Source organism: Streptomyces sp. NPDC006458, assembly GCF_040612135.1.
Classification (GTDB): domain Bacteria; phylum Actinomycetota; class Actinomycetes; order Streptomycetales; family Streptomycetaceae; genus Streptomyces.
Window position 1 is genome coordinate 1 of sequence record NZ_JBEXPR010000009.1, and the last position, 113,864, is coordinate 113,864.

Annotated in this window: 103 protein-coding genes, 3 tRNA genes, 5 pseudogenes and 1 riboswitch (1 of these 112 running past the window's edge); of the genes and pseudogenes, 52 read left to right on the top strand and 59 right to left on the bottom strand. The window is 69.9% G+C overall.

Annotated features, from left to right (window positions below):
* Positions 1-94: 94 nt before the first annotated feature.
* A pseudogene (locus ABZZ79_RS13955) lies at positions 95-193 on the top strand (excisionase); the annotation flags it as partial.
* A 61-nt stretch (positions 194-254) separates the two neighbouring features.
* Positions 255-1,631, top strand: a complete 1,377-nt coding sequence (locus ABZZ79_RS13960) for a site-specific integrase (protein WP_356689167.1) — start codon at positions 255-257, stop codon at positions 1,629-1,631.
* A gap of 131 nt (positions 1,632-1,762) precedes the next feature.
* Here the strand turns inward: ABZZ79_RS13960 and ABZZ79_RS13965 are convergent.
* From ABZZ79_RS13965 to ABZZ79_RS14025, 13 genes are all read right to left on the bottom strand, one after another.
* Positions 1,763-1,856, bottom strand: a tRNA-OTHER gene (locus tag ABZZ79_RS13965).
* Positions 1,857-1,942: 86 nt separating this feature from the next.
* Positions 1,943-2,332 carry a hypothetical protein gene (locus ABZZ79_RS13970; RefSeq protein WP_356689168.1) on the bottom strand — a complete coding sequence of 130 codons (390 nt, stop codon included), beginning with the start codon at positions 2,330-2,332 and terminating at the stop codon, positions 1,943-1,945.
* Between the two features lie 177 nt (positions 2,333-2,509).
* A complete protein-coding gene (locus tag ABZZ79_RS13975) occupies positions 2,510-3,652 on the bottom strand; it encodes a tyrosine-type recombinase/integrase (RefSeq protein WP_356689169.1) in 1,143 nt (380 codons plus the stop codon).
* Positions 3,652-3,855 carry a helix-turn-helix domain-containing protein gene (locus ABZZ79_RS13980; protein WP_356689170.1) on the bottom strand — a complete coding sequence of 68 codons (204 nt, stop codon included), beginning with the start codon at positions 3,853-3,855 and terminating at the stop codon, positions 3,652-3,654. The genes ABZZ79_RS13975 and ABZZ79_RS13980 overlap by 1 nt, the downstream gene beginning before the upstream one ends.
* Positions 3,849-5,246: a replication initiator protein RepSA gene (gene repSA, locus ABZZ79_RS13985; protein WP_356689171.1), complete on the bottom strand. Its 1,398-nt coding sequence runs from the start codon at positions 5,244-5,246 to the stop codon at positions 3,849-3,851. The genes ABZZ79_RS13980 and repSA overlap by 7 nt, the downstream gene beginning before the upstream one ends.
* 89 nt (positions 5,247-5,335) lie before the next feature.
* Positions 5,336-5,668: a SpdD-like protein gene (locus ABZZ79_RS13990; RefSeq protein ID WP_356689172.1), complete on the bottom strand. Its 333-nt coding sequence runs from the start codon at positions 5,666-5,668 to the stop codon at positions 5,336-5,338.
* A gap of 20 nt (positions 5,669-5,688) precedes the next feature.
* Entirely contained in the window at positions 5,689-5,844 is a 156-nt protein-coding gene (locus tag ABZZ79_RS13995; RefSeq protein ID WP_011030192.1) for a hypothetical protein, read from the bottom strand.
* A gap of 11 nt (positions 5,845-5,855) precedes the next feature.
* A complete protein-coding gene (locus tag ABZZ79_RS14000) occupies positions 5,856-6,047 on the bottom strand; it encodes a mobile element transfer protein (RefSeq protein ID WP_356689173.1) in 192 nt (63 codons plus the stop codon).
* A gap of 1 nt (position 6,048) precedes the next feature.
* Positions 6,049-6,243 (bottom strand): hypothetical protein, encoded by a 195-nt coding sequence (locus ABZZ79_RS14005; protein WP_356689174.1) that lies wholly within the window; start codon positions 6,241-6,243, stop codon positions 6,049-6,051.
* A gap of 19 nt (positions 6,244-6,262) precedes the next feature.
* Positions 6,263-6,976: a DUF2637 domain-containing protein gene (locus tag ABZZ79_RS14010; protein WP_356689175.1), complete on the bottom strand. Its 714-nt coding sequence runs from the start codon at positions 6,974-6,976 to the stop codon at positions 6,263-6,265.
* An 85-nt stretch (positions 6,977-7,061) separates the two neighbouring features.
* Entirely contained in the window at positions 7,062-8,417 is a 1,356-nt protein-coding gene (locus tag ABZZ79_RS14015) for an FtsK/SpoIIIE domain-containing protein (RefSeq protein ID WP_356689176.1), read from the bottom strand.
* 3 nt (positions 8,418-8,420) lie between these two features.
* A complete protein-coding gene (locus tag ABZZ79_RS14020; RefSeq protein WP_356689177.1) occupies positions 8,421-8,777 on the bottom strand; it encodes a hypothetical protein in 357 nt (118 codons plus the stop codon).
* Between the two features lie 140 nt (positions 8,778-8,917).
* The gene (locus ABZZ79_RS14025) at positions 8,918-9,697 is read right to left on the bottom strand and encodes a GntR family transcriptional regulator (protein WP_356689178.1); all 780 of its coding nucleotides are present in this window, start codon (positions 9,695-9,697) and stop codon (positions 8,918-8,920) included.
* A gap of 18 nt (positions 9,698-9,715) precedes the next feature.
* Between ABZZ79_RS14025 and ABZZ79_RS14030 the strand changes: the two genes are divergently transcribed.
* Positions 9,716-10,180: an NUDIX domain-containing protein gene (locus ABZZ79_RS14030; protein ID WP_356689179.1), complete on the top strand. Its 465-nt coding sequence runs from the start codon at positions 9,716-9,718 to the stop codon at positions 10,178-10,180.
* A 185-nt stretch (positions 10,181-10,365) separates the two neighbouring features.
* Here ABZZ79_RS14030 and ABZZ79_RS14035 read toward each other — a convergent pair whose 3' ends face one another.
* The 5 genes from ABZZ79_RS14035 to ABZZ79_RS14055 form a co-directional block, all read right to left on the bottom strand.
* Positions 10,366-12,651, bottom strand: coding sequence for a restriction endonuclease (locus ABZZ79_RS14035; protein WP_356689180.1), 2,286 nt, complete (start codon positions 12,649-12,651; stop codon positions 10,366-10,368).
* Positions 12,652-13,390: 739 nt separating this feature from the next.
* On the bottom strand, positions 13,391-13,693 hold the full coding sequence (locus tag ABZZ79_RS14040; protein ID WP_356689181.1) for a hypothetical protein: 303 nt from the start codon (positions 13,691-13,693) through the stop codon (positions 13,391-13,393).
* A complete protein-coding gene (locus tag ABZZ79_RS14045; protein WP_356689182.1) occupies positions 13,690-14,427 on the bottom strand; it encodes a GntR family transcriptional regulator in 738 nt (245 codons plus the stop codon). The genes ABZZ79_RS14040 and ABZZ79_RS14045 overlap by 4 nt, the downstream gene beginning before the upstream one ends.
* A gap of 2 nt (positions 14,428-14,429) precedes the next feature.
* Positions 14,430-14,654, bottom strand: coding sequence for a hypothetical protein (locus ABZZ79_RS14050; protein ID WP_356689183.1), 225 nt, complete (start codon positions 14,652-14,654; stop codon positions 14,430-14,432).
* 547 nt (positions 14,655-15,201) lie between these two features.
* Positions 15,202-15,480 (bottom strand): hypothetical protein, encoded by a 279-nt coding sequence (locus ABZZ79_RS14055; protein WP_356689184.1) that lies wholly within the window; start codon positions 15,478-15,480, stop codon positions 15,202-15,204.
* Between the two features lie 78 nt (positions 15,481-15,558).
* On the opposite strand from ABZZ79_RS14055, the gene ABZZ79_RS14060 reads away from it, so the two are divergent.
* A complete protein-coding gene (locus ABZZ79_RS14060) occupies positions 15,559-16,314 on the top strand; it encodes a GntR family transcriptional regulator (RefSeq protein ID WP_356689185.1) in 756 nt (251 codons plus the stop codon).
* A gap of 173 nt (positions 16,315-16,487) precedes the next feature.
* Here ABZZ79_RS14060 and ABZZ79_RS14065 read toward each other — a convergent pair.
* Both ABZZ79_RS14065 and ABZZ79_RS14070 read right to left on the bottom strand, forming a co-directional pair.
* Positions 16,488-16,574, bottom strand: a tRNA-Ser gene (locus tag ABZZ79_RS14065).
* Positions 16,575-16,642: 68 nt separating this feature from the next.
* Positions 16,643-18,313, bottom strand: coding sequence for a trypsin-like peptidase domain-containing protein (locus ABZZ79_RS14070; RefSeq protein ID WP_356689186.1), 1,671 nt, complete (start codon positions 18,311-18,313; stop codon positions 16,643-16,645).
* A 218-nt stretch (positions 18,314-18,531) separates the two neighbouring features.
* On the opposite strand from ABZZ79_RS14070, the gene ABZZ79_RS14075 reads away from it, so the two are divergent.
* The 3 genes from ABZZ79_RS14075 to ABZZ79_RS14085 all read left to right on the top strand — a co-directional run bounded on the left by ABZZ79_RS14075 (position 18,532) and on the right by ABZZ79_RS14085 (position 21,292).
* Positions 18,532-19,344, top strand: a complete 813-nt coding sequence (locus ABZZ79_RS14075) for a glycerophosphodiester phosphodiesterase (protein WP_356689187.1) — start codon at positions 18,532-18,534, stop codon at positions 19,342-19,344.
* Positions 19,345-19,515: 171 nt separating this feature from the next.
* A complete protein-coding gene (locus tag ABZZ79_RS14080) occupies positions 19,516-20,154 on the top strand; it encodes an ATP-binding protein (RefSeq protein ID WP_356689188.1) in 639 nt (212 codons plus the stop codon).
* A gap of 172 nt (positions 20,155-20,326) precedes the next feature.
* The gene (locus ABZZ79_RS14085) at positions 20,327-21,292 is read left to right on the top strand and encodes a DUF5926 family protein (protein ID WP_356689189.1); all 966 of its coding nucleotides are present in this window, start codon (positions 20,327-20,329) and stop codon (positions 21,290-21,292) included.
* 399 nt (positions 21,293-21,691) lie between these two features.
* Here ABZZ79_RS14085 and ABZZ79_RS14090 read toward each other — a convergent pair whose 3' ends face one another.
* Both ABZZ79_RS14090 and ABZZ79_RS14095 read right to left on the bottom strand, forming a co-directional pair.
* A complete protein-coding gene (locus ABZZ79_RS14090; RefSeq protein ID WP_356689190.1) occupies positions 21,692-22,234 on the bottom strand; it encodes a hypothetical protein in 543 nt (180 codons plus the stop codon).
* A gap of 56 nt (positions 22,235-22,290) precedes the next feature.
* Complete coding sequence (locus ABZZ79_RS14095) at positions 22,291-22,956, bottom strand: bifunctional DNA primase/polymerase (protein ID WP_356689191.1); 666 nt, start codon at positions 22,954-22,956, stop codon at positions 22,291-22,293.
* A gap of 552 nt (positions 22,957-23,508) precedes the next feature.
* Between ABZZ79_RS14095 and ABZZ79_RS14100 the strand changes: the two genes are divergently transcribed.
* Positions 23,509-25,026, top strand: a complete 1,518-nt coding sequence (locus ABZZ79_RS14100) for a PP2C family protein-serine/threonine phosphatase (protein ID WP_356689390.1) — start codon at positions 23,509-23,511, stop codon at positions 25,024-25,026.
* Positions 25,027-25,131: 105 nt separating this feature from the next.
* Positions 25,132-26,631, top strand: a complete 1,500-nt coding sequence (locus tag ABZZ79_RS14105) for an aminopeptidase P family protein (RefSeq protein ID WP_356689192.1) — start codon at positions 25,132-25,134, stop codon at positions 26,629-26,631.
* Between the two features lie 58 nt (positions 26,632-26,689).
* Here the strand turns inward: ABZZ79_RS14105 and ABZZ79_RS14110 are convergent.
* A pseudogene (locus ABZZ79_RS14110) lies at positions 26,690-27,080 on the bottom strand (triphosphoribosyl-dephospho-CoA synthase); the annotation flags it as partial.
* A gap of 277 nt (positions 27,081-27,357) precedes the next feature.
* Positions 27,358-27,807, bottom strand: coding sequence for an ATP-binding protein (locus ABZZ79_RS14115; protein ID WP_356689193.1), 450 nt, complete (start codon positions 27,805-27,807; stop codon positions 27,358-27,360).
* Positions 27,808-28,010: 203 nt separating this feature from the next.
* On the opposite strand from ABZZ79_RS14115, the gene ABZZ79_RS14120 reads away from it, so the two are divergent.
* The 9 genes from ABZZ79_RS14120 to ABZZ79_RS14160 all read left to right on the top strand — a co-directional run bounded on the left by ABZZ79_RS14120 (position 28,011) and on the right by ABZZ79_RS14160 (position 38,292).
* A complete protein-coding gene (locus ABZZ79_RS14120; protein ID WP_356689194.1) occupies positions 28,011-28,841 on the top strand; it encodes a hypothetical protein in 831 nt (276 codons plus the stop codon).
* A 326-nt stretch (positions 28,842-29,167) separates the two neighbouring features.
* Positions 29,168-29,920, top strand: a complete 753-nt coding sequence (locus ABZZ79_RS14125) for a YcnI family protein (protein ID WP_356689195.1) — start codon at positions 29,168-29,170, stop codon at positions 29,918-29,920.
* 126 nt (positions 29,921-30,046) lie between these two features.
* Positions 30,047-30,709: an SCO family protein gene (locus ABZZ79_RS14130; protein ID WP_356689196.1), complete on the top strand. Its 663-nt coding sequence runs from the start codon at positions 30,047-30,049 to the stop codon at positions 30,707-30,709.
* Positions 30,706-31,164, top strand: a complete 459-nt coding sequence (locus tag ABZZ79_RS14135; RefSeq protein ID WP_356689197.1) for a copper chaperone PCu(A)C — start codon at positions 30,706-30,708, stop codon at positions 31,162-31,164. Before ABZZ79_RS14130 ends, ABZZ79_RS14135 begins: the two co-directional genes overlap by 4 nt.
* A 13-nt stretch (positions 31,165-31,177) precedes the next feature.
* On the top strand, positions 31,178-33,163 hold the full coding sequence (locus ABZZ79_RS14140; protein ID WP_356689198.1) for a copper resistance protein CopC: 1,986 nt from the start codon (positions 31,178-31,180) through the stop codon (positions 33,161-33,163).
* A 6-nt stretch (positions 33,164-33,169) separates the two neighbouring features.
* Positions 33,170-34,459: an iron uptake transporter deferrochelatase/peroxidase subunit gene (gene efeB / locus ABZZ79_RS14145; protein ID WP_356689199.1), complete on the top strand. Its 1,290-nt coding sequence runs from the start codon at positions 33,170-33,172 to the stop codon at positions 34,457-34,459.
* Positions 34,460-34,579: 120 nt separating this feature from the next.
* Positions 34,580-35,512, top strand: coding sequence for a prephenate dehydratase (pheA, locus tag ABZZ79_RS14150; RefSeq protein WP_356689200.1), 933 nt, complete (start codon positions 34,580-34,582; stop codon positions 35,510-35,512).
* A gap of 702 nt (positions 35,513-36,214) precedes the next feature.
* Positions 36,215-37,492 (top strand): serine--tRNA ligase, encoded by a 1,278-nt coding sequence (gene serS, locus ABZZ79_RS14155; RefSeq protein WP_356689201.1) that lies wholly within the window; start codon positions 36,215-36,217, stop codon positions 37,490-37,492.
* Positions 37,489-38,292 (top strand): HAD family hydrolase, encoded by an 804-nt coding sequence (locus ABZZ79_RS14160; protein WP_356689202.1) that lies wholly within the window; start codon positions 37,489-37,491, stop codon positions 38,290-38,292. Before serS ends, ABZZ79_RS14160 begins: the two co-directional genes overlap by 4 nt.
* Before the next feature lie 139 nt (positions 38,293-38,431).
* Here ABZZ79_RS14160 and ABZZ79_RS14165 read toward each other — a convergent pair.
* The 5 genes from ABZZ79_RS14165 to ABZZ79_RS14185 form a co-directional block, all read right to left on the bottom strand.
* Positions 38,432-38,516, bottom strand: a tRNA-Ser gene (locus ABZZ79_RS14165).
* Between the two features lie 265 nt (positions 38,517-38,781).
* Complete coding sequence (locus ABZZ79_RS14170; RefSeq protein ID WP_356689203.1) at positions 38,782-39,501, bottom strand: ABC transporter permease; 720 nt, start codon at positions 39,499-39,501, stop codon at positions 38,782-38,784.
* An 11-nt stretch (positions 39,502-39,512) separates the two neighbouring features.
* Entirely contained in the window at positions 39,513-40,424 is a 912-nt protein-coding gene (locus tag ABZZ79_RS14175; protein WP_356689204.1) for an ABC transporter ATP-binding protein, read from the bottom strand.
* Positions 40,421-41,329, bottom strand: a complete 909-nt coding sequence (locus ABZZ79_RS14180; protein WP_356689205.1) for an ABC transporter permease — start codon at positions 41,327-41,329, stop codon at positions 40,421-40,423. The genes ABZZ79_RS14175 and ABZZ79_RS14180 overlap by 4 nt, the downstream gene beginning before the upstream one ends.
* Positions 41,319-42,293: an ABC transporter ATP-binding protein gene (locus ABZZ79_RS14185; protein ID WP_356689391.1), complete on the bottom strand. Its 975-nt coding sequence runs from the start codon at positions 42,291-42,293 to the stop codon at positions 41,319-41,321. The genes ABZZ79_RS14180 and ABZZ79_RS14185 overlap by 11 nt, the downstream gene beginning before the upstream one ends.
* Positions 42,294-42,565: 272 nt before the next feature.
* On the opposite strand from ABZZ79_RS14185, the gene ABZZ79_RS14190 reads away from it, so the two are divergent.
* The 4 genes from ABZZ79_RS14190 to ABZZ79_RS14205 all read left to right on the top strand — a co-directional run bounded on the left by ABZZ79_RS14190 (position 42,566) and on the right by ABZZ79_RS14205 (position 47,207).
* Positions 42,566-43,408: a M24 family metallopeptidase gene (locus tag ABZZ79_RS14190; RefSeq protein WP_356689206.1), complete on the top strand. Its 843-nt coding sequence runs from the start codon at positions 42,566-42,568 to the stop codon at positions 43,406-43,408.
* Positions 43,409-43,410: 2 nt separating this feature from the next.
* A complete protein-coding gene (locus ABZZ79_RS14195; RefSeq protein ID WP_356689207.1) occupies positions 43,411-45,162 on the top strand; it encodes an SDR family oxidoreductase in 1,752 nt (583 codons plus the stop codon).
* Positions 45,163-45,386: 224 nt separating this feature from the next.
* Complete coding sequence (locus ABZZ79_RS14200; RefSeq protein WP_356689208.1) at positions 45,387-45,935, top strand: RNA 2'-phosphotransferase; 549 nt, start codon at positions 45,387-45,389, stop codon at positions 45,933-45,935.
* Positions 45,936-46,268: 333 nt separating this feature from the next.
* A complete protein-coding gene (locus ABZZ79_RS14205) occupies positions 46,269-47,207 on the top strand; it encodes an HAD hydrolase family protein (protein ID WP_356689209.1) in 939 nt (312 codons plus the stop codon).
* A gap of 16 nt (positions 47,208-47,223) precedes the next feature.
* Here the strand turns inward: ABZZ79_RS14205 and ABZZ79_RS14210 are convergent, their stop codons facing one another.
* From ABZZ79_RS14210 to ABZZ79_RS14225, 4 genes are all read right to left on the bottom strand, one after another.
* A complete protein-coding gene (locus ABZZ79_RS14210) occupies positions 47,224-48,267 on the bottom strand; it encodes a M23 family metallopeptidase (RefSeq protein WP_356689210.1) in 1,044 nt (347 codons plus the stop codon).
* Between the two features lie 233 nt (positions 48,268-48,500).
* Positions 48,501-52,031, bottom strand: a complete 3,531-nt coding sequence (gene cydD, locus ABZZ79_RS14215; RefSeq protein WP_356689211.1) for a thiol reductant ABC exporter subunit CydD — start codon at positions 52,029-52,031, stop codon at positions 48,501-48,503.
* Positions 52,032-52,092: 61 nt separating this feature from the next.
* Positions 52,093-53,100, bottom strand: a complete 1,008-nt coding sequence (gene cydB / locus ABZZ79_RS14220; protein ID WP_356689212.1) for a cytochrome d ubiquinol oxidase subunit II — start codon at positions 53,098-53,100, stop codon at positions 52,093-52,095.
* A 20-nt stretch (positions 53,101-53,120) separates the two neighbouring features.
* A complete protein-coding gene (locus ABZZ79_RS14225; RefSeq protein WP_356689213.1) occupies positions 53,121-54,629 on the bottom strand; it encodes a cytochrome ubiquinol oxidase subunit I in 1,509 nt (502 codons plus the stop codon).
* A 209-nt stretch (positions 54,630-54,838) separates the two neighbouring features.
* Here ABZZ79_RS14225 and ABZZ79_RS14230 point away from each other — a divergent pair.
* Positions 54,839-55,249 (top strand): annotated as a pseudogene (locus tag ABZZ79_RS14230) (cyclophilin-like fold protein).
* A 48-nt stretch (positions 55,250-55,297) separates the two neighbouring features.
* Here ABZZ79_RS14230 and hisC read toward each other — a convergent pair.
* Positions 55,298-56,377, bottom strand: coding sequence for a histidinol-phosphate transaminase (hisC, locus tag ABZZ79_RS14235; protein WP_356689214.1), 1,080 nt, complete (start codon positions 56,375-56,377; stop codon positions 55,298-55,300).
* Positions 56,378-56,861: 484 nt separating this feature from the next.
* Between hisC and ABZZ79_RS14240 the strand changes: the two genes are divergently transcribed.
* The 3 genes from ABZZ79_RS14240 to ABZZ79_RS14250 all read left to right on the top strand — a co-directional run bounded on the left by ABZZ79_RS14240 (position 56,862) and on the right by ABZZ79_RS14250 (position 60,509).
* Complete coding sequence (locus ABZZ79_RS14240; protein ID WP_356689215.1) at positions 56,862-57,974, top strand: LacI family DNA-binding transcriptional regulator; 1,113 nt, start codon at positions 56,862-56,864, stop codon at positions 57,972-57,974.
* A 383-nt stretch (positions 57,975-58,357) separates the two neighbouring features.
* Positions 58,358-59,452: a metallophosphoesterase gene (locus ABZZ79_RS14245; protein WP_356689216.1), complete on the top strand. Its 1,095-nt coding sequence runs from the start codon at positions 58,358-58,360 to the stop codon at positions 59,450-59,452.
* 193 nt (positions 59,453-59,645) lie between these two features.
* Positions 59,646-60,509, top strand: coding sequence for a hypothetical protein (locus ABZZ79_RS14250; RefSeq protein ID WP_356689217.1), 864 nt, complete (start codon positions 59,646-59,648; stop codon positions 60,507-60,509).
* An 88-nt stretch (positions 60,510-60,597) separates the two neighbouring features.
* On the opposite strand, the gene thiC is transcribed toward ABZZ79_RS14250, so the two are convergent.
* Positions 60,598-62,400 carry a phosphomethylpyrimidine synthase ThiC gene (gene thiC / locus ABZZ79_RS14255; RefSeq protein WP_356689218.1) on the bottom strand — a complete coding sequence of 601 codons (1,803 nt, stop codon included), beginning with the start codon at positions 62,398-62,400 and terminating at the stop codon, positions 60,598-60,600.
* Positions 62,393-62,570, bottom strand: a riboswitch (TPP riboswitch). Its footprint overlaps the gene before it by 8 nt.
* A 71-nt stretch (positions 62,571-62,641) precedes the next feature.
* On the opposite strand from thiC, the gene ABZZ79_RS14260 reads away from it, so the two are divergent.
* On the top strand, positions 62,642-64,174 hold the full coding sequence (locus ABZZ79_RS14260) for a YibE/F family protein (protein WP_356689219.1): 1,533 nt from the start codon (positions 62,642-62,644) through the stop codon (positions 64,172-64,174).
* 98 nt (positions 64,175-64,272) lie between these two features.
* Here ABZZ79_RS14260 and ABZZ79_RS14265 read toward each other — a convergent pair whose 3' ends face one another.
* From ABZZ79_RS14265 to ABZZ79_RS14280, 4 genes are all read right to left on the bottom strand, one after another.
* The gene (locus ABZZ79_RS14265; RefSeq protein ID WP_356689220.1) at positions 64,273-64,710 is read right to left on the bottom strand and encodes an SsgA family sporulation/cell division regulator; all 438 of its coding nucleotides are present in this window, start codon (positions 64,708-64,710) and stop codon (positions 64,273-64,275) included.
* Positions 64,711-64,808: 98 nt separating this feature from the next.
* Positions 64,809-65,588: a helix-turn-helix domain-containing protein gene (locus ABZZ79_RS14270; protein WP_356689392.1), complete on the bottom strand. Its 780-nt coding sequence runs from the start codon at positions 65,586-65,588 to the stop codon at positions 64,809-64,811.
* 328 nt (positions 65,589-65,916) lie between these two features.
* A complete protein-coding gene (locus ABZZ79_RS14275) occupies positions 65,917-66,129 on the bottom strand; it encodes a DUF5326 family protein (RefSeq protein ID WP_356689221.1) in 213 nt (70 codons plus the stop codon).
* A gap of 165 nt (positions 66,130-66,294) precedes the next feature.
* Entirely contained in the window at positions 66,295-66,612 is a 318-nt protein-coding gene (locus ABZZ79_RS14280; RefSeq protein WP_356689393.1) for a cupin domain-containing protein, read from the bottom strand.
* Between the two features lie 58 nt (positions 66,613-66,670).
* On the opposite strand from ABZZ79_RS14280, the gene ABZZ79_RS14285 reads away from it, so the two are divergent.
* The 5 genes from ABZZ79_RS14285 (at position 66,671) to ABZZ79_RS14305 (ending at position 70,387) form a co-directional block, all read left to right on the top strand.
* A complete protein-coding gene (locus tag ABZZ79_RS14285) occupies positions 66,671-67,048 on the top strand; it encodes a phage holin family protein (protein ID WP_356689222.1) in 378 nt (125 codons plus the stop codon).
* Positions 67,049-67,053: 5 nt separating this feature from the next.
* Complete coding sequence (locus ABZZ79_RS14290; protein ID WP_356689223.1) at positions 67,054-67,545, top strand: low molecular weight protein-tyrosine-phosphatase; 492 nt, start codon at positions 67,054-67,056, stop codon at positions 67,543-67,545.
* A complete protein-coding gene (locus tag ABZZ79_RS14295) occupies positions 67,542-68,684 on the top strand; it encodes a cystathionine gamma-lyase (protein WP_356689224.1) in 1,143 nt (380 codons plus the stop codon). The genes ABZZ79_RS14290 and ABZZ79_RS14295 overlap by 4 nt, the downstream gene beginning before the upstream one ends.
* A 226-nt stretch (positions 68,685-68,910) precedes the next feature.
* Positions 68,911-69,816 carry a LysR family transcriptional regulator gene (locus ABZZ79_RS14300; RefSeq protein ID WP_356689225.1) on the top strand — a complete coding sequence of 302 codons (906 nt, stop codon included), beginning with the start codon at positions 68,911-68,913 and terminating at the stop codon, positions 69,814-69,816.
* Between the two features lie 88 nt (positions 69,817-69,904).
* The gene (locus ABZZ79_RS14305; protein WP_356689226.1) at positions 69,905-70,387 is read left to right on the top strand and encodes an NUDIX hydrolase; all 483 of its coding nucleotides are present in this window, start codon (positions 69,905-69,907) and stop codon (positions 70,385-70,387) included.
* 35 nt (positions 70,388-70,422) lie between these two features.
* On the opposite strand, the gene ABZZ79_RS14310 is transcribed toward ABZZ79_RS14305, so the two are convergent.
* Positions 70,423-71,046 carry a haloacid dehalogenase-like hydrolase gene (locus ABZZ79_RS14310; RefSeq protein WP_356689227.1) on the bottom strand — a complete coding sequence of 208 codons (624 nt, stop codon included), beginning with the start codon at positions 71,044-71,046 and terminating at the stop codon, positions 70,423-70,425.
* Between the two features lie 212 nt (positions 71,047-71,258).
* Between ABZZ79_RS14310 and ABZZ79_RS14315 the strand changes: the two genes are divergently transcribed.
* On the top strand, positions 71,259-72,125 hold the full coding sequence (locus ABZZ79_RS14315; protein ID WP_356689228.1) for a GNAT family N-acetyltransferase: 867 nt from the start codon (positions 71,259-71,261) through the stop codon (positions 72,123-72,125).
* Positions 72,126-72,253: 128 nt separating this feature from the next.
* On the opposite strand, the gene ABZZ79_RS14320 is transcribed toward ABZZ79_RS14315, so the two are convergent.
* Positions 72,254-73,462 (bottom strand): MFS transporter, encoded by a 1,209-nt coding sequence (locus ABZZ79_RS14320; protein WP_356689229.1) that lies wholly within the window; start codon positions 73,460-73,462, stop codon positions 72,254-72,256.
* A 137-nt stretch (positions 73,463-73,599) separates the two neighbouring features.
* Between ABZZ79_RS14320 and ABZZ79_RS14325 the strand changes: the two genes are divergently transcribed.
* Both ABZZ79_RS14325 and ABZZ79_RS14330 read left to right on the top strand, forming a co-directional pair.
* Positions 73,600-74,058, top strand: coding sequence for a MarR family transcriptional regulator (locus ABZZ79_RS14325; protein ID WP_356689230.1), 459 nt, complete (start codon positions 73,600-73,602; stop codon positions 74,056-74,058).
* 9 nt (positions 74,059-74,067) lie between these two features.
* Positions 74,068-74,520, top strand: a pseudogene (locus ABZZ79_RS14330) (GNAT family N-acetyltransferase).
* 100 nt (positions 74,521-74,620) lie between these two features.
* On the opposite strand, the pseudogene ABZZ79_RS14335 reads toward ABZZ79_RS14330, so the two are convergent.
* Positions 74,621-75,999, bottom strand: a pseudogene (locus tag ABZZ79_RS14335) (serine hydrolase domain-containing protein).
* 343 nt (positions 76,000-76,342) lie between these two features.
* On the opposite strand from ABZZ79_RS14335, the gene ABZZ79_RS14340 reads away from it, so the two are divergent.
* Positions 76,343-76,906 carry a dihydrofolate reductase family protein gene (locus ABZZ79_RS14340; RefSeq protein WP_356689231.1) on the top strand — a complete coding sequence of 188 codons (564 nt, stop codon included), beginning with the start codon at positions 76,343-76,345 and terminating at the stop codon, positions 76,904-76,906.
* Positions 76,907-76,989: 83 nt separating this feature from the next.
* Here ABZZ79_RS14340 and dnaB read toward each other — a convergent pair whose 3' ends face one another.
* Positions 76,990-78,459: a replicative DNA helicase gene (dnaB, locus tag ABZZ79_RS14345; protein WP_356689232.1), complete on the bottom strand. Its 1,470-nt coding sequence runs from the start codon at positions 78,457-78,459 to the stop codon at positions 76,990-76,992.
* Between the two features lie 459 nt (positions 78,460-78,918).
* On the opposite strand from dnaB, the gene ABZZ79_RS14350 reads away from it, so the two are divergent.
* A complete protein-coding gene (locus ABZZ79_RS14350; RefSeq protein WP_356689233.1) occupies positions 78,919-80,256 on the top strand; it encodes an MATE family efflux transporter in 1,338 nt (445 codons plus the stop codon).
* Between the two features lie 192 nt (positions 80,257-80,448).
* On the opposite strand, the gene rplI is transcribed toward ABZZ79_RS14350, so the two are convergent.
* The 4 genes from rplI to rpsF form a co-directional block, all read right to left on the bottom strand.
* Entirely contained in the window at positions 80,449-80,895 is a 447-nt protein-coding gene (gene rplI, locus ABZZ79_RS14355; RefSeq protein WP_356689234.1) for a 50S ribosomal protein L9, read from the bottom strand.
* A gap of 18 nt (positions 80,896-80,913) precedes the next feature.
* Positions 80,914-81,150 (bottom strand): 30S ribosomal protein S18, encoded by a 237-nt coding sequence (gene rpsR, locus ABZZ79_RS14360; protein WP_003949403.1) that lies wholly within the window; start codon positions 81,148-81,150, stop codon positions 80,914-80,916.
* Between the two features lie 57 nt (positions 81,151-81,207).
* Positions 81,208-81,807 carry a single-stranded DNA-binding protein gene (locus ABZZ79_RS14365; protein ID WP_356689235.1) on the bottom strand — a complete coding sequence of 200 codons (600 nt, stop codon included), beginning with the start codon at positions 81,805-81,807 and terminating at the stop codon, positions 81,208-81,210.
* Positions 81,808-81,884: 77 nt separating this feature from the next.
* On the bottom strand, positions 81,885-82,175 hold the full coding sequence (rpsF, locus tag ABZZ79_RS14370; RefSeq protein ID WP_019324683.1) for a 30S ribosomal protein S6: 291 nt from the start codon (positions 82,173-82,175) through the stop codon (positions 81,885-81,887).
* A gap of 277 nt (positions 82,176-82,452) precedes the next feature.
* Here rpsF and ABZZ79_RS14375 point away from each other — a divergent pair, with 277 nt between their 5' ends.
* From ABZZ79_RS14375 to ABZZ79_RS14385, 3 genes are all read left to right on the top strand, one after another.
* Complete coding sequence (locus tag ABZZ79_RS14375) at positions 82,453-82,764, top strand: hypothetical protein (RefSeq protein WP_356689236.1); 312 nt, start codon at positions 82,453-82,455, stop codon at positions 82,762-82,764.
* A 324-nt stretch (positions 82,765-83,088) separates the two neighbouring features.
* Positions 83,089-84,210 (top strand): peptidoglycan bridge formation glycyltransferase FemX, encoded by a 1,122-nt coding sequence (femX, locus tag ABZZ79_RS14380; RefSeq protein WP_356689237.1) that lies wholly within the window; start codon positions 83,089-83,091, stop codon positions 84,208-84,210.
* 110 nt (positions 84,211-84,320) lie between these two features.
* The gene (locus ABZZ79_RS14385) at positions 84,321-85,352 is read left to right on the top strand and encodes an alanine racemase (RefSeq protein WP_356689238.1); all 1,032 of its coding nucleotides are present in this window, start codon (positions 84,321-84,323) and stop codon (positions 85,350-85,352) included.
* Between the two features lie 158 nt (positions 85,353-85,510).
* Here ABZZ79_RS14385 and ABZZ79_RS14390 read toward each other — a convergent pair whose 3' ends face one another.
* Positions 85,511-87,046 (bottom strand): glycosyltransferase 87 family protein, encoded by a 1,536-nt coding sequence (locus ABZZ79_RS14390; RefSeq protein WP_356689239.1) that lies wholly within the window; start codon positions 87,044-87,046, stop codon positions 85,511-85,513.
* Between the two features lie 129 nt (positions 87,047-87,175).
* The gene (locus ABZZ79_RS14395; RefSeq protein WP_356689240.1) at positions 87,176-89,875 is read right to left on the bottom strand and encodes a transglycosylase domain-containing protein; all 2,700 of its coding nucleotides are present in this window, start codon (positions 89,873-89,875) and stop codon (positions 87,176-87,178) included.
* Positions 89,876-90,260: 385 nt separating this feature from the next.
* On the opposite strand from ABZZ79_RS14395, the gene ABZZ79_RS14400 reads away from it, so the two are divergent.
* The 4 genes from ABZZ79_RS14400 to ABZZ79_RS14415 all read left to right on the top strand — a co-directional run bounded on the left by ABZZ79_RS14400 (position 90,261) and on the right by ABZZ79_RS14415 (position 94,018).
* Positions 90,261-90,944: a PadR family transcriptional regulator gene (locus ABZZ79_RS14400; RefSeq protein WP_356689241.1), complete on the top strand. Its 684-nt coding sequence runs from the start codon at positions 90,261-90,263 to the stop codon at positions 90,942-90,944.
* A 45-nt stretch (positions 90,945-90,989) separates the two neighbouring features.
* Positions 90,990-92,072: an inositol-3-phosphate synthase gene (locus ABZZ79_RS14405; protein WP_356689242.1), complete on the top strand. Its 1,083-nt coding sequence runs from the start codon at positions 90,990-90,992 to the stop codon at positions 92,070-92,072.
* Between the two features lie 81 nt (positions 92,073-92,153).
* Entirely contained in the window at positions 92,154-93,416 is a 1,263-nt protein-coding gene (locus ABZZ79_RS14410; RefSeq protein WP_356689243.1) for an MFS transporter, read from the top strand.
* A gap of 119 nt (positions 93,417-93,535) precedes the next feature.
* Positions 93,536-94,018, top strand: coding sequence for a hypothetical protein (locus tag ABZZ79_RS14415; RefSeq protein WP_356689244.1), 483 nt, complete (start codon positions 93,536-93,538; stop codon positions 94,016-94,018).
* A 142-nt stretch (positions 94,019-94,160) separates the two neighbouring features.
* Here the strand turns inward: ABZZ79_RS14415 and ABZZ79_RS14420 are convergent, their stop codons facing one another.
* Positions 94,161-95,603, bottom strand: coding sequence for a CCA tRNA nucleotidyltransferase (locus ABZZ79_RS14420; protein WP_356689245.1), 1,443 nt, complete (start codon positions 95,601-95,603; stop codon positions 94,161-94,163).
* Positions 95,604-95,910: 307 nt separating this feature from the next.
* Between ABZZ79_RS14420 and ABZZ79_RS14425 the strand changes: the two genes are divergently transcribed.
* The 7 genes from ABZZ79_RS14425 (at position 95,911) to trxA (ending at position 105,823) form a co-directional block, all read left to right on the top strand.
* Positions 95,911-98,313: a DUF6049 family protein gene (locus ABZZ79_RS14425; protein ID WP_356689246.1), complete on the top strand. Its 2,403-nt coding sequence runs from the start codon at positions 95,911-95,913 to the stop codon at positions 98,311-98,313.
* Positions 98,314-98,357: 44 nt separating this feature from the next.
* Positions 98,358-100,637, top strand: a complete 2,280-nt coding sequence (murJ, locus tag ABZZ79_RS14430; protein ID WP_356689247.1) for a murein biosynthesis integral membrane protein MurJ — start codon at positions 98,358-98,360, stop codon at positions 100,635-100,637.
* A gap of 118 nt (positions 100,638-100,755) precedes the next feature.
* Entirely contained in the window at positions 100,756-102,450 is a 1,695-nt protein-coding gene (locus ABZZ79_RS14435; RefSeq protein WP_356689248.1) for a protein kinase family protein, read from the top strand.
* 18 nt (positions 102,451-102,468) lie between these two features.
* Positions 102,469-103,197 (top strand): RNA polymerase sigma factor SigM, encoded by a 729-nt coding sequence (sigM, locus tag ABZZ79_RS14440; protein WP_356689249.1) that lies wholly within the window; start codon positions 102,469-102,471, stop codon positions 103,195-103,197.
* On the top strand, positions 103,194-104,243 hold the full coding sequence (locus tag ABZZ79_RS14445; RefSeq protein ID WP_356689250.1) for a hypothetical protein: 1,050 nt from the start codon (positions 103,194-103,196) through the stop codon (positions 104,241-104,243). Before sigM ends, ABZZ79_RS14445 begins: the two co-directional genes overlap by 4 nt.
* Positions 104,244-104,489: 246 nt before the next feature.
* Entirely contained in the window at positions 104,490-105,452 is a 963-nt protein-coding gene (trxB, locus tag ABZZ79_RS14450; protein ID WP_356689251.1) for a thioredoxin-disulfide reductase, read from the top strand.
* A 38-nt stretch (positions 105,453-105,490) separates the two neighbouring features.
* On the top strand, positions 105,491-105,823 hold the full coding sequence (gene trxA, locus ABZZ79_RS14455; RefSeq protein WP_356689252.1) for a thioredoxin: 333 nt from the start codon (positions 105,491-105,493) through the stop codon (positions 105,821-105,823).
* Positions 105,824-105,931: 108 nt separating this feature from the next.
* On the opposite strand, the gene ABZZ79_RS14460 is transcribed toward trxA, so the two are convergent.
* From ABZZ79_RS14460 to rpmH, 9 genes are all read right to left on the bottom strand, one after another.
* A complete protein-coding gene (locus ABZZ79_RS14460) occupies positions 105,932-106,549 on the bottom strand; it encodes a GNAT family N-acetyltransferase (protein ID WP_356689253.1) in 618 nt (205 codons plus the stop codon).
* Between the two features lie 310 nt (positions 106,550-106,859).
* Positions 106,860-107,960: a ParB/RepB/Spo0J family partition protein gene (locus ABZZ79_RS14465; RefSeq protein ID WP_356689254.1), complete on the bottom strand. Its 1,101-nt coding sequence runs from the start codon at positions 107,958-107,960 to the stop codon at positions 106,860-106,862.
* Positions 107,957-109,030, bottom strand: coding sequence for an AAA family ATPase (locus tag ABZZ79_RS14470; RefSeq protein WP_356689394.1), 1,074 nt, complete (start codon positions 109,028-109,030; stop codon positions 107,957-107,959). The genes ABZZ79_RS14465 and ABZZ79_RS14470 overlap by 4 nt, the downstream gene beginning before the upstream one ends.
* Positions 109,031-109,317: 287 nt before the next feature.
* A complete protein-coding gene (gene rsmG / locus ABZZ79_RS14475) occupies positions 109,318-110,034 on the bottom strand; it encodes a 16S rRNA (guanine(527)-N(7))-methyltransferase RsmG (RefSeq protein WP_356689255.1) in 717 nt (238 codons plus the stop codon).
* Between the two features lie 126 nt (positions 110,035-110,160).
* A complete protein-coding gene (locus tag ABZZ79_RS14480) occupies positions 110,161-110,673 on the bottom strand; it encodes a R3H domain-containing nucleic acid-binding protein (protein WP_356689256.1) in 513 nt (170 codons plus the stop codon).
* Between the two features lie 15 nt (positions 110,674-110,688).
* Positions 110,689-111,963: a membrane protein insertase YidC gene (gene yidC, locus ABZZ79_RS14485; RefSeq protein ID WP_356689257.1), complete on the bottom strand. Its 1,275-nt coding sequence runs from the start codon at positions 111,961-111,963 to the stop codon at positions 110,689-110,691.
* 3 nt (positions 111,964-111,966) lie between these two features.
* A complete protein-coding gene (gene yidD, locus ABZZ79_RS14490; protein ID WP_356689258.1) occupies positions 111,967-112,329 on the bottom strand; it encodes a membrane protein insertion efficiency factor YidD in 363 nt (120 codons plus the stop codon).
* The gene (rnpA, locus tag ABZZ79_RS14495; RefSeq protein ID WP_356689259.1) at positions 112,326-112,697 is read right to left on the bottom strand and encodes a ribonuclease P protein component; all 372 of its coding nucleotides are present in this window, start codon (positions 112,695-112,697) and stop codon (positions 112,326-112,328) included. The genes yidD and rnpA overlap by 4 nt, the downstream gene beginning before the upstream one ends.
* 21 nt (positions 112,698-112,718) lie before the next feature.
* Positions 112,719-112,856, bottom strand: coding sequence for a 50S ribosomal protein L34 (gene rpmH, locus ABZZ79_RS14500; protein ID WP_016644655.1), 138 nt, complete (start codon positions 112,854-112,856; stop codon positions 112,719-112,721).
* A gap of 399 nt (positions 112,857-113,255) precedes the next feature.
* Here rpmH and dnaA point away from each other — a divergent pair, with 399 nt between their 5' ends.
* Positions 113,256-113,864 carry the start of a chromosomal replication initiator protein DnaA gene (dnaA, locus tag ABZZ79_RS14505; RefSeq protein WP_356689260.1) on the top strand. It continues 1,401 nt past the right edge of the window, so only the first 609 of its 2,010 coding nucleotides appear in the window; it begins with the start codon at positions 113,256-113,258; the stop codon falls past the right edge of the window.

The following is a 113,864-nucleotide window of genomic DNA, read 5'->3' on the forward strand; positions in this document are numbered from 1 at the left end:
CTTCCGCAACGCCGAGAACCAGCGGCTCCGAACACGCTGCGTCACCACCCGCCGAGCCCGCGGACACCTCCGCACCGCTCAACTTTGAAGACCCGGCAAGGCGCCGAAGCTCATCAAGCTGCCAAACGGCCAGATCCGTTGCCGTCGCAGCGACTTGGACGCGTGGTGGACCAAGCACGAGATCTCAGCCTGACCACTGACCGACCCGATGGGGCCCTGCCATGCGGCAGGGCCCCATCCCCGTGAGGAGAGCAATGCACAGCTACGACGTGCGCATTTGGAGCGTCCGGAAGCGTCCGAGCAAGGCCGCCCCGTTCCAACTCCGCTGGCAAGTCGACGGGACGGAGCATCAGGAGAGGTTCACCACCAAGACGCTTGCCGACGCCCGCCGCGCGGAACTCCTGACCGCGACGCGCAAGGGCGAGCCGTTCGACACCGAGACGGGTCTACCAGTCTCGGAGGTACGCGAGCGGAACCGCACGAACTGGTACGCGCATGCCCGCTCGCACGCCGCGCGAAAGTGGCCGACCGCTGCGGCGAAGCACCGCGCGAGCATCGCGGAGAGCCTGACCATCGCCACGATGGCACTGTGCCCCGACGGGAAGGGACGTCCCGCGGACGACCTCTTGCGCCGGGCGCTCTACCGGTGGGGATTCAACGCCGGACGCCATGACCAGGAGCCGCCGGAAGCGGAGTCCAAGGCGTTGGCGTGGGTGGCACACAACGCGCCGGCCGTGGTCGACCTGGACAGCGCGAAGCGAGTGCGTACGGTGCTGGAGGCCCTAGCCAAGCGCAAGGACGCCAAGGCCGCCGCAGCCAACACGTTCCGGCGTCGCCGCGCGGTGCTGAGCAACTGCCTTCGACTCGCCGTGGAGCAGGAGCTGTTGCCCGGCAACCCGCTCCACCGAGTGCACTGGGAGACCCCCAAGGCAGTGGAGGAGCTGGACGTACGCAGCGTCGCCACACCGGCACAGGCGCGTGCGCTACTGGACGCGGTCCGCGCGCAAGGACCGCGCGGCGCCCACCTGGTCGGCTTCTACGCATGCATCTACTACGCCGCGATGCGACCGGAGGAGGTGTCCATGCTGAGCGCTGAGCACTGCGAACTCCCCGCCGAGGGTTGGGGACGGCTCATGCTCGCGGGCGCACGGCCGCAGGTGGGGTCCGCCTGGACCGACGACGGCAAGCCGTACGAGGAGAGGCAGCTCAAGCACCGGGCCCGTCGCGCGGTCCGTCCGGTGCCCATTCCGCCGGTCCTGGTCGCCATCCTGCGGGCTCACCTCGAAGCGTTCGGCACCCCGGCCGAGGGGCAACTGTTCAGCGCTGTGCGGGGCGGGCCAGTCCGATCACAGGAGTACGGCGCCGTGTGGAAGGAAGCGCGAAAGAAGGCACTCACCGCCGCGCAGGTGGCCTCTCCCCTGGCCGCCATCCCGTACGACCTGCGGCACGCCTGTGTGTCGTTCTGGCTCCGTTCCGGGGTCAGTCTGGCCGAGACCGCCCGGCGGGCCGGGCAGAGCGTCGCAGTCCTTCAGCGCTACTACGCCAAGGTGCTGGACGGAGAAGAAGCCAGGATGAACGCGCTGATCGAGCAGGGGTTGGCGGAGCAGGAAGGCGGGCCTGACGTGCCCTAGATCCTGGCCGCAGGTTGGCCGCACGCGCTGGTCAGAGGCGGGATACCGGCGAGCCAGGGTGAGACAGGGCATAACCAGAGAGGGCGCCCCGTGTTCGGGACGCCCTCTCTGACCTGCACATCTATGACCTGTGCGGAGGCGGTGGGATTTGAACCCACGGTGACATCGCTGCCACGACGGTTTTCAAGACCTTTCGGGGGTCGGGCGGGCCGACTGCTCCTCCGCAGGTCAGACGGCTACCGGTACCCCGGCGGAGCCGCCAGCGTCACCGCCGTGCCCGCTACGTGCCCCAGGGGCGGGGTCGTGCCCGCTCAGCCACCCGTCACAACGGGAACGATCACTGCGGCGATAGCCGACAGCAGGCCTCCCACAGCGAGAGCGCCGTTGAACTTCTCTTTGGCCGTGGGAAACACAGATCGGCTCACATTCCCGACCTTGCTGCGCAGAACAATCATCTTGACCTTCTGCCACCTGTGCTGACGCTTCGAGCACCCCATCAACACGCCGTAGGCGTTGTTGCGGCAGTAGGTCTGCCCATCCCGGTTGACCGCCCCACACCAGACCGGCACCTGGAAGCCCGCGTAGGCCGAGACGCCGACCGACAGAGCCACGATCACCGACAACGACCATTGCTGGCTCCAGGCAACGACCAAGGCAGCGGCCACCATGTAGCCCCAATACAGACGCACCACTTTCCCCATGAGTACGCAGAGTAGTGGGGCATATGCGCAGAGCATAGATGCGAATTGGACATGCACACAGGCGCGCCAGCTTCGGAGGTCACGGAGTAGTGGGGCATCACGAGGTGCTCAAGTGCCGCACGGCGCGACGCCCCTGACCGCGCTGCTGGCCAGGGGCGTCACAAAGAGGGAGACGTGTCAGAGCGGCTTATGCCCTTCAGGAGAGGGGGTCCCCTCTTGCCCTCCGAGCCATGCATCGGCCGCTGCGGCCACCTGGTCGTCGCGGCCGGCGACCGGCCGGGCGTAGTGCCGGGTCGTGACGCTCGCGTTCGAGTGGCCGAGGCGGTGAGCGGCGGTCATCACGCCGTACCGGTCGGCGACCCAAGTGCCGTGCGAGGCACGGAGATCGTGCGGGGTGACGTCGGTCAGCCCGGCCGCCGACACGGCAGGGTCGAAGTAGGCCTTGCGCCACTGGTTGTAGCGGAGGGGCTTCCCCGCCGGAGTGGTGAACAGGAGCGCGTCATCCCCGCCCGGCAAGGTCTCCAGGTGCCGGCCGAGCCGCTTCGCGAGCGACGGGCCGATCCGAAGGAGCCGCTTCTGATGCGTCTTCGGGGTGTCGAAGACCAAGGTGCCGTTGGCTTCGGCCAGGTTCTCGTCGACCAGGACGAAGCCGCCGGAGACGTCGATGTCCACACGGCGCAGGGCGAACGCCTCGCCAACTCGCAGGCCCGCGTACGCGAGAAGCGCGATCAGCAGGTCATGCGGCTTGGCCGCGCTCCGGACGATCCGTGAGGCTTCGAGGGGGGTGAGGATGTGTGGCTCCGTCTGCGGCATCCGAGGCAGCTTCACGCCCCGGCACGGTGTCTGCGGGATCATGTCGTTGTCGACGGCAGCCCGCATGATCTGCGACAGGACCCGGTACGCCTGCCTGATCCGGGACGCGCTGAGCCCCCTGGACTTCATGCCGCCGACCCACTCGGCGACGGTGATCGGTCGGAGGCTCGACAGCTCACGATCGCCGAGCGTCGGATTGATCAGCGAGTTGATCAGGGACCGGTACGAGGCCTGTGTCTTGTGCTTGAGCTGAGGCGAGACGGCGGCGAGCCACCGGGCCGACCAGTCGCGCACGGTCGTCTGCCCCTCGGCCGGGTCGAGCCACCGCCCGTCCTCGATCTCGATGCGCTTCTTCATCAGCCAGCGGTCCGCGTCCGTCGACGTGGCGAAGGTCCGGTCAGCGGCGCGCAGCACGCCGTCAGGCCCCGGGTACCGGGCCTGGAACCGGCCGGACGGCAGCTTGCGGACACGGCCGAAACTCCGGCGGGACTTGCGCTTGCCGGGCATCAGGCAGCCCTCCGCAGCACGACCGGCGCCACGGTGTTGGCCTCCACGTACGCCTGTACCGCGCTCTCGGGGATGCGGACATGCCGGCCGACCTTCACGAAGGTGATGCGACGTTCCTCGATGAGACGGCGGGGGAAGCGAACGCCCGTGCCGAGACGTTCGGCCACCTGGTCCAGGGTGAGGAGTCGCTCCACGGTCACCACTCCCTCTCGTCGACGGGCAACGCGGCCAGGGCCTCACGGGCGGTCTCTCGGTTGAGCCGGATGCCACGGGCGATGGTGGCGGCGAGGGCCGACCCACCGGGGGTGTGGCCGTGTCCGGCGTACTGCCAGTCCGCCAGGACGAGGACGCTGTCCGGCGCCCGGTCGGACAGGTCGAGGACGGCGGTTTCCCGGGCCGCGCGGTAGTCGGCACGGGCCTGTCGGAGGGCTCCGAGGGTGGTGGAGTAGCTACGGGACTTCGAGGAGAAGTGACCGCGGAAGCCGAGCATGTGGGCCCAGGCCCAGAGGCGACGGTCCGGATACACCTGGTCCAGGTCGCGGCACGCGGTGATGAGCCGCCGGGTGTGGTCGGGAACCCGGTGGCGGTCGAGTTCGGCGAGTTCAGCGATGCGACGGTCCAACGTGCCGGTGTTCTCGGCCGCCTTGGTCGAGTACTTCGCGACGTAGGAGGCGACGGCCTGTTCGGTGATGTCGGACCCGTCCCCGAACGCCTTCACCGGCCGGACGTCGAGTTGCGTCCCCCAGCGGAAGGACCGCGCCGGTTCATCACCAGCGGCCGGGACCGAGACCGATGTGTAGGTATGCGCCGCAGCCGCGCGGATGGCATCGGTGAGCAAGCCGACCGTGGCCCAGGCGGGCGGCGGCGACCCGGCACCGTCCGGCCCGTCGAGCCGGATCACGGCATGGAAGTGCAGGGCCCCGCGCTTCTGGAACTCCGCGACCTTGCCGTACGAGACGCGCAGGCGGTCGGCGAGTTCACGGCGGGAGAGGCCGCCGCGGGCGGCGATCTCGCGGCGCAGCCGGGTGGTGAAGCGCTGCCAGAGCTGCCCGGCGTGGTTGTTGAACAGCACGGCGCCGGCGTAGTCGTACGTCGCCGGGTCCCGGGCCGTGCCCAGGTCGGGCGCGTCGGGGGTGTGACGGGTGCCGCAGCGGCAGACGCCGCGGTCGGGTCGGTTGTGGACCGGGCCGAAGGACGGGGCGGTAAGGGTGGCGAAGACGCGCGGGTGATCCCGGACGCTGACAGGGACGTCCCGGCGGTCGTCACCGGCCAGGCCCGCGCGGATGAGGTGGTATGTGTCGCCCGCGTAGGTGAAGGCGCAGGACGGGCAGCGCGAGGCCCGGCGGTTGCCGCAGGCGAGGCGGAGGCGTCCCCCAGGCTCGTCGGCGGTGGAGTAGTGGTGCAGGGTCTCGCCGGTGGTCCGGTCCTTATGGAGGGTCCAGCCCGTCAGATGTACGGGGTCGGAGCAGCCGCCGGTACGCCGGACCTGGTCCTCCCAACGGACGTAGTCCGGGGCCGAGGCCACCCGCAGCAAGTCGCCGAGGGTGATGGGGTCGAGCGGGGTTTCCGTAGAGGGAGTGGCGCGATGCGCCATGCTGGGTACTTCCTTCCGGTTGCGACATCGGAGAGGGACGGCTCCCGGGCGGCGGATGCTTGGCGGTATCGAGGCCGCCCGGGAGCCGGTCAGCGGCGTTTGGCGTCGGCGTTGACGAGCGAGCGGATCACCACGGCGCAGACGGCGACCGAGGCGCCCGTGATCGCGACCGCGAGCAGCAGGGAGACCAGGACGGCTCCGACGACCAGGACGACCGCCGTGCCACCGCCGACGAGGGCGAGGGCCGTACCGGGCGTGAGCTGGATCGTGGGATGGTTCGAGGCCGGGACGGGCGTGACGGCCGACGACGGGACCGAGGCCGAGACTGCGTCCCCGGGCGCGATCGTGGTCGGCTCGATGGCGGCGGGTCGCGCGACCGAGCCGGAAGGCTGAGGCATGGTCGGGAGCTTGGGCCGGAACATGAACGGTTCTCCTCCGCTGGCTACTTGACGGCGGTGTCGATGACGGGGGCCAGGAGGCTGTCGGCGAGGAGGTAGCCGCCGAGGAGAAGCACGGCGATCAGCCACCAGGGCGGGCGGATGAGCTTGACGCCGAGAACTCCGACGCAGAGCAGGGCGAACCAGAGCGGGACGTCCATGGCGTGGCCTCCTAGCGGACCTTGCAGCGGTGGGTGCGGGCGGCGAGCTGGGCGGCGGACCGGCTGGAGTAGTCGGCGGACCAGCCGCAGCCGTCCGAGCCGCACACGGCCGCGTGCTTGGTACGGCCGTCGCGGTCGCGGTGGGTGCCGATCTGCACCGGGCCGATGCGCATCACGGAGTGGAAGAAGTCGCGGGCGGGCATGTCAGTCGGTCTCCTCTCGGGTCGTGGCAGGGTCGGTGAAGGAGGCGCGGATACCGGCGGCGGTCGCCGGGTCGACGGTGAGGCGGGCGGCTTCCTCGGCAAGGAGGTGGGCGAGGTACGGCCGGCCCACGGCGGTCATCTCGCGGGCGCTGTCGAGGTAGTCGGCGGCGGTCAGGTCGGCGGGGTCGATGGGCACGACGATGGATTCCTTCCGGTCAGGCCGGTCCGGTCAGTCGGGCGGCGATGGCATCGGCCAGTTGTGGCGGGAGCCCGAGGCGCAAGCGGAGGGTCTCGGCGTCGATCCGGGCGCCGGTACGGGCGAGGTGTTCGTCGGCGACCTTCCGGGCGTGGTCGACCAGCGCAGTCGGGACCGCTACGGCGGGGGGTGTCTCATCTGTGGACACGGCAGCAGCCGGTACGGGCATCGGGGCCGCGGTGGGTCCGGGAGCCGGGTCCGGTTCGGAACTGGAATCCGGTACGGGCTCCACCTGAAGCGCGGGCCCCGGAGCGGCTGGGGCGGACGACGCCGGGACCGCCGAGGGCGCCGAGGGCGCCGAGGGCTGGTCAACGGGTGAATGGGCAAGGAGCGTGCCACCCATGAAGGCCAGCGCGGGCCAGGCGGCGACGAGGATGCGCAACCAGTCAGGCACGTCGTCCAGGTCGAGGAGCCCGGCGGTGGCGACGTTGGCACCGAGGGACGCGACCAGGGCGATGACGAACCAGCACCAGGCCAGCCGGGACGGCCCACCGGTACGCAGTCGTCGCCAGGCGGCGACCAGGAGAAGGTCGACACTGACCGGGTAGGCCCAGGCTTTCCAGCCGTCCTGTCCGGCAGCGGCGGCGAGGTCGTGCAGGTGGGCGAAGGACAGCGCCCCGGCGATGACGGCCTGAACAAGCACGGCGTCGACTCGGAGAGCGGGGCGGGCCATCACGGACTCCTTCCTGTGATCAGGCATGGCGGGGGTAGGGACCCGGCGCGGAGGGCGGTCGCGCCGACCGTGGGAGGGGGTTCGATCAGGTGGCGGCGGGCGCTGTCTTGGACAGCGGCAGCCGTGCCGAGGGCACTGAGGCCACCGAGGGCCGGAAGGCGGCCAGGACCGGCAGGTCGGGGGTGCGATCCGCGTACCGGTTGCAGATGTTCACGGCGTGGCGCAGCGAGGTGTGCGGGGCCCGGATGCGATGCCAACCGCCAGTGGAATCCCCGGCGATAGCCACCCCACGAGTCTCGGCAGGGATCTGGATCGCGGCCAGGACGGCATCCGGGGCGATGTCGCCGAAGGCCATGTTGGCGCTGGTCTCGTCGTTGACGCGGTGGGCGGTTCGGCCGGTGAGCTGGGCGCGAAGCATGGTGATGCCCTTGCCGAGTTCGGACCCGAAGCGCTGCCCGCAGATCTCCAGGTAGATGCCGGCGGCCCGGCCGAGCTGGGCGAGACGGACGAGGGCGGTGATGATCCGGTCCCGCCGCTTCTCCTCCTCCTTGTTCGCGAACAAGGCGAGTTCGGCGACTTCATCCACCAGGACGACGACCGGCACCGGCCGCAGAGACTCGGGAAGGTCCCAGATGTCAGCGGCGATCTCGCCGTCCGGCACCCCCACGCTGATCCGCTGCTCGGCCCGGATGAGCTGGTAAACCTCCCCCATGTGGGAAACCAGCGCTTCCAGCACCTCAAGTGCGGTGTCCTGGTTGTCCGCGAGCGCGGAGAATCGACGAGCCAGCGGGAACAGTTCCACACCTTGCTTGCAGTCGATACCGACCAGGGCGACGCGCTGAGCCGCGAGCCCCGCGACGAGGTTGCGCTGATAGACGGACTTGCCGGACTCCGTGGCACCGAGGGTGAGCGCGTGCGGGACGGCCCGGTAGTCGCGGTAGTGGACGGACCCGTCCTCGCGCAGAGCGACCGGGACGCGCATCGGCCGGCTGTCGGTGCGGGCGGGCATCTGCACCCGCTTGAGCACGTCGTAGCCGGTCATGCGGATCTCGACCACGCCCGAGCGCAGCTCACGCGACGTCACGCCGTACATCCCGAAGGAGTGGCGCAGCCGGTCCGTGGCGGCGGCGACGTCGAAGGCGTCCTGTCCGGGACGGAGCTTGAGTCGGAGAACCAGCCCCGTACGACTCGGCCTCAGCCGCTGAATGCGGGGCGGGCGGGACTCTGGCACCGGACGGTTGGCCATCCGAGCCAGGGCGAGCCTCCAACGCGAGGGCGGGACCGTCAGGCCGCAGGCGTCCATGACGGAGGCGTAGCGGACCAGGACCCGCAGGACGGCGAAGGTGACCCCGAAGGTCATCCAGTACCAGGCGGGACGCCGCCACCGCAGGAGACCCGCGGCGACGACGACCATCAGCAGTAAGACCGTCGGCCAGGTCATGGCTCAGGCCGCCTGAGCCGCAGGGCCCGCAACGGCCAGCGAGGTGACGGCGACCGCGCGGAAGGCGATGCCGTGCCGCCTCTGACCGTTGAACTCGTTCTCCCACGGCCGGGCGATCAGTCCCGTGAGGGCCACAGGGGTGCCCATGGCCAGCTCACCGGAGATACCGGTCTCCGGGACGGTGACGGACAGGATCTCGACCTCTTCGTTCGCCGCGAACATCACGTCCACGGTCATGAGCTTGGCTCCGGTCTCGGCGTCGACGGCGATCTCACCGGTACGGCGGTCCCGCACCTTGAGCTGCGGGGTCTTGGCGACCATCACGATCGCGGCGGAGGTGTCGACAGGGATCTGACGCATGAAGGGATTACTCCTCTACAGGGGTTGCAGTCCGTCACTCATGTACATGAGTGACATGAAGAAGAGTGCACCACTCCTATACATGAGTCAACCCGCCGCGGCTCAGAAGTCGCGACGGGCTGTGAGGAGTTGAGTGAGCGTCAGTCGTCGGCAGGAATCCGATACTCGAAAACGAACTGGTCAGCAGCCATGAGTGTGTCGCACACCTCCACCACGAGCCCAGCCGTCGTACGAGCCTCCCGGACGAGATGAACCACCGGCGCACCAGGACTGAGCGCCAGCTCCGACGCTTCTCCCTTGGAGGCCGGCCGCGCTTGCAGCGTCTCGACGAACTCGGCGAACTCATGCCCGTGGTCTTCGAGTCGGGCATAGATGCCACCGCCGCCGGGGTTCTCGGCGAACAGTTCCGGGATCTCCTTCACGACGTCCCACGGGAGGTACGACGTCGCTGTCTCGACCGGAGTGCCGTTGCGGAAGTAGAGGCGCCGACGCGCCAGCACCTGCGTACCGACAGGGACGCCAAGCCGCCCGGCGGCATCCTCCGGGGCCTCCACGGGCCCGATGTAGAGGACGCTCACCTTGGCCGTGGCACCGGACTGGGCCGACTCCGCGAGGTAGGCGGCCTTGCCGCCCTGCCGCAGGGAGCGCCGGAAGCGATCGGAGGAGCGATGCCGCACCGGAGGCCGGTCCTTCACGATCGAGCCTTTGCCGTGCCGGGTCTCGACGAGCCCGCTCGCCCGCACCTCGGCCATGGCCTTTCGAATGGTGCCGCCGGACACACCGTAACGCTCCACCAGCTCCGACTCACTCGGCACCATGTCACCGGGCTTGAGCACACCAGCCCTGATCTGCTGGACGATCTCGTCGGCGATCTGCACGTAACGAGGCCCGGACCGGTCCCCTCCCACCGCAGTTCCCATAGTCCTTCTCTGCCTCCTATGCTCCTGTACATGAGTCAATCACAGGAAGCGACACCGACGCCGCTGCACTCCGTATCCGTTGCCGGGGTCGTGGTGCGCGAGGACGGCCGCCTCCTGGCGATCCGCCGAGCCGACAACGGCACGTGGGAGCTCCCCGGCGGCGTACTCGAACTCCAGGAGACCCCGGAAGCCGGCGTAGCCCGCGAGGTCTTGGAGGAGACCGGCATCCACGTCGAGGTGGACCAACTCACCGGCGTCTACAAGAACACCACCCGAGGCATCGTCGCCCTGGTCTTCCGCTGCAAGCCGTCCGGCGGCACGGAACGCACATCGAGCGAGTCGACCGCGGTCTCCTGGCTCACGCCCGATGAGGTCAGCGAGCGCATGTCCGAGGTCTTCGCGGTCCGCCTCCTGGACGCGCTGGACGACAACGGCCCCCACGTACGCAGCCACGACGGCAAGCGGCTCGTCCCAGCGGGATAAGACTTTCCCTACTTCATCAAGGCGGCTCGCTCCGCTCCCCGCGCGCAGGCCCGGCCCCCGGCCGGGCCTGCGCTCCTGTCTCCGCCCCGCTCCAGCCCGGCCGACGCCCGTGCCGCGCTCTCAGCAATCAGCCGCTTGAAGCCAGAGAGGGATACGTCGTGGCTGGGGCGATCGGCTCCGCGGCTTTACGCGTCATTTGCAATTCGCAGAGAGCTCATGACTAAATAGGCCTCTCCGTCAATATATTCCGGATCAACGTCGAACGCCTCCTCGCTATCCTCGAATTCACCGTCTGCCGATTCCAGGTCAGGGAAGGTCATTAAATCAGAAGCCATGGGCCAGCGCTCTTGCCAGTCGCCGTACTGCCTAACATAATCCAGGCCACATCCGAGCAAGTAGGAATCAAGGCCATCGGAATGGAAGAGATGCCGATCCAGTACTACCTTGAATTTCTCATCGGCCGCCTCAAGAATCTCCTCTTTAACGAAGGCGTCCACAAATTCTGAAAGTTGTAGCGCATACATCGCCGCCGTAAAGAGGCCGCTTTCTTGTCGATCTCGATTGAATAGGGCAGTCAAGCCTTCCAGTTTGACGGATTCATGGAGCGCTCGAACCCTTGCATGCCGGGATTCATGCGTGAGTCGAATTAAGTGCTGAATATCGTCAAGATTGCGAGCATCGTATACACAACCTTGTATCGACAACCTGTCCGCAACCTGCTGCGCCAAATCCGAGAGAGCTAGGTCTTGCGCGATCCGGAGGCAGACGACCAGCCGCCCGGCTCTGTCGTAGCTAGCCGTTTCACGGCGATCCAGCGTGGCTAGAGCGGCTCTCTCCAAGTCGGCAGCGTGGGGCATCAAATTGACCTTGACGGGAGCCTCTACATCGCAAGGTCCGGTGTGAGCATCCCAAAGATGAACGACTTGATCAAAAGAGTAAGGATTACTCAAAACCCATTGAACCAAATCAGGTTCATTTGCCAGTTTGGCGAGCATAAAATCATTTACAGAAGGATTAGCAAACTCTACTTGTCTCCTATAGGGCATCGCAACGACCTTCACGAAAGTTCCCTCAAGCACCTTTAGGCCGCTTCGGAAATTGGCCACACTGCCAGCCCTGCACTCCAAGAAGGCTTGCTCAAGCGAGGCCGCAGAAGATTCCGAGCCCATGGAGAAGAGTAGGACAAGAATTTTTCTTTCACTGTCCCCCAACTGATGATCGAAAATATGCCGCCACAGCACCATAGGATCATCGAGAATATTCATGAGCTGCGACTTTGGAGTGCCTCGGTCAGGATTGTAGGGAACGGAAAATACATTAGAGAGAGCCCTGGGGTTGAAATTTCTATGCCTAATAATTGGACGATAGGTTTCCGGTTGCGCGAAATCCTCCTTGACGAAGGACGGCCAATCCGACCAGTGCACGTGATTATAGAGAATCTGTGCTTTTTCTTCGAGAGTGAAGGCGCCTAGGTCAACTAGAAACGTCAAAGGATCTAGGTTTTCGCGATCGAGCCGCTCGTAACGTTGGCGCGCTTGCTCCAAGATATAGCCGCGAGTTGTACAGACCAGCCGCTTGTTCGGCTCTCGCCGCACCCGTCGCATCACCGAGAGGAGGCGACCATCCTCATTCTTATATAGTTTATTTCCTAGCGAGCTCTGCCCGAGGAAGTCATCATAAATGAAGAGCTGAGGACTCTTGTCATCCCAGACTCTGTAGATATCTTCTACGTTCTCGGATACTTCAACAAGCTCGAAACCCTTGCTCGCATAGCGTGCACAGATCACCTGAGCCAGCGTTGTTTTCCCCACCCCAGGCGGACCGGAGAGGAGGACGACGTGATTTTTCTCGACGAATTGCATCGCTTGTCGAAGGTTTTTGCTGGGCACGTACGTCCGTAAAGTATCCTTCACGTCGTCAGCTAGATGCAGTGACCGTCGAATGATGTTTCTCGAAATGGCAGCCTCGAGGATTGTCGCATCGTTCAGCCACAGCCTGATGTGCTTGCGGATGATATCTGGGTGATCCCGCAAAGTAGAAGTGATCTCATCGATACCGAAAATGTCACCCTCGTTCATGATGTGTGGCTGAAATTCCGCGGTCAGCTTTGCCTTTGCGGCTGGCGTCATTTCAACTGAAGTGGCAAGGATGTAACGTGTCGGACTAAGACGGCGAACCTTTACTAGCTCTTTCTCGATTAGATGCTTGAAGAGCTTACTTCTACCGCTCTTCATCCAATGCTTGCACTGGATGATTACTTTCTCCCCGCCTGGACCTATATATCTAAGGTCAATACCCCCGTCGGGTCCGCTGGTGAAGATTTCCAGTCGTACGCCAAGAATCCGCTCAAAGAGATCCTTACAGAGACTTTCGAAATCAAAATCAGACAATTTCTGAAGATCGAGTAGATCCACAGAACCTCCCCGTCCCGACGAGACGCCAAGCGCCAACAGGAGATCGTAGCGCTTCATGTCCCAACGAAAGCCCTGTTCGCCTGTGCGGTCACTGTGATGAAGGCTTTGGTGAGGTGGTCGACTTCGAAGCTTCCCAAGCTGCCTTGAGGAGCCCGGCCCCGGAGTGGCCCCACGGCCCAGCTGGAGCCACTTGCTCTGGTCCACGGCATAGCAGCGTGGCTGAGGCCGGTGAGGGTGCAGCGAGGCACACGCGTGCGTGATCGGTCGGAAGTCCCGCCGTCCTGGCTGACTGTCGTCGACTCAGGCGCAGTCACTCCGAGGCGCCAGCGCCGCCAAGGGACGTTCGAGGCGAAGAGACCGTGCCATTCGCGTGCCAGATCCTGCGGGGAATCACGGGGAACAGCGGAGGTGGCCACGACTACGGGAAAGGCTCCCGGACCCCTCTGCGCAGGTCATCCCAGCATCCGCCGCCAAGAAACCCAAGCTTCCCAAGCTGAGGGCTCAGGCAATGTTGTTCCGGGCTGACCGTCCTTGCGTAGTCGATGTCGTCGGCATCGTGGCTGAGGCTGGTGGGGGTGCAGCGAGGCACACGCGTGCGCAGTCCGTCGGCGCATCCGGCGTCGTGGCTGACTGTCGTCGGCTGAACTTCAAACGGGTGAAGGTGGGGTCTCGCGTCGTCGGTGGGGGCATGTCCGTGCGAGTCAGGGCAGCGCGGAGGGAGGAGAGTCCAGGTGGCATCGGACTCCCCTCCCTCCGTTCAAGAGACGGCCGATCGGCGGGGGCGCGTTTGACGCCGTCAGACGCCGTCAGGTTCGTTCGCGGCCAGGAGGTGGCCGCGGCTGGTCGCGACGCGGAGGACTTCTCTCAGAGCTCCGGTCAGATCCTTCGCCAGCAGTCGTACGTTCTCCGGGCCCGCGTCCCGGTTGTCGAGGGTCGTGGAGGCCTCTTCCAGCAGCTCGGCCGCTGTGCCGAGCTGAATGGATTCGATGTTGTCCGCCAGGCGGGACATATAGCCGTCCCGGTTGTCGGTGCTGAGGTAGCAGGGTTTGCCGTCCGGCCCGGACCAGGGGAGGAGGCGCAGGCCGCTGTCGGGGGTCATCTTTGGGTCGGCCTCTCGTCGGTCACGTGATGGGTGGTGAAGACCGCGTCGACACGGTCCCCGGGGAACACCAGGAGGGCTGCCTCAACGACGCGTGTGGCGTTGTCCGTTGCGATGCGTGTCACGGCGAGGACGGCCGTTCCCGGATGGATCTGCAGGGCTGATGCTTCGTCCGGTGTCGGGAGACGGGCACTCACCGTCTCCCTGATCTCGGACGGCGTTGGCGCCAGCACGGCGAATCTCGTGAGGGTACGGCCGGCGAGATCGCTGTCCTGGCGTAGGCCGGGCAGTGCCAGGTCACTGGGGACGTAGATGCGGGCCAGGCTGTGCGGTGCGTCCCGCTCGTGGCTGACGCACGTGAACTCGGTGAGCGGGGTGTCCGGTGGCACGGACAGCATGGATGTCAGGTGACCGCGTGCGGCGACCGCAGCAGTGCGCACGGTGACGCGGAGCGCCGTTTCGGCCGCTGTCCACGGGTCCAGGGTGCCCCAGCCACCGACGTACATGATCTTGCGAAGGGGGTGACGGACGAAGTTGCCTCTGCCGTGGATCTTCTCTACGAGGCCTTCGCGTTGGAGCAGCGCGAGTGCGTTCCGGAGCGTTGACGTGCTCACCCTGTAGTGAGACGCCAAGTCGGTTTCCGAGGGCAGGCGTTCGCCAGGGCCGAAGCAGCCGGTCGTGATCCGCTTCCGCAGGTCGTCTGCGATGCCGCGGTGGCGGGAGGTGGCGGACATGGTCACCGCCTTCTCAGGAACCGTACGGCCATCAAGCGGGTCCGGCTGTTGATCGTGAGCAGTTCTCCCGACTCGAAGAGGAGTTGCTTGCTGCCATGGGGCAGTTGGAAGAGGTTGGCCACGCGGCAGGCCCGGCCGCCTACCTGGATGACGTCGCCACGCTGCACGGTCACCGAGGTGATCTCAATGTTGTGCGCCAGCACACCGAAGGGCGCCTGTCCTCTCACCGGTCCGCCTCCTTGGGCTCAGACCCGTCGAGGATCGTGTGACAGTCGCAATCGCAGGCCTCGTAGACGACGGGAACGTCCACGGGCCCGGAGGCCGGGGAGGACTCCGCGCAGGCTTCGTGCGTTCCGATCCGGCATGCCGTCGATCGGTAGGAGGGTTCGGTGGGCGGGATGTGGGGCTGATGGTCAGGGAGGGGCATCAGCGGGCCCCCGCCAGGGTCGCCCAGGTCTCGGGCTCGGTTGTCAGGTGTGGCGCGATGATCGCCGAGTGTCGACGGGTGCGCCGCTCCCAGGCCAGTACGTACGGGCGGACAAGTGCGACGTCCTCCCCGCGCAGCAGCGCCGTGTGCTCGGAGCGGTGGCTGCGCTCCGGGCGTCGGGCAGGCTCAACGGTCGGCCGGCCAAGGAGCGGGTGCGGGTACGGTGCGACATCGACCGTCGGTCGGTGGGGCGTTAAGGGGCGGCGGTGCCTGCCCCTGCTGGCGTGCCGCAGCCCTCTGGCTCGTGAGAGGGCGCGGCGGATACGGTCGAGCATGCTGCTCAGCTCCTATCGCTGATGGCTCGGTCCCCCGGCATCGCCCGCCGTGGGGACCGTTTTGCGTACGACCGCCCAGAGCGTGCGGTCGTTCAGGCTGGTGGCGAGGAGGCCAAACCGGTCGGCGTCGGCCACCACGTCCAGGACCTCCCGCCAGGACTCGGCGGTGAGTGATTCCGGTACGTCCGCTTCGACCGTCGCGTGGCGGGCGTGCTCCTCCACGCGTGGCGTAAGCCCGAGGGCGGACAGCCGGGCGGCGATGGCCGCCGCACTGACTTCCGAATCGGGCACAGGGCAGCCTCCGTCACCGGCGAACACTTTGAGTGAAGCTAGTTAACTAGATTAGAGCTAGTGGACTAGATTTTCCATATGCCTGAGCAGCCGCCCTATCTCCGCATCGCCGACGAACTCCGGCGGCGGATCTCGGAGCACGTGTGGGAGCCGGGCGACCGGCTGCCCTCCCGCGCTCAGATCGGCCAGGAGTGCGGCGTCGGCGACAACGTCGTCCGTCGCGCTCAGGAACTCCTGATCTCCCAGGGCGTATTGGAGGGGCGTGCCGGTTCGGGCACGTATGTGGCAGAGCCCCGGCAGCGGGTGCGGATGGTTCGCTCAGCGGCGCGTGAGCAGCCCGACGGATCGCCGTTCCGCGCGGACATGAAGGCCCTCGGCAGGCAAGGCGGTTGGGAGAGCCGGACCGATGCCAAGGTTCCGGCACCGGCAGAGATCGCGGTCCGGCTCGGTCTGGCCGAAGGCGATCTGTGCGTCCGGACCACGTACGAGTTCCTGGCCGACGGCAAGCCTGTGCAGCTGTCGACCAGTTGGGAGCCCTACGACCTCACCGCCGGCACTCTCGTAGTCCTCCCCGAGGGAGGGCCCCACGCCGGGGCAGGCGTCGTGAACCGTATGGCCGCCATCGGCGTCACGGTCAGCCACGCCGTGGAGCAGCCGGAGCCCCGCCAGGCCACTGCCGAGGAAGCGTCGTTGCTCGGCATCCAGAAGGCCGCCCTTGTCACGCACATCCGGCGGACGTACTACAGCGACCAGGGGCGGCCCGTGGAAACCGCGGACATCATCGTCCCCGCCGCGCTCTGCGAGATCGTCTACGAGGTTCCCGTCTCTCGTTAGACGGACGCCCCCAGCCATCGCCCAAGCCTCAGTCGCGCGTGCCCCTTCCGTGCCCCTTCCGTGCCCGATCGGACGGGGAACCCCAGGGAACACCGGGCAACCACGGCCCCGGACACGACAACGGCCCCCGACCCAGTTCCCCAGGTCAGGGGCCGTTCTCGCTGCTAGCTGTGCGGAGGCGGTGGGATTTGAACCCACGGTGACATCGCTGCCACGACGGTTTTCAAGACCGTTCCCTTCGGCCGCTCGGGCACGCCTCCCCGCGTCGCCCCCGGTGGGGCGGGCGGCGCGGGGACAAGAGTAACGGGTTGGCCGGGCAGGGCGGGGGTCAGTTGTCGCCGGTGCGGGAGCCGAGGGTGAGTTCGGTGGTGTTCGTCCGGCCGTTGCGCTCGTAGGTAATGGTGACCTTGTCGTCGGGCTGGTGGGTCCAGATCTCGCCGATCAGGGTCGGACCGGAGTCGATGACGTGGTCGTCGAGCTTGGTGATCACGTCGCCGGGCTTGAGGCCGGCCTGTGCGGCGGGGCCGCCCGACTCGACCGCGGCGGAGCCGCCCGCGCCGGTGTCGGTGATCTTCGCGCCGCCGGTGGACTCCTCCAGCGAGACGGAGGCACCGATCTTGGCGTAGACGGGCTTGCCGGTCTTGATCAGCTGCTGGGCGACGTACTTGGCCTGGTTGATCGGGATCGCGAAGCCCAGGCCGATCGAGCCGGACTGGCCGGAGCCGCCGAAGCCGCCGTTGCTCGTCGACTGGATCGCGGAGTTGATGCCGATCACATTGCCCTTGGCGTCCAGCAGCGGGCCGCCGGAGTTGCCCGGGTTGATGGAGGCGTCGGTCTGCAGGGCGCTCATGTAGGAGGCCTGGCTGCCCGAGCCGTCGCTGGAGGCCACCGGACGGTTCTTGGCGCTGATGATGCCGGTCGTGACCGTGTTGGACAGACCGAAGGGCGCGCCGATGGCGATCGTGGAGTCGCCGACCGCCACGTCGTCGGAGTTGCCGAGGGTGAGCGGCTTCAGGTCCGAGGGCGCGTTCTTGAGCTTGATCACCGCCACGTCGTAGCCCTGGGCGTGGCCGACCACCTCGGCGTCGTACTTCTTGCCGTCGGGGAAGACCGCCGAGAGCTTGCCGCCGTCGACCGCGTCCGCCACGACGTGGTTGTTGGTGACGATGTGGCCCTCGGTGTCGAACACGAAGCCCGTGCCGGTGCCGCCCTCACCCTCGCTGGACTCCGCCTGGATCGTGACCGTGCTCGGCAGCGCCCTCGCCGCGACGCCCGCGACCGTGCCCGGGTCGCGCTTGAGGTCGCCGCCGCTGTCCGCCGCGCTGACGGTGGTGGAGCTGGTGTCGTCGTTGTTCTTCGCCAGGGCGTAGCCGAGGCCGCCGCCCAGGCCGCCCGCGACCAGCGCGGCGACCAGCACCGCGGCGAGCAGACCGCCGCGGCCGCGCCGCTCCGGCCGGGGCGCGCCGGGCTGGTACGAGGCGCCCCAGAGCGTGCCGGAGTCACCGGAGCCGCCGCCGGGGAGCGGGGTGGTGGGTGCGGCGTCGTGCGCCCCCGGGGCCGGCGGGGGTGGCCAGCCGCCCTGCGCGCCCTGGGCGCCGTACGGAGCGGGCTGCGGGGCGGTGTGGTGCGCGGCCGTGTCCGCCGGGGCCGGGGCGCCGTACGCCGGAGCGCCGTACGCCGGGGCCTCGGGGGCCGGAGCGCCGTACGCCGGGGCCTCGGGAGCCGGAGCGCCGTACGCCGGGGGCTCGCCGTACGCCGGGGGCTGCTGGGCGGTCGGGGCCGTACCGCCGTGGACCGGGGGCAGCTGCGCCGTCGGGGCGGAGTCGCCGTAGACCTGAGGCTGCGGAGCCGTCGGGGCCGGGTCGCCGGGCGGCGGTGTCCCGGGCGTCGTCGGGGAGGCGCTCTCCGGCGCCTGCGGGGAGGACGCGGGAGTGTCCACCGGCACAGGAGGTGCGGACGGGGCCGGGGGAACCGCGGTGCCCTCGTTCTCGGTGCTCACAGCTTCTCTCCTCGTTCCACTGCTGTCGTCGCTGCGCAGACGCAATTTTTGTATGCGGTCAGCTTTTCCCACGGGCCGTCAGAGCACCATAAGCCGAGCCTGTGCGTCCGGGGTCATCCTTTATATAGGACCTTTTTCACTTAACGGCCACCCTGCCGAGGCCGTCAGGGTGCCACTCGGACGTCACACCTACCCCCGGACGGTGGCACCATGACGCGGTGACCCACGCACCACAGCACCATCCCCAGATCGTCGCCCACCGCGGCGCCTCCGAGGACGCCCCGGAACACACCCTGGCCGCCTACAAGAAGGCGATCGAGGACGGCGCCGACGCCCTGGAGTGCGATGTGCGGCTGACCGCGGACGGACACCTCGTTTGTGTGCACGACCGTCGTGTCAACCGTACGTCCAACGGCCGCGGCGCCGTGTCCGCCCTGGAGCTGTCCGAGCTCGCCGCCCTCGACTTCGGCTCCTGGAAGCGGGGCGGCCCGGATGAGCCCGACTGGGAGTTCCGCCCGGAGGACCCGGCCGACACCTCCGTGCTCACCCTGGAGCGGCTGCTGGAACTGGTCTCCGACGCCGGACGCCGGGTGGAGCTGGCCATCGAGACCAAACACCCCACGCGCTGGGCGGGCCAGGTCGAGGACCGGCTGCTGCTCCTGCTGAAGCGGTTCGGGCTGGACGCCCCGGCCTCGCCCGAGGAGTCCCGGGTGCGTGTGATGAGCTTCTCGGCGCGCTCGCTGCACCGGGTGCGGGCCGCGGCGCCGACCCTGCCGACGGTCTATCTCGTGCAGTTCCTCTCCCCCCGGCTGCGCGAGGGCAGGCTGCCCGCCGGGGTGCACATCGCGGGCCCCTCGATCCGGATCGTGCGCAACCACCCCGCGTACGTGGAGCGCCTCAAGCAGGCCGGTCACCAGGTCCACGTCTGGACCGTGAACGACCCCGAGGACGTCCGCCTCTGCCTCGACCTCGGCGTCGACGCCATCATCACCAACCGCCCGCGCGCGGTGGCGGAGATTCTCGGCCGCTGAGCGGAGCCGGAGAATCCCTCGGCCGCGAGCGCGCCCACGGCCGGAAAGCGGCCCGTCGCCCGCGCGAGAGCCTCCACCCGCGACCGTTTCCGACCCCCTCCGACCGGACATATGCCTCCGATGATCACGGGGTGTGCACCGGCGCGTTCGTTCCGTGATCGATCGTGGCGAGTGCGTCACCGGAACGTGATTGGCCGGTTTCCGGTACAGGCCAATGGGGCATTCACACCGTGGCGTGGGGCGAAGGAGGTCTCGGGGGTGGCGTTGGTGGTAGCACAGGAGGTGCCCACGTCGTCGAGCATGGCCGTACCCCATGGCCCTGCGGGCGTGGGGGAAGCGAGGCACCGCATGCGCTATCAGTTGCGCACGGGCGGTGTGGCGGAATCGGTCATCGACGATGCCGTACTGATCCTTTCCGAGCTGTTGAGCAACGCGTGCAAACACGGTCGGCCACTGGGCGACGCCCTGGCCGGGGACGGCGACGTCCGGGCCGCATGGCGCGTGGACCCGGGCGGCCGGCTCGTGGTGGAGGTCACGGACGGGGGCGGTCCCACTCGCCCTGCTCCAGCCACCCCGTCGGTCACCGCCCACGGTGGCCGCGGGCTCAACATCATCACCGCCCTCGCCGACGACTGGGGTGTTCGGGACGACGCCCGCGGCGAGGTCACCGTGTGGGTCGTGGTCCACGACGACGTTCATGATCCGGATGCCGGGCGGCGCCGCGACGACTTCGCCACGCGTGTCATCGCCCCGTCGGTACCGGCCATCGTCGGCCTGGACTTCGCGGGCGCCTTCGACGACCTGGACTGACCCGGCCGGCACCGGCCCGAAGACGCCCGTGCCCGCACGCGCACAACGGCCCGCTCGTCCACAGTTCTCCCGTTGTCCACAACTCTCCCGTTGTCCACAGGGTCCCGTCGGTGGTGGCCCGAACGGCTAGGCTCCGCCCGTACGAGAAGAGCCGTAACCGGGAGACCCCACGATGGCCAAGAAGCGACCTCAGACGAAGGCCAACCAGCCCCAGATCACCGACGGAGAGATCCCGGTCGTCGGCGCCCGTGAGCCCTGCCCGTGCGGCAGTGGCCGCCGTTACAAGGCCTGTCACGGCCGGGCAGCCTCGCACGCCGCGACCGAGTTGGTGCAGCGCCCGTTCGAGGGCCTGCCGGGCGAGTGCGACTGGGTCGCGCTGCGCGAACTGGTGCCGGCCGCCACGGTCGAGCTGACCCTGAAGGACGGCCTGCCCGAGGGCGTGCCCTCGGTCACGCTCGCCACGGTGCTGCCGATGGCCTGGCCCGCCCTGCGCCGTGAGGACGGCTCGGTGCTGATCGGCCTGCAGAACGACACGGCGTCCGGCGACATCAGCCGCGACCTCGCCGACACCCTGCAGCGCGCGCTGGAGGCGGAGCCGGGCACCCCGGTGCAGGGCCGCCGCGCGCCCGCCGAGAGCCCGCGCCTTCAGGATCTGCTCGACCCGGAGGGCGCTTTCGAGCCGGTCGTGCACAGCGGCTTCGAGTTCTGGGTTCCGGACTCGGAGAACGCCACCGCGGACGTCACCGCGTCCCTGGAGCGGGCCAACGCGGCCGCCATCCCGACGGTGAAGCTGACCGGCGTGGACGCGGCGTACTGGTGCGAGACGCCGGAGAAGAACCACCTGCGGTGGGTCATGCCGCACCCGGAGGAGCGGCTTCTGGACGCCCTCGCGCGACTGCACGCCGCGGGCCGCTCCAGCCTCGGTGAGGGCACCCGGCTGGTGGGCTCCTTCCGTGCTCACGGGCTCACGGTCCCGGTGTGGGACCTGCCGAGCGGGGTCGGCGCGGAGGACGTGGAGAAGCCGGCCGCCGAGTTCGCCGAGCGCCTCGCCGCCGCCCTCGCGACGGACGCCCCGCTCACCCCGGAGGAGCGCCGGGCCCGCGGCGGACTCACCAACCGACAGGTCACGCTGAGCTGACGCACGACGGGCCGTCCGGGGTCGGCTGACCGACCGGTCAGCCGACCCCGGACGGCCCGAAATCGATGGGAGCGGTCACAACTCCCCCTCGGACAAGGCTCGATCGGTGTCCGAATAGCCGAGGGAAAACGGAGATCGAATTTGCGAACAGCCGATCTCTTGTTACGGTTCCAGTAGCCCGGTTGCTGGTGCATCCCCCGTCGCCAGCAACCGGGTCTCTCCATGTCCGGGCCCGCCCACGAAACGCGGTCGCAGGCCAGCCAGCCGTGGGGGAACGGCAGTTGACCGACAGACCGCCGAGATCCCTCGCGGCCCGCACGGGCGCCGCGGCCACGGGACCGTACCGCCGGTGCCCCAACAGGCGGCGTTCGCCCCGCGCAAACGTTGCAGGCCGGGGCGCTAGGAGTTGCTGCCGGACCGCAGCAGCAGCGGACCGTCGGCCCCCGTCCCCGCGAACTCGGCGACCGCGGTGTACGCCGCCGCCTGGGCCAGGGTGCGCTCGCGGGGCGTGTCGCAGGACGCCGGTTCGTCCCCCGCGCTCACCGCACAGTGCATCTGCACGGTCCGCTCCCCGGGCCCCATCAGGCTCAGCGCCGCCTGGAGCGGCTCCCCGGTGGCGTTGCGGTAGTACGTACGCGCCCAGGTGTCCTCGCCCTGGGCCAGCACACAGGTCTGCGCCTCCACACCCTCGGGCGAGGTGAGTTCGGGTCCGCAGCGGGCCGCGGTGGCCGTGCCGAGGCCGAGCAGCAGGGGGGTGCGCGAGGGCGCTCGCACGGGGCCCTTCGCGTCGACGTCGGGCTCCCGCGAGGCCTTCGGGTCGCGGGCGGGCAGCCGTACGGTCGTGCGCTCCTCGTCGTCCGCCGGGCCCGCGGACGCCACGGCCAGCGGCAGCGCGATCGCGCACACCGCGACGCCCGCGAGGGCGAGCAGACGAAGGTTCATGAAGGGGACGATAACCAGCATGAACGGGCGCCCGGTTCGCCGCGCGCCCGACACCCCTACAACTCGGGCGCGCTCACACCCGTACGAGTGAGGGCGTCGACGACCGCGTCGACCACGGCCTCCACGTCGGGCACCCAGGGCGAGGCCGAACCCGGCAGCGGAGCGCGCTCCCAGCGGATGGCGCCCTGGCCGGTCGAGGACGGGGGCAGGGCGAGATAGCCGCCCTCGCTGTGGAAGCGCAGCGAGCCGGGGACGAAGTCCTTGGCGTAGAGCAGTTCGCCCAACTGCTCCATGCCGTACGGCCGCACCAGGATGGCCCAGCGGGTGGGCGCGGCGACGACCGGGCCGAGGCGCGTGCCGGAGCGGTCCAGGGCGTCGAGGGCACGGGCCGCGGCCGCGGCGGGCAGGCTCACCGCGCAGGGCGCCCGGCCGCCGGTGGCCAGCACGATCGGGGCCGTCGGCCGGTTGGTCCACCACCAGCGGACCATCCGCTCGTCCGTGGTCGCGGCGAGCAGAGCGGGGTCGAAGGGGTGCGCACCGGGGGTCGTGCACTCGGGGTCGGGGCAGCCGCAGCGGGACCGGTCCTGCGTGTCCGCCGCCACTCCGGGGAGCACCGGCCACTGCCATTGCGTGGCGAAGGTCAGGGCCGCGCCGATCAGCTCAGGCCTCCCGTCAGCACGCCGGGACAGGAGCCTGCGTCGCCTTCCGAGGATCTCGCGCATGAGCGCTCGTTCCTTTCCGTTGCACGCCTGGCAACACCGTGGGCCACATCTACACCATGTGTCGATCACTGAACTGTGCGTATCTGCTGGCGCATCACACCCCTGCGAGAAGCGCGGGGATCCCCTGCGGGTCGGGCGTCGGCCGTTTCGGTGGCCGGCGCGACCGGCCGACCGCTGCGGCCGGGCCGACCGTGCTCTCCGTACTCGTCTGCGTCCGTACTCGTCTATCAAAAGCACGGGCGTGGCGTGGGGTGGCGAAGTCTGGCGTTTTGCCGTCCCGCGTATTTCTCCGCCTCCGCCACGGGAGGATGGGACACGGTCGTCGGTGGCTAAGACGCCCGGGTCCGTCGCCAGGTTCCGGGTGGCCCCCAACCGCCCCTGGCCTTCTCCGAGTACGTACCCATCACGACCGCTGTGACGCTCCTGCGAGCAAGCCCAGTCGACCTCAATAGGGCGTTGCCCGAGTCAGTTTTAAGCCAACTTTGCCTTTCTGCAAGAGGAACGACCATCCATCCCGGAAACCACATGGACACCAGGAATCCCAGCAGGACAATGCTGGACATCCCCTCACGAGTGCGTGTACATGTGGAGACACTGCCAGCGGCGCAGAATGACCTGGGGGTTTTCGATGCTTTTGAGCAAAACGCACCGGTCGGAAAGCCGGACACCATGAACGCCCCGCACCCTCCGAAAGTGGCCGGAATCGATTCAACGGTTCCCGCGCCCGCACACACTGTCGCGCCCGCGCCGGCCGCCGCACCGGACGTCCCCCCGGTCCCCACCGGCCCGGGTGCCCTCCTCCAGGACCGCCTCGCCGGCTGGGTCTCGGACCTCACCACGCTCCACGAACTCACCGAACGCCTGGTCCGCACGGACGCGCTCACCGACGCCCTGCAGGAACTGCTGCGGGCGGGAGCCGCCCTGGTCGGCGCCCGGCGCGGACTCGTCGTCCTGGAACCCGGCGACGGCCTCGGCCCCCGCACCACCGTCGGCCTCGGTCTCGCTCAGGCCGATCTCGGCCACATCGAGACCGTGCCGCGCGGCTCGCTGTCGTACGGCGAACTCCTCGACACCCCCGCCGGACTCCCCGGCGGTGTGGCCGAGATCGTGCGCTCCGACCTGCTGGCCGAAGACGGTCTGGATCCCCGGCACCGGGAGGTGGCCCGCCGCCTGGGCTTCGCCGCCAGCTACGCGCTCCCGCTGTCCACGGAGGCGGCCGGCCGCCTCGGGGCCGCCGTGTGGCTGTACGACGAGCCGGCCGAGCCGGTGGAGCGACAGCGCCATCTCGTCGGCCTCTACGCCCGCTACGCCACCGAGCACATCGCCCGGCTGCTGGAGGTCGAGCGCACCCGCGCGTCCATGGCGACCATGTCGGAGGAACTGCTGCCGTCCCGGCTCCCCCGCGTCGCCGGCGTCCAGCTCGCCGCCCGGCACCGCACCGGCCCGCGCGGCGGCGGCGACTGGTACGACGCCCTGCCGCTGCCGGACGCGGCCCTCGGGCTGGCCGTCGGCTCGGTCACCGGGTCCGGGCCGAGCGCGGTCGCCGCGATGGGCCGGCTGCGTGCCTCCCTGCGGGCCTACGCCGTGATGGAGGGCGAGGACCCGGTCGCCGTCCTGTCCGACCTGGAGCTGCTGCTGCGGCTGACCGAGCCCGCGCGCTCCGCGACCGCCCTGTTCGCCTACTGCGAACCCGCCGCGCGCAAGCTCACCCTCGCCGGGGCCGGGCACTGCCCGCCGCTTCTGATCGGGGAGCGCCGCACCGAGTTCGCGGAGACCTCCGTCTCGGCCCCGCTGGGCATGCTGGCCTGCTGGGAGGCGCCGAGCGTGGAGATCCACGCCGATGCGGGAGAGACGGTTCTGCTGTACACCGACGGGCTGCTGCACCGCACCGGCGACCCAGTCGACCGCGCCTTCGCCCGGCTGCACGCGGCCGCCTCGGGCGTGCCCCGCGCCCTGCGCCGCGACCCCGAGGCGCTCGCCGACCACGTGCTGCGCACGGTGCTGCCGGACGGGGCGGACACGGCCGACAGCGAGGAGGACGTGGTCCTGCTGGCGGCACGCTTCGAGTAGGAATCCGCGTGACCCTCGATGGGCAGTGTGTAACAGGCCCAGCGGCTCTGGGCCCCCTTCCGCACGACCGTACGATGGGGGAGGTCCAGAGCCGTATCAAGGAGGATGACCGTGGCCGAAGAGCTCCCGGCTGTGCCCGAAGAAGCTGTTACCGCAGCGGGCCCGGAAAACTCTGAGGAAGAGCCGATCGAGCAGCGCAAGAACGGCCTGTACCCGGGCGTGTCCGATGAGCTCGCCGAGAACATGAAGTCCGGCTGGGCGGACACCGAGCTGCACGACCTTCAGCCGGTCGCCCAGGCCGAGCAGACCGCGGCGCGCCGGTCGGCGCTGTCCGCGCGCTTCCCGGGCGAGCGTCTGGTGATCCCGGCGGGCAACCTGAAGACCCGCTCGAACGACACCGAGTACGCCTTCCGCGCGTCCGTCGAGTACGCGTACCTCACCGGCAACCAGACCGAGGACGGCGTCCTGGTCCTGGAGCCGACCGCGGACGGTCACAAGGCGACGATCTATCTGCTGCCCCGCTCCGACCGGGAGAACGGCGAGTTCTGGCTGTCCGGCCAGGGCGAGCTGTGGGTCGGCCGCCGGCACTCGCTGACCGAGGCGGAGAAGCTGTACGGCATCCCCGCGTCGGACGTGCGTGAGCTGGCCGACCAGCTGCGCGAGGCGACCGGCCCGGTGCGGGTCGTACGCGGCTACGACGCCGGCGTCGAGGCGGCCCTGACCGACAAGGTCACCGCCGAGCGCGACGAGCAGCTGCGGGTCTTCCTGTCCGAGGCCCGGCTGGTCAAGGACGAGTTCGAGATCGGTGAGCTGCAGAAGGCCGTCGACTCGACCGTGCGCGGCTTCGAGGACGTGGTGAAGGTCCTCGACAAGGCCGAGGCCACCTCCGAGCGGTACATCGAGGGCACGTTCTTCCTGCGCGCCCGCGTGGAGGGCAACGACGTCGGCTACGGCTCCATCTGCGCCGCCGGTCCGCACGCCTGCACCCTGCACTGGGTGCGCAACGACGGACCCGTGCGCTCCGGTGACCTGCTGCTGCTCGACGCGGGTGTCGAGACGCACACGTACTACACCGCCGACGTCACCCGGACCCTGCCGGTCAACGGGCGCTACTCGGAGATCCAGAAGAAGGTCTACGACGCCGTCTACGAGGCCCAGGAGGCGGGCATCGCGGCGGTGAAGCCGGGCGCGAAGTACCGCGACTTCCACGACGCGGCCCAGCGGGTGCTGACCGAGAAGCTCGTGGAGTGGGGCCTGGTCGAGGGACCGGTCGAGCGGGTGCTGGAGCTGGGGCTCCAGCGGCGCTGGACGCTGCACGGGACCGGTCACATGCTGGGCATGGACGTGCACGACTGCGCCGCCGCGCGGGTCGAGACGTACGTCGACGGCACGCTGGAGCCGGGCATGTGCCTGACCGTGGAGCCCGGCCTGTACTTCCAGGCCGACGACCTGACCGTGCCCGAGGAGTACCGGGGCATCGGTGTGCGGATCGAGGACGACATCCTGGTGACCGAGGACGGGAACCGGAACCTGTCCGACGGACTGCCGCGCTGTTCCGACGAGGTCGAGGCGTGGATGGCGGGCCTGAAGGGGTCGCAGGGCTGACGTGCCCCGCGTGGGTGGCGGGGACCGATGGCGCACGCCGGCACGTTCCCGCCCCCTGGAGCCCGTCCAGGAACAGGGCACCCGCCGGCAGGCCCGCGCTGCCCCTCGGGCTCCACGCCCGGGTGCGCAGGTCCGTGTCCAGGGCGGCCAGGGCCGCCCGGCCCTCCCGTGTCGCCCGCGTCCAGTACGGCGCGGGCGGTCGCCTGTACATGGCGCAGGCCGGGGGTGGGCTCGCCCGTGCGGCGGGCCGCGGCCATCGCCGTGAATCCGGGGGCGAGCGCCTTGGCCGTCCAGCGCAGGGTGCCGTGGTCCTGGCACAGGGTGCGGGCGCCGAGGTCGCGCGGGTCCGGCAGGCCGGGCTTGGGCTCCAGGGCCAACTGGCCGGTGAGTGCGGCCACGGCGGTCTGGGCGAGTGCCTCGTCCGGGCTGCGGTGCGCGTCTGCCGTCATGGACGTGAACGTAGGCGCCGCACCCGTCAGGGAAGCCGGACGCCGCTGTGCGCGAGCTGTGAATCCGGCGGGGCGGCTGGGCGCCGTGCCCAACAGAGCGGGGCGGCTGGGCGCCGTGCCCAACAGAGTGAGTGTCAGGACGCCGTACCCAGCGGGGCGGTGGCTGGATCGCCGCACGCATGGCGCGGAGGGCAGGGTGTCGTACCCAGCGGGGCGGTGGCTGGACCGCCGTACGCGCGGCGCGGAGGGCAGGGTGTCGCGCCCCAAGGCGGGTGGGTCAGGATGCTGTGACCAGCGGGGCGTTCTCGCGCCACTTGAGCATCTTGTCGAAGCTCACCACCGCCCCGCCGCGGTCCGGCTTGTTGTCGATCCGGACGTGGTCGGCGAGTTCCTCGATGAGACACAGACCCCGGCCGTGCTCGGCGTCGTGGCGGGCGGGGCGGGCGGCGGGGGAGCCGGTGAAGCCCGGACCCGAGTCGGCGACCTCGATACGGCACTTCTCCCCGTCGAGGTAGGCGGTGACTCTGTAGGCCTCCGAGGAGCCTCCCCCCGGGCGGGTCCCGCCGTGCTCGACCGCGTTGGCGCACGCCTCGGTGAGGGCGACCGACAGGTCGTAGGAGATGTCCGGGTCCACGCCCGCTGTCTCCATCGTGCCGAGCAGTAAGCGCCGCGCGAGCGGGACGCTCGCAGCCTCGCACCGCAGATGGAGTGACCACCAGATGCTCATGCTCCAGCCTCCTGGCCGCGGCTCGACATACCGATACCTATTGCCACGAGTGCCCCGACGTAAGCGTTCAATCAGCGTGATGCCGCCCATATGGGGGATGTGCCTCAGGCGCCATTCGGTGTATGTGGGGCCGGATACGACCTATGGCATCTTGCGGACCTGCCGTATGCCGGGCGTGGGGCCAGTGCGATGATGAGCCCGCCATGTCTGCCCCCCACACACGCACGACGCCTTCCGGAGCAAGGCTCCGGGTTCTGCGGGCCGCGGTGTTCGCCGCGGTCTGTGTCGTGCTGTCCGGGGCCGGGCACGCCCTGGCGTCCTGTGCCGCGGTGCCGTTGTGGGCGCTCGGTGCGGGGTTCCTGGCCGTGCTCGCGGTGGCGGTACCGCTCACCGGGCGCACGCGCTCGCTGCCGGGGATCGTCGCGCTGCTGACGGTCGGGCAGACGGTGCTGCACACCCTGTTCGGGCTGGGGCAGCACGGCACGGCGTCCATGACCCAGGCCGCGGGCGACGCGGCCGTGGTCGAGCGGGCCGCGCGACTGCTCTGCGGAACGACCGCGGCGGCACTCAGCCCGGCCCAGGCGCACCGGATCCTCACCGACGCGCGGCTGCTGCCGTCCGGCGGCGCGGGACCCGGCGGCACGACCGGTATGCACCCCGCGCACGACCCGGCGGACGCGCTGTCCGCCACGGCCGGTTCCTCCGTGTCCCTGCTGCCGTCGCTGCCGATGCTCCTAGGGCACGCCCTCGCGGCACTGGCCGTCGGCTGGCTGATGCGCCACGGCGACCTGGCTCTGCTGCGGCTCGTCCGCCTGTCGGCGCACGGGGTCGCCGAGGGAGCGCTCGTTCGTTCCCTGCGCTGGGCGCTCGCACTGGTGCGCGCCCTGTGCGCCGGGCTTCCGTACGCCTCCGGCGCGCTGCCGCGCCCGCCGCGCACAGCTCTGCTCGCGCCGCCCGAACCGCAGACGACCGCACTCCAGCACTCGGTGATCCGGCGCGGCCCGCCCGCCGCCGCGCTGATTCTCGCCGCCTGACGCGATCGCACCTTCCGGGGCCACCCGTGGCCCCGCGGGGATGATCCGATCCCTGGCGATCCCTGGTGATCTCTCGTGAGCCTGGTGATCCCTCGTGATCCGGTCCCCCGGTGAACCGGTGACGGCCGCCGTCGAGCGGCACGCACACGCGTGCGCCCCGTTCCCTCCGCCCGCCGTGACGTTCTCTCCCCCGCGGACTCCCTCCGCGCGGAACCCTCGCGGTGTGTGGCACGGCTCTCCCGTGCCCTGGAGTCACCCGCGCGCGCCCGTGTCCCTCTTCCTCACCGGACCACCGGTCTCTCATCCGAAGTGGAGTGCTTCCTGTCATGCAGGTTTCCCGTATCGCCGCCGCCGCTGCCGTCGCCGGCACCACCGTCCTCGCCCTGGCCTCGCCCGCGCTGGCGCATGTGAGCGTCCAGCCCGAGGGCAAGGCCGCCAAGGGCGGCTTCGCGGTCGTCGACTTCAAGGTGCCCAACGAGCGCGACAACGCCTCGACCACCAAGCTCGAGGTCAGCTTCCCGGCCGACCACCCGCTCGCCTCGGTGATGCCGGAGCCGGTCCCCGGCTGGGACGCGAAGGTCACCAAGTCGAAGCTGGACAAGCCGCTGAACCTGCACGGGCGTCAGATCACCGAGGTCGTCAGCAAGGTCACCTGGACCGCCAAGAACGGCGGCATCAAGCCCGGCTTCTTCCAGAAGTTCCCGGTCTCCGTCGGCACCCTGCCCGAGGACGCGGACGAACTGGTCTTCAAGGCGATCCAGACGTACTCGGGCGGCGAGGTCGTGCGCTGGATCGAGGTGCAGGAGGGCGACGAGGAGCCGGAGAACCCGGCGCCGGTCCTCGCCCTGTCCGCCGCCGAGGAGGACGGCCACCACGGCTCGGGCTCCGAGGACGACAAGGCCTCCGCCGAGCCCTCCGCCGACGCGAGCCAGGCCGCCGCCCACACCTCCGCCTCCGCCGAGGAGGCCTCGGGGGACAGCACCGACACCACCGCCCGGGTCCTCGGCATCGTGGGCATCGTCGTCGGCGCGGCCGGCGTCGCCTACGGTGTCCTGGCCGGACGCCGCCGCTCCGCCTGACGCACCCGCCGGTCGGCGGGGCGGGCGCGTCGCCCGCACCGCCGACCGGGCACCGACCTCGGTGCGCGCCGGGACGGCCACCGTCTCGGCGCGCACCGGAGCACCTCACCTCCGGGACATCTCTCCATGCTCTCCAAGCGCAAGAAGCAGCTCGCCGCGGCCGCGTTCCTCGCCGCCGCCTCCCTGACCCTGTCCGCGTGCGGCGGCGGGGACGACGACAGCGCCTCGCCCGTCTCCGTGGTCTCCGAGGAGACCGGCTCGGACAAGGCCGCCACCGTTCTCGACAAGCCGTTCGAGAAGCCGGACATGATCCTTACGGACACCACGGGGAAGCAGTACGACCTCCGCAAGGAGACCCAGGGCCGGCCGACGCTGATCTACTTCGGCTACACCAACTGCCCCGACGTCTGCCCGCTGACGATGAGCAACATCGCCGTCGCCAAGAAGTCGCTGTCCCAGGCCCAGCAGGACGCGCTGCGGATCGTCTTCGTCACCACCGACCCCGAGCGCGACACCCCCGAGGCGCTCGGCGAGTGGCTCAAGGGCATCGACCCCCAGGTCGTCGGCCTGAGCGGCGACTTCGCCACCATCCAGGCCGGGGCCCGCACCCTCGGCATCACCATCGAGGCGCCGAAGAAGGAGAAGGGCAAGGTCGTCTCCATGCACGGCACCCAGGTCATCGCCTTCTCCCCCCGGACCGACGCCGGATACGTCCTCTACGGCGAGGACGCCACCGTCGACGACTACACCGCGGACCTCCCGAAGCTGATCGAGGGAGCCAAGCCGTGAGGCGTGCCGTCCCGGTGACCGCGCTCGCCCTGGCCGGCGCGCTGGCCCTGGCCGGCTGCGGCGGCGGCGAGGGCTCGGGCTCCTCGGGCGCCGAACTGTCCGTCAGCGGCGCCTACATGCCCCAGCCGGTCTCCGACATGGCGGCGGGGTTCCTGACCATCGCCAACGAGGGCGGCCGGTCCGTGAAGCTGACCTCCGTCACCAGCGATCTCGGCGAGGTCACCGTCCACGAGACCAGCGGACAGGCCATGCGGGAGGTCGCCTCCCTCGATGTGCCCGCCCACGGCTCGCTCGTCCTCGAGAGCGGCGGCAGCCATCTGATGTTCGAGGGTCTCGCCCCGCGGCCGAAGGAAGGCCAGACCGTCTCCGTCACGTTGCACTTCAGCGGCCTCGACCCGGTCGAGGTCGATCTGCCGGTCAAGCCGGCGACGTACCGCCCCACGTCCGGGAACTGAGGGAGGGACCACCGTGGCGCACACCGTCACCCTGCGCGTCCGCACGCTGGTGCTGCTGCTCCTGACCGTGGCTGGCGCGCTGCTCGCCGGTGCCGCTCCGGCCTCCGCGCACGCCGCGCTCACCGGCAGCGACCCCGGGCAGGGGGCGGTGGTCGACCAGGCTCCCCAGCAGGTCTCGCTGACCTTCTCCGAGACCGTCTCCCTGTCCGACGACTCGCTGCGCGTGTTCGATCCCAAGGGCAAGCGGGCCGACACCGGCGAGGCGGCGGGCAGCGGCGGCACGACGTACGCCGTGAAACTACACTCGGGGCTGCCCGACGGCACCTACACGGTGACCTACCAGGTCGTCTCCGCCGACAGCCACCCCATCTCCGGCGCCTTCACCTTCTCCGTCGGCGCGCCCTCCGCGACCACCGTGTCCGTGGACGGCCGAAGGGCGGGCGACGGCCTGGTCGGCCGGCTCTACGGGCTCGGCCGCTATATGTCGTACGCCGGGTTCATCGTGCTGGTCGGCGGCTGCGCGTTCGTGCTGGCCTGCTGGCAGCGCGGCTCCGGGGTGCGGGCGGTGCAGCGGCTGGTCGTCTCCGGCTGGGTCGCACTGACCGCGGCCACGCTGGGGCTGCTGCTCCTGCGCGGCTCGTACACCACCTCCTCGAAGGTCGCCGACGTCTTCGACCTGGAACTGCTCGGCCAGGTCCTGCAGACCAAGACCGGTGCCGCGCTGGTGTCGCGGTTGCTGCTGCTCGCGGCCGGGGCCCTCTTCATCGCCGTCCTCTTCGGGGCGTACGACAAGAGGGAGGGCCAGGAGAAGCGGGATCTGGCGATGGGGCTGGCGATCGGCGGCGGTGTCGTGGCCGCCGGCCTCGCGGCGAGCTGGGCGATGGCCGAGCACGCCTCCACCGGGCTCCAGCCCGGCATCGCCATGCCGGTCGACGTCGTGCATCTGCTGGCCGTGGCCGGGTGGCTCGGCGGACTGAGCACCCTGCTGGTCGCGCTGTACCGGGCGCCCGCCAGGACTCCGCTGGACGCGAACGCCGTGCGCCGCTTCTCCCGGCTCGCCCTCGGCTGTGTGATCACCCTGGTCGCGACCGGGGTCTACCAGGCGTGGCGGCAGGTCGGCACCTGGTCGGCGCTGACCGGGACGCGGTACGGCCAACTGCTGCTGGTGAAGGCCGGGCTCGTGGCGCTGCTCGTCGGCATCGCGTGGATCTCGCGGCGGTGGACGGCCCGGCTGGCGGAGCTGCCGGTGGAGGCGGCCATCGCGAAGAAGGCCGTGCGGACGGGGGCGGGGGCGGGGGCGACGGCCTCCGCCGACTCGCGCTCCGCCGACTCGGGCTCCGGCGACTCGGGTTCCGAGAGCCCGGGTTCCGACGGCACGGGTTCCGACGGCCCGGACTCCGACGGTTCCGGCTCGGACACGACCCCCGCGCGGGCCGCACAGCTCGCCCGCCAGCGGGCCGCCGAGGAGAGCGCGCGGCGCAAGCGGGCGCGGGACGCCGACCCGCAGCGGTTCGGACTGCGCCGCTCGGTGCTGGCCGAAGCGTCCGTCGCCGTCGTGGTGCTCGCCGTGACCACGATGCTGACGTCCACCGAGCCGGGCCGCACCGAGGAGGAGGCCAAGGCGGCCACGTCGGCGGCCGCCTCGGTCTCGACGTCCGGCGCGGTCACCCTGGACATGCCGTTCGACACCGGCGGCGAGGATGGCAAGGGTCTCGTGCGCGTCGAACTCGACCCCGCGCGGGTCGGCGGCAACGAGATGCACGTCTACGTGGAACGGCCCAACGGCCGCGCCTTCGACGTCCCCGAGGTGAAGCTCTCGTTCACCCTGGAGTCCCAGGACGTGGGCCCGCTGCCCGTCGTCCCGGACCACATCACCACCGGACACTGGTCGGCGAGCGGGGTGCAGATCCCCATGGCCGGGGACTGGACGGTCGCCGTGACCGTGCGGACCTCCGACATCGACCAAACGACCGTCGACAAGAACGCGAAGATCGGCTGAACCACCATGGCTGACCAGTCCCTCCCCGAGGCCCGGACCTCCGAGGAGATCCCCGCCGCCCCGGCGTCCCCGGCCGGCGGGGGCGTCTCGCGGCGCACCCTGCTCGCCACCGCCGGTGCCACCGGGCTCGCGCTCGGCGCGGCGGGCGGTGCCGTCGGGTACGCGGCGGCGCCGGCCGGGGCGACGCCGCTCACCTCGGTCGGCGCCGGGGCGGCGATGTTTCACGGGAAACATCAGCCCGGCATCACCGAGGCCCTCCAGTCCCGAGGCCACCTCGTCGCCTTCGACCTGGCGCCCGGGGCCGGGCGCCGGGAGGCCGCCGCGCTGCTGCGCCGCTGGTCGGACACGGCCCGGCGGCTGATGGCGGGTGAGCCCGCGGCCCACGGGGACACCGGTGTCGCCCTGGACGCGGGACCCTCGTCCCTGACGGTCACCTTCGGCTTCGGACACAGCTTCTTCGGCCGTACGGGGCTTCAGAATCAGCGTCCGGTGTCCCTGGACCCGCTGCCCGACTTCTCCTCCGACCAACTGGACAAGGCGCGCAGCAACGGCGACCTGTGGGTGCAGATCGGCGCGAACGACGCCCTGGTCGCCTTCCACGCCCTGCGCGCGATCCAGAGGGACGCGGGGGACGCGGCCCGGGTGCGCTGGCAGATGAACGGCTTCAACCGGTCACCGGGCGCCACCGCGCACCCGATGACCGCCCGCAATCTGATGGGCCAGGTCGACGGCACGCGCAACCCCAAGCCGGCCGAGGCCGACTTCGACAAGCGGATCTTCGTGCCCGCCTCCGGTGCGAAGGACCCCGCGTGGATGGCGAACGGCTCCTACGCCGTCGTACGCCGTATCCGCATGCTCCTGGACGACTGGGACGAGCTGTCCACCAAGGCGCAGGAGGACGTCATCGGGCGGCGCAAGGGCGACGGGGCGCCGCTGTCGGGGGGTTCGGAGTCGGCCGAGATGGACCTGGAGAAGACCGACGCCGAGGGGAACCTGGTCGTCCCGGTCAACGCCCACGCGCGGATCAGCCGACCCGACCAGAACGGCGGGGCGGCCATGCTGCGGCGGCCCTTCTCCTTCCACGACGGCATCGGCGCGGACGGGGTCCCGGACGCGGGGCTGCTGTTCGTCTGCTGGCAGGCCGATCCGCTGCGCGGCTTCGTGCCGGTGCAGCGCAAACTCGACCGGGGGGACGCGCTGTCGCGGTTCGTCCGGCACGAGGCGAGCGGTCTGTTCGCGGTGCCGGGCGGGGCGGCGGAGGGGGAGTACGTGGGGCAGGGGCTGCTGGAGGGCTGAGAGGGCGGGCGGCTTCCGGGATGGCACGGCTATGCGGGCTGCCGTGTTTCAAACCACCCGCATGAGTGGTTGCCATGAGACGGGCAGGCTTGAGGTGCGGGCGGCCATTAGGGTGAGGACATGCCAGCGAGCTACGCGTATCTCGGCCCCGAGGGCACCTTCACCGAAGTCGCCCTGCGCACGCTCCCGGAGACAGCTACCCGGGAGCTGGTCCCCTATGTGTCCGTGCAGTCCGCGCTGGACGCGGTGCGCACCGGCGAGGCCGAGGCCGCGTTCGTGCCGATCGAGAACTCCGTGGAGGGCGGCATCACGACCACCCTGGACGAGCTGGTCGCGGGCGCGCCGCTGATGATCTACCGCGAGGTGCTGCTGTCGATCACCTTCGCGCTGCTGGTCAGGCCGGGCACGAAGCTGTCGGAGATCAAGACGGTCTCGGCCCACCCGGCCGCCCAGCCGCAGGTGCGCAACTGGCTGAGGAAGAACCTCCCCGACGCCCACTGGGAGTCGGCCGCGTCCAACGCGGACGCCGCCCGGCTGGTCCAGGAGGGACGGTACGACGCCGCATTCGCCGGTGAGTTCGCGGCGGCCCGGTACGGCCTGGAGGCCCTGGAGACCGAGATCCACGACGCGGAGAACGCACAGACGCGCTTCGTGCTGGTGGGGCGGCCGGCCAGGCCCGCCGCGCCGACCGGTGCCGACAAGACCTCCGTGGTGCTGTGGCAGCGCGACGACCACCCCGGCGGGCTGCGCGACCTGCTCGGCGAGTTCGCCACCCGTGGCATCAACCTGATGCTGCTGCAGTCCCGCCCGACCGGCGCCGGCATCGGCAACTACTGCTTCTGCGTCGACGCCGAGGGCCATATCTCCGACCGGCGGGTGTCCGAGGCCCTGATGGGGCTGAAGCGGATCTGCCTGGAGGTGCGGTACCTGGGCTCGTACCCGCGTGCCGACGCGGAGATCGCGGACGTCAGCCCGCCGCGGCTGGGGACCTCGGACGCGGAGTTCGTCGCGGCGGCGGACTGGGTGGCGCGCTGCCAGGACGGCCGCTTCTAGGCGGACGCGGACGGCCCTGACGCGGAGGCGTGGGCCTCAGGCGGAGGTGACCCTCGGGCGGAGGGGTGGCGCTCAGGCGGGGGTGGCCGAGCTGTCCGGCGCAGGCTTCTGGACGGTTTTCGGCCGATCACACCTGTCGTACCTGCGGATCTTTGTTATCCACAGGAGTTATCCACAGGTCCGCTTCTCGACCTGTGCACAAGTCGACATCGAAGCGCCATGCAGTCGACAAATCGCCCTGACCCGGCCAACCGCGTCCACCCGGGCGCAAGTCACCCTTCGTCCACGCGTTTCCTTTGATCAATCCTTTGAGGTGACGCATTTCCACTCGAAGGTGGACCTGATGAAGGTTTACCCAGGGAATCGCAGGGAGCGGCGAAGGGTTCCGGAGTGATCAATTCCGGCATCCACAGATCTTCCACACAGCCTGTGGATAACTTTTCACGGCTGTGGACCGCTGTGGACAACGCGGGCCGGGCGAGGCCTCAAGTCCCGTTCTTCGCAAGGGAATCCAGTCAACAGGACGCACGTCACATGCCTCGTCCCGGGGAGTGAGACGCTTTTTCATTGACACGCCCTGACGTCGAACGATGCCGATCGGCCCGCTTCGACATATAAGGCAATTCCCCCATAACGGCATGTAAGCCGCAGCTCTGAATAGTGAGTCGTGGGGCGTCACCCCGCACCGGTAGCCTTGAGCGCGTGATTGACCTTCGCCTGCTCCGTGAGGACCCCGACCGTGTGCGCGCTTCCCAGCGCGCCCGTGGAGAGGACGTCGCGCTCGTCGACTCCCTCCTCTCCGCCGACGAGCGGCGCAGGTCGTCCGGCGTCCGCTTCGACGAGCTGCGCGCCGAGCAGAAGGCGCTCGGCAAGCTGATTCCCAAGGCCACGCCCGAGGAGCGCGCGGAGCTCCTGCAGAAGGCGGAGCAGCTCAAGACCGACGTCAAGGCCGCCGAGGCCGCGCAGAACGAGGCCGACGAGGAGACCAAGCGGCTCGCGCAGTCCCTCGGCAACCTCGTGCACCCGGACGTCCCGGTCGGCGGCGAGGAGGACTTCGTCGTCCTGGAGACGCACGGGACCATCCGCGACTTCGCCGCCGAGGGCTTCGAGCCCAAGGACCACCTGGAACTCGGCGAGGCCCTCGGCGCCATCGACGTCGAGCGCGGCGCGAAGGTGTCCGGCTCTCGCTTCTATTACCTGACGGGCGTCGGCGCCCTGCTGGAGCTGGCGCTGGTCAACGCGGCGATCGCCCAGGCCACCGCGGCCGGGTTCATCCCGATGCTGACCCCCGCGCTGGTCCGCCCGCGCGCCATGGAGGGCACCGGCTTCCTCGGCCAGGCCGCGGAGAACGTCTACCACCTGGAGAAGGACGACTACTACCTGGTCGGCACCTCCGAGGTACCGCTCGCCGCGTACCACATGGACGAGATCCTCGACGCCGGCCAGCTGCCGCTGCGCTACGCGGGGTTCTCCCCGTGCTTCCGCCGCGAGGCCGGCACCTACGGCAAGGACACCCGGGGCATCTTCCGCGTCCACCAGTTCGACAAGGTCGAGATGTTCTCGTACGTCGCTCCCGAGGACGCCGAGAACGAGCACAAGCGGCTGCTGGAGTGGGAGAAGCAGTGGCTGACCGGCCTGGAGCTGCCCTTCCAGGTCATCGACGTGGCCTCGGGCGACCTGGGTGCCTCCGCCTCCCGCAAGTACGACTGCGAGGCGTGGATCCCGACCCAGGGCAAGTACCGCGAGCTGACCTCGGCCTCCAACTGCGACAGCTTCCAGGCCCGCCGCCTGTCGGTGCGCGTGCGTGAGGGCAAGCAGGTCAAGCCGCTGGCCACGCTCAACGGCACGCTCTGCGCCGTCCCGCGCACCATCGTGGCCATCCTGGAGAACCACCAGCAGGCCGACGGCTCGGTGCGCGTGCCCGAGGTGCTGCGGCCCTACCTCGGCGGTCGCGAGGTGCTGGAGCCGGTGTCCAAGTGACCACCGGGTTCCCCTACCGGCTGATCGCCACCGACCTCGACGGAACGCTCCTGCGGTCCGACGAGTCGGTCTCCGAGCGCACCCGTGAGGCGCTCGCCGCGGCCACCGCGGCGGGCGCCGCCCACATCGTCGTGACGGGGCGCGCGGTGCCCTGGACCCGGCACATCCTCGACGACCTCGGCTACCAGGGCCTCGCGGTCTGCGGCCAGGGCGCGCAGGTGTACCACGCCGGGGAGCACAGGCTGCTGACCTCGGTGACGCTGGACCGGCAGCTGGCCGGGGTCGCCCTGGCCAAGATCGAGGCCGAGGTCGGCCCGCTGTATCTGGCCGCGAGCCGGGACGGACTGGACGGCGAGGTACTGGTGGGGCCGGGATACGCGCTCACCGGCGCACTCCCCGCCACCCCGTTCAGCGATGCGGCGGACCTGTGGTCGGCGCCGCTGAACAAGATCTACATACAGCACCCCTCGCTGTCGGACGACGAGCTCGCGGAGGCGGCCCGGCGCGCCGCGGGTGGCTTCGTCACCGTCGCCATGGCCGGTGCGGGCATCGTCGAGCTGCTTCCGCTGGGCCTGTCGAAGGCGACGGGGCTGTCGCTGGCGGCCCGTCGGCTCGGCCTGAAGGCCGCGGACACGCTCGCCTTCGGTGACATGCCGAACGATGTGCCGATGTTCGCGTGGGCCGCTCGGGGTGTGGCCATGGCCAACGCCCATGAGGAGCTCAAGGCCGTGGCCGATGAGGTGACCGCCTCCCATGAGGAGGACGGGATCGCCGTGGTTCTGGAGCGTCTGCTCGGCTGATGCCGTCGTAGGGATGCGGGAGGTGGTCTTCTCGCGCCCACGCGGCGGAGCCGTGCATCGATCCGGCCCGGCGCCCCTCGGGTACGTCCATCTCGCCCCGGGTTCCCAAGCACGGCTCAGTCCCAGTGACAACGTCTTGCGGAGGATGCACGGATCGAACGTGCGCGGGGTCGCCCCCGACCACGGCTTAGCAAGCCGGTGCCTTACCACTCGGCCAATCCTCCGGGAGGGCGGCCTCACGCGAAGTGGTGTTCGCGTGCTCGAAGCGGCCGCCCGGGCAGCTTGCGCACGGCGGGCTCGGACGGAGGGGTAACTACTCCGGAGCCTGCCGCGAGCTGCCCTGTGGGGAACTCGACGGACTGTCGTGCATGGACATCGTCGTGCTCCTCCCCAGATCATGGCGCCGGTGACGCGCGCTCGCGCCCGGCGTGGACATCAACCACTGTGCCGGTACGGCGAGTCGCGCGCCACCGAATTAACGCGTGCCGGTCACTCCTCGCCCGCCAGCGTCAGCGTGCGCAGCTTCTGGCCGGCGTACCAGGTGGCGAGCACCGTCACCGCGACCAGCAGCACCGTCGCCGTCGTCAGGCCGACGTCGGAGGTGATGAGGTCACCGCCCGCGACCTTCTGGGCCACGGCCAGGGACCACTGCTGCACGCTGAGGGTGCGGGCGCCGGGCACCAGGGAGCCGAACAGGGCCTCCCAGACGAGGGCGTAGACCAGGCCGAAGACCACCGCGTGCCGGGAGACCGTGCCGAGCAGCAGGAACACGGCGGCGTAGGCGATGGAGGAGACCAGCGCGGCGACCGTGTAGGCGACCGCTATCTGCTGGCCGTTGCCGTTGAGGATGAACCCGGCGACGAAGGTCGGCAGCGCCGAGAACACCATCGTCACCGCGATCGCCACGATCAGCTTGGTGAAGATGATCGTGGGCCGCTTCACCGGCTTGGACAGGAGATAGACGACCGAGCCGTCGTCGATCTCCGGGCCGATCGCGCCGGTGCCCGCGATGACACCGATGATCGGCACCATCGTGGCCAGTGCCAGTCCGCCGAGCAGGTCGGACGCCGTCTGGTCGTCCGCTCCCGCGAGGCCGCGCACGACCACGGAGATGGCGATGAGCAGCAGCGGCAGCGCGCCGAGGATGAGGGCCCGGCGCCGGCCGAGCAGGGCCCGGTACGTGAGCCGGGCGACTGTGGGGTCGTACATGCTTCGGCCTCCTACGCCGCGACCAGGTAAGAGAAGACGGACTCCAGGGACTCGTCGGACGGCGAGACCGTCAGCAGGCGAATGCCGTTGTCCCGGGCGACCTGCGGGAGCAGGGTCGTGAAGCGGCCGAAGTCGACCGCCTGGACGCGCAGCGCGCCCTCGGTGACGTCGACCTCGATGCCGGCCGTCGAGGGGTCGGCGATCAGCGCGGCCGCGAGGGCGCGGTCGTCGCTGGAGCGGACCAGGTAGCGGTGCGGGCGGTCGGTCATCAGGCGGCGGATCTTGCGGAAGTCGCCGCTGGCCGCGTGCCTCCCCGCCACGACGACCTCGATGTGCCAGGCGAGCTGTTCGACCTCTTCGAGGATGTGGGAGGAGAACAGCACCGTGCGGCCCTCGTCGCCCATGCGCCGCAGTAGGTCCATCAGCTGCATGCGCTGGCGCGGGTCCATGCCGTTGAAGGGCTCGTCGAGCAGCAGCAGGGAGGGGTCGTGGACCAGGGCCGAGGCCATCTTCACGCGCTGGCGCATGCCCTTGGAGTACGTGGAGATCTTGCGGTCCTGCGCGTACTCCATCTCGACCGTGGCGAGCGCCTTCTGGGCGGCCTTGGCGCCCAGGCCGTGCAACTCGGCGTTGGCGACGACGAATTCGCGGCCGGTGAGGAAGTCGTACATCGCCTCGCGCTCGGGGACGATGCCGATGTGCTTGTAGATGGCCTCGTTGCGCCAGACCTGCTGTCCGTCGAGGGTGACGGTGCCGGTGGAGGGGGCGAGGAAGCCGCCCATCATGTTGATGAGGGTGGACTTGCCGGCGCCGTTCGGGCCGAGCAGGCCGGTGACGCCAGGGCCGATGCTCATGGTGATGTCGTTGACGGCGACCACGTTGCCGAACCAGCGGGAGACGTGGTCGATGTTGAGCGTGGTCACAGGCCCACCTTCTTGTAGCGGCGGATCAGGAGGCCGTAGCAGGCGGCGATCAGGCCGAGGGCGACGAGGACGTAGACCGCTCCCTCGCCGTGGGAGGGGCCGACGCCTCCGGGGAAGGAGGAGGGGGCGCCGAGGAACGCCGACTGGACTCCGTCGATGAGCGTGACCGGCGAGAAGAGGCCGATCCAGGCGATCGCGCCCGAGCTGTCCTGGAGCTCGGCAATGCCCTGGAGGGCGGAGACGGCGCCGTAGGAGATGGTGAACACCGCGATGACGGCGGCGATGCCGAAGCCGCGCCGCGGGGTGACGGAGGCGATCACCAGGCTGATTCCGGCGAACAGCAGCGAGAGCAGTGTCACGGACACGAGCCCCTGCCCGAATCCCTTGGTCTGGTCGGCGAAGTCGAGCTTGGCCAGCAGCGCGCCGATGTAGAGCACCAGTACCGGGGCCACCGTGAGGATGAACAGGGCGGAGGCCAGTGCCGCGAACTTGGCGCGTACGTAGTCGGCGGTCTCGATGGGCCGCGAGAAGTACAGCGGGACCGTCTTGAAGCGCAGGTCGCGGGAGACGGACTGGGGTGCCTGGGAGGCGACGTACAGGCTGATGACGGCCTGGAGGAAGATCGCGTATTCCGTGTAACCGACCGGCAGGCTCTTGGACTTGGTGAAGACCGCGACGGCCACCATGATCGCGGCGGGCACGCACATCACCACGAACAGCAGCATCGGCAACACCTTGGACTTCACCGAGCGGCCGAGGCCGTAGGCGCCGCGCAGGGACTGCGAGTACAGCGAGAGGGTGGCGTAGGAGCGGCCGAGGCGGGGGCCGTCGTAGTTGCGGTAGCCGATGTTGTGGATGCGGGTCTGGTCACCCGGGGGTGCCGCCAGGGGGTGTTCAGCTGCCATGGCCGACGGCCTCCTTCGGCTGCTCGTCGCTGTGCTCGTCGGCGGAGGCGAAGACCTCCGCGATGTGATGCCTGCGCTGCTCCATGCGCACCAGGCCGAGGCCGAGGTCGGCGACGGTGTCGCGGACCACGTCGTAGGTCTCCTCGCCCTGGGCGGTCAGCAGCAGGACGTGGCCGGCGCCGGGCAGGCCGCTGCCGTCCTGGACCGCGACCCCGCGCGCGTGCAGCGCCTCGCGCATGGCGCGGGTGCCGTCGGGGTGCTGGTCGGAGTCGGTGACCTCGACGGCGAGGGTGGTGGTGGTCTGGGTGAAGTCGGTGGTGGAGCTGGAGCGCAGGAGCTTGCCGCCGTCGATGACGACGACGTGGTCGCAGGTGCGCTCCAGTTCGCCCAGCAGGTGGGAGGTGACCAGGACCGAGATGCCGAAGTCGGTGTGGATGCGGCGGATCAGGCCCAGCATGTCGTCGCGGCCGACCGGGTCCAGGCCGTTGGTCGGCTCGTCCAGGAAGACCAGCCGCGGGTCGTGGACCAGCGCCTGGGCCAGCTTCACGCGCTGCTTCATGCCGGTGGAGTAGCCGCCTATGGGGCGGTAGCGCTCCTCGTACAGGCCGACATGGCGCAGGGTGTCCGCGGTGCGTTCGCGGGCGGCGGCGGGCGGCAGGCCGGACATGCGGGCCATGTGCACGACGAACTCGGTGGCCGAGACGTCGGGCGGCAGGCAGTCGTGCTCCGGCATGTAGCCCACGCGCTCGCGGATGGCGGCGCCCTCGGTGGCGACGTCGAGTCCGAGCACGGCGGCACGGCCCTCGCTCGCGGGGGACAGACCCAGCAGGATCTTGATCAGGGTGGACTTGCCGGCGCCGTTGGCTCCGACGAGTCCGGTCACACCGGCTCCGATGTCCACGGACAGCCGGTCGAGCGCGGTCACCCGGGGGAACCGCTTGCTCAGGCTTTCGGTCGCGATCACAGTCACGTCATCGACGGTAGTGACCCGGACCACGCCGGTCGTCAGCCTCCAGAGCCGTCTTGGCGTCACCCTCCAGTCGTACGGGACGTTAAGGGTCACCCTGAGGTCGGGGTAGGGGACACCCTGAGCCGTTCCATCGCCGGGCTCCGCCGGCCCGTGACCGACAGCCCGCGACCGCCCTATTGACGCCGACTCTAACAAGGTGCGAGATTCGGCGGTGTCAAGTTACGGACACGTACCGCAGCCGTGTGGACCGGGTGGGACGGGGCGGCATGGCGACGGCAGTGCCAGACGGGATATCCGCGGAGCTGCGCGGATTCAGGACGGTGCAGCGGCTCGCCTACGAGTGCGCCGAGGCGGTGGCGGCACAGCTGAAGCCGGGCGTCACCGAGCGTGAGGCCGCGCGCATGCAGCGGGAGTGGCTGCGCGAGCGGGGCGTGCGGGACTGGTTCCACCTGCCCTTCGCCTGGTTCGGCGACCGCACGGCGTTCGCGGGCTTCCGCGTTCCGCTCCAGTTCTTCCCGACCAACCGGGCGCTGGAGCCGGGGATGCCGTTCATCCTCGACATGGCCCCGGTGTACGAGGGCTTCACGGCGGACATCGGCTACTCCGGCTCGCTCGGCCTCAACCCCGTGCAGAACCGGCTGATGGACGACCTCCAGGCACACCGCCGGCTGATCCTGCGCGAGGTGCGCGAACGCCGCTCGCTGCGGGAGATCTACGAGGACGTGGACCGGCTCATGGTCCTCCAGGGCTACGCCAACCGGCACCGCGCCTACCCCTTCGGAGTGATCGCCCACAAGGTCGACAAGGTCGCCCCGCGCCGGTTCGCGCCGACGGTGTTCGGCTTCGGCACGCAGTCCCTGAAGGGCCTGGCGTCCGATGCCCTGCACGGCCACCGTGAGGGCTGGTCGCCGCTGTGGTCGCCGTACCGCTTCTCCGACCATCCGCCGCAGCCGGGGCTGTGGGCGGTCGAGCCCCATCTCGGATTCCGGGGCACCGGCGCGAAGTTCGAGGAGATCCTCGTCGTCACCGACTCGCGGGACCCCGAGGAGAGCGCCTTCTGGCTGGACGACGATCTGCCCCACGTGCGGCGCTGGGCGGAGGAGAAGTGAGCATGCTCCAGGGTGCGCGGGAGCGCCGGGTGCGGACCGGCGGCATCGAGCTGTGCGTCGCCGAGCTGGGTGACACGCAGGCGCCGACGGTGGTGCTCGTGCACGGCTACCCGGACAGCAAGGAGGTGTGGTCCGAGGTCGCGCCGCGCCTGGCCGAGAACTTCCACGTCGTCCTCTACGACGTCCGCGGCCACGGGCGATCCACCGCTCCCGAGCCGCTGCGCGGGGGCTTCACGCTGGAGAAGCTCACGGACGACTTCCTGGCGGTCGTGGACGCGGTCAGCCCCGGCCGGCCGGTGCACCTGGTCGGGCACGACTGGGGCTCCGTGCAGTCCTGGGAGTTCGTCACCGTCAAGCGCACCGAGGGCCGCATCGCCTCCTTCACCTCGATGTCCGGCCCGTCCCTGGACCATTTCGGCTACTGGATCAACAACCGCCTCAAGCGCCCCACCCCGCGCCGGATCGGCCAACTCCTCGGCCAGGGCGCCAAGTCGTGGTACGTCTACCTTCTGCACACCCCCGCCCTGCCGGAGCTGGCCTGGCGCGGTCCGCTGGGCAGGCGCTGGCCCGGCATCCTGGAGCGGGTGGAGAAGGTGCCCGGTGGCAACTACCCGACCCCGTCGCTGCCTTCGGACGCGGCGCGCGGAGCCTGGCTGTACCGGGACAACATAAGCGCACGGCTGCGCAGGCCGCGCCCGGACGCGTACGCGCACGCACCTGTTCAGCTCATCACGCCGCTCGGCGACGCCTTCCTCTCCGAGCGGCTCTACGACGAACTGGAGCTGTGGGCACGGCAGCTGACCCGGCGCACCCTGCCCGCCAAGCACTGGGTGCCGCGCACCCGGCCCGAGCAGCTCTCGGCCTGGATCACCGAGTTCGTGTCCGGCATCGAGGGCGGCCGCACCGAAGTCACGCCGACCGGAGACCACTTCGAGCGGTTCGGCGGACAGCTCGTGCTGGTCACGGGGGCGGGCAGCGGAATCGGCCGGGCCACCGCGTTCGCGTTCGCCGAGGCGGGCGCGCGGGTCATCGTCGTCGACCGGGACACCGAAAGCGCGGTGCGCACCGCCGAGTTGGCGCGGTTGACGGGAGCGCCGCAGGCGTGGGCGGAGACGGTCGACGTGTCCGACGCGCAGGCGATGGAGAAGCTCGCCGAGAAGGTCGCGCGTGAACACGGCGTGGTGGACGTGCTGGTGAACAACGCCGGGATCGGCCTGTCCGGCTCCTTCTTCGAGACCACACCGGAGGACTGGAAGAAGATCCTCGACGTCAACTTGTGGGGTGTGATCCATGGTTGCCGTCTCTTCGGGCGGCAGATGGCCGAGCGCGGCCAGGGTGGGCACATCGTGAACACCGCGTCGGCGGCGGCGTTCCAGCCCTCGCGCGCGCTGCCCGCCTACAGCACCTCCAAGGCGGCGGTGCTGATGCTCAGCGAGTGCCTGCGCGCCGAACTCGCGGGCCAGGGAATCGGGGTGAGCGCGATCTGCCCCGGTCTGGTGAACACCAACATCACCTCCACGGCACGCTTCGTGGGCGTGGACGAGGCGGAGGAGAAGCGTCGGCAGAAGAACTCCTCGCGTCTGTACGGACTGCGCAACTACCCTCCGGAGAAGGTCGCGGAGGCGATCCTGCGGGCCGTGGTACGCAACGAGGCGGTCGTGCCGGTGACCCCCGAGGCACGCGCAGCGCACGCCTTGTCCCGTTTCGCTCCGGGGCTGTTGAGGCGTCTGGCACGGGTGGAACCGCGCCTGTAGAGGCGAATGTGCCTACTGGGGCGGGTGTTTCATCAACAGGTGTGTACGGAGATTCAGTTCGTCAAGTTACGGACTTGTTAAGCAACTTGGCGAACTGCCGCAAAAACAACAGTGGTTGTCCACATCCAGGCCAATTTACCTGTGGATAACCGCTGTTGTTTGTGGATCAAACCTCCGCCGGAAAGAAAGTGCGTGAGAGTCGCCCGCTCGGCATGCTGTGTCGCATGGACGAAAGACGCACCGTGAAGGTGTCGAAGTACCTCTCCAAGCATCTACGCCACCAGCCGGAGCGGATCGGACTCACCCTGGACGAGGGCGGCTGGGTGGAGATCGACACGCTGATCACGGCCGCCACCGCGCACGGGTTCCACTTCACGCGCGAGGAACTGGATCATGTGGTGGCCGCGAACGACAAGAAACGCTTCGCCGTCGAGGGCACCCGGATCCGCGCCAGCCAGGGCCACAGCGTCGAGGTGGAGCTGGGCCTGCCGCCGGCGACCCCGCCGCCGTATCTGTACCACGGGACCGTGGCCCGCAATCTGGACGCGATCCGCGCGGAGGGGCTGCGGCCGATGAACCGCCATGACGTGCATCTGTCCGCGGACCGGGAGACCGCCACGCGGGTCGGTGCCCGTCGGGGGCGGCCCGTCGTGCTGACGGTGGACGCGGGCGCCATGCACCGGGACGGCCATGTCTTCCACGTCAGCGCGAACGGGGTGTGGCTGACGAAGGCCGTGCCGCCGGGCTATCTGCGGTTCTCGGAGTCGCACTGAGGCGCCCGCCGCGGCCGGGGACCGCGCCGGGCTGAAGCTGGGACCGAGACGCGTCGAGGCGGAGCCGGGCCGACTGGCTGAGACCGCGCCGCGCTGAGGGTGGGAACGAGCCGTGTCGAAGCGGAGCACGGTGGCGGGATCGCTGGCCCACACGGCTGCGGAGAGCCCGTGGCCCGGAGTGCGGCGAGGTCCCGCTGGGGGCCGGGAACGCCTCCGCGCTCGACGCCAGGAGCCAGGAACACCTGCGTGCTCGACGGCCAGGAGCCGGGTACGCCCGACGGCCGGGGCCCGGGCCGCCCAGATGTGCGGACTGCCGCACGCCCGTGCGGGCATATGCGCGAGAATGGCCGGGTGACCTCAGCGACGCGACAGCCCGAGCCCCCGGCCTCCTCCCCGCTCTCGACCTCGCTCGACGCCATATCGCCCGGCCGGGCGGGCGACCCGGTCGTCCGACCGCGACTGATCGCCACCGACCTCGACGGCACGCTCCTGCGTGACGACAAGTCGGTCTCCCCGCGGACGGTGGCCGCGCTGGCCGCCGCCGAGGAGGCCGGCATCGAGGTCTTCTTCGTCACCGGCCGCCCGGCCCGCTGGATGGACGTCGTCAGCGACCACGTCCACGGCCACGGCCTGGCCATCTGCGGCAACGGCGCCGCCGTCGTCGACCTGCACGGCGGTCCCGGCGCGCACCGCTTCGTCAAGGTGCGCGAGCTGGCCCGGGAGAACGCCCTGGACTCCGTACGGCTGCTGCGGGACGCCGCGCCCGGCACGATGTACGCCGTCGAGCAGACGTACGGCTTCAACCAGGAGCCGGACTACCCGAAGCTGCACATGGAGGTCCCGGACGCCCTGGCGTCCGCCGAGGAACTGCTCGGCCCGGACGCGCCAGGCGCCGGCGAACCCGTGCTGAAGATCCTCGCCTTCCACCCCACGCTCGACCCCGACGCCTTCCTCACCCTGGCCCGCCTCGCCATCGGCGAGCGCGCGAACGTCACCCGTTCCAGCCCCAGCGCCCTGCTGGAGATCAGCGGCCCCGGCGTCTCCAAGGCCAGCACCCTCGCCCTGTGCTGCGCCGAACGCGGCATCTCGCACGAGGAGGTCGTGGCCTTCGGCGACATGCCGAACGACGTCGAGATGCTCACCTGGGCGGGCCGCTCCTACGCGATGGGCAACGCCCACCCGGACGTGCTCGCCGCGGCCTCGGGCCATACGGTCGCCAACAACGAGGACGGGGTGGCCGTGGTGATCGAGGAGTTGCTGGCGCGGGCCTAGGGCCTCCGCCCGGCCGTCACAGGTTCACCCCCCGCGCGGCCAGCCACGGCACCGGGTCGACCCCCGAGCCCAGCTCGGGCGTGACCCGGACCTCGAAGTGCAGATGCGGGCCGGTCGAGTTGCCGGTCGTGCCGGACTGGCCGATCCACTGCCCGGCGGTCACCCGCTCGCCCTCGTCGACGGCGACCGAGGCCAGATGGGCGTACTGCGTGTAGTAGCCGCCTGGATGCTCGACGAGCACCTGGATGCCGAAGGCACCCCCGCAGGACACGGCCGCCACCCTGCCGTCGCCGACCGAGCGCACCGGCGTACCGATCGACACCGCGAAGTCCTGCCCGGTGTGCCGGTTCGCCCAACGGTCGCCACCGCTGCCGAAGCCCGCCGACAGCTCGTACGTCTCCACCGGCGCCACCCAGCCCTGGGTGACCGGTGCGGGCGGCTGTTCGAGCCGTGCCGCACCCCGGCAGCTGCCCGCGAGGGCCGAGGCGTCCGCCTCTCCCTGGAGCCGGGAGCGCGCCTCCTCCAGCTTCAGCTCGATGGTCTGCTTCAGTGCGTCGAGTTCACCCCTGCGCTTCTCCAGGTCCCGCCACGCCGCCGCGGCCTTCACCTCGTCGGCCGCGAGCCGCTCCTCCGCGCGGCGGTTCTTGTCGATCGCGTTGTCGAGCGCCAGGTTGGCCTGCGAGAACATGTGCTGACCGCGCATCAGCTCCTCCGGGGTGCCGGCCAGCACGATCTGCGCGGCGACCGGCAGCCCGCCGCCGTCGCGGTACTGGGCGCGCGCGAGCCGGCCCAGATCCTCGCGCAGCAAGGCGATCTCCCGCCGCTGGCGGTCCAGCAGCGCCTCGTAGTGCTGCGCCTGCGCCCGCTGCCCCTCGGCCGCCCGCCGCCCGTCCTCGTACTGCCGGGTGGCCACCGCCGCGTCCGCGTACAGCCGGGCCACCTGCGCCGCCGTGCTGTCGGCGGCACCGCCGGGGTCGGAGGCCGCGGGGCGCGCGGCGAGGACGGCGCCCGCGATCAGCAGCACCGGAACGATCAGGGGGTGACGGCGAAGTGAGGGCATGTCAGTGATCGTGGCCCCGGTCCCCACTCCGAGTCCTGTTCAAGTCGTACGGCTGGGGGACCCATTGCTGCAAATGGGGTGACGAGGCGTCACCCCAGGGCGTCACCACAGCCGTCCCACACCTGTCACCGCACCCGGCTCCTGGCGGCGGTCGCCGGAGCGCCCCGACGACCGGACCTCCGCCCCCTTGCCGCCGCGACCGGACCTCTGCCCCTTGCCACCGCGGCCGGGGCCTACGGCGTCGCCACCGCCAGGGCCTCCGTCGCCGCCTCCCGCTCCGCCATCTCCCGCAAGGGGCCTGCCACGGCGGTCAGTTCCGCGAAGCCGCCGCGCTGGACCACCTGCCCGTCGGCCAGCACGATCACCTCGTCCACGTCGCGCAGTCCGGCCAGCCGGTGCGTGATCAGCAGCGTCGTCCGGCCCTCGGTGGCGGCCAGCAGATCGGCGGTCAGCGCGTCGGCCGTGGGCAGGTCGAGATGCTCGGCGGGCTCGTCGAGGACCAGCACGGGGAAGTCGGCGAGCAGCGCGCGGGCCAGCGCCAGCCGCTGCCGCTGCCCGCCGGACAGCCGGGCCCCGTGCTCCCCGACCAGCGTGTCGAGCCCGTCCGGGAGGCCCTCCACCCAGTCGAGCAGCCGCACCCGGGCCAGCGCGTCGCACAGTTCGGCGTCGGTGGCCCCGCGCCGCGCCAGCAGCAGGTTCTCCCGTACGGAGCTGTCGAAGAGGTGCGCGTCCTGCGCGCACAGCCCGACGAGCCGCCGTACGTCGTCGCCGTCGAGCGCGTACGCGTCCACACCGCCGAGCGTGTACGAGCCCGCGTCCGCGTCCAGGAAGCGCAGCAGCACCTGCGCCAGCGTGGTCTTGCCGGACCCGGACGCCCCGACCACGGCCACTCGGTGGCCCCGCTCCAGCCGCAGCTCCAGCCCGGCCAGCGCAGCCCGGTCCTGCCCGGCGTGCCGCGCGGCCAGGTCCTTGACGACGAGCGGGAACGGCGAGGCGGGCGCCTGCCGCGGCCGCTGCGGCTCACGCACGGGCTCGGGGGCGTCCAGCACCTCGTAGACCCGCTCCGCGCTCTTGCGCACGCGCTGCCGGAACTGCACGGCGAGCGGCAGCCCGAGCACGGCCTCGAAGGCGGCCAGCGGGGTCAGCACGACCACGGCCATGGTCACGCCGCTCAGCCGCCCGTCGGCCACCGCCTGCGCGCCCACCAGCGCGGCCCCGGCCACAGTCATTCCGCAGACCAGTGCGGTGAGTCCGTCGCCGAGCGCGGTCGCCGCAGCCGTGCGCGAGGCGATCCGGGTGAGCTCCCGGTCCGCGTCCCGTGCCTCGGCCGTACGGCGGGGCAGCGCTCCGGCGACGGTGAGTTCCGCGGTACCGGAGAGCAGGTCGGCGACGCGCGTGGCGAGCGCGCCCCGGGCGGGCGCCAGCCGGCGCTCGGCCCGGCGGGCGACCGCACCCGTGACGAGGGGCACCCCGGCCCCGGCCGCGAGCAGTCCGATCGCCAGGACCGCGCCCGCCTCCGGCAGCAGCCAGCCCGTGAGGGCCACGGACAGCGCCGACACCAGCGTCGCCGCCCCGGCAGGCAGCAGCCACCGAAGCCAGTAGTCCTGTAGGGCGTCCACATCGGCGACGAGACGGCTGAGCAGGTCGCCGCGGCGGGTGGCGCGCAGCCCGGCGGGCGCCAGCCGTTCCAGACGCCGGTACACCGCGACCCGGGTGTCGGCCAGCATCCGCAGCACGGCGTCGTGCGCCACCAGCCGCTCCCCGTACCGGAACACCGCCCGGCCGATGCCGAAAGCGCGCGTGGCCGTCACGGCCACCATCAGATACAGCACGGGCGGCTGCTGCGAGGCCCGCGAGATGAGCCACCCGGAGGTCGCCATGAGCCCGACGGCACTCGCGAGGGCGAGGCTGCCCAGCACCAGGGCGAGAGCGAGCCGGCCGCGCCGGGGGCCGGCGAGGGCGCGGACGCGGGCGAGGACAGGCGTCATGGGCCGGTCCGACGGGGAGGCGGCTGCCGCCTGCTCAGGAGCAGGGGTGTGTTCGGGCGTCTCCTCGGCGGCGGTTCGGGCCGCCGGGGTCGTCGCCGTGGTCCGGGCCCGGGGTGTCCCCTCGGGCTCCTGCGGGGCCTCCAGCCGTACCACCCGGTCCGCCACCGCCAGCAGCGCCGGCCGGTGCACGACGAGCAGCACCGTGCGCCCGGCGGACAGCCGCCGCACCGCGGCCACGACCTCGGCCTCGGTCTCCCCGTCCAGCGCGGCCGTCGGCTCGTCGAGGAGCAGCACGGGACGGTCGGCGAGGAAGGCCCGCGCCAGCGCGAGCCGCTGCCGCTGCCCGGCCGAGAGCCCGGCCCCGTCCTCGCCGAGCATAGTGGCGGCGCCGAGGGGCAGCGCGTCCACGAACTCCAGCGCCCCGGCGTCCCGCAGGGCCCGTCGTACGGCTGTGTCGTCGGCGTCGGGACGGGCGAGCCGGACGTTGTCCGCGATGGTCCCGGCGTACAGATGCGGCCGCTGCGGCACCCACGCGACCGTGGACCGCCACTGCTCCAGGTCGGTCCCGGCGAGGTCCGCCCCGCCGACCCGCACCTGTCCGGCGGTCGGTCTCACGAACCCCAGCAGGACGTGCAGCAGCGTCGACTTGCCCGCGCCGCTCGGTCCGACGAGCGCCACCGTCTCCCCGGGCCGCACGGCGAAGGAGACATCGGTGACGGCGTCCGCCGACCGGCCGGGGTAGCGGACATGGACGCCGTCGAGGTCGAGCGAGAGCTCCCCCGCGGGCGCGGGCCCGGTGCCGGAGTCCGGAACGGGCGTCTCCAGGACCTCGAAGATCTCCTCGGCGGCCGCGAGTCCCTCCGCCGCCGCGTGATACTGCGCGCCCACCTGCCGCAGCGGCAGATACGCCTCGGGGGCGAGCACGAGGATGACCAGCCCGGTGTAGAGGTCCATCTCGCCGTGCACGAGGCGCATGCCGATCGTCACGGCGACCAGGGCCACCGAGATGGTGGCCAGCAGTTCCAGCGCGAAGGAGGACAGGAAGGCGATCCGCAGGGTCCGCATGGTCGCCTGGCGGTACTCGCCGGTGATGCGCTTGATCGACTCGGCCTGGGCCTTGGCCCGGCCGAACACCTTCAGCGTCGGCAGTCCCGCGACGACGTCCAGGAAGTGGCCGGACAGCCGGGACAGCAGCTGCCACTGACGGTCCATGTGCGCCTGGGTGGCCCAGCCGATCAGCATCATGAAGACCGGGATGAGCGGCAGGGTGGCGACGATGATCGCGGCGGACACCCAGTCCTCGGTGACGATCCGGGCCAGCACCGCCACGGGTACCACCACCGCGAGCCCCAACTGCGGCAGATAGCGGGAGAAGTAGTCGTCCAGGGCGTCCACGCCCCGGGTGGCGAGCGCGACGAGCGATCCGGTCCGCTGACCGCTCAGCCAGCCCGGACCGAGCCGCACCGCGCGCTCCAGCAGCCGCCCCCGCAGCTCCGACTTCACGGCCGCGCTTGCGCGATGGGCCGCCAGCTCGGTCAGCCAGGCGACCACCGAGCGGCCGACCGCGACGGCCACGAGCAGCAGCAGGGGAGTGCGCAGTTCACCCACCGACAGTCCGCGCTGGAAGGCGCCGACCACCACCTCGGCGATGAGCATCGCCTGGGCGATGACGAGCCCTGCTCCGACAGCTCCCAGGATGACGACCGCCGCCAGGAAAAGCCGGGTGGCCCGTGCGTGGCGGAACAGACGCGGATCGATCGGTTTCACGTGAAACATGCCCTTCGGTCCAGGGAGGGTGTTTGGCGGTGTTTCACGTGAAACACCCTTCCGGGCGGACTCAGTGCGAGGCTTCGGCAGCGATGTGGTGCGTGCCGATGCGCTTGCGGAACACCCAGTACGTCCATCCCTGGTAGAGCAGGACGATCGGCGTGGCGACGGCCGCGCACCAGGTCATGATCTTCAGGGTGTAGGGGCTCGACGAGGCGTTGGTGACCGTCAGGCTCCAGTCCTCATTGAGCGAGGACGGCATGACGTTCGGAAAGAGGGACAGGAAGAGCATCGCCACGGCGGCCACGATGGTGACGCCGGACAGGGCGAAAGCCCATCCTTCCCGCCCGGCCCGGACCGCCACGAGCGCCACGACCAGAGCCGCGACCGCCACGACCAGCGCGACCAGGCTCTCGCCGTCACCGCTTTCGACCTGGGTCCACATCAGGAAGACCAGCGCGGCCGCGGCGGCCACCAGTCCGACCTTCAGCGCCAGTGCCCGCGCCCGCTCACGGATGTCGCCGACGGTCTTCAGCGCCGTGAACACCGCCCCGTGGAAGGTGAAGAGGGTGAGCGTCACCAGACCGCCGAGCAGCGCGTAGGGGTTGAGCAGGTCCCAGACGTTGCCGACGTACTCCATGTCGGCGTCGATCTTCACACCGCGCACGATGTTGCCGAAGGCGACGCCCCAGAGGAACGCGGGGAGCAGCGAGGACCAGAAGATCGCCGTCTCCCAGTTGCGCTGCCAGTTCTCCTCCGGCCGCTTGACCCGGTACTCGAAGGCGACACCCCGGACGATCAGGCAGACCAGGATGAGCAGCAGAGGCAGATAGAACCCGGAGAAGAGGGTGGCGTACCACTCGGGGAAGGCGGCGAAGGTCGCGCCGCCCGCTGTGAGGAGCCAGACCTCGTTGCCGTCCCAGACCGGGCCGATCGTGTTGATCAGCACCCGCTTCTCGGTCCGGTCGCGGGCCAGCAGCTTGGTGAGGATGCCGACCCCGAAGTCGAAGCCCTCCAGGAAGAAGTAGCCGGTCCACAGGACGGCGATGAGGACGAACCAGACGTCGTGCAGTTCCATGACTGAGCAGCTCCCTCGGCCTAGTACGAGAAGGCCATCGGCTTGTCGGCGTCACGGGGGTCGCCGCCGATCTTCGTGGGCGGGTTGAGGTCGGCCTCGGTGAGCTCGGGCGGGCCGGCCTTGATGTACTTCGCCAGCAGCTTGACCTCGACGACAGCGAGGATCGCGTACAGCGTGGTGAAGACGATCATCGAGGTGAGCACCTCGCCCTGGGACACACTGGGGGAGACCGCGTCACGCGTCCTGAGCACCCCGTAGACGACCCACGGCTGACGGCCCATCTCGGTGAAGATCCAGCCCCAGGAGTTGGCGATCAGTGGGAAGGCCAGGGTCCAGATCGCGATGCGCCAGTACCACTGGGTGAGCTTGGGGCCGAGGGCCTTCTTGCGGAACAGCACCAGGTTCGGCACTTCGTCCTCGCCTGCCCTGAGCGCCCGCGGGAGCAGGAACTTCTTGCGTGTCAGCCACAGTCCGGCCAGGCCGATCGCGAACGACGCCATGCCGAAGCCGATCATCCAGCGGAAGCCCCAGTACGCCACGGGGATGTTGGGCCGGTAGTCGCCGGGCCCGTACTTCTCCTGCTCGATCTTGTTGATGTCGTTGATGCCGGGCACGTACGAGGTGAAGTCGTCCTTGGCCAGGAAGGAGAGCAGTCCGGGGATCTCTATGGCGACCTTGTTGCGGCCGGCGTCGACGTCACCGTAGGCGAACACGGAGAAGGGCGCGGGCGCCTCGCCGTCCCACAGCGCCTCGGCGGCGGCCATCTTCATGGGCTGCTGCTCGTACATGATCTTGCCGAGCGTGTCGCCGCTGAGCGCGGTGAGCAGGCCACCTATGGCGACGGTGACCAGGCCGAGCCGCAGCGAGGTCTTCATCTCGCGGATGTGCCGCTTGCGCAGCAGATGGAAGGCGGAGATGCCGACCATGAACGCGCCACCGGTCAGGAAGGCCGCGGAGAGGGTGTGGAAGGCCTGGGCGAGCGCGGTGTTCTGGGTGAGCACGTGCCAGAAGTCGGTCAGCTCCGCCCGGCCCCGCTCCTGGTTGATCCGGTAGCCGACCGGGTGCTGCATCCACGAGTTGGCCGCGAGGATGAAGTACGCGGACAGGATCGTGCCGATCGACACCATCCACATGCAGGCCAGATGGATCTTCTTGGGCAGCTTGTCCCATCCGAAGATCCACAGACCGATGAAGGTGGACTCGAAGAAGAAGGCGATCAGGGCCTCGAAGGCGAGCGGTGCGCCGAAGATGTCACCGACGAAGCGCGAGTAGTCCGACCAGTTCATACCGAACTGGAACTCCTGCACGATGCCGGTGACCACACCCATCGCGATGTTGATCAGGAACAGCTTCCCCCAGAACTTGGTCGCCCTGAGGTACTTCTCCTTCTCCGTCCGCACCCAGGCGGTCTGCAGTCCGGCCGTGAGGGCGGCCAGCGAGATCGTCAGCGGAACGAACAGGAAGTGGTAGACGGTGGTGATGCCGAACTGCCAACGCGCCAGAGTCTCGGGCGCCAAAGCCAATTCCACGTCGTCGTCTCCTTACTCGCCGTGGACACAGCGGCAGTTTGCCCCTTTTGTCTCGCCCATCAGCGGAGCAACCGGGACACGCTTGTGAACGCGTTCACATTCACAAGCAATTATGACGCACTGATTTTCGGACTGGACAGGGGGGTCCCTCCTTGGCCTTCAGGTCACCCTCTTGGCGGCAACTTCAACATCTCGTTGAATTGCCAGCCATGCAGACACGCCCCTCTTCGACGCGCATACGGATCTCCTGGCCAGGGCCAGCTGCCCGGCCCCGCGGGACACCTCACCGCGAGCCTCGACGACACCCCGACCACACAGGCCCTCACCAAGGCGCTGCCCCTCGTCTCCACCGCCGGCACCTGGGGCGAGGAGGTCTACTTCGACACAGGCGTCTCGGTTTCACGTGAAACCGGCGCCCGACAGATCGTCGAGCCGGGCACGGTCGCCTGGACCGACGGCGACGCCCTCGCACTCCCCTACGGGCCCACACCGATCTCCCGGGGTGGGAATGCCACCTCGCGAGCCCGTGCAACGTCCTCGGCCGCCTCGACGGCGACCCCCGCCTGCTGGCCACGGTCCGTGACGGGGACCCGATCCAGGTGGAACGCGTCGAGCCGTGACCGGCCCCCCGGTTCCCGGGGACCGATCACGGCTCGACAAGGGCGGTCTCAGATCTCCTTGCGGAAGCCCTCCGCCGCCTTCAGGAAGATGTCGTTCGCCTCGACCTCACCGACCGTGACCCGCACGCCCTCGCCGAGGAACGGCCGGACCACGACCCCCGTCTGCTCACAGGCGGCCGCGAACGCCGCGGTGCGCTCCCCCAGCCGCAGCCACACGAAGTTGGCCTGGGTGTCCGGCACCGTCCAGCCCTGGGCGCGCAGCGTGTCGACCACACGCGTGCGCTCGCACACCAACGAGCCCACCCGGCCGAGCAGTTCGTCCTCCGCCCGCAGCGAGGCGACCGCCGCGTCCTGGGCGAGCTGGCTGACCCCGAAGGGGACCGCCGTCTTGCGCAGCGCCGCCGCGACCGGCTCATGGGCGATGGCGAACCCGACGCGCAGACCGGCCAGACCGTAGGCCTTGGAGAAGGTCCGCAGGACGCAGACGTTCGGCCGGTCCCGGTACAGCTCCACGCCGTCGGGCACATCGGCGTCCCGGACGAACTCGCGGTAGGCCTCGTCCAGCACGACCAGCACATCGCCGGGCACCCGGTCCAGGAACCGCTCCAGCTCGGCCCGCCGCACCGCCGTCCCGGTGGGGTTGTTGGGGTTGCAGACGAAGATCAGCCGGGTCCGGTCGGTGATCGCGTCCGCCATCGCGTCCAGGTCGTGCACATCGCCGGACGTCAGCGGCACCTGCACCGAGGTCGCGCCGCTGATCTGGGTGATGATGGGGTACGCCTCGAAGGACCGCCATGCGTAGATCACCTCGTCGCCGGGACCGGCGGTGGCCTGGATCAGCTGCTGGGCGACACCGACGGAACCGGTGCCCGTGGCCAGGTGCGTCACCGGCACTCCGAAGCGATCGGCCAGTTCCTCCATCAGGCCCGTGCAGGCCATGTCCGGGTAGCGGTTGAAGGCATGGGCGGCCGCGGTGACGCTCTCCATCACGCTGGGCAGCGGGGGATAGGGGTTCTCGTTGGAGGACAGCTTGTACGCCACCGGCCCTCCGGCCGCGGCCGGCCTGCCCGGCTTGTAGGTGGGGATACCCTCCAGCTCTGCGCGCAGCTTCGGGCTCGTCTCGCTCACCGCAGTCCTCCTCGCGATCACCGGCGGTCCGTCCGCACCGCCGGCTTCCAATGCTTCTCACCTTAAGAGGATTCGGCCCGCCTGCGTATGGGTCAGCGCACACGTACTGCACCTCGTTCGGCTCCCCCGCGCCCGCGCGGGCAGCGCTCGCCCACCCCGGGACAGTGCGCCACACACGTCACACCGACAACAGGGGCATCATCGGAGGAAGGCGCACGAATCGGGGGCGCGCCCTACATATATCTATGCGCCGGTAGCTTGCGCCGTGGCGCGCATCCCTCGTGAAGGTGAGTTGAGACCTCTTCGAAACATCGGGTAGTTGGCAGGCGGGTGCGCGCCGACAACCCACGTACCACAGGAGAAGCCGCTAACTCCCTTGCTTTCAAAGGGAATTAACCCCAGTCCGCCTTGCAGAAACGTGCCTGTCAACGGGTGCATATGCGTCCGCACTACCCCACCGCATGAGCCCTACTATCGGCTCGCCATGACAGCAGCAGGGAAGCACCAGGTGAGCCGCGCGGAAACCTCACGCCGAGGCAGCCGTCCGGGACGGGCGGGCATCAGAGACGTGGCCGCCGCGGCCGGGGTCTCCATCACAACCGTCTCCGACGCCCTCAACGGCAAGGGCCGGCTCCCCGATGCCACCCGCCGCCATGTCCGCGAGGTCGCCGACCGGCTGGGCTACCGCCCCTCGGCCGCCGCCCGGACCCTCCGTACCGGCAAGTCGGGCCTCATCGGCCTCACTGTGACGACCTACGGGGATGAACCTTTCACCTTCACCGAGTTCGCGTACTTCGCCGAGATGGCCCGCGCCGCCACCTCCGCCGCCCTGGCCCGCGGGTACGCCCTCGTCATCCTCCCCGCGACCTCCCGTCACGACGTGTGGTCGAACGTGGCCCTGGACGGCACGGTCGTCATCGACCCCTCCGACCAGGACCCGGTCGTCAGCGAGCTGGTCCGCCAGGGTTTACCGGTCGTCTCCGACGGCCGCCCGGCCGGCTCGCTCCCCGTCACCGCCTGGGTCGACAACGACCACGAGGCCGCCGTCCTCGGCATCCTCGACCACCTCGCCGACGCCGGGGCCCGCCGCATCGGCCTGCTCACGGGCACGACGACCGACACCTACACGCATCTGTCCACCACCGCCTATCTGCGCTGGTGCGAGCGCGTCGGCCAGGACCCGGTCTATGAGGCCTACCCGGCGCACGACCCCTGCGCCGGCGCCGTCGCCGCCGACCGGCTGCTCGCCCGCCCCGACCGCCCCGACGCGGTCTACGGCCTGTTCGACCCCAACGGCACCGACCTGCTCGCCGCCGCCCGCCGCTACGGGCTGCGCGTCCCCGAGGACCTGCTGCTGGTCTGCTGCAGCGAGTCCACGGTCTACGCCAACACCGAGCCGCCCATCACCACCCTCTCGCTCAAGCCCCGCCGCATCGGCACGGCCGTGGTCCAGCTCCTCATCGACGCCATCGAGGGCGTCGAGTCGGACCACCCGGTCGAGCAGGTGATACCGACCGAACTGATCGTCCGTACGTCCTCCCAGCGCCGTCCGACCCGCCGTACGGTCAGCCCGCCGCGCTCCCCCGACGAGGGGTGAGCGGCGGGGCCGCTCCAGCACCGCGCCGAACCGGCTCCCCGCCCCGCTGAAAGCCGGACCGCCGGCCCCCTCGCCCCCCGCCTCGGAGGGCCGGACTCAGGCGCCCACAACGCGGGCAGGGAGCCGATTGGGCGGGGCTCCGCTCACGGAACGGGGCGGTCCGGTTTCGCCCCGCCCACGACACGATTCGAAAAGCGGCTCCGCGGGGGCGGCCGCCGGGGCTAAGGTCGGCCCAATTGGGGCGAAAGGCGCGGTGAAACTGAGTCCTCTTCCGATTCACCACCCCTGGGTCATCACACGGCACGATCCGCATTCCTATGATGGGCCCACGGCACCGCGGGCTGCTGCGACCAGGCAGTCCGACCGGGTGCAGATGCGTCGCGATGGTGGAGGGGTCGATGACTCAGGGGGCCGGTCAGGGACCCGAGGTGGAGCGGACGGCGACGTTGCGCGACTTCCGGGTGCCCGCGTATGTCCACGAGACCGGCCCGTACCCCGCGCAGAGCGCCCACCCCGGCGATGCCGTCCCCGTCGCCGAACCGCTCGACTTTCCCGAGGGGTACACCCCCACTCAGCGCGATCTGCCTGTCATCAATCGGGGTGACACGCTCCAGGTGACCGTGGACCCCGCGCCGGCACCCGTCGAGCGCCCCACCACCGGCCCCGGCCCTCTGTTCGTGGTCGGCGACGTGCACGGCTATCTCGACGAACTGCTGGCCGCCCTCCGGGAGAAGGGCCTGATCGACGCCTCCGGCCAGTGGTGCGCGGGCACCGCCCGGCTGTGGTTCCTCGGTGACTTCACCGACCGCGGCCCGGACGGCATCGGCGTCATCGACCTCGTGATGCGGCTGTCCGCCGAGGCCGCCGCGGCCGGCGGCTACTGCAAGGCCCTGATGGGCAACCACGAGCTGCTGCTCATCGGCGCCAAACGCTTCGGCGACACCCCCGTCAACTCCGGCGCGGGCACCGCCACCTTCCAGGCGGCCTGGCTGCTCAACGGCGGCCAGAAGACCGACATGGACCGCCTCCAGGACCACCACCTGCAGTGGATGTCCCGCCTCGACGCGATGGAGGAGGTCGACGGCCATCTCCTCGTCCACTCCGACACCACCGCCTACCTCGACTACGGCGCCTCCATCGAGGAGGTCAACGACAACGTCCGCGAGGCCCTCACCCGCAATGACGCCGACGAGGTCTGGGACCTGTTCCGCAAGTTCACCAGGCGCTTCTCCTTCCGCGACGAGGGCGGCGACGCCGTGCGCTCGCTACTGGACGTCTACGGCGGCACGCGCATCGTGCACGGCCACAGCCCCATCCCCTACCTCCTGGGCGAGGTCGGCTCGGAGGAGGGCGAGGACAGCGGCGGCCCCTCCGTCGAGGGCCCGCACGTCTACGCCGGCGGCCTCGCCATCGCCATGGACGGCGGAGTGACCATGGCCGGAAAGCTGCTGGTGCAGCAACTTCCCCTGGATAAGTAAGCGTTCACAGGGCAGGAGCCCCAGATGCACGCACGGGGAACGGGCTGCGCCGGCCAGGACCCAATTTCTGCAAACCCCCTGTCACCGGCCACCGTCACCGCTCTACCATCGGCTTATCCGTAGCAGGCTCCCCTCCGTTTCTGCCCGACGGCTCGTCAGCGTGCGAGCCCCAAGCCCTACGGAGCATCGGGGGATGCACATGAACAGCGTTCCGCAGAACCTGCTGAGCGAGGACCGCCACGAGTACGAGCGGATCCTCGATGAGGCGCTGCGCTCCGCCCCAAACCGTCCGGAACTGGCCGCTGTCGGTCAGCGGCTCAACCCCGAGCAACTGCGCACCATGGCCCTCAACGCCACCGCGCTCATCACGGCCGCCGCGGCGACCGAGTACCAGCACTACGTGAAGGTCCGCGAGGAACTGCGACGCCCGCAGTCCAGCCCGTCCTCCGTGCGCGAGTCCGGCTCCGCCGATCAGGGCACGGGCACGGTGGGTCTCGCCTCCTCCATGGGCGAGGTGGCCGAGACCGTCGGCGCGGGGGCCATCGCCGTCGTCGCGGTCCTGGCGCCGGTCCTCGCCGGAACCGCCGCCGCGATCTTCCTTCTCGTCGGCTACCTCCTGAAGATGCTCGATCCGGACCGGGCGTTCGCCGAGACCATGCTCACGACGGGCTGGGTGTTCGGTGCCGTCACCGCCGTGGCGATCCTGGTCGCCGCCGTCGGCCTGCTGCTCACCGCTCTGCGCAACAAGCCCTCACGGGAGACCGGCCCCTACGGCGAACCCGACGGAGAGGTGGAACAGGCCAGGCAGGCCTGGCGCGGGGCCCTCCTGGAGCGCGGCATCCTGCCGTTCCTCCAGGACGCGCTCAGTACCTCGCGCCCGGTACGACTGCCCCGAACCTCCTCGCCGGCACCCACGAGCCGCATGCCGCACCTCGGCTACGACCGACCGGGCTTCACCAGCCCCGGTGAGGGCCCGGCTGCGGGCCCCCGTCCGAGATACACCAGCCCGGACTTCACCAGCCCCGAGTTCGGCGGCCCGGAACATCAACCGGACTGACCCCGGCTTGCGCCCCCATCTCGGGGGCACAAGCCGAAACCGGCGGGCTGCTCAATCGGTCCGCGGCCGGTCCGCGTTCAGTGCCCGATCAGTCCGCGATCGGCAGGTACACCCGGTTGCCCGCCGCCGCGAACTCCTTCGACTTCTGAGCCATGCCCTCCTCGATCTCCCCCTTGGTCCCACCGTGCTCACGGCGGATGTCTTGGGAGATCTTCATCGAGCAGAACTTCGGCCCGCACATGGAGCAGAAGTGGGCCGTCTTGGCCGGCTCGGCCGGGAGCGTCTCGTCGTGGAACTCCCGGGCCGTGTCCGGGTCGAGGGCCAGGTTGAACTGGTCCTCCCAGCGGAACTCGAAGCGGGCGTCGGACAGGGCGTCGTCCCACTCCTGGGCGCCGGGGTGACCCTTGGCAAGGTCGGCGGCGTGGGCTGCGATCTTGTACGTGATGACGCCGGTCTTGACGTCGTCACGGTTGGGCAGACCCAGGTGCTCCTTGGGCGTGACGTAGCAGAGCATCGCCGTACCCCACCAGGCGATCATCGCGGCGCCGATGCCGGAGGTGATGTGGTCGTACGCCGGGGCGATGTCCGTGGTCAGCGGGCCGAGCGTATAGAACGGAGCTTCATCACAGATCTCCTGCTGAAGGTCGATGTTCTCCTTGATCTTGTGCATCGGGACGTGCCCGGGGCCCTCGATCATCGTCTGCACATTGAAACGCTTGGCGATCCGGTTGAGTTCCCCGAGCGTCCTCAACTCCGCGAACTGCGCCTCGTCGTTGGCGTCCGCGATCGAGCCCGGCCGCAGGCCGTCGCCGAGCGAGTACGTGATGTCGTAGGCCGCGAGGATCTCGCAGAGTTCCTCGAAGTTCTCGTAGAGGAAGCTCTCCCTGTGGTGCGCCAGGCACCAAGCCGCCATGATCGAGCCGCCGCGCGAGACGATGCCCGTCTTGCGGTTGGCGGTCAGCGGCACGTACGGCAGACGGACGCCCGCGTGGACCGTCATGTAGTCCACACCCTGCTCGGCCTGCTCGATGACCGTGTCCTTGTAGATCTCCCAGGTCAGTTCCTCGGCCCTGCCGTCGACCTTCTCCAGGGCCTGGTAGAGCGGAACCGTGCCGATGGGGACGGGGGAGTTGCGCAGCACCCACTCGCGGGTGGTGTGGATGTTGCGGCCGGTGGACAGGTCCATGACCGTGTCGGCGCCCCAGCGGGTCGCCCAGGTCATCTTCTCGACCTCCTCCTCGATGGAGGACGTCACCGCGGAGTTGCCGATGTTGGCGTTGACCTTCACCAGGAACCGCTTGCCGATGATCATCGGCTCGATCTCCGGGTGGTTGATGTTGGCCGGCAGCACCGCCCGCCCTGCCGCGATCTCCTCGCGCACCACCTCGGGAGAAACGTTCTCCCTGATGGCCACGTACTCCATCTCCGGCGTGATCTCGCCCCGGCGGGCATACGCGAGCTGGGTGACGGCCTGGCCGTCCCGTCCGCGGCGCGGCAGCCGGGGACGGCCCGGGAAGACCGCGTCCAGATTGCGCAGCCCGCCCCGCGGCGAGGTGTGCCGCAGGCCGTCGTCCTCGGGGCGGACCGGGCGGCCCTCGTACTCCTCGGTGTCGCCTCGCGCGACGATCCAGTTCTCCCGCAGCGGCTGAAGGCCCTTGCGGACGTCCGTATCCACGGATGGATCGGTGTACGGGCCGGAGGTGTCGTAGAGCGTGACTGCCTGGCCATTGGTGAGGTGCACCTGACGGACCGGCACCCGCATGTCGGAGCGCGAGCCCTCGACATACGCCTTGTGCCAGCCGATGGACTTCCCGGCCTCGCCGCTGTCTGCGCCGTCGGAGACGGCGGAGATCTGCGCGGAGGCAGGCGTGCGTACGTCCTTGGTGGTCATGAGACCTACTCCCTACGCCGGCATTACCCGGTAACAGGTTCGGCGGTCGACGCAGCGGTCACCGTCTGCCGGTGTTTCGTGTGGAACGCCATGTGTTCCACGTGAAACATCGCGAAGACGGAGGTCAGCGCCCTCTCAGCCCGGTGCTCCGAGCTCCCGCGTGTACAAAGGTGTCCCCACGCTAGCGTCACTTCGGGCGCGGTGAACAGGGGGCCCCTGCCGTTCTTGCGATGATCGGGCGGTGACCACACCGCAGCAGCCTCCGTTTCCGCCGCCCGAACCCCGCCGTCACGGGCCCGTTGAGGGCCATGGCCCTGGTTCCGGTGGAGGACAGGGGACGGGTCCAGGGGATGGACACGGGAACCCCCCGGGGCACGGGGATCGCCCCGGGCACGGGGACTCCCACGAACACAGCGACCCGCACGGACACGGGAACTCCCACGGGCGCGGGCACGGACACGGGAACTCCCATGGTCACAGTCACAGCCATGGACCGGCCGCTCCCGTCTCCCAGCATCTGCGGAAGGTGATCGCCGCGATCCTGGTCCCGTTCGCGGCGGCGGTCGTGGTGGGCCTGGCCGTGCTGTGGCCCGGTGGCGCGCCCGACCACGAACGCACCGGCGTCGGCTTCGACCGGCAGACGGAGCAGGCGACGGTCACCAAGGTCGAACCGGTGGACTGCAAGGCGGCCGGCGTCTCCGGCGTCCCACCGACCGGCGACACCTCCACGGCCGAGGGCTCCTCGGCGGTGCAGCAGGCGAACGGCGACTGCAAGACGGCGACGATCCGGGTCGACACCGGTGAGAACAGCGGGCGCACGTTCACCGAGATCGTCCAGCCCGACCAGTCGCGGCAGTTGCACGAGGGCCAGGAGGTCGTGGTCGCCTACGAGCCCTCCGCACCGGAGGACCTCCAGTACTCGGTCGCCGACGTGAACCGGCGGCTGCCCCTCACCGTGCTCGCCGGCATCTTCGCGGTCGCGGTCGTGCTCGTGGGCCGGATGCGCGGTGTAATGGCGCTGGTGGCGCTGGCCATGAGCTTCATGGTGCTCAACTTCTTCATCCTGCCCGCGATCCTCCAGGGCTCGAACCCGCTGCTCGTCGCGGTCGTCGGATCGAGCGCCATCATGCTGATCGCGCTGTACCTGTGCCATGGCCTGTCCGCGCGGACATCGGTGGCCGTTCTCGGCACGCTGATCTCGCTGCTGCTGATCGGCGTGCTCGGATCGTGGTTCATCGACTGGGCGGCGCTGACCGGCAACACGGACGACAACACCGGTCTGATCCACGGGCTGTATCCGTCGATCGACATGAGCGGTCTGCTGCTCGCGGGCATCATCATCGGTTCGCTCGGTGTGCTGGACGACGTGACGGTCACCCAGACCTCGGCGGTCTGGGAGCTGCACGAGGCCAACCCCACCATGGGCTGGCGCGGCCTGTACCGCGCCGGCATCCGCATCGGACGCGACCACATCGCGTCCGTCGTGAACACCCTCGTCCTCGCCTACGCGGGCGCCGCGCTGCCACTCCTGCTGCTGTTCTCGATCGCGCAGAGCAGCGTGGGCGCCGTCGCCAACAGCGAGCTGGTGGCGGCGGAGATCGTGCGCACGCTGGTCGGCTCGATCGGTCTGGTGGCCTCGGTTCCGGTGACGACGGCCCTCGCCGCGCTGATGGTCGCCTCCGACCGTCCCGCCTCGTCCCTCGCCGTCGCCGAGTCGACGGGACCCTCACCCGTCACCGCCCGGCCCGGCCGGGGCCGCCGCCGCAAGCGTTAGGGCCGTCCTCCGGATCGGGTCGGCTGCGAAGAACAGCGTGTCTCACCCGGGACGAGCCCCCAGGTGAAGCGTTACGGCACCTCGGCGGCCGTGACGCTTCACCCCGCGCTCTGTTCCTCGGCCAGGATGCGGTCCAGCGCCTCGTCCAGGTGGGCGTCGAAGTCGGCGAGCGAGGTCTCCTGGCCGAGCGGCACCAGCTTGTCGGTGCGGTCGAGGAAGGCCACCAGCGGCGCCGTCGAGGAGCGGAACAGCGCCTGGTCGCTGCCCACCTGCAGTCGGATCAGCACCTCGCCCAGCGACTCCGGCTCGACCGGCGCGACCCTGACGTCACCCTCGCCGCTCGGCCGGCCCACGCCGTCGATGAGCAGCTCCCGCCCGAACGCCCAGGTCACCGGGGCATCACCGGGCAAGTGGAAGGTCAGTCGCACGGCATAGGGATCACAGGTTTCGTAGCGCAGTTCCACCGGGATCCGGAACGAGAGCTCCTCGGAGACGAGAAAACTCATCATGACCTCTGCCTGCACCGACTCGCGCATCGCCTACCCCGTCTTTTGCCGTCGACTGGCCGGGAATGATCCCTTGATCCTGGTGGCATCTTGCTCAACGTGCACATCAGATCACAAGGAGTGAGTTTTCAGATACTGATAGAGATCGCCAGCGACCCCAGAAGGCGCCCGATCTCGCTCTGCAGTTGCCGTGCCGCCGGGATGAGCCGAGCGGCCTGCTGGGCGGGAAGGGAGATGGCCATCGTGGCGGCCGTACTGCCCATCGTGATCGGAATCGCGGCGCAGACCGTGCCCAGCGCGTACTCCTGACGCTCGATCACCGGGTCCATTCGTCCCATCCGGTCCAGCCTGCGCAGCAGGCCGCCCTGGTCACGGATGGTGTACGGGGTGATGGACTGCACCGGGTAGCGATCGAGGTGGTCGCGGCGGTCCTCGGGGGCCAGCTGGGACAGCAGACACTGGCCGATAGCGTGCGCATGGCCGGTCTCGCGGAAGTCGGCCCACTCCTCCACGGCGGGATTGGCCGGGGTGTCCGAGACGCAGACGACCTCGATCTCACCGTTCCGGTACAGCGCGTAGTACACCGGGACACCGATCGAATCTCGCCATCGCGCGAGAGCCTCCACCATCGTGCTGCGACGTTTCTGCTGCTCACCGCTGCCGGCCAGCTGTTCCGCCGCCGAGCCGAGGAAGAACAGGCCCTTGTCCCGGCGCAGATAGCCCTCGTGCACGAGGGTGCGCAGCAGGTGGTAGGCCGTCGGCAGGGCCAGGCCGGTCTCGCGGGCCAGTTGCTTCGCGGGAGCCCCGTGTTCGTGTCCGGCGGCACTCTCCAGCAGACGCATCGCGCGTTGCACCGAGCTGATCAGGGTCGTGGAGACCGGGTGCGGGGGCCGCGCGCCCGGGGGCACCGGCTGCTCGGGAGGCCTGGTGAGGGACCCGCCGGGGGCCGCGCGCCCGGGAGGCCGGGCGAGGGTGCCGGTCGGGGCGGGGGGTGCGTAGGGGTCAGCGGGGGCGGTGTCAACCGTGGCCAAGGGTCACTCCCGAAGCGCGAGGGTGCTGCCCGTGCCGGGGAACACGGGAGAGGTGTACGGGGGTGTACGCCGGTCGCGGGGGCGTCCCCGCGTCGAGTTCCGGACTCTAACGGCCTGTCACCGCCCAATGACGGCCTGCCCGTAAAACTTCCCTCGCCCGAGGGAACCGGTGGTTTCCGCTTGCCGCCCACCGGCTCCCGTACCGTCACCAGTCGCCGCGTGAGGAGGAGCTCGACGTGAACTTCCGTACGACGTAGATGAGTCCGCCGACCAGGGCCACGAAGATCAGCACCTTGAACAGGAGGGCGATCACGAAGCCGACGACGCTCGCTATCAGCCCGCCGAACACCACCAGGGCGATGACCGGCACCGCGACCCACTTCACCCACCACGGCAGCCCCGCGAAGATCTCCCGCATCGCCCTAGCCTTTCTCTCCTGTCCCACCGGGCTCGGTTCGCCCTTCGGGTCCTTCGGATGTCCTGCCCTCGATGCTAGGGCGGGCAGGGGGCCCGGCGGGGGCCTCGCATCCCTTGTCCTCCCCTGACCGATCCCCTAGGGAACCCGGGGGTCCGGGATCAGGGATCAGCTCTCCGGCGGCGAGAAGACGACGAGAACCCGCAGGTCCTCGCTGATGTGGTGGAACTTGTGGGCCACCCCGGCCGGCACGTAGACGACACTGCCGCGCGCGACCTGGGTGGTCTCCAGGCCCACGGTGATCGAGGCGCGGCCGCTGACGACGAAGTACACCTCGTCCTGGTTGTGCGGGCGCTGTGGGTCGTGCTCGCCCGCGTCGAGCGCGTAGAGACCCACCGACATGTTCCGTTCCCGCAGGAATTGCAGGTAGGCGCCTTCGTTGGAGGCGCGCTGCGCCTCCAGTTCGTCCAGCCGGAATGCCTTCATCGCTTTGTGGCCCTCACGCCCCTGCTCGTAACGGATCTCGTCTGCCACGATCAGACACATGATGAATTTCGTAGTCAAGACGATCGCCAACGCGGGCGCCCTGGCGGTCGCCGTCTGGCTGCTCGACAAGATCACCCTCACCGGTGACAGCACGGGCAAGAAGATCGGCACCCTGTTGCTCGTGGCTCTCCTGTTCGGCCTGGTGAACTTCCTGGTCAAGCCAGTGGTGAACCTGTTGAGCCTGCCGCTGATGGTTCTCACGCTCGGCCTGTTCACCCTGGTCGTGAACGCGCTGATGCTGCTGCTGACGTCGTGGCTGGCGGACCAGCTCGACCTCAGTTTCCACGTCGAGGGATTCTGGACGGCCGTGCTGGGCGGTCTGATCATCTCGATCGTGTCCTGGGCGCTGAACGTCGTTCTGCCCGACGGAGACTGAGCCCGATGACCTACCGCGTCTGCTTCGTCTGCACCGGCAACATCTGCCGCTCCCCGATGGCCGAGTCCGTCTTCCGCGCGCGGGTGGCGGAGGCCGGGCTGGACGGCGGTGTCGAGGTCGACAGCGCCGGCACGGGCGACTGGCACCAGGGCCACCCCGCCGATCCGCGCACCGTGGCGGTCCTGGAGGGGCACGGCTACGCCGGCGGCCACTCGGCCCGGCAGTTCCAGGCGTCCTGGTTCTCCCGGCTCGACCTGGTGATCGCCCTGGACGCGGGCCATTTCAAGGCCCTGCGGCGTCTCGCGCCCACCGAGCAGGACGCGGAGAAGGTACGCCTGCTGCGCTCCTACGACCCCGCGGCCGGCGACGACCTCGACGTCCCGGACCCGTACTACGGGGGCATGGACTGCTTCGAGGAGTGCCTGGAGATGGTGGAGGCGGCGAGCACCGGCCTGCTCGCCGCCGTCCAGGAGCAGTTGGAAGGACACTCGGCATGAGCGATACGGGGCCCGCGGCGCAGGGCGACGGCACGCGCGCGGTGCGGGCGGGACTGCCGGAGCCGGTGAAGTACGAACCGGCCCTGCCTGGCCCGGTCTTCGCCGCGCACTTCCACCTGCCGGGCGAGCCGACGGGTCCGTACCCCTACGGTCGTGACGAGAACCCGACCTGGACCCGTCTGGAGCGGGCGATCGGCGAGCTGGAGGCGCCGGGCCAGGACGGCGTCGAGACGCTCGCCTTCGCCTCCGGGATGGCGGCGGTCTCCGCGGTGCTCTTCTCGCAGTTGGGCGCCGGGGACGCCGTCGTCCTGCCCAGCGACGGCTACCAGGCCCTGCCCCTCGTCCGCACGCAACTTAAGGCGTACGGCATCGAGGTGCGCACCGCGCCCACGGGCGGGGACGCCCAGCTCGACGTCCTGGACGGGGCCAGGCTGCTGTGGATCGAGACGCCGTCCAACCCCGGGCTGGACGTGTGCGACGTCCGGCGCCTGGCCGAGGCGGCACACGCACGGGGCGCGCTGGTGGCCGTCGACAACACCCTCGCCACGCCGCTCGGGCAGCGTCCGCTGGAGCTGGGCGCCGATTTCGCGGTGGCGAGCGGCACCAAGCAGCTCACCGGGCACGGCGACATCCTGCTCGGTTATGTGACGGGCCGCGCGGGTGAGGCGATGACGGCCGTACGGCGCTGGCGCAAGATCGTCGGGGCGATCCCGGGGCCGATGGAGGCCTGGCTCGCCCACCGTTCGCTCGCCACTCTCTCCCTGCGCGCCGAGCGGCAGAGCGCCACCGCCCTCGCGGTCGCCGAGGCGCTCCGCGACTGGCCCGAAGATCTCGGCGTGCGCTATCCCGGGCTGCCGGACGACCCCTCGCACGCAATCGCCGCGCGGCAGATGCGGCGGTTCGGCTGCGTGGTGTCGTTCACGCTGCCCACGCGGGCGCGTGCGGAGCGCTTCTTGGAGGCGTTGCGGCTCGTGGACGACGCGACGAGCTTCGGGGGCGTGCGGTCCACGGCGGAGCGGCGCGGGCGCTGGGGAGGCGACGCGGTGCCGGAGGGCTTCGTACGGCTCTCGGTCGGCGCGGAGGACCCGGAGGACCTGGTGGCGGACGTCCGGCGGGCGCTGCGGAAGTCGGCCGAGTAGCCGTCGTGCGGACGCCGGTTCGGCCCGGGCTACGTCGATCGGACGGTCCGAGCCTCCCCCCTCGTGGCTCGGACCGTCCTCGGTTCTGCACGCTAAGAACCGCGCGAACAAGGCTAGTTGACTCTGTGTCAGTGTCCAATCACGGTAGCGACAGCGACCTATCGACATATTTATAGTTGGGCCCTGCCCGTGGCCGGAGAAGGGCGGAGAAGGGGAGGGGCGCGCCATGGATCTGGCCTTGCTGCGCACGTTCGTCACCGTGCACCGGGCCGGCTCCTTCACCCGGGCCGCCGCGCTGCTGGGCCTGTCCCAGCCGGCCGTCACCTCCCAGATCCGCACTCTGGAGCGTCAGCTGGGCCGCCCGCTGTTTCTGCGGCGGGCGCGCGGGGTGACGCCGACGACCATCGGCGACGAGCTCGCCCACAAGGCCGCGCCGCATCTCGACGCCTTGGTCGAGATCACCGAGAGCGGGCTCGACGACGAGTCCTCCCTGCGCACCCTGCATCTGGCCGGGCCGCCCGAGTTCACGGCCGAACGGGCGCTGCCCGCCCTGGTGGAGCTGACCGGCGAGGACGGCCAGGGATTCGCCCTGCGCGTCTCCTTCGGGAACGCCGACGAAACCCTGGAAGGACTGGCCGCCGGGCATCACGATCTCGCCATCAGCACGGCCCGGCCACGGGGCGGCCTTCTCACGGCGACTCCGCTCTGTGACGAGGAGCATGTCCTGGTGGCCGCTCCCGGCTGGCTGGAGGAGATCGGCCCCGGCGTGCCGCACGTCAAGGACGCGGCCGCGTTGGAGAACCTCCCTGTCGTGGAGGTGCACGAGTCGCTGCCCTTCGTCTCGCGCTACTGGGGTTCCGTGTTCGACTGCCGTCCCGTCGCAGCCGGCACGGTCGTGGTCCCCGACCTTCGCGCGGTCCTCACCTGCGCGGTCGCGGGAGCGGGCCTCGCGGTGCTGCCGCGCTATCTGTGCGCGCCCGCTCTGGACCGTGGAGACCTGGTGGCCCTGCACGATCCCGCCGTTCCGCCGCTGCGGACGTACTTTCTGGTCGTGCGGACCGGAACGCTGGCGATGCCGCACATAGCCCGTGCGTACGAGGGGCTGCTGCACACGGCGGCCCACTGGTCCTGAGCTGTGCGCCGCGGTCCGTCACGGGTTGAGCTCGATTGGTGACGTTTCGCGATGTTTCACGTGGAACCAGCGGGGCCACATTTCTCCCATGACCGTCCGACCCGTGGTCAAGCGCACCGCACGCGCCGTCCTGCTGGACGGCGACGACCTGATCCTGATCAAGCGCACCAAGCCTGGCCTTGATCCTTACTGGCTCACACCCGGCGGCGGTGTGGAGCCGGAGGACCCGACCGTCGTCGACGCCCTGCACCGCGAGGTGCACGAGGAACTCGGCGCCAAGATCACCGACGTGGTGCCCTGCTTCGTCGACACCGTCGAGCACATCGGCGACGACGGCGGCGCGACCGGCGTGAAGGTGCAGCACTTCTTCGTCTGCCGGCTGGAATCCATGGACCCCTCACTGCGCCACGGCCCCGAGGTCGACGAGCCCATCGGTGAGTACGAGATCGTCAGGGTGCCCTTCACCCGGGTCGGCATCGCCTCCGTCCATCTCGTGCCGCTGTCGCTGCGCCACTACCTGGACGGCAACATCGAGGGCGTGCGCGCGATGCACGCACCCGATCTGGGCTGACCCGGGCCACCGGCGGACGCTGAGCCGTCCCGGCGTTAGCGCACGAGCTCGTAGGCGTCCCACAGGTCCAGGCCCGCGTACGCGTGGGTCGCCAGGCCCGCCAGGTGCTCGTCCGCGTTGACGGCTACGGATGTCGGCACCGCGGCGAACAGGTCCCTGTCCGACAGCGAGTCGCCGTACGCGACGCACTCGGCCCTGCTCACACCGAACTGCGCGCACAGCCGGTCGGCGATCACCACCTTCGCCGCCGGGCTCAGCGCTCCGGCGGGATCCACGGGCTCGGTGAAGGGCACTGCCGGGAACCGGGACCCGTGAGCCGCATGGGCGCCCCAGCCCGTGAGCCGCTCCACGAAGAACGACGGGGACAGCGAGACGACAGCGCAGTACTCGCCCCGGCTCCTGATCTCGGCCCACACCTCACGGATCCGGGCCAGCCACGGCGCACCCTCGAAGGCCGCGGCCACATGCACCGCGGTCAGCTCGGCCCAGAGCGCATGCACCCGCACCGCGTACTCCGGCGGCCCGATGAGCCCCATGGAGATCGCCCGGTCGAGTTCCACGGTCTCGGCCTCCAGACCGAGTTGCCGGGAGATCTCCCGCGGCGCGCTCGTGCCGTGGAGCAGAGTGCCGTCCATGTCGAACAGATGAAGGCGCGTCATGACCGTCGAGGCTAGTGGGCCCCGTGACCGGCGGGCCCGGGGGTCCATCCCTTGGCGCAGACTGCTCGTCGACCGGCGTTCGCCGGTGTTTCACGTGAAACACCGCATAACAGCCGACCCACCGTGGAGTGCGCCACAGCGTGGCCAAAAGCGCGTACATCTCAACCGAAACAGGTGGACGCCGAGGGCCCCTGTCGGACAGCCTGACCTGCGTGCCGACACCTTCTCTCTCCGCTCTGCCCATCCGTCGCCTGACGCTGCGTGATCTCACCGCCTGCGCCGACTTGTCCGAGAACCGGGGGTGGCCGCGCGAGGAGCACAAGTGGGGCCTGCTCCTCGCGGCCGGGAGGGGGTACGGCATCGACGACCCCGACGGCGGACTGCTGAGCGCCTGTGTCGTCACCGAGTACGGCCCGCGGGACCGGCCCGATCTCGCGGCCATCGGCATGGTGCTGGTGTCGGAGCGGTACGCCCGTCAGGGTGTCGGTCGCCGACTGATGCGGCACATCCTGGCGGCCATGGGCACCACGCCCCTCACCCTGCACGCGACGCCCAACGGGCGCCCCTTGTACGAGGAGCTCGGCTTCAAGGCCATCGGGCGCGCCGAGACGCTCAGCGGTCCCTTCAGTCCCGAGCGCACGGCATCGGGCATCTCGACCCGGGCGGCCACCGCCGAGGACCTGCCCTCGATGGTGCGCCTCGACGAGCCGGTGTTCGGCGCCGACCGCACCCACATGATCACCCGGCTGCCCGCCTTCGCGGATCTGCTTCATGTCGCCGAGGAGGATGGCCGGATCATCGGCTATGCCGCCGCCTGGCCCAACATGCAGACCCATGTCGTGGGCCCGCTGGTCGCCCGGGACACGGACACGGCCAAGGCCCTCATCGCCTCGCTCGCCGCCCGCACCGACCGGCCCCTGCGCACCGACATCGACGTACGGCACACCGAACTCATCGGCTGGGCCAAGGCGCGCGGGCTGGTCTCCGTCGCCTTCAACGCGGTCATGACGTACGGCATCGGGGAGTTGCCCGGCGACTGGAGCCGACGGTTCGCTCCCCTGACGGTGGCCGCGGGCTGAGGCCGCCCAAACGGTGAACGCCGGTCCCTTGGTGGGGACCGGCGCTCGGCGTTGGGGGCGTGCGTCTGTTGTCGGTGGCGCCGCGCGGGCTGCATGTCCTCGGGGGCGGTGTGCGCCGCCCAGCCGCGTCAACCGTGGACCGCGGCGCGCTCCTGTGCGGGCACGGACCCGGCGACCACCGTGCTCGGCGCGCTGCCGCGGCGCTCCAGGGCGGCGGACAGGAGGGCGAGGACCAGGGCCGCGGCGGCGAGGACGGCGCCCACCCAGTTCGGGGCGGTGTAGCCGAGGCCGGCCGCGATGACCATGCCGCCGAGCCAGGCGGACAGGGCGTTGCCGAGGTTGAAGGCACCGATGTTCATCGCCGAGGCCAGCGTGGGCGCCCGATGGGCCTGGTCCAGGACGCGCTTCTGCAGCGGCGGCACGGTGGCGAAGCCCAGCGCGCCGATCAGGGCGATCGAGACGGCCGACAGGATCTTGTCGTGCGCGGTCAGCGTGAACAGGGCGAGCACGACCGCGAGGCCGGCCAGGGAGGCGTACAGCATGGGCATCAGGGCCCGGTCGGCGAACCGGCCGCCCACGAGGTTCCCGACGACCATGCCGAGGCCGAAGAGGACCAGCAGCCAGGTCACCGAGCCCTCCGCGAAGCCGGCGACGTGGGTCATCATCGGCACGATGTAGGTGATGGCCGCGAAGACGCCGCCGAAGCCGAGGACGGTCATCGCCATGGCGAGCAGCACCTGCACGTTCTTGAACGCGGCTACCTCGTGCCGCAGGCGGACGCCCTCCGGCTTCGGCATGTCGGGTACGAGCCGGGCGATGCCGAGGAGGCCGACGACACCGAGCGCGGCGACGATGGCGAAGGTGACGCGCCAGCCCAGGGACTGCCCCACGAGGGTGCCCAGCGGGACGCCGACGACGTTGGCGACGGTCAGGCCGGTGAACATCATCGCGATGGCGCCTGCCTTCTTGTCGGGCGCGACCAGCTCGGCGGCCACGACCGCGCCGATGCCGAAGAAGGCACCATGGGCGAGTGAGGCGACCACGCGGCCGATCAGCATCACGGAGAAGGCGGGGGCCACGGCTGAGAGCAGGTTGCCGACGATGAACAGGCCCATCAGCACCATCAGCATCCGCTTGCGCGAGACCTTCGTGCCGAGCACCGTCATCAGCGGGGCGCCGAACATCACGCCCAGCGCGTAGCCGGTCACGAGGAATCCGGCGGTGGGGATGGAGACCCCGAAGTCTCCCGCGACCTCGGGCAGCAAGCCCATGATCACGAACTCGGTCGTGCCGATCCCGAAGGCCCCGATCGCGAGGGCCACAAGCGCGAGAGGCATGGGGTACGCCTTCCCAGACGATTGCAAGTGCGCTTTACGTGTCACCACAATACTTGCAGACGCTTAATACTTGCAAGCGCTGTATATTGCGTCCGTCCTCTACCCTGGATACAGCCGCTCCGGAGGAGGAAACGCCGATGACCGCGACAGACCCCGCGCTCACCGCCCTGGCCCAGGGCTGGTGCGCCCTCTCCCTGCTGCACGGGAAGATCGAGGCGCATGTCGAGCGCGCTCTGCAGACCGGGCACGACCTCAGCGTGCGCGAGTACTCGCTGCTCGACGTGCTCAGCCGCCAGCACGACGGCGAGGGCGGCCATCTGCAGATGAAGCAGGTCGCCGACGCGGTCGTCCTCAGCCAGAGCGCCACCACACGCCTGGTCACCCGGCTGGAGGACCGGGGTCTGCTGGAGCGCTATCTGTGCCCCACCGACCGGCGCGGCATCTACACCAATGTCACGCCGGCCGGGCTGAAGCTCCTGGAGGAGGCCCGGCCGACCAACGACGGCGCGCTGCGTGAAGCGCTCGACACGGCCGCCGAGAACCCCGAACTGGCGCCGCTCGTACGGGTCGTGGAGACGCTGAAGGTGCCCGCATAGGCTGCGGGCATGGCAGATCTGGAGTTACGGCGCGCGACGGCCGAGGATATCCCCGCGATCGTCGCGATGCTCGCCGACGACCCCCTGGGCGCCCGGCGGGAGTCACCGGACGACCTGACCCTCTACCTGGAGGCGTTCGAACGCCTCGCGGCCGATCCGAACCAGCACCAGGTCGTGGCCGTGCGCGAGGGCCGGGTCGTGGGCACACTCCAGCTCACTGTCATCCCCGGACTGTCGCGGCGCGGTGCCAGCCGGTCGATCATCGAGGCGGTCCGGGTCCGCGCCGACGAGCGGGGCGGCGGCCTGGGGTCACAGTTCATCGAGTGGGCGGTCGAGGAGTCACGTCGACAGGGCTGCAGTCTGGTCCAGCTCACATAGGACGCCTCCCGCACCGATGCCCATCGCTTCTACGAGCGCCTGGGCTTCACCGGCTCGCACGTGGGCTTCAAGCTGGAGCTCTGACAGAGCGGCGCCGTTCCAGTCAGGGGCTGTGTTTCACGTGAAACACAGCCCCACGCAGAGCCCCCACCGTCCCCAGCGGGCGACGACGTCCGGCCTGGCGTCAGCCGATCCCCCGCCAGCCGTCCGGGTCCACCCCGCCGGGGACGTCGGCGGTCTCGTCGTACGGGTGAACACGAACGAGCCGAGGTCCAGATGGCTCACCGAGCCGTCAGGACGACGCACGGCCCGCAGTGTCTCCCCGGCGAAGTAGCCCTCCAGCCCTGTCCAGGTGCCGTCGTCGTTCCCACGGAACCGTGAGCGGCGGCCCAGGCCCGAAAGCGGCCCGAGGGAGAACAGCCCGTCGGCCGTCAGGCGCAGCGCGAAGGCGCTCGTCCCCCAGTACCACTGGCCGGAGAGTTCGAGCACGGCCGGATCGACCTCCCGCAGCGGACGCCAGGCGTCGGGCATCCGGGGCTCGGCCTCGGCGACGATCCGGACGAGATCGGCGCCGACCGCCGAAATCACCGGGCCCGAGGTGCAGTTGGCCAGGACGACCGCGGCCACGTCGTCCTCGACGCTGATCGTGAGGTTCGCCAGGAAGCCCGGCAGCGAGCCCGAGTGGCCGACGAGCAACCGCCCGTCGCGGTGCTGAAGCTGGAGACCGAGCCCGTAGGCGGCCCCGTCCGCGAGATCCGCGGTCTCGGCCGGAGCCGCCGGAGTGCGCATCTCCTGGAGAGTCTCCTCGCTCAGCACCCGCTCGTCGCCCCGCGCCAGGAAGGCCGCGAACCGGGCCAGGTCCCCGCTGGTGGACCACAGCTGACCGGCTGGGGCCATCAGACCGAGGTCCTCCAACGGCTCGGGCATCATCACATCTGCCCACGGATGGACCGCCCAGCCGCCCGCGTGCGGGGCCTGCGGCTGCCCGCTGGTACGGGTCAGGCCGAGGGGTTCGAGCACTTCGCGCCGCAGCACGTCCTCCCAGGGCGCCCCGCGCAGCTTCTCGACCAGCGCGCCGAGCACGGTGTAGCCGGGATTGGAGTAGTGGAACCGCCGGCCCGGTGGATGCAGGACGGGCCGCGCGCCCAGGACGTCGGACAGGTCGGGCCGCAGTGAGCCCGGTGTGCGCTCCCACCACGGCGAGGGCGTCTCCGCGGCCAGTCCGCCGGTGTGGGCGAGCAGTTCGCGGATCGTGGCCTCTGCGGCGCGGGTGCCCGGCAGATGCTTCTCCAGCTGGTCTCCGAGGTCGAGCACGCCCTCGTCGCGCAGCCGCAGCACGAGCACCGCGGTGAAGGTCTTGGTGATCGAGCCGATCCTGTACTGCACGTCCTGATCCGGGGCGTGCCCGTCGACCGAGGTTCGCGACCCGTGCCACACGGCCCGGCCGTCCCGTACGACGGCCGCCACGAGGGAGGGGGCCCGCCCCTCGGCCTGGGCGACGGCGACGTGGTGCAGCAGTGCACGGCGCGTGGTGGGGAGCAGATCGTCCTGGGGTGCTGTCATGGGCTCAGTCCACCCGGCCGGGACGCCTCCCGTCGAGCCGGTTTCGCCCGGAGCGTGGCGCGGCCCGCGGCGACCCGAAGCGTGGCGCGGCCCGCCGCCACGTCGTGCAGGGTCTCGCCGCCGATGACATGTCGATCTTCTGTGACCTGCTGGTTCTCTGTTGTCTCACCGCGATGTCACCCAAGATCAGTCTCAGAGCGATGCCATTTCCTCGGCGGAACGATGAGTCTGCGGCTGAGCCACCGAGCACGAGGACCACATGCGAGCTCAGATCGCGCACCGATGAGTTTCCCGCGCCGCGCCGGTCTGTACGCGTGAGACCGACTCACGGAAAGTTGGCGCCATGCGGAAATTGATCTACGGCATGAACCTGAGCCTGGACGGCTACATCGCCGCGCCCGGCGACGACATCGGCTGGAGCGTGCCGAGCGACGAGCTGTTCCAGTTCTGGTCCGACCAGTTGGAGGCGACCGACCTGACGCTGTACGGGCGCAAGCTGTGGCAGACGATGAGCTCCTACTGGCCGACCGGCGACCAGCAGCCCGACGCCACCCCGGCGGAGGTCGAGTTCGCGCGCCGCTGGCGGGACATGTCGAAGGTGGTGTTCTCCGCGACGATCGACGAGGTCGACTGGAACACCCGCCTGGTCACCGGCGACGCGGTCGCCGAGATCACCCGGCTCAAGGCCGAGGACGGCGGCCCGATGGACATCGGCGGCGCGACGCTCGCCGGGGCGGCCATGCGGGCCGGGCTGATTGACGAGTACGTGCTGGCCACCGCGCCGGTCCTGGTGGGCGGCGGCACGCCGTTCTTCAGCGCGCTGGACAGCTGGGTGAACCTGAACCTGGTGGAGACTCGGACGCTTCCTTGCGGCGTGATCCTGACCAGGTACGAGACGAGGCGCTGAGCGCCCGTCCATGAGTCACGGGCCATATGCTCCGCGGGTGACACCGGAGGAGCTGGCCCGGTCGCGCCGCGCACGCGACCTCCTCAGGTCTGGGCCATGTCCACGAAGCGCGAGTAGTGGCCCTGGAAGGCGACCGTGATGGTGGCGGTGGGGCCGTTACGGTGCTTGCCGACGATGATGTCCGCCTCGCCCGCGCGAGGCGACTCCTTCTCGTAGGCGTCCTCGCGGTGGAGCAGGATGACCATGTCGGCGTCCTGCTCGATGGAGCCGGACTCACGCAGGTCGGACACCATCGGCTTCTTGTCCGTGCGCTGCTCGGGACCACGGTTGAGCTGCGAGAGGGCGATCACCGGGACCTCCAGCTCCTTGGCCAGCAGCTTGAGGTTACGGGACATGTCCGAGACCTCCTGCTGACGGCTCTCGGAGCGCTTGGAGCCGCCGGACTGCATCAGCTGGAGGTAGTCGATGATCACGAGCTTGATGTCGCTGCGCTGCTTCAGACGACGGCACTTCGCGCGGATCTCCATCATCGACAGGTTCGGGGAGTCGTCGATGTAGAGCGGCGCCGAGGACACCTCGGGCATCCGACGGGCCAGACGGGTCCAGTCCTCGTCGGTCATCGTGCCGGAGCGCATGTGGTGCAGGGCGACGCGGGCCTCGGCGGACAGCAGACGCATCGCGATCTCGTTGCGGCCCATTTCGAGGGAGAAGATGACGCTCGGCAGGTTGTGCTTGATCGACGCGGCGCGGGCGAAGTCCAGCGCGAGGGTGGACTTGCCCATGGCGGGACGCGCGGCGATGACGATCATCTGGCCCGGGTGCAGACCGTTGGTGAGGGAGTCGAGGTCGGTGAAGCCCGTGGGCACACCGGTCATCTCACCGCTGCGTGAGCCGATGGCCTCGATCTCGTCGAGCGCGCCCTCCATGATGTCGCCGAGCGGCAGGTAGTCCTCGCTGGTGCGCTGCTCGGTGACGGCGTAGATCTCCGCCTGGGCGCGGTTGACGATCTCGTCGACGTCGTCGTCGGCCGCGTATCCCATCTGCGTGATGCGCGTGCCGGCCTCGACCAGTCGGCGCAGGACCGCCCGCTCGTGCACGATCTCCGCGTAGTACTCGGCGTTGGCGGCGGTGGGGACGGTCTGGACGAGGGTGTGCAGATACGAGGCGCCGCCGACCTTGTTGATCTCGCCGCGCTTGGTGAGCTCGGCGGCGATGGTGATGGGGTCGGCCGGCTCGCCCTTGGCGTAGACGTCGAGGATCGCCTGGTAGATCGTCTCGTGGGCGGGCTTGTAGAAGTCGTGGCCCTTGAGGATCTCGACGACGTCGGCGATGGCGTCCTTGGACAGGAGCATGCCGCCGAGGACGGACTGCTCGGCGTTGAGGTCCTGGGGCGGCACCCGCTCGAAGGCCGGGCCTCCCGACCCCTCCCACTCATCTCGGTCGTGCTGATCGTCGCGGCCCCGCGGCGCGTCGCCGCGCCTGCGGGAGGCCGGTAGTCGGTCGCTCGGCCCGCTGTCGGCCCACGGGTCGTCCAAGGGCTCGGAAATGCTCACCGAGCAACCTCCTCCCGTCCGCCGAGCGGACCTCGCAGTGCCCTCTTTTCTACGGCACGGCACCGACAAAACGAGAAGCCCAACTCCGTTTCTGGTGCGTCGGTTTTGTGTCGTTTCAACGGCCGACGAACGGAGCGGGCGCCGGACCACCGTAGGCCCTCGGGCACCGTCAGCCAATCTGGTTATCCACAGGCCATGTGGACGACGGCCCAGATGCTGTGGAGAACCCCTCGAAACCTGTGCACGACCCGGTGGACAGGCCTGTGAACAAGCCCCCACCCCCTTCACGACCATCGCTCTGACCTGCCGTTTTGCCGCCCATCGGCTGTGCAGAAGAAAAACTTTCCCAGTCAGCCCAAGATCAGGTCGAGCACTGTGGGCAAGCACACCCACAGTGACGACAAGTAAGGGTCACTAATCGATTGCATCTCTTACCTGTGGACGATTACATTGGCCGTCATGACCCAGGCTCCCGCGCCCCCCAGGGCCACCCGGCGACAGCACGACCGCGAGATACTCGCGCTGGCCGTGCCGGCCTTCGGCGCGCTTGTCGCCGAGCCCCTCTTCCTGATGGCCGACAGCGCGATCGTCGGCCATCTGGGCACCGCCCAGCTCGCCGGGCTGGGCGTCGCCTCGGCCCTGCTCGCGACGGCCGTCAGCGTCTTCGTCTTCCTCGCCTACGCCACCACGGCCGCCGTCGCCCGCCGGGTCGGCGCGGGTGACCTCAAAGCCGCCATCCGCCAGGGCATGGACGGTATCTGGCTGGCCGCGCTGCTGGGAGCCGCCGTCATCGCCGTCACCCTCCCCACGGCATCACCCCTCGTCGACCTCTTCGGCGCGTCCTCGACCGCCGCTCCCTACGCGTCCACCTATCTGCGGATCTCCGCGCTGGGCATCCCGGCCATGCTGATCGTGCTGGCCGCGACCGGAGTGCTGCGCGGACTGCAGGACACCAGGACACCCCTCTACGTCGCCGTCGCCGGCTTCGTCGCCAACGCCGTCCTCAACGCGGCCCTCGTCTACGGCGCCGACCTCGGTATCGCGGGCTCCGCCTGGGGCACGGTCGTCGCCCAGTGGGGCATGGCGGCCGCCTACCTCGCCGTGGTGATCCGCGGAGCCCGGCGCCACGGCGCCTCCCTGCGCCCCGACGCGGCAGGTATCAAGTCCTCCGCCCACGCGGGTGTGCCCCTGCTCGTGCGCACGCTGTCGCTGCGGGCGATCCTGATGATCGCGACCGCCGTAGCCGCCCGCCTCGGTGACTCCGACATCGCCGCCCACCAGATCATCGTGTCCCTGTGGATCCTGCTCGCCTTCGCCCTCGACGCCATCGCCATCGCCGGACAGGCCATCATCGGCCGCTTTCTGGGCGCCGGAGACGCACAGGGTGCCCGCGACGCCTGCCGCCGCATGGTGCAGTGGGGCATCGGGGTCGGACTCGTCCTCGGTGCCCTCGTCGTCGTGGCGCGTCCCCTCTTCCTGCCGCTGTTCACCAGCGACCCCACCGTGACGGACACCGCGCTGCCCGCGCTCGTCGTCGTGGCGCTGTCCCAGCCGATCTGCGGCGTGGTCTTCACCCTGGACGGTGTGCTGATGGGCGCCGGAGACGGCCCGTATCTCGCCTGGGCGATGCTGCTGACCCTGGCGGTCTTCGCCCCGGTCGCGCTGCTCGTCCCCGTCCTGGGCGGCGGGCTCACCGCCCTGTGGGTCGCGATGACGCTGATGATGACCGTGCGCATGCTGACCCTGTGGCTGCGCGCCCGCTCGGGCCGCTGGATCGTCACAGGCGCGACGCGCTGACCTTCCGCTCCCGGTCGACATTCCGCCCACCAGCCGCCGTTTCACGTGAAACATCCGGCCCGCCCGGAGATGCCCAGTCCCGACGAGGGATGCCATATCCCGACCGGCCGCCACAAGGAACACCGCAGGCGGAAGGGGCCGCACCCGATGGGTGCGGCCCCTTCCTTCAGCTGTTCAAGCCGATCGCGGCGTTCAGCCCGCGACAACCTCGATGTTGACCTTGGCGGCAACCTCGGGGTGCAGACGCACGGACGTCTCGTGGGCGCCCAGGGTCTTGATCGGCGCACCGAGCTCGATGCGACGCTTGTCGACCTCGGGGCCACCGGCGGCCTTGATCGCCGAAGCGACGTCGGCCGGGGTGACGGAGCCGAAGAGACGGCCGGCGTCGCCGGAGCGAACGGCCAGACGGACCTTCACGCCCTCGAGTCGGGCCTTGACAGCATTGGCCTGCTCGATGGTCTGGATCTCGTGGATCTTGCGAGCGCGACGGATCTGCTCGACGTCCTTCTCGCCGCCCTTGGTCCAGCGGATAGCGAACTTCCGCGGGATCAGGTAGTTGCGAGCGTAACCGTCCTTGACGTCCACGACGTCGCCCGCGGCACCGAGGCCGGAGACCTCGTGGGTGAGGATGATCTTCATGTTTCGGTCACCCTTCCCTTAGCGCGCGGTGGAGGTGTAGGGCAGCAGCGCCATCTCACGGCTGTTCTTCACGGCCGTGGCGACGTCACGCTGGTGCTGCGTGCAGTTGCCGGTCACGCGGCGGGCACGGATCTTGCCGCGGTCGGAAATGAACTTCCGCAGCATGTTCGTGTCCTTGTAGTCCACGTACGTGACCTTGTCCTTGCAGAATGCGCAGACCTTCTTCTTCGGCTTGCGCACAGGCGGCTTCGCCATGGTGATTCTCCTGTGTGATCAAGAAGTTTGGGTACGGCCCGCCCCTGACCCGAGGGTCTAGAAGGGGGGCTCGTCCGAGTAGCCGCCGCTGTTGCCGGAGCCGGAGCCGGAGCCGCCGCCCCAGCCGCCACCACCCTGGTTGCCACCGGCGGGAGCGCCGGTCGCCCACGGGTCGTCAGCGGGAGCGCCGCCGCCCTGCTGGCCGCCACCGGAGCCGCCGCCCCAGCCGCCGCCCTGCTGGCCGCCACCGCCACCGCCGCTGAAGCCGCCGCCACCGCCCTGGCCACCGCGGCCGGCGGTCTTGGTGACCTTGGCCGTGGCGTTGCGCAGGCTGGGCCCGACTTCCTCGACGTCCAGCTCGTAGACCGTGCGCTTGACACCCTCACGGTCGTCGTAGGACCGCTGCTTCAGCCGGCCCTGCACGATGACGCGCATGCCTCGCTGGAGCGATTCGGCGACGTGCTCCGCCGCCTGACGCCAGACCGAGCAGGTCAGGAACAGGCTCTCGCCGTCCTTCCACTCGTTCGTCTGACGGTCGAAGGTGCGGGGAGTGGACGCGACACGGAACTTCGCGACCGCCGCACCGGAGGGGGTGAAGCGCAGCTCGGGGTCATCGACAAGGTTGCCGACGACCGTGATGACGGTCTCGCCTGCCATGGGGGAACCTCTCGGCGGGTTTACTGCTGGCTGCTTGCGGTACTACTCGAAACCCGAGATCAGCTGAGCGGGAGAGCTCAGTGGGTCTCGGGGCGGAGGACCTTGGTCCGGAGGACCGACTCGTTCAGGTTCATCTGGCGGTCGAGCTCCTTGACGACCGCAGGCTCGGCCTGCAGGTCGATGACCGAGTAGATGCCCTCGGGCTTCTTCTTGATCTCGTACGAGAGACGACGACGGCCCCAGGTGTCGACCTTCTCGACCTTTCCGCCGCCGTCACGGACGACAGAGAGGAAGTTCTCGATCAGCGGGGAGACAGAGCGCTCCTCGAGATCGGGGTCGAGGATGACCATCACCTCGTAGTGACGCATGTGGAACCCACCTCCTTTGGACTCAGCGGCCACGGTCGTTCCGTGGCAGGAGGGTTGTGATGCGTACGCAACAGTGTCCGCCAGTACAACAGCCGCCACTGACAATCGGGGTTCTCGCGTGGAGATCCCGGCCCGCGGCATGGGCAGACACCGGTGCAGACGGTACAGAGTACCCGCACACCCGCTTCCGGTTGAAATCAGGCCGTGGGGACCGTCAATCTGTACACGTCGGGTGTGTATGGCGCTACGATGCGCCGCCTTCCGCAGGAGGTGCCCCATGGCACAGGCATTGCGACCCAACACCGGAGTCGGTTCTCTCTTCGCCACGGACGACAAGTCCCATCCACTCCAGGACGCCCTGCTCGCGGCGACCCTGGTGCTCGGCTTGGTGTCGTTCATCACGGCGCAGTTCGACAGCCTCCATCTGCTGAGCTCCTGGACCGGTCTGGTGGGGATCGCCGCGGGCGCCTACGGACAGTGGATCTCCGAGACCACCCGTGAGCGCTTCGGTCTGATCCTGGGCCTCGGTGCCAGCGGCGTCGGCTTCTTCCTCGGCATGGCCCACGGCGGTCTGTTCGGCGGATTCTGACCGGCACCGACACCCCCGCCGACGCCACTCGGACCCGGCGGGCACCTGCCCGTCGCCCGCCCGGAGGATCTGCCCCACGGCTCTGTCGGCCGCAGGGGCGGGTCCCGTCGCGGCGGGACCGAGCCATACCCGGCGACGGTGTGACCGGTGAGGCGTGTGGTCCAAGGCGTCCCACGGCACGTCAGAAGGGGGCGGACAGGCCCTCCGGCCGGGGCAAAGGTGCCGTGCGCCCAGTCGGCGTGCCCGCCGGGCGCAGTAGGCTTCGGCGCGAGAGCCGGAGCCCCTGTACCCATGGGGACACACCAGCCCGAGGAGCGCCCCGACATGAGCCTGACCCTGAGGACCATCAGCCGCGAGCAGCATCTGGCGTACATCCAGAGCCTGCCGGCGGCGAGTCACATGCAGGTCCCCGCCTGGGCAGACGTCAAGGCCGAGTGGCGCTCGGAGAACCTCGGCTGGTTCGACGACCGGACCGGCGAGCTGGTCGGTGCCGGGCTGGTGCTCTACCGGCAGCTGCCGAAGATCAAGCGCTACCTCGCCTATCTTCCCGAGGGCCCGGTCATCAACTGGTTCGCACCGAACCTCGACGACTGGATCCGGCCGATGCTGGCCCACCTCAAGCAGCAGGGCGCCTTCTCCGTGAAGATGGGCCCGCCGGTGATCATCCGGCGCTGGGAGGCCAACTCCATCAAGCAGGGCATCCAGAACCCGGACGTGAAGCGGCTGCGGGACATCGAGGCCGACTTCATCGAGCCGCGTGCCTTCGAGGTGGCCGACAAGCTGCGCCGCATGGGCTGGCAGCAGGGCGAGGACGGCGGCGCCGGCTTCGGCGACGTACAGCCCCGTTACGTCTACCAGGTGCCGTTGGCCAACCGCTCCCTGGAAGAGGTGCACAAGAACTTCAACCAGCTGTGGCGCCGCAACATCAAGAAGGCCGAGAAGGCCGGCGTCGAGGTCGTCCAGGGCGGTTACCACGACCTGGAGGAGTGGCAGCGGCTGTACGAGATCACGGCCGTGCGCGACCACTTCCGGCCCCGCCCGCTGTCGTACTTCCAGCGCATGTGGACGGCCCTCAACAACGAGGACCCCAACCGGATGCGGCTGTACTTCGCCCGCCACAACGGCGTGAACCTGTCGGCGGCGACCATGCTGATCGTCGGCGGGCACGTCTGGTACTCCTACGGCGCCTCCGACAACATCGGCCGTGAGGTCCGGCCCTCGAACGCGATGCAGTGGCGGATGCTGCGTGACGCCTACGCGCTCGGCGCGAGCGTCTACGACCTGCGCGGCATCTCCGACTCGCTGGACGAGTCCGACCACCTCTTCGGTCTGATCCAGTTCAAGGTGGGCACGGGCGGTCAGGCCGCCGAGTACCTCGGCGAGTGGGACTTCCCCCTGAACAAGCTGCTCCACAAGGCACTCGACATCTACATGTCGCGCCGCTGACCGAGCCCTTTGCTGTCGCGTCGCCGACCGCGCGTCCCGCCGTTCGGTACCGTCGACAGCTCGCACACCTCTGATACACCGCAGCCACGAGAAAGGTTCCGGGTCCGGCCATGGCGCTCACGCTCTACGTCGACACCGCGCGCTGGCGGGCGCACCACAAGCACGTGCAGGAGCGGTTCCCAGGACTCGTCCCGGTCTGCAAGGGCAACGGCTACGGATTCGGGCACGAGCGGCTGGCGGAGGAGGCCACGCGGCTCGGCTCCGACGTCCTCGCCGTCGGCACGACGTACGAGGCCGCGCGCATCAAGGACTGGTTCGGCGGTGACCTGCTCGTGCTGACGCCCTACCGGCGCGGCGAGGAGCCGGTGCCGCTGCCGGACCGGGTGATCCGCTCGGTGTCCTCCGTGGACGGCGTGTACGGCCTGGTCGGGGCCCGTGTGGTCATCGAGGTGATGTCCTCGATGAAGCGGCACGGCATCAGCGAGCATGACCTGCCCCAGCTGCACTCCGCCATAGAGAACATCCGTCTCGAAGGCTTCGCCATCCACCTGCCGCTGGACCGCACCGACGGCTCGGACGCCGTCGAGGAGGTCATCGGCTGGATGGACCGGCTGCGCGCGGCCAGGCTGCCGCTGCACACCATGTTCGTCAGCCACCTCAAGGCCGAGGAGTTGGTCCGGCTCCAGCAGCAGTTCCCGCAGACCCGGTTCCGTGCCCGCATCGGCACCCGGCTGTGGCTGGGGGACCACGAGGCCACCGAGTACCGGGGCGCGGTCCTCGACGTCACCCGGGTCTCCAAGGGCGACCGCTTCGGCTACCGCCAGCAGAAGGCGGCGTCGGACGGTTTCCTGGTGGTCGTGGCGGGAGGCACATCGCACGGGGTGGGCCTGGAGGCCCCGAAGGCGCTGCACGGCGTCATGCCGCGCGCCAAGGGCGTCGCCCGCGCCGGCCTCGCCACGGTCAACCGGAACCTTTCTCCATTCGTCTGGGGCGGCAAGCAGCGCTGGTTCGCCGAGCCGCCGCACATGCAGGTGTCGATCCTGTTCGTGCCCGCGGACGCGCCGGAGCCGAAGGTCGGCGACGAGCTGGTCGCCCATCTGCGGCACACCACCACGCAGTTCGACCGGCTCGTGGACAGCTGAGCCGCGCGGGCGGGAGCCCGCCGGGCTGGCGGCACCTCCGTCCCTGCCCTCACGCGGACCCCAGCGCCCCACGCAGAAGGCCGTACGCGGAACTCCCGCGTACGGCCTTTCACATGCCGCCCGAGCGGCCATTCACCTGCCACCCAGGCCCTGTTCGCTCAGGGCGAACGCTCGTCCCAGAGGCCCTTCGCGGGGACGTCGGCACTGCCGGCCGCGGCTCCCTCCGCTGTGCCCCAAGCCACCTGAGGCCCGTCGAAATAGGCTGCGTGCCGCGAGGAACGGGACGCCGCACCGAGAGCGATGACGTCCGGAGCGCCGTCGAGCACCCCTCCCGAGGGGTCGTCGTCGCCGTCGCGGCGCACCACGTCGCGCTCCGGCATGAGGATGTCGCGGATCACGACGGCGCACAGGTAGAACGTGCCCGCGAGATGCACCCCGATCGCCCAGTGGTAGCCGTCGGTCGGGAGGCCCTTGTGGGCGTCGCCGCTGGTCGTGTACGCGAGGTACATCCAGATCCCGAGGAAGTAGGCGACCTCGCACGCCTGCCAGATCAGGAAGTCCCGCCACTTGGGCCGGGCGAGCACGGCCAGCGGTACCAGCCACAGCACGTACTGCGGTGAGTAGACCTTGTTGGTGAGGATGAACGCGGCGACCATCAGGAAGGCCAGCTGCGCGAACCGGGGACGGCGCGGTGCCAGCAGCGCCAGGGCACCGATACCGGCGACGCACAGCAACACCAGAAGCATGGCCAGGGTGTTGACCGTCTCGGTGCTCAGCGGGTCCTTGGAGTTCTGGGCCAGGATCAGCCAGAAGGAGCCGAAGTCGACGCCCCGCTCCTGGCTGAAGCGGTAGAACTTCGACCACCCGTCGAAGGCGAAGAGCATCACCGGCAGGTTCACCACCAGCCAGGCGACGGCCGTACCGCCCAGCGCCTTGGCGAGGTCCCGCCATCGGGCCGCCCGCACGCACAGCACGATCAGCGGCCACAGCAGGAACACCGGGTAGAGCTTGGCGGCCGTGGCGAGCCCCAGGAGGACACCGAAGGCCAGTGCGCGCCCCCGGGACCACATCAGCATCGCCGCGGCCGTCAGAGCGACCGCCAGCAGGTCCCAGTTGATGGTGGCGGTGAGCGCGAAGGCGGGCGCCAGGGCGACCAGCAGGCCGTCCCAGGGCCGTCGTGCGTGGGTGCGGGTGACGCAGACGGCGATGACCGCCGTGCACGCCATCAGCATCCCGGCATTGACCATCCAGTACCACTGCTCCTGGTCCTGGATGCTGCCCGAGCCGGGCGTGAGCCAGGCGGCGACCTCCATGAACACACCGGTCAGCACCGGGTATTCGAGGTACTCCATGTCGCCGGGCAGCCGGTCGAAGTACGGCACCAGCCCGTCCGCGAAGCCACGCCCGTTGTACAGATGCGGAATGTCGGAGTAGCAGGCGTGTGTGTACTGGGAGCTGGCTCCGAAGAACCAGCCGCCGTTGTAGCAGGGCGCCTTCTGGACCAGACCGAGGGCGAACATGCCGATGGCCACCAGCGCAATGATCCGCACGGGGGTCCACCACGACGTCCCGAAGAGGGCGTGCCGCCCGAGGGGGCCGCCGATCAGCTCGCTGCCGTGCGCGGCGACCGAATCGGTCCGGGTCGGTGGCACCACGTCGGGCTGACGCGCTTGCGTTTGTTCTGCACTGGGCATGGGGCACATCCTGCCGTACAAGTCTGGGAAAACGCCGAGGGCCGCCGCGCCCGGGTGGGTGCGGCGGCCCGATGTTTCACGTGAAACACGCGGTTTCACGTGAAACGCCCATGTTGGGCGAAACGGCTCCTAGCCGGTCGAGCCTCCGAAGAGGCCGCCGCTGCCGTTTCCGTTGCCTCTGGTGGAGTCGGTCGGCGAGCCCGTCGGTGTCGGACTCACCCCGCCGTCCGTACCGCCGGTGTCCGTGCCACCGATATCGGCGCCACCGGTGTCGGTGCCTCCCGTGGTGGTGTCGTCGCACTTCCACCACTGGGTGCAGGTCTCGGTGGGCGACGGTGTGGGCGACGGCTCCGGCTTTCCACGGGTCGGCGTCGGGGTCGGGGTCGCCGACTCCGTCTCGGACGGCGAGGGAGTGGGCGACGGCGTCGGCTCGGCGTTGACGACCTCACCGATGTCCTCGGGCGTCGGGAACTTCTCCGACGGCTGGCCTTGGAGCGCCTCGGCCATGTAGTCGTGCCAGATCTCCGACGGGAACGACGCACCGTGGATGGAGTCCTGATCACCGGTGCCGTACATCGGCAGGAACGTACGGTTCTTGATCTTCTCGTCGTCCGGGTAGCGGAACATGGTGATCGCGGTGGACAGCTGCGGGGTGTAGCCGACGAACCAGGCCGACTTGTTGTCGTCCGTGGTACCGGTCTTGCCCGCCACGTCACGGCCGGGCAGCTGGGCGTTGGTACCCGTGCCCTCCTCCACCACGGTCTTCAGCACGTCCGTGACGTTGTCGGCGACCTTCGAGGTGAAGGCCTGCTTCGTCTGGACCTTGTGCTCGAAGACGGTCCCGTCCTTGCTGGCGATCTTGGTGACCGAGAACGGATCGCGCTGCTTGCCGCTGGCCGCGAAGGTGGCGTACGAGCCCGCCATACGGATCGCGCTGGGGTCGGAGATACCGATGGAGAACGAGGGGAAGCCGGTGCCGGCCAGGCTGCTCTCCCGCAGACCGGCGTTGACCGCCGCCTCCTTCACCTTGTCCAGGCCGACATCCATGCCGAGCTGCACGAAGGCGGAGTTCACCGACTGGCGCATCGCCTCACGCAGGTCGATCTTGTAGTCGGGTGCTTCGCCCACCGACTCCTTGCCGTCGTTCTCCTGGAGCCACTCCTTGCCCTCTTCGTTCACCCAGACCGAGCCGTCGTAGTTCTTGATCTTGAGGTCGTTCTGGCCGCTGTACAGGCTCTTCGGCGAGACGACGGTGCGCTCGTCGTGGGCCTGCACCTCACCGAGGTCGGGGTCCCGGACGCCCCACGTCATGGCCGCCGCGAGGACGAACGGCTTCATCGTCGAGCCGATCTGGGCACCGGTTTCGTCGGCGTTGTTGGTGAAGTGCTTGGTGGCGTCCGTGCCGCCGTAGATGGCCCTGATGGCACCGGTCGCCGGGTCCACCGAGGCGCCGCCGAACTGGACGTGGGTGTCCTTCGTCGGGCGCTTCTTGGGGTCGATGTTCTCCTTGCGGACCTTCTTGACCGCGGCTTCCAGGGCCTTGACCCTCTTCTTGTCGAAGGTCGTGTAGATCGAGTAGCCGCCCTGCTGGAGCTGATCCTGGGTGATACCCGTCTCGTCGCCGTGGCTGACGATGTAACCGTTGGCGAGGTCGACGAGGTAACCGATCTGGCCGCTCAGCGCCGTGTTGAAGCGCGGGTTCTGGATCTTGGGCAGGTCGGTGTACTTGGCGCGCGTCCCGGGGTCGAGGTGGCCGTACTCCACCATCTTGTCGAGGGTGTCCTGCTGCTGGCGCAGGGCACGCCTCTTGTTCTCGTCGGGCGTGGCCGTCTGGTCGATGTTCACCGCGCCGGCCGGGTCGTAGTACGTGGCGCCCTTGAGTGTGGCCGCCAGGAAGGCGCACTCGCCGGGGTTGAGATCGATGGCGTCCTTGTTGAAGTACGCGCGGGCCGCCGCCTGAATGCCGTACGCGTTACGGCCGTAGTAGGCGGAGTTGAGGTAGCCCTCCATGATCTTGTCCTTGGAGACCGACGCGCCCACCTTGATGGAGACGAACAGTTCCTTGAACTTGCGGGAGACCGTCTGCGACTGGTCGTCCAGCATCGCGTTCTTGACGTACTGCTGGGTGATCGTGGAACCGCCCTGGGTGTCGCCGCCGCGGGCCATGTTGAACATGGCGCGGGCGATGCCCTTGGGGTCGATACCGCTGTCGGTGCGGAACGTCTTGTTCTCCTGGGAGATGACCGCGTTCTGCATCTCCTGCGGGATCTGCGCCAGGTTGATGATCTGACGGTTCGTCTCGCCGCCCGTGGCCACCATCTCGGAGCGGTCGGACCAGTAGTAGACGTTGTTCTGCGCCGTCGCCGTCAGCTGCACGTTGGGGACGCTCACCAGCGCGTAGCCGACGCCCGCGATGGCGACCAGGCTGCCGAGGAAGGCCAGGGACAGGCCGGAGACGAGCTTCCAGGACGGCACCCAGCGATGCCAGCCGTACTTGCCGGCCCGCGGATAGTCGATGATCCGCTTGCGGCCGGTGTCCGCCACCCGGCCTCTGCCTCGCCCGGGTCCACCCGGCCCCGGGGCGGCACGCCGGCCTCCCCGGCCGGGGTCGGGCGCGCGGCGGCGGCCGCCGCCCTGCGTGGCACGCCGGGCCGCGGCGCGACCGCCGTACGTGCTCTCCTCTCCTCCCGAGCCATAGGCGTCGGAAGGAGACCCGGTGGCGCCTCGCGGTGCCGCTCGGCGGCCGGAGGGCAGGCCGGACTGGCCGCGTCGGGCCGCAGCACGTCCGCCTTCCTGCGGCTGCGGCGGTTTGCGACGGTGCTCGCTCATCGAAGGACTACTCCTAGGGCAGGCGCACCTCTGCGCGCCTGGAAACGGCAGCTGGTTTCCGGTCCCCCCGAAGTACGGACATGGTCGGTCCCGCATTCATCCGTACTGCACCGGGGACCATGACGCCCCCCGGCGTCACACGGTTCCCGGCGGTATGCATGCCGCACAGACTACGCACCGTCAAAACCTGCCTAGCCCCGAAGTTCACCTCAAATCAGGCAACTCGGTGCCGACGAATCAGTGATGTGACGCCGTTCACGATTCCCCCTCTTGTCGCATCAGCCAGGCCGTTCTATCGTGCTGATGTATCGAGTCGATACATCAGCACGACATAAAGACCGTCACGGACCCCGTCACCGGGGTCGCAAGCAGAGGGGAGGCGACGATGAGCCGGCGTTCCGGGATCCTTGAGTTCGCCGTACTCGGCTTGCTCCGCGAATCTCCGATGCACGGCTATGAACTGCGCAAACGACTCAATACGTCACTGGGTGTGTTCCGCGCGTTCAGCTACGGGACGCTCTACCCCTGCCTCAAGACGCTGGTCACCAACGGCTGGTTGATCGAGGAGCCGGGGAGCGCGCCCGAGGACGCCCTCGCCGCGTCCCTCGCGGGCCGGCGCGCCAAGATCGTCTACCGGTTGACGGCGGAAGGCAAGGAGCACTTCGAGCAGCTGCTGTCGCAGACGGGGCCCGACGCGTACGAGGACGAGCACTTCGCCGCCCGCTTCGCCTTCTTCGGGCAGACCTCTCGGGATGTGCGCATGCGCGTGCTCGAAGGCCGCCGCAGCCGCCTTGAGGAACGCCTGGAGAAGATGAGCGCCTCGCTCACGCGCACCCGGGAGCGCCTCGACGACTACACCCTTGAGCTCCAGCGCCACGGAATGGAGTCCGTGGAGCGCGAAGTGCGCTGGCTGAACGAGCTCATCGAGAGCGAGCGGGCCGGTCGGGACCTTCGTGGTTCCGCCGCCGGGGAGCCCGCTCAGCAGGACACCACAACTGGAGCGACGGGCGGCCTGCCCCGGTCCGGGGAAACCCCCCGGTCGGATACGCCCGACGACACCGCCACGTGAAGCTCCCGCAAGGGCTTCACCGAGTACACACAGGGAGCAACCGGAATGGGTTCGGTTCGCGTAGCCATCGTCGGCGTGGGCAACTGCGCCGCGTCGCTGGTGCAGGGCGTCGAGTACTACAAGGACGCCGACCCGGCGTCCAAGGTCCCGGGCCTGATGCACGTCCAGTTCGGCGAGTACCACGTCCGTGACGTGGAGTTCGTCGCGGCGTTCGACGTCGACGCGAAGAAGGTCGGCCTCGACCTCTCGGACGCCATCGGCGCCTCCGAGAACAACACCATCAAGATCTGCGACGTGCCCTCCGCGGGCGTGACCGTCCAGCGCGGCCACACCCTCGACGGCCTCGGCAAGTACTACCGCGAGACCATCGAGGAGTCCGCCGAGGCGCCGGTCGACGTCGTCCAGGTCCTCAAGGACAAGCAGGTCGACGTCCTCGTCTGCTACCTGCCCGTCGGTTCCGAGGCCGCGGCGAAGTTCTACGCCCAGTGCGCCATCGACGCCAAGGTCGCCTTCGTCAACGCCCTGCCGGTCTTCATCGCCGGCACCAAGGAGTGGGCGGACAAGTTCACCGAGGCGGGAGTCCCGATCGTCGGTGACGACATCAAGTCCCAGGTCGGCGCCACCATCACGCACCGCGTCATGGCGAAGCTGTTCGAGGACCGCGGTGTCATCCTGGACCGCACGATGCAGCTGAACGTCGGCGGCAACATGGACTTCAAGAACATGCTCGAGCGCGAGCGCCTGGAGTCCAAGAAGATCTCCAAGACGCAGGCCGTCACCTCGCAGATCCCCGACCGGGACCTGGGCGAGAAGAACGTCCACATCGGCCCGTCCGACTACGTGGCCTGGCTGGACGACCGCAAGTGGGCCTACGTCCGTCTGGAGGGCCGCGCGTTCGGCGACGTCCCGCTGAACCTGGAGTACAAGCTCGAGGTCTGGGACTCCCCGAACTCCGCGGGTGTCATCATCGACGCCGTGCGCGCCGCGAAGATCGCCAAGGACCGCGGCATCGGCGGTCCGATCCTGTCCGCGTCGAGCTACTTCATGAAGAGCCCGCCGGTGCAGTACTTCGACGACGAGGCCCGCGAAAACGTCGAGAAGTTCATCAAGGGCGAGGTCGAGCGCTAAAGACGCTGTTCTCTTCCTGGGCTTGAGGGTCCCCGAGGCATTGCGCCCCGGGGACCCTCCCCGTATGTGAGGCTGTGCCTCATGGCCGTCGTACGTGATCTTCGGGTCCTGCTGCGCTTCGGGAACTTCCGGCGCCTGCTCGCCGTACGACTGCTCTCCCAGGGCGCCGACGGCGTCTACCAGGTCGGCCTCGCCACCTATGTCGTCTTCTCCCCCGAGAAGCAGACCTCCGCGGCCGCGATCGCCTCCGCGATGGCCGTACTGCTGCTCCCCTACTCGCTGGTCGGCCCCTTCGCCGGAGTCCTGCTGGACCGCTGGCGGCGCCGCCAGGTCTTCGTGTACGGCAACGTGCTGCGCGCCGTGCTCGCGACGGTCACCGCGCTGCTGATGGTCAGCCAGGTCCCCGACTGGCTCTTCTACGTCTCCGCCCTGTGCGTCACCGCCGTCAACCGCTTCGTCCTGGCGGGCCTGTCGGCCTCGCTGCCGCGCGTGGTGGACAAGGAGCGGCTGGTGGTGGCCAACTCCCTGTCCCCGACGGCCGGCACGCTCGCCGCGACGGCGGGCGGCGGCCTCGCCTTCGTGGTGCGGCTGGCGGTCGCCGACTCCGACGCCGCCGTGGTGTTCCTGGGCGCCGCGCTGTACCTGTGCGGGGCCCTCGCCGCGCTGCGCATCCCGCGCGAACTGCTGGGCCCGGACACCGGCCTGATGCAGCCTCGGCTGGGGACGGCCCTGTCCGGCACGGCCCGCGACCTGGCCGCGGGCATCCGGCACCTGGCCGCACCGCCGCGCAGGGAGGCCGCCTGGGCGCTCGGCGCGATGACGCTCATGCGGTTCTGCTACGGCGCCCTGTCGGTCATGGTGCTGATGCTCTGCCGCTACGCCCTGACGTCCAGCACCGACGACGGGCTCGCCCTGCTCGGGGTGGCGCTCGGCCTGTCCGGGGCCGGCTTCTTCGCGGCGGCGGTGCTGACACCCTGGACGGCGGGCCGGCTCGGGGCGGGCCGATGGATCGCGGTGTGTGCCGCGACCGCCGCCGTGCTGGAGCCCGCGCTGGGCCTGCCCTTCGCCACCGCTCCGCTCCTCGCGGCCGCCTTCGTCCTGGGGCTCACCACCCAGGGCGCGAAGATCTCCACCGACACCATCGTCCAGTCCTCGGTAGACGACGGCTTCCGCGGCCGGGTCTTCTCCGTCTACGACGTCCTGTTCAACATCGCCTTCGTCGGGGCGGCGGGAGTGGCTTCGCTGATGCTCCCGCCCGACGGCCGCTCGGTCGTCCTGGTGTTCACCGTGGCCGTCATCTACGGCGCCGTTGCGGTGGCTATGGCCCGTTTTGAACGCCGCTGAATGTCACACGAGTGCCACAGAGCCACTCCCGCCTCCGCCACTGTCACAGGGGGCCGCTACCTTACGTGGGTCTTATCCGCTTCTTATGCGTGTCGCACCGCATCAAGGGGGACCCCCGCATGTCCACTCCGCCGTCTCAGGGCAACCCGTTCGCCCAGGGTCAGAACCCGTACGCCCAGTCCCCGGCCGGCGCGCCGCAGCCGGGCCAGCCGGGTGTCCCGCCGCAGCAGCCGTACGGGATGCCCGGCCAGGGCGCGCCGGTTCCGCCGCCCGCGCCGGCCAAGCGCTTCAGCAAGAAGCTGCTGCGCATCGCCGGCTTCATCGTCATCGCCATCATCATCGCCGTGCTCAAGTGGCAGTTCGGCAAGACCGACGCCGAGACCACCTCCGTGGGCGCCTGCCTCCACAACAAGGGCTCGATGACCCAGGCGGACCTTGAGACGGTCGACTGCACCTCCAGCAACGCGGAGTACAAGGTGATCGAGAAGTTCGACGACACCAGCGACACCGACAAGTGCAACACGGTCAAGGAGACCGAGGTCGCCTACTACCAGACCGGTGAGGGCCACGACGTCGTCCTGTGCCTGAAGGCAGTCAAGTAAGGCACGGGCCACGACGGCGGACGATGTTTCACGTGAAACGTTGCCCGTCGTGAGGCTGAAGCAAGAAGGGCGCCATGTTTCACGTGAAACATGGCGCCCTTCTCATACACGGTGCGGGCGCGGCTCATAGGCGCCCGCGGGTTCAGGCGTCCTGCTCCTTGGCCCACCACTCCTTGAGGGCTTCCGTCGCCGCCTCCACACCCAGCGGACCGTGCTCCAGACGGAGTTCCAGCAGGTGCTTGTAGGCGCGGCCGACGGCAGGGCCGGGCGTGACGCCGAGGATCTCCATGATCTGGTTGCCGTCGAGGTCGGGGCGGATCGCGTCGAGCTCCTCCTGCTCCTTGAGCTGCTCGATGCGCTCCTCCAGCCCGTCGTACGCGCGCGACAGCGCGGCCGCCCTGCGCTTGTTGCGGGTGGTGCAGTCGGAACGGGTCAGCTTGTGGAGCCGGTCGAGCAGCGGCCCGGCGTCACGGACGTAGCGGCGAACGGCGGAGTCGGTCCACTCGCCGGTGCCGTAGCCGTGGAAGCGGAGGTGGAGCTCGACCAGGTGCGAGACGTCCTTCACCAGCTCGTTGGAGTACTTCAGCGCCGTCATGCGCTTCTTGGTCATCTTCGCGCCGACCACCTCGTGGTGGTGGAACGAGACCCGGCCGTCCTTCTCGAAGCGGCGTGTGCGCGGCTTGCCGATGTCGTGCAGCAGCGCGGCCAGCCGCAGCGTCAGATCGGGGCCGTCGGTCTCCAGCGCCATCGCCTGCTCCAGGACGATCAGCGTGTGCTCGTAGACGTCCTTGTGGCGGTGGTGCTCGTCGCTCTCCAGCCGCAGCGCGGGCAGCTCGGGCAGCACATGCTCGGCGAGCCCGGTGTCCACCAGCAGGGTCAGACCCTTGCGGGGGTGGGCGGACAGGATGAGCTTGTTCAACTCGTCCCGGACCCGCTCGGCCGAGACGATCTCGATGCGCCCGGCCATCTCGGTCATGGCGGTGACGACCTCGGGGGCCACCTCGAAGTCGAGCTGCGCGGCGAACCGGGCGGCGCGCATCATCCGCAGCGGGTCGTCCGAGAACGACGCCTCCGGCGTGCCGGGCGTGCGCAGCACCCGCGCCGCGAGATCCTCCCGGCCGCCGTGCGGGTCGATGAACTTCTTCTCCGGCAGCGCGAGGGCCATCGCGTTCACCGTGAAGTCGCGCCGGACGAGGTCCTCCTCGATGGAGTCGCCGTACGCCACCTCGGGCTTGCGCGAGGTCCGGTCGTAGGCCTCCGAACGGTAGGTCGTGACCTCGATCTGGAAGCCGTCCTTCTGGGCACCGACCGTGCCGAAGGCGATGCCGACGTCCCACACGGCGTCCGCCCAGGGCCGCACGATCTTCAGGACGTCCTCGGGGCGCGCGTCCGTGGTGAAGTCCAGGTCGTTGCCGAGCCGGCCGAGGAGCGCGTCGCGTACCGAGCCGCCGACCAGGGCGAGCGCGAATCCGGCCGCCTGGAAGCGGCCGGCGAGGTCGTCGGCGACGGGAGCGACCCACTGCGGTTCGGTCACCGCGCGGTCGTACTCCGGGGCAATGAGGTGGTCTTCGTTGGCATTCGGCACAACAGAAGAGGGTACGTGGCCCGAGCGCCCGGCACCGCCCCCATTAAGACGGACCGATCCCTTCGGCACCCCCACCGCCGACCCTCGGCGGTGCCCGCGGCACCCGCCCAAAGCGCCCGGTCAGGACGTATGTGACGTATCTCAACGCAATCGGTGTCCGCCCCGGCCAAGCGCCCAAAAGGAACGACGGGCGGGCGTGTGCCGATCTTGTGGAGCAGTCCGCGGCACTTCCCCTCAGCGCGCATCGTTACCATGCGTGGACGCACATTACGACGACCACTGACGACGACGAGGGACGGACGAGCGCGTGGCCGAGGCGGCAGACTTCCCGGGGACCAGTCCCTCACCTGCCCGCCGTCTGCTGCGGCGCACCGGAGCCTTGCTCGCCGCCGCCCCACTGCTGGCCGCCCTGGTCCAGCTGACCGCCGCCCCGTCCGCGCAGGCCGCGGGCCAGACCTCGGCCAAGGCCGTCTCCGGCTCCAGCACGGTCACCGTCTCACTGGACTCGGTCAGCCCCTCCGTCCCGACCGAGGACGACACCCTGACCGTCGCCGGGACCGTCACCAACAAGGGCAAGCAGACGATCACCGACGCCCGCCTGGATCTGCTCCTCGGTCCGGAGTTCGACACGCGCTCCGGGATCGACGACGCCTTCCAGCGCACCGGGTACACGCCGGGCGCGGACGGCTCCGAGGTCGGCGACGAGCAGAAGCTGCCCGCCCTCACCCCCGGTGTCGCGGAGCACTTCAGCGTCGCCGTGCCGGTGGAGGACCTCGACCTCGGTGGCGCCGGCGTCTACCAGATAGGCGTCAAGCTCTCCGGGGAGACGTCCGCGCAGCCCTGGGAGCAGGTGCTGGGCTTCCAGCGGACCTTCCTGCCCTGGCAGCCCGACGAGCCGGACACCACGACGCGTACGACGTTCCTGTGGCCACTGGTCTCCGACGTCCACATGACCGCGCAGACCGGGTCCAACGAGCGGCAGACGCCGGTCTTCCTCGACGACGGGCTCGCCGAGGAGCTCTCGCCCGGCGGGCGGCTGGAACAGCTCGTGGCGCTCGGCAAGGACCTCGACATCACCTGGGTGATCGACCCGGACCTGCTGGCCTCCGTCGACGCCATGACGGAGACCTACGAGATCCAGGGCGCGGACGGCACGACCACGCCGGGCCGCAGCCAGAGCGTGGCCAAGCGGTGGCTGGCCGACCTGCAGAACGCGGTCTCCGGCCAGGAGGTCGTCGCCCTGCCGTTCGGCGACACGGACCTGGCGTCCCTCGCGCACAACGGCACGAGCGTCACCGGCTCGCTGAGCCACCTCAAGGAGGCCACCGAGGTCGCCGCCAGGACGGTCGAGACGATCATCCACGTGAAGCCCTCCACGGACTTCGCCTGGCCGGTGAACGGCGCCGTCGACCCGTCGATCGTCAAGGTCGCCACCTCCGCGGGCGCCGACACGGTCATCGCGCGCAGTGACAGCCTCCAGGAGACCGGCGGACTGTCCTACACGCCCTCCGCCCCCCGCCCGATCGGCGGCGGCACCACCGCGGTCGTCGCGGACGTCCGACTGTCGACGTCCTTCCAGGGCGACCTGACGACGGCGTCGGCCGGGACGCTCGTCGTACAGCGCTTCCTCGCGCAGCACCTCGCCCTGAACCTCCAGACGGACAAGCAGCGCAGCATCGTGGTGGCCCCGCAGCGCATGCCCAGCGCGACCCAGGCCCGCACCATGGCCCAGGCGCTCACCGCGCTCCAGGGCGGCACGTGGAACGAGCCGCAGACCCTCACGGACACCGCCGCGGCCAAGCCCGACCCCGGCGCCACCACCACCGTGCCCGGCGCCTCCGCCTACCCGTCCTCGCTGCGTCGGCAGGAACTGCCGCGCAAGGCCTTCGAGCAGATCGCCACGACGCGGGAGAAGCTCGACAGCTTCGAGGTCATCCTCTCCGACGAGTCCCGTGTGGTGACGCCGTTCGGGCGGGCCATGAACCGCGCCATGTCCACGTCCTGGCGCGGTCACGCCGTGGCGGCTCGGAACTACCGCGACGGGGTGGAGAAGTACCTCGACGACCTCGCCGACCAGGTCTCGCTGATCGAGAAGTCCGAGACCAAGCTCTCCGGCCGCAGCGCCACGATCCCCGTCACGGTCCAGAACAACCTCGTACAGGGCGTCGACCGCCTCGTCCTGCGGCTCACCTCCACCGCCCCGAACCGTCTGGAGATCGGTGGCGAGGCGTACAACGAGCAGCCCGTGGCGGTCTCCGGCGGGCACAGCCAGTCGGTGAAGTTCACCACCTCCGCCAACGCCAACGGCCGGGTCACGGTGATCGCCCAGCTGTTCACCGAGGACGGCCAGGCCTACGGCGACCCGGTCAGCTTCGACGTGAAGGTCACCGAGATCACGGCCACGGTCATGCTGGTCATCGGCGGCGGTGTGCTGCTGCTTGTGCTGGCGGGCTTCAGGATGTACACCCAGCGCAAGCGCGCCTCCGCCCGCGACACCGAGGTCGACGGCCCCGACGGCACGGGCGAGCCCATCGAAGGCCCGGAGAACCCGGAAGGGCCCGAGGACCGTCTCACCGAGCAGACGGAGGAGATCGAGGAGTCGCAGGCGCGTTCCGGGGCAGGGGAGCCGGAGCAGCCGAGTGACCCGACACCGGACACCGCAGCGGAAAACCCGGACCCGTCCGGCACGGGTGAGAGAGTGGACCGTTGAGGATGTCGTGGCCGGTGGGCCAGGGACGATGAGGTGGGGTAAGGATGAACGCGCCGTACGACGGTGACCACGGTCAGGCCGTGGGCGGCTCGGGCCACCCCGAGGGCCCACCGCCCGAGCACGGCCAGGTGCCGCCGCAGCACCCCGCGGACATGTACCTCCAGGACGCCTACGACCAGGACCCCTACCAGGCCCAGGACCTCTCCGCCCAGGACCCGGTGTCCGAGGCGCTCTACGACCGTGCCGCCCACCCGCCGCCGCCCCCGGGCACATACCCGCAGCAGCCGCTGTACGCGCAGCCGCAGCAGCAGCCGTACGCACCCGACCCGCGTGTGTGGGCGCAGACACCGGCTCCCGAGCCGGACGGCGCGACCCAGTACCTGCCCTACGGCGACGACCCGCGCACCACCCAGTACGTGGGCGTCGACGACCTGGTGACCCAGGCCGGCGAGGAGCAGCCGGACGCCTTCGCCCACCTCTTCCGCGACCAGCAGCAGGGCGGCAGCCGCCCGCAGGACCACCCGCCGCTGTCCGGTCCCGCGCCCGTGCCGCACCCGGGCCAGTCCCCGGTGGCGGCCTACGGCGCGCCCCAGGCCCAAGCCTCCGCTCCGCAGCAGTACCAGGCTCCCGTCCCGCCGCCCGCCGAGCCCGCCGCCCCGGCTCCGGCGCCCAGCGCCGCGGAGGGCCGCAAGCCCGGTCGCGCCGCGGGCCTGCTGAAGTCCAGCGCGGTGATGGCGGCGGGCACGATGGTCTCCCGGCTCACCGGGTTCATCCGCTCGGCGATGATCGTCTCGGCGCTGGGCCTGGTGCTCCTCGGCGAGTCCTTCCAGGTGGCCTACCAGCTGCCGACGATGATCTACATCCTGACCGTCGGCGGCGGCCTCAACTCGGTCTTCGTGCCACAGCTCGTACGCGCGATGAAGGACGACGAGGACGGCGGCGAGGCCTACGCCAACCGGCTGCTGACGCTGGTCATGGTGATCCTCGGCGGCCTCACCGTCGTCGCGATGCTGGGCGCCCCGCTCCTGGTCCGCGCCCTGTCGAACCCGCTGGCCTCGGACCCCGCCGCGTTCGACGTCGCGGTCACCTTCACCCGGTACTTCCTGCCCTCGATCTTCTTCATGGGCGTCCACGTGGTGATGGGTCAGATCCTCAACGCCCGCGGCCGCTTCGGCGCGATGATGTGGACGCCGGTCCTCAACAACATCGTCATCATCGTGACGCTGGGTCTGTTCCTGTGGGTGTACGGCACCGCCGAGCACTCCGGCATGACCGTCGAGAACATCCCGGACGAGGGCGTGCGGCTGCTGGGCATCGGCATCCTGCTCGGCCTCGTCGTCCAGGCGCTGGCCATGATCCCCTACCTGCGCGAGACCGGGTTCAGGCTGCGCCTGCGCTTCGACTGGAGGGGCCACGGCCTGGGCAAGGCCGCGATGCTCGCCAAGTGGACGATCCTGTTCGTGCTCGCCAACCAGGCGGGCGCCCTGGTCGTCACCCAGCTGGCCACCGCCGCGGTCGTCGACACCAAGATCGAGGGCACCGGCTTCAGCGCCTACGCCAACGCCCAGCTCATCTGGGGCCTGCCGCAGGCCATCATCACCGTCTCCCTGATGGCCGCCCTGCTGCCGCGCATCTCGCGCTCGGCCGCGGAGGCCGACGCGGGCGCCGTCCGCGACGACATCTCCCAGGGCCTGCGCACCACGGCCGTCGCGATCGTCCCGATCGCCTTCGGATTCCTCGCCCTCGGCATCCCGATGTGCACCCTGATCTTCGGCTCGTCCGGCGCCCAGGCCGCCACGAACATGGGCTACATGCTGATGGCCTTCGGGCTCGGCCTGGTCCCGTACTCCGTGCAGTACGTCGTACTCCGCGCCTTCTACGCGTACGAGGACACCCGCACACCGTTCTACAACACGGTCATCGTGGCCGCCGTGAACGCGAGCGCCTCCGCCCTGTGCTTCCTGCTGCTGCCGCCCCGCTGGGCCGTGGTCGGCATGGCCGCCTCCTACGGCGCGGCCTACGTCATCGGTGTCGGCGTCGCCTGGCGCAGGCTGCGCAAGCGGCTCGGCGGCGACCTCGACGGCGCGCGCGTGCTGCGGACGTACGCCCGCCTGTGCATCGCCTCGGTCCCGGCCGCGGTGCTCAGCGGCGCGGTCTGCTACGGCATCACCCAGACACTCGGCCACGGCGCCGTCGGCTCGTTCGCGGCGCTGCTGGCCGGCGGTGCCGCCCTGCTCGGCGTCTTCTACGTCGCCGCCCGCCGGATGCGCATCGAGGAGCTCAACTCCATGGTCGGGATGGTGCGCGGGCGACTGGGTCGCTGAAGCGGGGGAAGTACTCGCACAACCATCGTCCGTCCCTGTGTGTCGTGCACAGAGACGGACTGTGGGCACAATTGGATCGGCGTCGTACGGCGCGCAACGGATGGGGAGGCAGACGACGGTGGCGGAACGGAGCAGGGCTGCCGTCGACGTGGCAGACGACAGCGGCGAGACGCCGCTGACCGCCGAGGCGGACCAGGCGGACCAGTCCACGGCCGACGGGGTGGACCAGACCGGGGAGCGGGACACGGAGAACACCCAGGCACAGGGTAGTGGCGGGACCGAGAGTCCGGCGAAGACCTCACCTCCCGAACTGCACAGCGGCCACAAACTCGCCAGGCGCTACCGCCTGGAGGAGTGCGTCACCCGCCTGGACGGATTCAGCAGCTGGCGTGCGGTCGACGAGAAGCTCCGCCGTGCCGTCGGTGTCCACATCCTGCCCGCGGACCACACACGTGCCCGTTCCGTGCTCGCCGCGGCGCGATCCTCCGCCCTGCTGGGCGACCCCCGCTTCGTCCAGGTCCTCGACGCCGTCGAGGAGAACGACCTGGTGTACGTCGTGCACGAATGGCTGCCCGACGCCACCGAGCTGACCGCGCTGCTCGCCGCCGGGCCGCTGGAACCGCACGACGCCTACCAGTTGGTCAGCCAGATCGGCTCCGCCATGGCCGCCGCTCACCGTGAGGGCCTGGCGCATCTGCGGATCAACCCCAACGCCGTGCTGCGCACGTCCAGCGGGCAGTGGCGCATCCGCGGCCTCGCGGTCAACGCGGCCCTGCGCGGCGTCAGTTCCGACACCCCGCAGCGCACCGACACCGAGGCGATCGGCGCTCTGCTCTACGCCGCGCTCACCCAGCGCTGGCCCTACGAGAACGACGCCTACGGCCTGTCCGGGCTGCCCAAGGACGTCGGTCTGATCGCTCCCGACCAGGTGCGGGCAGGCGTGCACCGCGGGCTGTCCGAGCTCACCATGCGGGCCCTGGCCAACGACGGGGCGACCGCCTCCCGGCACGAGGCCGCCTGCACCACGCCGGAGGAACTGGTGAAGGCGATCGGTGAGATGCCGCGCATCCGCCCGCCGGAGCCGGCCTTCACCGCGCCGCCGGAGTACCAGCGCACGACGTACCAGCAGGGCTCCTACGGCCGCCCCGCGCCGCACCCGGGCGTCACCCAGCCCGTCGCCGCCCCGCCGCCCCCGCTGCAGAGCGGCACCGGCCGGGTCCTGAAGTGGGCCGTGTCGGCCCTGCTCATCGCCGCCCTCGGGCTGGGCAGTTGGCAGCTCGCGGACGCGCTGATGGAGCGCGGCGGCAAGTCCGACGACACGAACAAGACCCAGACGACGGAAGACGGCGACAAGAACAAGCCCAAGCCGCCGCAGCCGATCGCGATCCAGGGCGCCCGGGACTTCGACCCGTTCGGGCGGGACCGCTCCGAGAAGCCGGGGGACATCGACAAGATCTACGACAGCGCCTCGGGCACCTACTGGCAGACGGACTACTACGCCAACGCCAACTTCGGCAACCTCAAAACCGGCGTCGGCATCATCCTCGACCTGGGCAAGGTCCAAGAGGTGGGCAAGGTCGGCGTCACCTTCGAGGGCAGTACCTCCGTCGAGCTCCTGGTCGCGGACGGGGAGACCGAACCGCAGACCTTCGACGGCTTCACCGAGGTCACCGAGGGCTCCGGAACGACGGTGAACCTCCAGCCGGCCAAGAAGCTCAAGGCCCGCTATGTGCTGGTGTGGCTCACCGAGCTGCCGCTGCAGTCGAACGGCGAGTACCGCGGCAGGGTGGTCGACATCAAGGTGACCAGCTGAGGAAGCGAGGGAGGGAGCGTGCACAGCGACCGGCAGGATCCACCCGACGAGACCGACGAGGCCCTTCTGGCCCGGCATGTCGCCGGTGACCCGGACGCCTTCGGCGAGCTCGTGCGGCGGCATCGTGACCGGCTGTGGGCCGTGGCCCTGCGCACGCTGGGGGACCGGGAGGAGGCCGCCGACGCCGTGCAGGACGCTCTGGTGTCGGCGTACCGGGCCGCGCACACCTTCCAGGGGAAGTCGGCCGTCACGACCTGGCTGCACCGGATCACGGTGAACGCCTGTCTGGACCGGGCCCGCAAGGCCGCCTCGCGCAAGACCTCCCCCGTCGACGACACCGAGCGCCTGGAGCGGCTTCTGGAGCCGCACGAGTCCGCCTCGGCGCCCGCCGAGCGCAACGACCTGCACCGGCAGCTCATCGAGGCTCTCGGCACCCTGCCGCCCGATCAGCGGGCCGCCCTCGTCCTGGTGGACATGCAGGGCTACCCCGTCGCCGAAGCCGCCCGCATCCTCGACGTGCCGACTGGGACGGTCAAGAGTCGCTGTGCGCGCGGCAGAGCCAGACTCCTGCCGCTGCTCACCCATCTGAGGCCGGAAAGCAACGCCGACGGCGGAAACCCGGAGGAGGAGCGGAACCGGACGCAGGGGACATCCGTCCCACCGGCAGCGGGACCGCGGTCCACCGGTCCACGGAATCCCGGGTCGAGCGACTCAGCCACAGTGAAGGGCGGAGGTGGGCGAGCGTGAATGCCACGACGGACACGGCCGGGCACCCGGACGTCGCCGAGATCTCCGACCTGTCCGAGGGTCTGCTGCCGCCGTCCCGGAGCACGGACCTGCGGCGGCATCTGGACGGCTGCGAGCTGTGCGCGGACGTCTATGCCTCGCTGGAGGAGATCAGGGGCCTGCTCGGCACCCTGCCGGGCCCGGCGCGGATGCCCGCCGATGTGGCGGGCCGTATCGACGCGGCATTGGCGGCGGAGGCCCTTCTCGCCTCCACGGCGACGGACGGCTCCCCCGCCGCAGCCGACGCCGACGCCGAGCCCGGTGGGACGGCCCAACCCGCCGCCGCAGCCACCGAGCCGCCGAATGCCGTCGGACCGCCCACAGCCACCGAACCGACCAGTTCTGTCACGGACGCCCCTCCTGCTCGGGCCTCCGCCCCCTCCGCCCCTTCGTCCACGCGCGACGGCGGACACGTTTCACGTGAAACACCGGCCCCGGCCGACCGCCCCGCGGGCCGGCCACGCGCAACCACCGGCCCCGGTCGCAAGGACCGCCGCTCCGGGAGGCGCAGGTTCGCCGTCCTCGGCGCCGCCTTCACGGTGGCCGCCCTGGGTCTCGGCTCCGTGCTGCTGTCCTCGTGGGGCGGCGGCTCCCCATCCAGCTCTCCCGGGCAGGAGGAGCAGGCCTCCTCGCTGGACACCTTCGCCGCGGGAACCCTGGAGCGGAAGGTCGACGATCTCCTTGCCGCGAACGCGAAGGAGAGCGCGAGTGGCGATGCGCGCACCCCACGCAGCCTCGGTGTGGATGGCGGCCCCTCCAGCGAGGGACCGCGGGTCCTCCAGCAGCCCTCGGTGCCCGACTGCGTCCGACAGGGCATCGGCCGGCCCGACCCGGCACTCGCCACGGAGCAGGGCGTCTACGAGGGACGCGACGCCCTCCTGGTCGTGCTCCCGGACGCCAACGACAACAGCCGCGTCACCGTCTATGTTGTCGACTCGGGCTGCGTGGCGCAGGACTCCGCCGCCAAGGCCGAGGTGCTCTTGAAGGACTCCTACGCGCGTCCCTGAGGCCCGGCCGGCCCCGCACAGAAGGGGCGTGTGGCCCACTTCAGGGGCGTGACCCGGGACACCTCCGCCTATGGCGTCGCACACGTCCCCAAGCCTCACCTCGCCTCTTGGGCCCCGCCTGTCTCGCCCCTTGGTGTGCCCGGACACAGTGGGAATGCGCGCCCCTTAGGATCCGTTGGGTGGGGTGAGAGTTCCGAGGGGCTCCCACCGGTCGAACGACGCAGTCCAGAGACGAGGAAACTAGCCGTGAGCGACGTCCGTAACGTGATCATCATCGGCTCCGGGCCCGCCGGCTACACGGCGGCGCTCTACACCGCGCGCGCGTCGCTGAAGCCCCTGGTGTTCGAGGGTGCCGTCACCGCCGGCGGTGCGCTGATGAACACCACCGAGGTGGAGAACTTCCCGGGCTTCCAGGACGGCATCATGGGCCCGGAGCTCATGGACAACATGCGCGGCCAGGCCGAGCGCTTCGGCGCCGAGCTCATTCCCGACGACATCGTCTCCGCCGACCTCACCGGTGAGATCAAGACCGTCACCGACACCGCCGGCACGGTCCACCGGGCCAAGGCCGTCATCGTCGCCACCGGCTCCCAGCACCGCAAGCTCGGCCTGCCCAACGAGGACGCCCTGTCCGGCCGCGGTGTCTCCTGGTGTGCCACCTGTGACGGCTTCTTCTTCAGGGACCAGGACATCGCCGTGATCGGCGGCGGCGACACCGCGATGGAGGAGGCCACCTTCCTCTCGCGCTTCGCCAAGTCCGTGACGATCGTCCACCGCCGCGACAGCCTGCGCGCCTCCAAGGCCATGCAGGACCGCGCCTTCGCCGACCCGAAGATCAAGTTCGTCTGGGACAGCGAGGTCGCCGAGGTCCAGGGCGACCAGAAGCTCGCGGGCCTGAAGCTGCGCAACGTCAAGACCGGTGAGCTCTCCGACCTCCCGGTGACCGGCCTGTTCATCGCGATCGGCCACGACCCGCGCACCGAGCTGTTCAAGGGCCAGCTGGACCTGGACGAGGAGGGCTACCTCAAGGTGGCCGCCCCCTCCACCCGGACGAACCTGACCGGCGTCTTCGGCGCCGGTGATGTCGTCGACCACACCTACCGCCAGGCGATCACCGCGGCCGGCACCGGCTGCTCCGCCGCGCTCGACGCCGAGCGCTTCCTCGCCGCCCTCGCGGACGAGGACAAGGCCGAGCCCGCGACCGTCTGACCTCCACCCACCCCACGCACACCACAAAGGAGCCCCCTGTGGCCGGCACCCTGAAGAACGTGACCGACGATTCCTTCGAGCAGGACGTCCTCAAGAGCGACAAGCCCGTCCTGGTGGACTTCTGGGCTGCCTGGTGCGGCCCGTGCCGTCAGATCGCTCCGTCCCTCGAGGCCATCGCCGCCGAGCACGGCGACAAGATCGAGATCGTCAAGCTCAACATCGACGAGAACCCGGCCACGGCTGCCAAGTACGGCGTCATGTCGATCCCGACGCTGAACGTCTACCAGTCCGGTGAGGTCGCCAAGACCATCGTCGGTGCCAAGCCGAAGGCCGCGATCCTGCGCGACCTCGAGGACTTCATCGCCGAGTGACTCTCGGATGTGAAGCGCTCCGACGTTTCACGTGAAACATGAAGGGGGCCGACCCGACAGGGCCGGCCCCCTTCATGCTGCGGCAGGCGTCTCACGGTGCGGCAGGCGTCAGAGGGGACGCAGCGCCGGTTCCTTCTGGACGGCTCCCAGCAGCCGGTCCAGCGCCATCTCCACGTCTTCCTTCCAGGAGAGGGTGGTGCGCAGCTCCAGCCTCAGCCGGGGGTGAGTGGGATGCTGTCGGACCGTCTTGAAGCCGACAGCGAGGAGATGATCGGCGGGCAGCAGACAGGCGGGCTCCTTCCAGCGGGCGTCCCCGAACGCCTCGATCGCCTTGAAGCCGCGCCGCAGGAGGTCCTTGGCGACCGTCTGCACCATCACCCGGCCCAGTCCCTGGCCCTGGTAGCCGGGAAGGATGAAGCCCGTCATCAACTGGACGGCATCGGGGGACACGGGACTCGTCGGGAACGCCGTGGAGCGGGGGACATAGGCAGGCGGCGCGTAGAGGACGAAGCCCACGGGGACGTCGTCGACATAGACGACCCTGCCGCACGATCCCCAGTCCAGCAGGACGGCGGAGATCCACGACTCCTTCTCCATGGCCGACGTGCCGGCTCTTACCGCGGCCTCCCCGCTGACCGGATCGAGCTCCCAGAAGACGCACGAGTGGCAGCGCTGGGGAAGGTCCTCAAGGTTGTCCAGCGTGAGCGGTGCAAGCCGACGCCCCATGAAGGCTGTTCCTCGCTTCCTTCGCCCGCGGCATCGCGGGCGGCAGTCAGAGCGCTGTGTTCTCTGAGCAGTCCGACGACGAATCCTCCTACGGCGCCCAGGCCCAGTCCCGCGCTCACCAGTCCGGTCCGGCTCATCGTTCGCACGGCCCCTGCCTCCCCTTGAGGTAATGCCAGGTGGATGCGCCTTTCCGATCGCATCGTATCCACCAGGAGATTCACTCGATACCGACAGAAAGCAAAGAGCGAACCGTGTTCCGGTACACACCGGACACGGCTCGCTCACCTGGCGTGCCCCACGCGGGGGCGGCTCAGTCCTCCGCGTCGTCGGAGTCGCCGTCCAGCAGGCTCTTCTGCAGAACCGGCCCCTCGCCGGGAGCCAGCGTGCCGAGGATGCGCTCAAGGTCCTCCACCGAAGCGAACTCGACCGTGATCTTGCCCTTCTTCTGGCCCAGGTCGACCTTCACCCGGGTCTCGAAGCGGTCCGACAGTCGGCCCGCGAGATCGGTGAGGGCCGGGGAGAGCCGCGCGCCCGCACGGGGTCCCTTGGCTCGGGGAGCCTTCTGCGGCCGCGACCCCATCAGGGTCACGATCTCCTCCACCGCACGCACCGAGAGCCCCTCGGCGACGATCCGGTGGGCCAGACGGTCCTGCTCCTCCGCGTCCTCCACGGACAGCAGTGCTCGGGCGTGACCGGCGGACAGCACCCCGGCCGCGACCCGACGCTGAACCGTGGGCGAGAGCTTCAGCAGCCGCAGGGTGTTGGAGACCTGCGGACGGGACCGGCCGATGCGGTCCGCCAACTGGTCGTGCGTGCAGTTGAAGTCCTTCAGGAGCTGGTCGTAGGCGGCCGCCTCTTCCAGCGGGTTCAGCTGGGCCCGGTGGAGGTTCTCCAGGAGGGCGTCCAGGAGAAGCTTCTCGTCGTCCGTGTGCCGGACGATCGCCGGGATGGCCTCCAGGCCGGCCTCACGGCAGGCCCTCCAGCGCCGCTCGCCCATGATGAGCTCGTAGCGGCCGGCGCCGACCTGCCGGACGACGACGGGCTGCAGCAGACCGACCTCCTGGATGGAGGTGATCAGTTCGTGCAGAGCGTCCTCGTCGAAGACCTCACGCGGCTGGCGCGGGTTCGGCGTGATGGCGTCCAGCGGGATCTCGGCGAAGTGGGCGCCGATGGGAGCCGCGGGCGTCTCCACCGGGGCGGGCACCGGGAAGTCATCTGTTTCACGTGAAACAGGAGGCAGCATGGCCACCTTGGCCGCGGCCACTCCCCGCTCGGCCGTCAGTACCGGGACCGCCGCGGGAGGCGTGGAGCCGACGCTCCCCACCTCGTCTGCGGCCGGCGTCTTCTCCGTGGAGGCCGCGGGGATGAGTGCGGCGAGTCCTCGGCCCAGTCCCCTCCGTCGCTCACTCACTGGATCCCCTCCACCATGCTCGGGTTGCTCTGGGCGCCGATGTGGGCGCGGGTCGGGTCATAGCTGACGCCGACGCCCTTCAGCGCGATCTCTCGTGCGGCCTCAAGGTAGGACAGGGCACCGCTCGATCCGGGATCGTAGGTCAGCACCGTCTGTCCGTAGCTCGGCGCCTCGGAGATGCGGACAGAGCGGGGAATGCTCGTCCGCAGCACCTCGTCGCCGAAGTGGTTGCGCACCTCGTCCGCGACCTGAGACGCCAGGCGCGTCCGGCCGTCGTACATGGTGAGCAGGATCGTCGACACATGCAGGGCGGGGTTGAGGTGCCCCCGGACCAGGTCGACGTTGCGCAGCAGTTGCCCCAGACCCTCCAGCGCGTAGTACTCGCACTGGATGGGGATGAGGACCTCCTGGCCCGCGACCATCGCGTTGACCGTCAGCAGCCCGAGGGAGGGCGGGCAGTCGATGAGGACGTAGTCCAGCGGCTGCTCATAGGCCTGGATGGCCCGCTCAAGCCGACTCTCCCGTGCCACCAGGGACACCAGCTCGATCTCCGCACCGGCCAGATCGATCGTGGCGGGGGCGCAGAAGAGGCCCTCGACATCGGGGACGGGCTGTACGACCTCGGCGAGCGGTCTGCTCTCGACCAGTACGTCGTAGATCGACGGGACGTCGGCGTGGTGGTCGATTCCGAGGGCCGTGGACGCGTTGCCCTGAGGATCGAGATCGATCACCAGGACCCGGGCGCCGTGCAGAGCCAGGGACGCGGCGAGATTGACGGTCGTCGTCGTCTTGCCGACCCCGCCCTTCTGGTTGGCGACAACGATGTTCCGGGTCTGCTCGGGCCGCGGCAGGCCCTCCCCAGCGCGTCCCAGAGCCTCGACCGCCAGTTGGGCGGCACGACCGATGGGGGTGTCGTCCATCGGAGGCGGTGTTTCACGTGAAACATCCTCCCCCAGCGACTCGGTACGGGGACCAGGGACCGGATCGGTCATCGGTCCCGCGATGTTGGCGTCGGACCGCAAGGATTCACTCTCCTCGACTTCAGGCTCGCAATGAACAGAGCCTCCCATGTCTTCGGGGTCGTGAACCAGTGAGGCCGGTGCTTGTGTGGAGAAATCCACCTCTGTGGACAACTCCGATCCCGCTTCGAGTGAACCGACAGGCTTGTCCAGCGAACCGAGAGGCTTGCGTTCGCGAGGTTCGGCCGCGGCGCGGCCTCGACTGATGATGCCGTGCAGCAGTGAGCGACGTTTCACGTGAAACACGATGCACAGCGTCCAGGGCCGAACTCTCGCGACACTCCGTCATACACGGGTTGGGCAGCTTGTGTGGAGTACGCCGCCCCACCACCCAGGGCTCAGCGGCGCCGGCGTGTCCGTCCCGTACGGGCCGCCTTCGCCCGCTTGGCAGCGAAGCGCACACCGCCCGGACTCTCGCCGACCTCCACGCGCACGACGGTGGACAGCGGGTCCACCACGCCCTCGCCCACGTGAAGGACGGACGTCGCCACGGCACCGAGCTTGCTCAGCGCGGTGGCCGAGCTCTTGAGCTCCTCCTCCGCGGTGTCTCCCTTGAGCGCGAGCATCTCCCCGTAGGGCCGCAGCAGTGGAATGCCCCAAGTGGCGAGGCGGTCCAGCGGGGCGACGGCACGGGCGGTGACCACATGGACCGGAGGCAGCTTGCCCATGACCTCCTCGGCACGGCCGCGGACGACCGTGACATGGTCCAGGCCCAGCAGCTCCACGACCTCGGTCAGAAAGGTCGTACGCCGAAGGAGGGGCTCCAGAAGAGTGATCTTCAGGTCCTCGCGAACGAGGGCGAGCGGAATGCCGGGCAGGCCGGCGCCTGAGCCGACATCGCAGACCGTGACGCCCTCGGGCACGACCTCGGAGAGCACCGCGCAGTTCAGCAGATGCCGCTCCCACAGACGCGGCACTTCGCGTGGGCCGATCAGGCCACGCTGCACGCCCGCCTCGGCAAGCAGCTCCGCATACCGGACCGCGTCCGGGAAACGAGCGCCGAAGACCGCACGTGCCTGTTCGGGCGCAGGGGGAAGCTCCGCTGCCTCCGTCACGGGGGACCGTCCTTCCGTACGGCATCGGCGCGGTGGGCGCCGACACCAGAACCACCAGAACTATCAGGCTGACAAAATTCGGCCCCGTCTGCGCTACAGACGGGGCCGGTGGATCGTGCGGACCGATCAGACGGGCAACACGACGACGAAGCGCTGGGGCTCCTCGCCCTCGGACTCGCTGCGCAGCCCCGCGGCCTTGACCGCGTCGTGCACGACCTTGCGCTCGAACGGGGTCATCGGATTCAGCTTCACCGGGGTGCCGCTGCTCTTGGCCTCGGCCGCGGCCTTGGCGCCCAGTTCGGCGAGCTCGGTGCGCTTCTTGGCCCGGTAGCCCGCGACGTCCAGCATCAGACGGCTGCGGTCGCCGGTCTCCCGGTGCACGGCCAGGCGCGTGAGCTCCTGGAGCGCCTCCAGCACCTCGCCGTCCCGACCGACCAGCTTCTGCAGGTCGCGGCCGCCCGCCTCACTGATGATCGAGACAGAGGCGCGGTCGCCCTCGACGTCCATGTCGATGTCGCCGTCGAGATCGGCGATGTCCAGCAGACCCTCAAGGTAGTCCGCCGCGATCTCGCCCTCCTGCTCCAGGCGGGTCAGGGTGTCTGCACCCTCGGCAGCGGCGGAGGTGGTGCCTTCCGTCACGGGATGGGCTCCTTCTTACTTCTTGGACGGGGACTTGGGACGCTGCGGACCCTTGCGCTGCCCGGACTGAGCCTTGCTGCGAGTACCGGAGCCGGGCTTCGGTTCGGCTCGCTTCTGCGCGGCCGGGGCGGAGTCCTCAGGTGTGTCGGACGTCTCGGGCGAGGTGTCCTCGTCGGCGGCCTTGGGGTTACCGGACTGACGCTGCGACTTGCTCTGCCGCTTGGGCTGCTGGCGCTTGGCCGGTGCGGTGGCCGCCACGGTCGTGGGCGCGCCGTCCTCGGTCACGGTGGCGACGGCGCCCTCGCTCTTGATCACGGTGCCGTCGGCCTGGGCCGCCAGACCCGCCTTGCCGAGGCCGTTGATGAACTTGCGCTCATGGTCGTTGCGGTCCCGGCCCTTGACGACGATGGCCTTCACGATGGCCTTCTCGCGGCGGTTGCGGGTCTTGCCGTGGTGCGTGACGTGCTTGTAGAGGCGCTCCAGGTAGGCGGCCTGGGCCTTGGAACCCGGGGTCGGGTTGTTGTGGATGACGTACATCTGCTGGCCCATGGTCCACACGTTGGTGGTCAGCCAGTAGACGAGGACACCGACCGGGAAGTTGATGCCGAAGACGGCGAAGATGACCGGGAAGACGTACATCAGCATCTTCTGCTGCTGCATGAAGGGCGTCTTCACGCTGGTGTCGACGTTCTTCGTCATCAGCTGGCGCTGCGTGTAGAACTGCGACAGCGACATCAGGGCGATCATGACCGCGGTGACGATGCGGACGGTGGCCAGCGAGGCGTCCAGCGCGGCGACCTCGGCGGCGCTGTCGGTGAACTTCGCGGCCAGCGGGGCCCCGAAGATGTGCGCCTGCTGCGCGCTCTCCAGCAGGCTCTGGTTGATGACACCGACGGTCTCACCGTTCGCGATGCCGTTGAGCACGTGGTACAGGGCGAAGAAGAACGGCGACTGGGCCAGGATGGGAAGGCACGAGGAGAGCGGGTTGGTACCCGTCTCCTTGTACAGCTTCATCATCTCTTCGGACTGGCGCTGCCGGTCGTTCTTGTAGCGCTCCTGGATCTTCTTCATCTCAGGCTGGAGCGTCTGCATCGCCCGCGTGGCCTTGATCTGCTTGACGAAGAGCGGGATCAGGCAGATCCGGATGACGATCACCAGGGACACGATGGACAGGCCCCAGGCCCAGCCCGTGTCGGGTCCGAAGATCGCACCGTACAGACTGTGGAACTGCACGATGACCCAGGAGACGGGCGTGGTGATGAAACTGAAGAGGCTTGCAATCGTGTCCACTAATCATGCTCCTTGGGCATGGGACGAGGTCTCTGCGGCCGGGCTCGACGGACCGGAGGAATCGCGTCCGTCAATGGCCGGTTCGGCGGCGGAGGGCCCGCCCTTGCGTGAGCGCCAGGCGTCGCGCAGCATTTCGTGCCACCGGGGGCGCTTGCGCGGCGGGACATGGTCCACGCCGCCCAGAGACCACGGGTTGCAACGAAGGATGCGCCAGGCGGTCAAGGCAGTGCCCTTGATCGCACCGTGCCGGTCGATGGCGGTGTACCCGTAGTGGGAGCACGACGGGTAGTACTTGCACACCGGCCCGAGCAATGGACTGATCGTCCACTGGTACAGCTTGATCAGTGCCAGCAGCGGGTACTTCATCGAGCGCCCCCTCCCAGGAGCCGCTCCAGTGCGGCGTCCAGGTCTCGGGCCAGGTGTTCGTGGTCGGCGTCGCCCGCGTCGGGCAGCGCTCGTACCACTACCAGGCTACCGGGGGGCAGGATTGCCACCCGGTCACGCATGAGGTGACGAAGTCTGCGCTTGACTCTGTTGCGCACGACCGCTCCACCCACGGCCTTGCTCACGACGAAACCCGCACGCGTCGGAGGAGCGCTCTCCCCAGGCGCGTGCGGGTCCGTGGCACCGCTTCGAAGGTGGACGACGAGAAGAGGGCGACCGGCCCTGCGTCCTCGTCGTACCGCGGTCGCGAAGTCCTCGCGCCGCCTCAGCCGGTTCTCGGTGGGCAGCACGACGGCATGACCTGACCGGGATCAGGCGGACAGTCGGGCGCGACCCTTGCTACGGCGGGACGCCAGGACGGCGCGGCCGGCACGGGTGCGCATACGCAGCCGGAAGCCGTGGGTCTTCGCGCGACGACGGTTGTTCGGCTGGAAGGTGCGCTTGCTCACTCGGGGGCTCCAGAAAGAATCAGTAGTGGCGGGGTGCCGTCCTGGCTGTCACCGTGCGCCCACGAGTAGCTCGCGTTACGCCCGAGTGCACCGCTTTCCGATCACCTAGACGCGATCTGTGCCCATCGGAGGCAGGCGGCAGCAGCCATCGACAACTCGACCTGGTTACGGTACGCGGGGCTACGCCATCCGGTCAAACCAGGGGTCGACGGGAGACACTGTCCACAGGCTGGGGACAACAACTTGAACCCTACCCGCCGCGCTGACTACCGTGGCTGAACTCCGATTCGTTCCCTTGTCACCCGCGCAGCGGGTTTGTTCCACCCGACCCGCCCCGATCTACATCCCGATCCGTCCCGTGAACCACACGTTCGTGGGACCTGTGAGAGAGCGTGCCCTGTGGCTGACGTACCTGCCGATCTTGCCGCAGTGTGGCCACGAGTACTCGAGCAACTTCTCGGTGAGGGCCGCGGGCAGGGTGTCGAGGCCAAGGACGAGCACTGGATCCGACGCTGCCAGCCGCTCGCGCTGGTCGCCGACACCGCGCTGCTGGCCGTACCGAACGAGTTTGCGAAGAACGTGCTCGAGGGCCGTCTCGCGCCGATCGTGAGCGAAAAACTGAGCCGCGAGTGCGGCCGCCCCATCCGTATCGCGATCACCGTGGACGACTCCGCGGGCGAGCCCCCGGCCCCTCAACCGCCCGCCCCCCAGCCGCAGTCGCCCACGCGCTACGACGAGCCCGAGCCCGCCCCGTACGAGAGCTACGGCCGCCACCGTGCCGAGCCGCTGCCGGGCACCGGCGAGCAGCTCCCGACCGCGCGCCCGGCCTACCCGGCGGAGTACCAGCGCCCCGAGCCGGGCGCCTGGCCGCGCCCCGCCCAGGACGAGTACAGCTGGCAGCAGCCACGCCTGGGCTTCCCGGAGCGCGACCCGTACGCAGACCGCGACCCCCGCGAACGTGACCGTGAGCGTGAGCGGGACAGCTATGCGGATCGCGACCGTGACCGT

Bases quoted from the DNA above. Each gene is read 5' to 3' on its own strand.
- ABZZ79_RS13960 (WP_356689167.1), top strand. From the start codon at position 255: ATGCACAGCTACGACGTGCGCATTTGGAGCGTCCGGAAGCGTCCGAGC.
- ABZZ79_RS13970 (WP_356689168.1), bottom strand. From the start codon at position 2,332: ATGGGGAAAGTGGTGCGTCTGTATTGGGGCTACATGGTGGCCGCTGCC.
- ABZZ79_RS13975 (WP_356689169.1), bottom strand. From the start codon at position 3,652: ATGCCCGGCAAGCGCAAGTCCCGCCGGAGTTTCGGCCGTGTCCGCAAG.
- repSA (WP_356689171.1), bottom strand. From the start codon at position 5,246: ATGGCGCATCGCGCCACTCCCTCTACGGAAACCCCGCTCGACCCCATC.
- ABZZ79_RS13990 (WP_356689172.1), bottom strand. From the start codon at position 5,668: ATGTTCCGGCCCAAGCTCCCGACCATGCCTCAGCCTTCCGGCTCGGTC.
- ABZZ79_RS13995 (WP_011030192.1), bottom strand. From the start codon at position 5,844: ATGGACGTCCCGCTCTGGTTCGCCCTGCTCTGCGTCGGAGTTCTCGGC.
- ABZZ79_RS14000 (WP_356689173.1), bottom strand. From the start codon at position 6,047: ATGCCCGCCCGCGACTTCTTCCACTCCGTGATGCGCATCGGCCCGGTG.
- ABZZ79_RS14010 (WP_356689175.1), bottom strand. From the start codon at position 6,976: ATGGCCCGCCCCGCTCTCCGAGTCGACGCCGTGCTTGTTCAGGCCGTC.
- ABZZ79_RS14015 (WP_356689176.1), bottom strand. From the start codon at position 8,417: ATGACCTGGCCGACGGTCTTACTGCTGATGGTCGTCGTCGCCGCGGGT.
- ABZZ79_RS14020 (WP_356689177.1), bottom strand. From the start codon at position 8,777: ATGCGTCAGATCCCTGTCGACACCTCCGCCGCGATCGTGATGGTCGCC.
- ABZZ79_RS14025 (WP_356689178.1), bottom strand. From the start codon at position 9,697: ATGGGAACTGCGGTGGGAGGGGACCGGTCCGGGCCTCGTTACGTGCAG.
- ABZZ79_RS14030 (WP_356689179.1), top strand. From the start codon at position 9,716: ATGCTCCTGTACATGAGTCAATCACAGGAAGCGACACCGACGCCGCTG.
- ABZZ79_RS14035 (WP_356689180.1), bottom strand. From the start codon at position 12,651: ATGAAGCGCTACGATCTCCTGTTGGCGCTTGGCGTCTCGTCGGGACGG.
- ABZZ79_RS14040 (WP_356689181.1), bottom strand. From the start codon at position 13,693: ATGACCCCCGACAGCGGCCTGCGCCTCCTCCCCTGGTCCGGGCCGGAC.
- ABZZ79_RS14045 (WP_356689182.1), bottom strand. From the start codon at position 14,427: ATGTCCGCCACCTCCCGCCACCGCGGCATCGCAGACGACCTGCGGAAG.
- ABZZ79_RS14060 (WP_356689185.1), top strand. From the start codon at position 15,559: ATGCCTGAGCAGCCGCCCTATCTCCGCATCGCCGACGAACTCCGGCGG.
- ABZZ79_RS14085 (WP_356689189.1), top strand. From the start codon at position 20,327: ATGGCCAAGAAGCGACCTCAGACGAAGGCCAACCAGCCCCAGATCACC.
- ABZZ79_RS14090 (WP_356689190.1), bottom strand. From the start codon at position 22,234: ATGAACCTTCGTCTGCTCGCCCTCGCGGGCGTCGCGGTGTGCGCGATC.
- ABZZ79_RS14095 (WP_356689191.1), bottom strand. From the start codon at position 22,956: ATGCGCGAGATCCTCGGAAGGCGACGCAGGCTCCTGTCCCGGCGTGCT.
- ABZZ79_RS14100 (WP_356689390.1), top strand. From the start codon at position 23,509: ATGCTGGACATCCCCTCACGAGTGCGTGTACATGTGGAGACACTGCCA.
- ABZZ79_RS14105 (WP_356689192.1), top strand. From the start codon at position 25,132: ATGACCGTGGCCGAAGAGCTCCCGGCTGTGCCCGAAGAAGCTGTTACC.
- ABZZ79_RS14115 (WP_356689193.1), bottom strand. From the start codon at position 27,807: ATGAGCATCTGGTGGTCACTCCATCTGCGGTGCGAGGCTGCGAGCGTC.
- ABZZ79_RS14120 (WP_356689194.1), top strand. From the start codon at position 28,011: ATGTCTGCCCCCCACACACGCACGACGCCTTCCGGAGCAAGGCTCCGG.
- ABZZ79_RS14125 (WP_356689195.1), top strand. From the start codon at position 29,168: ATGCAGGTTTCCCGTATCGCCGCCGCCGCTGCCGTCGCCGGCACCACC.
- ABZZ79_RS14130 (WP_356689196.1), top strand. From the start codon at position 30,047: ATGCTCTCCAAGCGCAAGAAGCAGCTCGCCGCGGCCGCGTTCCTCGCC.
- efeB (WP_356689199.1), top strand. From the start codon at position 33,170: ATGGCTGACCAGTCCCTCCCCGAGGCCCGGACCTCCGAGGAGATCCCC.
- pheA (WP_356689200.1), top strand. From the start codon at position 34,580: ATGCCAGCGAGCTACGCGTATCTCGGCCCCGAGGGCACCTTCACCGAA.
- ABZZ79_RS14170 (WP_356689203.1), bottom strand. From the start codon at position 39,501: ATGTACGACCCCACAGTCGCCCGGCTCACGTACCGGGCCCTGCTCGGC.
- ABZZ79_RS14180 (WP_356689205.1), bottom strand. From the start codon at position 41,329: ATGGCAGCTGAACACCCCCTGGCGGCACCCCCGGGTGACCAGACCCGC.
- ABZZ79_RS14190 (WP_356689206.1), top strand. From the start codon at position 42,566: ATGGCGACGGCAGTGCCAGACGGGATATCCGCGGAGCTGCGCGGATTC.
- ABZZ79_RS14195 (WP_356689207.1), top strand. From the start codon at position 43,411: ATGCTCCAGGGTGCGCGGGAGCGCCGGGTGCGGACCGGCGGCATCGAG.
- ABZZ79_RS14200 (WP_356689208.1), top strand. From the start codon at position 45,387: ATGGACGAAAGACGCACCGTGAAGGTGTCGAAGTACCTCTCCAAGCAT.
- ABZZ79_RS14205 (WP_356689209.1), top strand. From the start codon at position 46,269: ATGCGCGAGAATGGCCGGGTGACCTCAGCGACGCGACAGCCCGAGCCC.
- ABZZ79_RS14210 (WP_356689210.1), bottom strand. From the start codon at position 48,267: ATGCCCTCACTTCGCCGTCACCCCCTGATCGTTCCGGTGCTGCTGATC.
- cydD (WP_356689211.1), bottom strand. From the start codon at position 52,031: ATGTTTCACGTGAAACCGATCGATCCGCGTCTGTTCCGCCACGCACGG.
- cydB (WP_356689212.1), bottom strand. From the start codon at position 53,100: ATGGAACTGCACGACGTCTGGTTCGTCCTCATCGCCGTCCTGTGGACC.
- ABZZ79_RS14240 (WP_356689215.1), top strand. From the start codon at position 56,862: ATGACAGCAGCAGGGAAGCACCAGGTGAGCCGCGCGGAAACCTCACGC.
- ABZZ79_RS14245 (WP_356689216.1), top strand. From the start codon at position 58,358: ATGGTGGAGGGGTCGATGACTCAGGGGGCCGGTCAGGGACCCGAGGTG.
- ABZZ79_RS14250 (WP_356689217.1), top strand. From the start codon at position 59,646: ATGCACATGAACAGCGTTCCGCAGAACCTGCTGAGCGAGGACCGCCAC.
- thiC (WP_356689218.1), bottom strand. From the start codon at position 62,400: ATGACCACCAAGGACGTACGCACGCCTGCCTCCGCGCAGATCTCCGCC.
- ABZZ79_RS14265 (WP_356689220.1), bottom strand. From the start codon at position 64,710: ATGCGCGAGTCGGTGCAGGCAGAGGTCATGATGAGTTTTCTCGTCTCC.
- ABZZ79_RS14275 (WP_356689221.1), bottom strand. From the start codon at position 66,129: ATGCGGGAGATCTTCGCGGGGCTGCCGTGGTGGGTGAAGTGGGTCGCG.
- ABZZ79_RS14280 (WP_356689393.1), bottom strand. From the start codon at position 66,612: ATGAAGGCATTCCGGCTGGACGAACTGGAGGCGCAGCGCGCCTCCAAC.
- ABZZ79_RS14285 (WP_356689222.1), top strand. From the start codon at position 66,671: ATGATGAATTTCGTAGTCAAGACGATCGCCAACGCGGGCGCCCTGGCG.
- ABZZ79_RS14290 (WP_356689223.1), top strand. From the start codon at position 67,054: ATGACCTACCGCGTCTGCTTCGTCTGCACCGGCAACATCTGCCGCTCC.
- ABZZ79_RS14295 (WP_356689224.1), top strand. From the start codon at position 67,542: ATGAGCGATACGGGGCCCGCGGCGCAGGGCGACGGCACGCGCGCGGTG.
- ABZZ79_RS14300 (WP_356689225.1), top strand. From the start codon at position 68,911: ATGGATCTGGCCTTGCTGCGCACGTTCGTCACCGTGCACCGGGCCGGC.
- ABZZ79_RS14305 (WP_356689226.1), top strand. From the start codon at position 69,905: ATGACCGTCCGACCCGTGGTCAAGCGCACCGCACGCGCCGTCCTGCTG.
- ABZZ79_RS14310 (WP_356689227.1), bottom strand. From the start codon at position 71,046: ATGACGCGCCTTCATCTGTTCGACATGGACGGCACTCTGCTCCACGGC.
- ABZZ79_RS14320 (WP_356689229.1), bottom strand. From the start codon at position 73,462: ATGCCTCTCGCGCTTGTGGCCCTCGCGATCGGGGCCTTCGGGATCGGC.
- ABZZ79_RS14325 (WP_356689230.1), top strand. From the start codon at position 73,600: ATGACCGCGACAGACCCCGCGCTCACCGCCCTGGCCCAGGGCTGGTGC.
- ABZZ79_RS14340 (WP_356689231.1), top strand. From the start codon at position 76,343: ATGCGGAAATTGATCTACGGCATGAACCTGAGCCTGGACGGCTACATC.
- ABZZ79_RS14350 (WP_356689233.1), top strand. From the start codon at position 78,919: ATGACCCAGGCTCCCGCGCCCCCCAGGGCCACCCGGCGACAGCACGAC.
- rplI (WP_356689234.1), bottom strand. From the start codon at position 80,895: ATGAAGATCATCCTCACCCACGAGGTCTCCGGCCTCGGTGCCGCGGGC.
- rpsR (WP_003949403.1), bottom strand. From the start codon at position 81,150: ATGGCGAAGCCGCCTGTGCGCAAGCCGAAGAAGAAGGTCTGCGCATTC.
- ABZZ79_RS14365 (WP_356689235.1), bottom strand. From the start codon at position 81,807: ATGGCAGGCGAGACCGTCATCACGGTCGTCGGCAACCTTGTCGATGAC.
- rpsF (WP_019324683.1), bottom strand. From the start codon at position 82,175: ATGCGTCACTACGAGGTGATGGTCATCCTCGACCCCGATCTCGAGGAG.
- ABZZ79_RS14375 (WP_356689236.1), top strand. From the start codon at position 82,453: ATGGCACAGGCATTGCGACCCAACACCGGAGTCGGTTCTCTCTTCGCC.
- femX (WP_356689237.1), top strand. From the start codon at position 83,089: ATGAGCCTGACCCTGAGGACCATCAGCCGCGAGCAGCATCTGGCGTAC.
- ABZZ79_RS14385 (WP_356689238.1), top strand. From the start codon at position 84,321: ATGGCGCTCACGCTCTACGTCGACACCGCGCGCTGGCGGGCGCACCAC.
- ABZZ79_RS14390 (WP_356689239.1), bottom strand. From the start codon at position 87,046: ATGCCCAGTGCAGAACAAACGCAAGCGCGTCAGCCCGACGTGGTGCCA.
- ABZZ79_RS14395 (WP_356689240.1), bottom strand. From the start codon at position 89,875: ATGAGCGAGCACCGTCGCAAACCGCCGCAGCCGCAGGAAGGCGGACGT.
- ABZZ79_RS14400 (WP_356689241.1), top strand. From the start codon at position 90,261: ATGAGCCGGCGTTCCGGGATCCTTGAGTTCGCCGTACTCGGCTTGCTC.
- ABZZ79_RS14405 (WP_356689242.1), top strand. From the start codon at position 90,990: ATGGGTTCGGTTCGCGTAGCCATCGTCGGCGTGGGCAACTGCGCCGCG.
- ABZZ79_RS14410 (WP_356689243.1), top strand. From the start codon at position 92,154: ATGGCCGTCGTACGTGATCTTCGGGTCCTGCTGCGCTTCGGGAACTTC.
- ABZZ79_RS14415 (WP_356689244.1), top strand. From the start codon at position 93,536: ATGTCCACTCCGCCGTCTCAGGGCAACCCGTTCGCCCAGGGTCAGAAC.
- murJ (WP_356689247.1), top strand. From the start codon at position 98,358: ATGAACGCGCCGTACGACGGTGACCACGGTCAGGCCGTGGGCGGCTCG.
- ABZZ79_RS14460 (WP_356689253.1), bottom strand. From the start codon at position 106,549: ATGGGGCGTCGGCTTGCACCGCTCACGCTGGACAACCTTGAGGACCTT.
- ABZZ79_RS14470 (WP_356689394.1), bottom strand. From the start codon at position 109,030: ATGGGAGGCTCTGTTCATTGCGAGCCTGAAGTCGAGGAGAGTGAATCC.
- yidD (WP_356689258.1), bottom strand. From the start codon at position 112,329: ATGAAGTACCCGCTGCTGGCACTGATCAAGCTGTACCAGTGGACGATC.